Raw genomic sequence first — 115,343 nt, 5'->3', positions numbered from 1 at the left:
GTACAGCCATTCACTTCGATGTTTTCTTTGGCGTTATCGATGCTCCAGTCGTCATTATCGATGGCAACAATTTCTTTTGCGCCGAGTTTTTCAGCAAGAATAGCGAGAACACCCGTTCCTGTTCCGAAATCCAGGACGGATTTATCATTGAAGTTGATGCTGCGCATATAATCGATCATCATGAAAGTTGTGGCATGGTGCCCGGTGCCAAAACTCATCTTCGGAGTGATGATCACCTCATGCTGTACATCCGGAATTGGCGAATGGAAATGTGCGCGTATACTCGCGAAATCATGCACGATCACCGGCTCGAAATCCTTTTCCCATTCAGCATTCCAATTGGTGGGCGGGATCAGCTTTCTGGAAACCTCCAGACCCTCGAACAGCAATTCATTCAATGCTGCTTCATCAAGATCCTGCTCAGGAATGAATGCATGCAACGTATCCCCTGCCTCCTCAAATCCCTCGAAACCGATCATAGACAATTGCGCTACAAAAACCTCTCTTTGCTCCTGCCCCAATGGTCTGAAAGAATATTGCCAGTAATTCATGATGATGTATTGAGTAAGCTGCAAAAATAAAATATCCATTTACATTTTACCCTGTCTCGATTTTTTTTGTGTATAATGCAGGCTCTTATCCTTCTATTTTTATCCCATGCAGGAGAAATATTTTCCATTTCGTTCCCACTAACGCTTAAATCCCAGGTACCCGGCCAAGGTGTTGCAGAACCAAACATATGATGAGAACAGGCTGCTCCGGCGCATCATCGAAGGTGATGAGCAGGCATATACTGTAGTGTATCATGATCACCTGGATGCCATTTTCTATTTTGTAAGGAAATATATTTTTATTGAACAGGATGCAGAGGACCTCACTTCTTCCGTGTTCCAAAAACTCTGGTTGCAAAGGAATACTATCGATCCGGAGAAACCATTACGTCCCTGGTTATACACCGTTGCACGTAATCTTTGTCTCAATCACCTGAAATTATCGCAACGAAGAACGGCCAGGGAAGCTGAAGCCTTGCGTCGCCTGAATACCGGTGAAGAAAATGATTTTGCCGCACATGAATTCATGGAGGAACTGATGCGCGGGATAGAAACTTCCCTGAAAAAACTACCGCCACAAACAGCCAATATCTTTACGATGGCCTTCCTGGAAGGAAGGTCCAACCAGGAGATCGCAGCGCTGCTCCACATTAATGAACATACCGTCCGCAATCAAAAAAGCCAGGCATTGAAACAACTGCGCCTCAGTTTCCGCTCCTGGATCATGTTCTGCCAGCTATTCTAAAAAAACTTTGCTTTTGTATGTGACAATAGTACAAGCCTGTTGTAATAGGTTAGTATAATCACATGCATGACCAACGAAGCAACAATAGCATCCTATATTATCAGGGATCTGCTGGGCATATTGACTGAAACAGAAAAACAGGAACTGGAAGCCTGGCGGCAATCTTCCGAAGCCAATCAGGTATTGTATGATCAATTCAGCAGCGCGGAGCAGATTGCGCTTGAATTCAGGAACCGTAATGAACGGAATAAAAGGATCAGCGGACAGTTGGAGCAATTCATGCAGGAACAAAAAACTATTTCTACCGGCAGGGTCCATATTATGCAAAAATGGAAATGGATAGCGGCATCGGTGATTCTTGTGTTGGGGATTGGCGCTTACTTATTAATGCAAAACAGGAACGATACGAAAGATCCGGTGGCGAAGTTCAACGCGGCGCAGATCCAGCCAGGCCGCGACGGCGCCGTTCTCACGCTGGCAGATGGTAGCCAGTTGTTGCTGGACTCAGTTCAAAATGGAATAGTGGCCCTACAGGATGGCGTTACTGCAAAAGTAGTAAATGGCGCACTGGTGTATGAAGGTAACGGGAATGGAATACTGTACAATACGATGTCCACTCCCAAAGGCAGGCAATATCAACTGACCCTGCCGGATGGAACAAAGGTCTGGCTGAATGCTGCCAGCTCTATCAAATATCCTACGGCGTTTACAGGCAGGGAGCGCAATGTGCAGATCAGCGGGGAAGCTTATTTTGAAGTAGCGAAGAAGTCATCGCAACCTTTCCGCGTAGTTGTTGATAACGGAATGAAGATCGATGTATTAGGCACCAGTTTCAATGTGAACGCATACCAGGACGATAATAAAAGCTATACTACATTAATTGATGGCGCGGTGCGCGTTACAGCTGCACAGATTGGCAGCAGCACAATCCTGAAACCTGCACAACAGGCTGTACAGGCTGATGGTTCATCATTATCAGTTAGCAGCAATGTAGATGTAGAAAAAGTGATGGCCTGGAAGAACGGGGTCTTCAATTTCGAGAACGCTTCCCTCGAATATGTTATGAAAGAAATCGAACGATGGTATGATATCGATGTGGTTTACAAAAATGGAATTCCGGACATAAAATTCTGGGGAAAGATCACAAAAGACGTTCCGCTCAGCGGTATGCTGATTGCCCTGGAAAGAACAAAAGTTCATTTCGAACTGGAAAACAACAGAACATTGGTAGTGCTTCCCTAGCATTCGCCATTCATTACACTTATCATATGAAATTGAAATGGCATCATGCTGATGATGCATGACCATTGCATCTTTATTGGGCCATGAAAAACAAAATGGTCAGTCCATAAAAAAACAAACCGGAAGTGCAGCGAACACTCCCGGCAATGTTTGGGCTGATCGAATGACTTGTCACCATTTTTACAACCTAAACTGTTCACAAATTATGCAAAAAACTGCTTATGGTAGTTGGTTATTTCCTGTTGGCAATTCCAAAGCGCCAACGGGGTTGGGAATACGGCTGCCGGCTCAAATGCTGAGAATTATGAGGATGCTTTCTTTTCTCCTTTTTGTTGCTTTCCTGTCTGTGAAAGCAGAAGGCGTTGCCCAGAATGTGAGTATCAATGGAAAGGAGCTCACTTTAAAACAGGTGTTTGCTTCAGTGGAAAAACAAACAGGCTATGTAGTTTTTCTCAACCAGGATATGTTTGATGAGATCAATAAGAAGGTCTCTTTGCAGGTAAAGGATATGCCGGTCCCTTCTTTACTGGATATGCTTTTCAAAGAGCGGCCGATCGAGTATATTATCCAGGGAAAAACGATAATCCTTTCAACGAAAACAATAACCGTTACAAAAGACCCCGGCCTTGTACTCTTCCCTCCTCCTAAACCGGTAAAAGGAAAAGTAACCGATGAGAACGGGCAACCACTGGCAGGCGCATCCATTTCGGTTAAGAATGCAAAGACTGTAGGCATCACAGAAGCTGATGGTAGTTTTTCTGTGAATGTGGATGAAGGCGATGTGATCGTGATCAGTTATGTGGAGCATGAAAGCAAAGAAATAAAGATCACGGATGCAATCATCGCTTCAGGAATGATCAGTGTTTCACTCAACAAGGCATTGGCAGAGCTGAATGAGGTGAAAGTGAACGCAGGGTATTATACGGTGAAAGACAGGGAACGTACAGGTTCTATTTCCCGCGTCAATTCTAAAACTATCGAGCAACAGCCGGTTACTAATCCATTGTCTGCACTTGCAGGCCGGGTGCCTGGTTTAGAGATTCAGCAGAGCAGCGGATTAGCCGGAGCGCCCTTTAAAGTGCAGATCAGAGGACAGAATAGTTTGTCTTCTGGTACCAATCCCCTGATCATCATCGATGGCGTTCCATTTCCGCTCGAAACCATCGGCAATTCACAGGTTTCGCGGCACCTGATCTCAGGTGTTGGGATCGGAGCCATCAGCCCAATGAACTCTCTAAATCCGCAGGACATAGAAAGTATCGAAGTATTGAAAGATGCGGATGCCACCGCTATTTATGGATCACGCGGATCAAATGGAGTGATCCTCATATCTACCAGGAAAGCTGCTATCGGTAAAACGAGATATGAAGTTGGATACAATGCGGGCTTCAGTACAATCAGCCGTTACATGAAGTTGATGAATACGGAAGAATATCTTCAAATGCGGGAAGAGGGATTTGCCAATGATGGGAAAACGCCAGCTGCTACTGATCTGGACATAAACGGTACCTGGGATAAATCGAGGAGTAAAGACTGGCAGAAAGAATTGGTTGGTAAAACAGCCAGGAGAAACAGGTATTTCGCTTCCATTTCGGGAGGTTCTCAGAGAACCAGCTTTTTGTTGAAAGGAACTTTCGAGGATGAAACCACAGTATCCCCCGGCAAGATGAAATACGGAAGGGGTTCGGCGCTGGTTAATCTAAATCATAAATCTGGCGACAATAAGTTTTCTGCCAATTTCTCCGCCATCTACAGCACAGATAACAATAACGCCACTGCAAGGGATTTCTATGTATTTGCGATTTCCCTGCCTCCGAATATGCCTGAACTCAGAATGCCCGATGGAAGCCTGAACTGGAATCTCGGCCCCAAGGAAAACCCATTGAGATACCTTCAGCAACAATATGAGTCGCATGCAAAAAACCTGAATGCAAACCTGAATCTTGAATACAAGATCCTGAAAAATCTTGAAGCAAGGATCAGTGCAGGTTATTCAGATTACCGGTTGGACGAGCAAATGGTAGAGCCTTTCAGCCTGATGTATGATCCGGCAAGTAATGTTTCAAGCGCTTATTCCAGTACATACGCAAATGTAGCCAGCAGGGGGAGTTGGAATTTTGAGCCACAACTTAACTATGGAAAAGAATTTGGACGGAGCAGTATTCAACTATTGGCCGGCATGACTTTTCTGAAAAGCAGCAGTGGTGGTACTACCAGGTCTGCCTCAGGTTTTCCGAGCGATTATCTGATCTACAATTTTAAAGCAGCACTCAACACGAATATCTATTCTGCTGATGATGTAAAATATGCTTACAGCGCAGGCTTCGGAAGACTTAACTACAACTATGATGGCAGGTATATACTCAACCTCACGGCAAGAAGAGATGCTTCCAGCCGCTTTGGTCCGGATAACAGGTCGGCCAACTTCGCTGCCATCGGCGGAGCCTGGATCTTCAGCAAAGAGAAGTTCATAGACCGCCATCTCCCCTTCCTGAACTTTGGAAAGCTGCGGGCCAGCTATGGTACTACCGGTAACGATCAGATTACAGATTACAGTTTCCTCAGCGTATATGCCAGCACGGGAGCCAAATACCAGACAGGTACCGGACTTGGTCCCATCAGGTTCGAGAATCCGGTATTGGGCTGGGAAGAAAACAAGAAACTTGAGTTCGCGATGGAGTTAGGCATGTTCAACGACAGGATCGTTACTTCCATCGCATGGTTCAGGAACAGGTCAGGCAACCAATTGCTCAGCTATCCGCTTCCTGCCAATACCGGTTTTTCAGATGTTATGCAGAATATCGATGCCCTGATCGAAAACTCAGGATGGGAATTTGAATTAAACACCATTAATATCAGTAAGAAGAATTTCAAATGGAGAACGAATTTCAACGCTTCGATCCCTTTCAGTAAAATGATATCTTATCCGGGACTTGAATACTCCACCAACGCAACTAAATATATTGTGGGGCAGCCTTTGAATATCCTCAGGCAATATGAGTTCACCGGCATCGATTTCAATACGGGTCTTTATACGTTCAGGGACGTGAATAAAGATGGCGTGTATAACTATAACGACAGAACGAAGTTTGCCAGAATGGGGCTTCTTTTTTCAGCAGGTCTGGGCAACCAGTTCACGTATAAGAATTGGAGTTTTGATATCTTTTTTCAGTTAGTTCAACAGAACAAGAACTTCATTACTTATAGCATCTCCATGCCAGGCTACATGAACAACTCTCCCAAAGCAATTACAGACAGGGCTGTTCCCGGCGTTAAGACAGGCAGGTACCAGCGTGCCTCCACCGGAAATCCGGCTGCTACAAACGCCTATTCATTGTCTTACAGTTCAGATCTTGGACCTACACCAGCCAATTACGTGAAACTAAGGAATATGGCTATCGGGTATAACCTGACTGAACTTGGTAAATCGAATATCGGCTGCCGGATTTTCCTTCAGGGACAAAACCTATTGACCTTTACAAGCTATGTTGGGGCTGATCCCGAGACTGAATTCAAATATCTTCCCACTTTGAGAACAATCACATTTGGGGCAACCTTAATTTTTTAAATCAGGCATAATGTTTCTTTTCAATAAATCGAAGGCAATTAATAGACCTGTTATTGGTTTGTATTTAATACTTCTGCTTACCACTTTATTTTTCAGCAGTTGCGAAAAGTTTGTAGATGTGGGTTATCCGAGAACACAGCTGCTGGATTCACTGGTGTTCAAAGATTTCAAAACAGCAGAAACGGCATTACTGCAGGTCTATATCGATGTTCGTTACAATTCAGAGGTATCGGCTGGTTGTGGGCTGAACTATCAGCTATATGTTGATGACCTGACCAATTACTCTGTTGATCCTGAAAGTAAAACATTCAAATTCTTCAACACCTCTCTTACTGATAAAGATGAGAACCTGCTTACCAGGCACTGGGATGCCCGTTACAGCGCCATCTACAAAGCCAACAAATTATTGGTGGGACTTGACCAGTCTGCAGCTATCACTGTTGCCAACAGGAACCAGTTAAAAGGAGAAGCCCTGGTGCTCAGATCTTTGATGCACTGGCGTCTGGCTAACTCATTTGGAGATGTTCCTTTTATCACCGATGTTGATTACAGGGTTACGGTAAATGCACCAAAACTTCCAAAATCAAAAGTATTTGAATTGGTGCAAAAAGATGTTGAACTGGCGGCTTCGCTCCTGCCCGACAATTATCCAACCGCAGACAGGGTGCGGATCAATAAAAAAGTGGCCCAGGCATTTCTTGCGCAAATCTACCTCTATAGCAAAAAATGGAAGGAAGCGGAAGATTTGGCTACGGAACTGATCAACGCTACTGGTACTTATGCGCTCGAAACAGATCTCACAAAGACTTTTCTAAGACAATCAAAAGAAACCATCTGGCATTTTGCTGAATCCAATCCTGGTTCTCCTACTTCGGAAGCATTACATTATGCAATATCTGTTTCACCTTTCACCAATACAGCTTATGTTGCCATGTCTGATGACCTGCTGAACAGTTTTGAACCGGACGACAAACGCAGGAATGCCTGGATAGGCATCAATACCGTAGGTCAGAGCAGCTGGAATTATATGAGCAAATACAAAGTGTTAAACACCATTGCTTCCGGTTCGCCTGAACTTTCTGTTGTAATGAGGCTCAGTGAAATGTACCTGATCAGGGCTGAAGCAAGAATCGAAAGGGAAAACTTTTCAGGCGCTCAGCAGGATATTGATGCCATCAGAGGCAAAGCCGGACTACCTGGTACAACAGCAACAGATAAACCCTCCTTACGCGAAGCAGTGATGCAGGAACGCAGACATGAGCTCTTTTGTGAGGGCGCACACCGCTATTATGATCTGAAACGTACCGGCACCATCACACAGGTGTTGGGGCTGAAGAAACCAAACTGGACTGAAGCTGCCATCAATCTTCCTATTTCAGAGAAACAAAAAATACTCAATCCTAATTTACAATAAGTCATGAAACAACATCTATTGTTCGCAACAGCCCTTGGCTGTATGGCATCACTATGCCTTTTCACGAATGCTTCTGCGCAAAAGATTCCCATTAAAAAAATGTCAACAGATCAACAGATCGAAGCCAGGAGCAAGTTTTCTGCCACAGATTTTCCTCCCCTCAATTTTACGAAGATAAAAGGAGCGCCTACGCTTACAGAACCGAAACGCATAACTACCATGTACGGTCCTGTTGAAGCAAGAGGCATGGGATGGGCATATCCGGAGTTCAGGGATGTGAATGGAGATGGAAAGAAAGATCTGCTGATAGGTGAATTTGGTTCAGGACTGGAAAACGGACATCCGGTAGGCAATTTCATCAGGGTATATCCAAATAATGGAGAAGAAGCTGAGCCTAAATTAAGTGATGAATTTACATACCTGCGTGGAGATAATGATCGGAGCTTCGGAACTCCGTTGTCTGTATGGGCCTGGTGTTGTATGGGGTTCAAACCCACTTTCGTAGACCTCGATAATGACGGCTACACTGATCTTGTAGCTGGTCAATATTATCCTGGCGATATCATTCTTTACAAAGGAACAAAAAAAGGCTACTTATCCGGAGTCAGGTTACCCCAGGAAGGAGATCCACATGGCAAAAAGGAACCAATGAAGCAAGACAGAGATAACCCTGAAATTGCAAACTATTGGTACTACAATACTATTGCTGTAGCCGATCTCACCGGAGATGGTCTCGATGATCTGATCCTGGGCGGAACCGATATTCGCATCAGCAAAAATATTGGTTCCAAAAACGAACCAAAGTTCGCCATCAGAAAACAATTGCTGCTAACAAATGGCAAACCGGTTACTTCAAGTACAAATGGAGGCATGCACGGCGGCCATATCAATCCTGTACTTTATGACTGGGATAACGACGGTGTACTTGATCTTCTCGCCACCTTTGCATATATCGGCAACTACAGTCCTGCCCTGATGTTCTACAAAGGGGTAAAACAAAATGGAGAATACAGGTTTCAGGAAGGAATCGAAATGATCAAAACCTCAGATGGAGGTAAAGTACTTCCCGGCAGTCACCCTTCCATCACCATAACGGATTGGAACAATGATGGCGTAATGGATATCGTTATGGGGCTGGCTGTAGCAACCAGAGATGATCAGTTCGACACCTCGCTTTCATGGCAATGGGAACTTGAAACTGGTATCTATCAGTTGAATCCGGGATATTTCACCGATGCCTATAAACGTTCAATTGAGCAAAGTATGACAAGAGCAGACCTGATACGAAAAAAATCAGGACTTACAGAAAAGGAGCTTGATGAAAAACGGTATATCTCCAGAAAAATGATTTACAACAACGCTTATGTAAAACCCGAATACACAACCCTGAAGCATGTAGGTTATGTATATGTTTTTTTAGGCCAGAAGTAAAAAAATGAAATGTATGACAAAGAAAGGACTGATCACTTTGATGATGTGCTGGTTCACTACCCTGCTGATGGCGCAGGAAGTGATCACTATACAAACCCATACACAACAAAAAAAAGACACACTTGAATTGAAGCTGATTTTCGACGTTGCTCAGGGAATGCATGTGTATGCGCCATCCTCTCTCAATCAGTCGCAGGGATACATCATCATGAAACTGGATATTGATAATATCCCGGAAGGATTAAAGCTTTTGCCTGGCCACCAATGGCCTGAACCCGCCCTGTCGGGAGGCGGTGAAGTGTATACCGGAGAAGGACATACGATCATATGCAGGTTTACAGGGAATGCCAAAAGAACACCTGCAGTAATCAAAGGTGTTTTACATTTCCAGGCATGCAATGAAGAGATGTGTTTCCCTCCGGATGAAAAAGCATTCACAGTAACGTTGCAAAAGCAACCGTTAAAAAAGAAGCATAAACCATAGACCTTGTTACAGTAAAAAGAATGGGTCGCATCAGATGTTGATGCGACCCATTTATCTTTCAAAGCACTGCAAGATTATTCTCCTGCAGGTGCTCCGTTATTCTCAGGACGTTTGCCTTCCGGTTTTGGCATGAGCGCTTTGCGGCTCAGCTTGAATTTACCGGTCTTGTGATCGATACCGATCAGTTTCACTTTCACTTTATCGCCTTCTTTCAATACACCTTCCATGCTCTCGAGACGTTTCCATGAAATTTCACTGATATGGAGCAACCCTTGTTTACCGGGCAGGAACTCAACAAATGCACCGAACTCCTTGATACCTTTCACTGTGGCTTCGTAAACAGAACCTACTTCAGGAACAGCAACAATACCCTTGATCCAGGCAACAGCTTTATCCAGGCCTTCTTTTGCAGGGCTGAATACGCTTACTTCACCGTAGTTGCCTACTTCTTCGATATTGATGGTAGTACCTGTTTCGCGCTGGATCTCCTGGATGATCTTTCCTTGTGGTCCGATCACTGCACCGATGAATTCTTTATCGATGAACAGTTTCTCCATGCGCGGAGCATGAGGTTTAACCTCTTCGCGATGTGCAGGCAATGCTTCGTACATGGCGCTCAGGATGTGGAGACGACCTCTGCGTGCCTGATCAAGCGCTTCGCGCATGATGTCCATACTCAGACCATCCACTTTGATGTCCATTTGTACGCCGCAGATACCTTCGCGTGTACCGGTTACTTTGAAGTCCATATCTCCGAGGTGATCTTCATCACCGAGGATATCAGACAGGATCGCGTATTTGTTATCGGCGCGGGTGATCAGTCCCATAGCGATACCGCCAACGTGTTTGGGGAAAGGAACACCTGCATCCATCAGCGCCAGTGAACCTGCGCAAACAGTTGCCATGGAAGAGGAACCATTTGATTCCAGGATATCGCTCACCACACGAACAGTGTAAGGATATTCAGTTCCGGGCATCATCTGCTTCAGGGAGCGCATGGCCAGGTTACCGTGACCAACTTCGCGGCGGCCGGGGCCACGCATCATTTTCACCTCACCGGTTGAGAAGGGAGGGAAATTATAGTGAAGGATGAATTTCGTGTAGTCGGATGTGGCGGCGCTTTCTACCAGCAGTTCATCCAGGGGAGTACCCAGGGTTACTGTTGTGAGGGATTGTGTTTCACCACGTGTGAAGAGTGCTGAACCGTGTGGAGAAGGCAGTACATCTACTTCCATCGCCAGCTGACGGATCTCGTCCAGCTTACGGCCATCGAGGCGGATACGCTCATCGAGGATCACGTTACGGACATTCTCCCATTTGAGGTCCTCGAAATATTTCTTTGCGAGTTTCTTCAGATCGTCTTCCGCTTCTTCACCAAGGCTTTCGATCAGCGCTTTTTTCAGCGTATCGAATGCTTCAGAGCGCTCGTTCTTGCCGGAGGCAGAGCGTGCGATGGCAGAGATCTGATCGCCGGCAAAAGCTTTCACTTTGGCCTGCAGTTCTTCATTCACTACCGGTTTGGTATAATCGCGTTTTCCGCTAATACCGGCTTTGTCGCGCAGTTCAGCCTGTGCTTTGATCTGGATGCGGATAGCTTCGTGAGCGATCTCGAGGGCCTTCACCAGGTCCTCTTCAGCGCACTCTTCAGCTTCACCTTCCACCATCATCAGGTTCTTTTCAGTAGCTGCGATGAGGAAATCCATATCAGCTTTCTCGAGCTGTGCACGGAGCGGGTTCACAATGAACTCGCCTTCCACGCGCGCAACGCGGACCTGTGAAATGATCTCTTTAATGGGAATATCAGAAACTGCGAGGGCGGCAGATGCAGCCAGGCAGGCCAGCGCATCAGGCATCACTTCCTTGTCGGAAGATACCAGGGTAACCAGAACCTGTACATCGCAGAAATAATCTTCGGGGAATAATGGACGAAGGGAACGGTCGATCAAACGGCTTACCAGTACTTCGTAATCGTTGAGCTTTCCTTCGCGTTTGAAGAAAGAGCCAGGAATACGGCCGGCTGAAGCGAATTTCTCATTATAATCTACTACCAGTGGAAAGAATTCCTGTCCTTCCCTGGGTTCCTTGTTGGCTACAACAGTAGCGAGGATAATGCAGTTGCCTTGACGAACGGTTACGGCACCATGTGCCTGGCGGGCGAGTTTACCGGTTTCAACGGTAACCATGCGGCCGCCACCTATGTCGAAGGTCACACCTGTAGGTTGTGAGAGCATAGTAATCTCAATTTAAGACTGCTGATCTGAAAAGGCGGGAATCGAATTTGTAGGACCAACAGCCTGGTTAAAAACTTAAATACAAAACGCAAAAAACCTCCGGATAAAAAGAACTATTCCCAACCGGAACTGAGGTTGGGAATTAGTCATTATCATTATCCGATGGTTATTTTCTGATTCCGAGTTTCTCAATCAGGGCACGGTAACCTTGCAGGTTGTGCTTGCTGAGATAGGTCAGGAGGCGTTTGCGCTGACCAACCAGTCTCATTAATCCACGGTGAGTAGAGAAATCGTGTTTGTTTTGCTGAAGATGTTTGGAAATGCTGGTAATGCGCTCTGTGAGTAAAGCGATCTGGCCTTCGATAGAACCAGTGTTAGCGGCATTGCCACCATAAGTTGTGAAAATATCAGCTACTTTTTCTTTTGTTAAATACGGCATCTCAAATTTTTTTTAAATGCATCCAAAGATTGCTTCTTCTTATTTTGGCGGCAAAGGTATGTAATTAATCCTGATTTTAATATCTTGCTGGCCTGATTTTTTAAAAAAAGGAGCCACTCTGTTCTTGAATACAATGAGTTACCGTTTTGCCCTTCTCGGATGCGGCCGTATCGGCGCCCGCCACGCTGCCCAGATCGCCAGCCATGGTGATCTGCTGGCCGTCTGTGACATTGACCCTGAAAAAGCCGGCCGGCTTGCACAGGAATACGGCGCACAAAGCTACCATTCATTCACGGAACTTCTCCGCCACCAGCAACCGGATGTAGTGAGCGTTTGTACTCCCAACGGACTGCATGCCCCCCATGCCATCGAAGCCCTGGAAGCCGGCTGCCATGTTCTTTGCGAAAAACCCATGAGCCTGAGCACTGCCAGCGGTCAACTGATGGCCGAAACTGCCCGCAGAACAGGAAAAAAACTCTTTGTAGTGAAACAGAACCGGTACAATCCGCCGGTAATGGCGCTCAAACAATTGCTGGTTGAAAACAAACTCGGCGAAATCCTTAGCTTTCAGCTCAACTGCTTCTGGAACCGCCCCCCCTCCTATTTCGCCAATAGCTGGCACGGCTCAATGGACCTGGATGGCGGCATATTGTACACGCAATTCAGTCATTTTATCGACCTGCTTTACTGGCTGCTGGGTGAAACATCGGTGGTCAGCGGGTTCCGTCAGAATACTTTGCACCAGGGAGTGATCGAATTCGAAGACAGTGGCGCTGCCATCCTCCAGCTTTCCAATGGTGCACGCGGCACCCTGCAATACAGTATCAATAGTCATGCTTCCAATATGGAAGGCTCCATCACTGTATTCGGTTCAAAAGGAACAGTGAAAGTAGGTGGACAATACCTCAATGAACTGGAACATTTTTCTGTTGAAGGATTGGAGCGGCCGGTCCTCCCCGCAGGCAATGGCGCCAACAATTATGGCCATTACCAGGGCAGCATGGGCAATCATGATAAAGTATATGATCAGCTGATCGCAGTGTTGGATGATCCCAGTCAATACCTGCTGGAAGCAGAAGAAGCACTGCATACCATCCGGCTGATCGAACATATCTATCAATCCTCCCCGCTGATTCCCTAACTTCAGTCCTTCGATGAAAAAACTGATCTTCACCATTACCAACGACTGTACTTTCGATCAACGCATGATCCGGATCTGCACTTCGCTTGTCCGTGCGGGTTATGCAGTGGAACTGGTAGGAAGAAAAGAAAAAAATTCCATCCCTCTCCAAGAACAACCTTTCCGGCAAAAACGCCTCAACTGCTTCTTTCAGAAAGGAAAAAGTTTTTATATCGAATACAACCTGCGACTGCTTTTTTACCTCTTGTTCCGGAAAGCCGACCTGGTTTGTGCAATAGACCTGGACACCATCCTGCCTGTGCTGATGGCCACCAGACTGAAAGGCAGTAAAAGAGTATACGATGCGCATGAGCTTTTCTGTGAAATGAAAGAAATAGCTACCAGGCCGGCAATATACAAGGTTTGGAAACGGATCGAACGCATCAGCGTTCCCCATTTCGATCATAACTATACAGTGAACACGCCCATCGCAGAGGAGTTCAGGAAAATGTATGGGAAATCATTCGAAGTGATCCGCAACATGCCTGTACTGCGCCCGCTTTCCATCCCGGAGAAAAAAGAAAAATATATTCTTTACCAGGGAGCCGTGAATGAAGGAAGGAGCTTTGAAACCCTGATCCCCGCCATGAAAATGGTGGATGCTAAACTCATGATCTGTGGCAATGGCAATTTCATGGAGCAAGCCATACAACTGACGAAGGAATATGGTTTGGAAGAAAAAATAATATTCCGTGGCAAACTGGTCCCTGAAGAGCTCAGGAACATTACTCAGAACGCCTGGGCAGGCGTAACACTCTTTGATAAAGAAGGCATTAGCAACTATTTCTCCCTGGCCAACAGGTTCTCTGATTATTTCCATTCCGGCCTCCCACAATTATGCGTTGATTATCCCGTTTACCGTGAAATAAACAATCAGTACCAAATTGCTGTTCTTATTCACGATCTGGAACCGGATACCATCGCTCAAGGCCTGAACACACTGCTGAATGATGAACAATTGTACAAGGAATTACAGGAAAATTGTCTCAAAGCAAGGACCCAACTCAACTGGCAGGAAGAAGAAAAAAAACTAATCTCATTTTATTCTAATATTTTTTAAGCATTTTGGAAAGGCACTTACATATCGTTTCCCTCGACGTCCCCTACCCCGTTAATCATGGCGGACTGTTCGATCTCTTCTACAAGCTCGTAGCCCTGCACCAGGCAGGTGTGAAGATCCACCTGCATTGTTTCGAATATGGCCGCGGACCGCAAGCAGAACTGGAACAATATTGCGCATCTGTTCACTATTATGAACGCCAGTGCGGACATAAAGGCTTCTCTCATAAACTGCCCTATATTGTGGCTTCCCGCTGCAGTGCAGAGCTGGTGAACAATCTCCTGAACGATGATCATCCCATTCTCCTGGAAGGCATCCATTGCAGCAGCATCCTGCAGGATGAACGTTTTGCCAATCGCAAAACCATTCTCCGCCTGCACAATGTGGAATACCAGTATTATCGCCAGCTGGCGGACTCCACCCATTCCGTTTTCAAGAAATTATACTATCTCCACGAAAGCAAACTGCTACGCTCATACGAAGCAGCCATTGCTGAAAAAGCTTCTGTGATCCTCGCCGTATCAGAGCAGGATGTACAGACCTATCGCAACAAATTCGGAGTAAAGAATATCATGCACCTGCCGGTGTTCCTTCCTTACAATCATATCAACTCCAAAGAAGGCATCGGTTGTTTCTGTCTCTACCAGGGTAATCTTTCCGTTGATGAAAATGAAAAGGCCGCCATCTGGCTCATCGAGGAAGTGTTCAATGAAATTCCTGCCCACTTCATCGTAGCCGGGAAAGACCCTTCCCGCAAACTGGAAAAAGCGGCTGAGCGTTCAGGTCATACCTGCGTGGTAGCCAATCCTTCGGAAGACGAGATGCAGGACATGATCAGTAAAGCGCAGATCAATATCCTTCCCAGTTTCAACTGCACCGGCGTGAAACTGAAACTGCTCAATGCCCTCTTCAATGGGCGTCACTGCGTGGTGAATGATGCCGCTGTGAAAGACAGTAGCATCAGTCCTGCCTGCCATATCGGCACCAATGCCGAATCCTTCAAACAGATCGTGGCGCAGTTGTACCACAATCCATTTACGCAGGAAGAGATCACGCTTCGTCAGCAATTGCTGGAACCGATGTTCAATAACGAACGCAATGCAAAACAGCTGAGCCAGGTGATCTGGCAGGAAAAAGTTACCGGATAATGTTCTTATCTGCTTTGTAGTTGCCAAAGGATATGAACCGGCGTTGAGAAAACAAACCAACGCATGTGAATATCGATGAGCTGTAGTTGGATGGATTGAGCGGTGGTGCTGAGCCAGGCTTTTGCGCTTTTGTTTTCAAGACGCCTTGTCCATATCACTTTGTCAACAGTGCACCGATAATGTGTAGCTGTATTCCAAAATATTTCTGGAAGCCTTAATAACAGTAACGGCCATCTGTAGTTGCAGATGGCCGCTAAATTTTATCTATGCCTTAATGATTTCTGGTTGAAGCTGCACTCTCGAATAGCAGTTGTCGAAGGGGTATGGACAAGGCGTCTTGAAAACATAAGCGATGCAGTCCAATAGCATTACCAAACCCCTCATCTTTCCCCACAAAGCTCAGTAGATATTTACCCGCGCTGGTTTGTTTTCGCATCGCCGGTTCATATCCCTTCGCAACTGCGGGGACGCCACCAATACTAGCTCATAGAGATGGAAGCGTTATCAATCACACGGCCGCGCTCAGTTCGCACAAGACGCGCAGGGAATTTATTGATCACGATATAATCATGGGTGGCCATTACGATGGCAGTGCCGTAATCGCGGCTGATCTGTACCAGCAATTGCATGATCTCGTCGGAGGTTTCCGGATCGAGGTTGCCGGTAGGTTCGTCTGCAAGGATCAGCTTGGGCGAATTGAGGAGTGCACGGGCAATGTCTACCCTTTGCTGCTCTCCGCCAGAAAGCTCGTAAGGCATTTTGAAACCTTTTGCTTTGAGGCCTACTTTATCGAGAACATCAACGATCTTTTCGTCCATCAGTTTTTCGTCTTTCCAGCCGGTGGCTCTCAGCACGAATTTCAGGTTATCGTTCACGTTACGGTCTGTGAGCAGCTGGAAGTCCTGGAAAACCACGCCCAGGTTGCGACGAAGGAAAGGGACTTTCTTCCAGTCCATTTTATTGAGGTCGAAACCCACAACGGTGCAGTCGCCTTCTTTGAGAGGGAGATCGCCGTAAAGTGTTTTCAGTAAGCTTGATTTACCGGTGCCTGTTTTTCCAACCAGGTACACGAATTCGCCGCGGTTGACACGGAGGTTCACATCCTGCAGTACCAGGTTTTTTCCCTGGTAAATATTTGCGTGCCTGATTTCGATGATTGCTTCCTGCATAGGTTAAGTGCCTTAATAAGAAACAAATGTACAGAAAGATCATTATGGTTTCCCAATTTGGCGGCAGGATTGATACAGCAATTTTTGCACGAATGTCAATAATGTGATGGCAGCGTGATGGTGAATACAGAGCCATCGCCTTCGGAGGATGTCACGGAAAGCTCGCCTTTGTGGAGCTTGATGATCCTGCTCACCAGGGATAGGCCCAATCCGAAACCACTTTCCTCCCAGGCATTGGCGCCACGATAAAAGGGCTGGAAGATATAGGGCAGGTCCTCTTTTGGTATGCCCTTGCCTTTGTCTCGTATAGTGATGATGATATGCTCATCCTCCACGGAAAGCCTTACCCAGGCTTTATGATCGGATGAATATTTACAGGCATTGGACACCAGGTTCTTGATAGCAGAGAACAGCAGTTCTGCATTGCCGGCCACGATCAGTCGTTCCTCTTTTTCCGGCAATCCTTCGAAACTCAGAACCATACTGTATTGCAGGTTGAGCTTGTTCAGTGCGGCAGGCAGTTGCATGAGGATTTCGTCTATACGTATCTGTTCAATTTCCAGTCCGCCGGGATCTTCTGAAGCCTGTGCAAATTCAAGGAGTGTCTGCGTGAGCTTGCTGAGGTATTGCACATCCTGGTAAACGGATTCCATGGTGCCACGGTATTGTCCGGCATCGCGGTTCTTTTGCAGGCTTACTTCGAGCTGACTGGAAATAGCGGTAAGCGGGGTACTCAACTCATGAGAGGCATTGGCGATGAATCGGCGCTGGATCTCGAAACTCTCCTGCAGCCGGTTCAGTAATTTGTTGAGTGTGTCCGACAGGTAAAACCATTCGTCGTGGACCTTTCCGGTATTGATGCGCCTGGCGAGGTTGCGGGCGGAAATATCTTTGATATCATCAGTGATCTGGCGTACCGGACGGAGCAATCGTTCCGAGAAAATATAGCCGGCTGCAAATGCGGCCACTACTCCGCCTCCGAAGCAAAGCCAGAGAATGATCTTGAGTTGCCCCAGTTTGGTAAGCCCGTCTTCATCGTATCCGGCGGATACCATCACCATATTCACGGTGCTGTCTGAAGGTCGCCAGGCAATGGCGTCTTTAACGCCGGAGAAAAAATAAACAGGATTTTTTTTCTTCACCTGTTCAAAGATCGATGCATCAAAGCTGAGCGTATCTGCGGGGTCGTCACTGGAACGATAGATTAGCTGGCCATCGCCGGTATACACTTCCATCACTTTTTCCTTCATGGTCATTGCCGTGCTGGAATCGATCTTCTGCAACACGCGCGGATCAAACACTTCCGGTTGCTGAAGCAGGCGGGCAGTAGTGATGGCGCGGTTGGTGAGCCTTCTGCGTATATCGTGTTCGCGATTGGTATAATAAAAATAGAAAACTGCACTGCATACGAGCGCCAGCAGTACAAACACGATGCTGCCAAAAAGAACGGTGATCCGTATGCGAACGTGCATCATCGTTCAACCGTTTTTAAAATATACCCCATTCCGATCTGTGTTTGAATGAGCTTGTGATTATGTTCCTTATCGATCTTGTTCCGGAGGTAGCTGATATATACGTCGATGATATTTGTATTGGTATCGAAATCGATATCCCATACATTGATGGAAATATCGGCGCGGCTCACCACCCTGTTCTTGTTGCGCAAAAGGAACTCCAGCAACTGGAATTCTTTTGCTGTAAGATTGATCCTTCGTTCACCACGGCGAACTTCTTTATTGTCCAGGTTCATTTCCAGGTCGCCTGCCCTCAGTAAATTCCCTACGGGTATCTGTTGGTGCATAGTACGTTTGAGCAGCACCTGGATCTTCAGCAGCAATTCCTTGAATTCGAAAGGTTTCACAAGGTAGTCGTCTGCGCCGGCATTATAGCCTTCTACCTTGTCTGTCAGCCTGCTGAGACTGGTGAGCATGATCACAGGAATACCTGAAGAATGAGCCCGGATGATCCGGCAGAGTTCATACCCATTGATACCGGGCAGGTTGATATCCAGTATCACCAGGTTGAAATCGTGTTGAAAAAACAGCCTTTCCCCGATCTTTCCGTCATAGGCCACTTCAGCATGATAGCCGTTTTCGATGAGACCGATCTTCAGTGTATCTGCGATCTTTTTCTCATCTTCCACAATTAATATTTTCCTTTCCTCCATAATGCAAAGTTACATGCTTAAAAATAACCCACGGACGGTCTGTAGAACGGGTAAACGGCAATTCTAATATTATTCTAATGCTATATTAACGCCACACTGAAGGGAGGTATTTAATTTTAGCGTTCTCTGAATTTAGTAGTTAAACTCCCGTTCAGCTCTACTGGCGGGTTATTTAAATTGTGCTTAAATGAAATATACTGTTACAGCTATCGCTCTTCTTTGTGGCGTCACCAGCAGCTTTGCACAGGACCAGCAACCAGATGCAAAGGATCTTATTTATCATCAGCGTTATGCCAGCGCCCGCGAGGTTTTGCACGCATCCCTGAAAGCCGACCCCAACAATGCGGCTAACTGGTATTTGCTCTCCCAGACTTTTCCGGGAAATGACAGTGCTGCCGTCCTTCGCCAGGAACTCAATGCAGCGCCTGCCGAAGTTCGTAACCAACCCATGTTTGAAGTGGCTTACGGAGCCCTGCTGTTGAAGGAAGATAAAAAAGACAGTGCCGCTGCCCTCTTCAACCACGCCATGGAAGCTACTAAAGAAAAGGATGCGAACGTACTGGCCGGTGTAGCCAATTCGCACCTGGACGCAAAAAATGGTGATCCCCAGTTTGCACTGGCAGTGCTGGACAAAGCCATCAGGCGTGCAAAGAAAGATGCTGAACTCTACGCACTTCAGGGTGATGCCTGGCGCAGGATCGGCGACGGTACTGCTGCTTACAAAGCCTATACCGAAGCACTGGACAAGGACAAAAATTATGCTGCTGCGCTCTACCAACTGGGTAAGATCTTCGTTGCCCAGAAGAACGACCAGCTTTATGTAGATTATTTCGATAAAGCCATCGCTGCAGATTCACTGTATGCGCCTGCTTACTATGAACTGTACTATCATTATTACTATCGCGATCTGCCACAGGCTATGAGCTATTTCCTCAAATACAAACGCCACAGCGATCCCAGCGATGATAATGAATACCAGCTCACAGACCTGCTCTATCTCACCAAGAACTATGAGCCGGCCATCGAAAAGGCAAAAACCCTGATCGCAACTTCCCCCAACAATGCGAGACTTTACAAGCTGCTTGCTTATAGCTATCTCGGACTCAGCGATACCGCTACTGCCATGTCTACCATGAAACAGTATTTCGCAACGGGTCACGACAGCAATTATGTTGCAAAAGATTTTGAAACGATGGCTGAGCTGTACGGCACACAGGCTGGTATGGAAGACAGCGCCATCGCTTATTACGAGAAAGCAGCCGAACGCCAGACAGACAGCGCTGCTGCTTATGCGTATTATAAGAAGCTCACAGACATCAGCAAGAAACTGAAGAATTATAGCCTGGAAGCAAAATACTCAGGCAGGTTCTATACCGGTAACGATCAGGCCACCAACCTGGACCTCTTCAACTGGGGCCTGGCGCATTTCAGAGCGGAAGAATATATTCAGGCTGATACCGTATTTGGTACTTATATCGCCAAATATCCGGAGCAGGCATTCGGTTACTACTGGCGTGCGCGCGCCAATTCCATGCAAGATTCTACCATGGAAGCCGGTACTGCCATCCCACACTATCATAACCTGATCACTGTTCTGGAAAAAGATACCAGCAATGCTACCAACAAAAAATGGCTGATCGAAGCATATGGTTATGTGGCGGCTTATGAAACCAATACAGAAAAGGACTTTCCGGAAGCAATCACTTACCTCCAGAAAATCCTGGCCATCGATCCCGATAACAAAGATGCACAACGATATATTTCCGTACTGGAAAAGAATGTTGGATCAAAACAACCTACACCCGGCGGAAAATAATTTTTTTGAATTGTCATTCCATCGAAAAACAGGGGTGTAAGTACCAAAACAGTCTCCGGTCTCCGGAGGCTGTTTTATTTTACTGGCCGGCAAAAGGATTGCCAATAAATTCCGCGCGGTAAAATGGTTCAGCCACTTTGATACTCCAGAGTACGGTGCCCGCGGCATCGGTCTTCACAAACCTGCTGTTGGTAGAACTGGCGCTGAGCAGTTGCTGATCCGGCAACATCATGGCGCTTCCCATGATGTTTGAATATAGAGATGAAGGCAATTCTGTTTTCAATCTTGTAGTTGCCTTTTTCTGTTGTTCATCGATGGTGAAACTTAACAGCCTGCTCACAGGACGTTCTGCGCTTCCGTTATCGAACAACATCAGATCGCCTGCCGGGTTGCGGTGTGCATAATGTTGGAACATGAATTCATCGGCTGGATTCATTTCCACATTTCCTCCTTTGCCGAGCTTCCACATTACTGCGCCGGAACTGGAATTGATCTTCCATACCTGCGAAAAAGAACGAAGTGAAATAATGTAATTGTTATCCGTGTCCTGAACCAGCGAGTTTATCCAGGGTTGATTGTGGATGCCGGTTTCGGCAGCATCAGGCGAATCGAAACTGGTCCATTCCCACACTTTCTTTCCATTGCGGTCCAGCTCCAGCAGACCATCTCCCGGCATAGATCCGTTACTTTTGAATACATTGGTAACTGCCACGATATTACCGCGGTGATTGAGGCAGAGATCGTGGTGGGCTGATTTATCGAATCCTCCTGTGTTTTGCCTCGCGAAGAAAATAGTGTCTCCGCCCAGACTGAGCTCTGTGATCACATTTCCGTCACCATATGGTGTATTGTTTTCATCTTCCAGGCAAAGCAGCGTATTCTTCTTTGTGAGCCTGACAACTTTTAGTGGGTTCTTTGTGGTACGGTACCATACCAGCTTCCCTTTGTGATCGATGATGAAAATGCAGCCCCTGGGCGTTCCCCTGAGATTGAAGAAGAAATGACTTCCTGCCGTTTCATTCAGATTGTTTGCTGCAGGATCGTAAAATTTTTTTACGAACGAAGGGATTTGTGCAGTAGTGAAGTTTTGCTCAGGACTGGTCCATTCATCGCCTCCGTTACCAACAGGAACATGTATGCGAAAGCTATAAGTGGTATTCTCTTTGAGATGAGTAACTGTGATATTGTGATGGATCTTTTCTTTCGAGGTGACTGTACGTTTTGTTTCACCGGTAGCGGTATCAGTTACACTGATACTGGCGTCTGTCAACCGGTTGAGTGAAAACCTGATCCTTGCGGTGAGGGCGGCACTGGTATCGTTCGATACAACCAGATTGCTCATTGTTACCTCTCCGCCATTCTTTTTACAGGCAAACACACTGATGGTGCAAAGGATGAGGAGCCATTGTTTCATATCACATAAATAAAATGAAGTGCGGCGGACCTGCATCCGCCGGCACTTCTTGTTTTTTGAAGCAACTATTGTTTATCCCACCAAACAGGTGTCATCATATCATTCGTGTTGTTCATCCTGCCGATGGCATCCTGGTAATTCTTCGGATTGAGCAGGATTTCGGATTCCGGATAGAAGAACCTGCGGGGCATGGTATCGGCCCCCGGCGAATACCAGTCAACGCCTTTGAATCTTTTCAGATCGGGAAGCCCTGTTCTTCTCCAGTTGGCATAAGCTTCTGTTCCGTTGAGGAAGAAGTTCACCCACATCTGCGTATGCACCCTGCTCATGGCAGAATCGAAGATGGTAGGGAAAGGATTGAATTTATTCTTGAAATTATCGATAGCGGTTTGCTGGATGGCTGGTGCTCCAGGATAGTATTGCATGGCTTCGCATGCGAACTGCAATCCTTTCCTGAAATGGCCTTCCGCATCGGTAACGCCGCCCCATCCTCTCAGGGCTGCTTCTGCCAGCAGGTATTCCACTTCAGCAGGTGTTACATGGAAAAAAGGAGCATTGAGCGCTGAAACATATTTGCTGGGTTGTACAAACCTGTCGTCCTGGCCAACCCAGACAGATCCACCTCCGGGTAGATTTACATTGCCATAATCTCCCCATTCGTTCCAGGCCATGGCGCCGGGTGATACACCAATGGCGGGCATGAGTCCGCTGATATCGAGCAGCGTAGGATCACCTATGATCTTGTTACCGAAATAAGTGCCGCCATAAATGTAAAGTCGCGGGTCCTGGTATTTCACCATCGTATCCACCAGTGTTTTCACGAGGCGGAATCCACCGGAACGGGGCTCGCTTTTGAACACCTGAGAGCGGCCATTGCCGCGGCTATCGCCGGAGCCAGACACCCAGGAGAAAGCTTCGTGACGTGTCATGCAAATATCTGCAAGCTCAGTCATTACGCCGCCACTGATAGCTGCTTCTACTTGTTTCTTTGCTTCTGCCAGATCGCGCCTGGTAAGGCGGAAACCAAGGCGCAGCCTCATGGAGTTGGCCAGTTTTTTCCATTTGGCCACACTGCCATTGAACCAGATATCGCCACTGATCGCTGGTCCGCTTACATCCAGTTCATTGAATGCTTCATCCAGTTCCTTGAAGAGGTCTTTATAGATATCTTCCTGTTTATCGTATTTCGGCATGAAATTTTTGTCTGTGAATCCCCTGCCTGCTTCTGTATATGGAATATCACCGTAGAGGTCTGTCAATTTCGAGTAAACCATCACTCTTACGATCCTGGCAGCTGCATGCATATTGGCTTTTGCAGGATCATCTGCTGTTTTATCGATCATATCCTCCAGGTTTTTCAATTCCCGGGGATAAGTTGCTTCCCAGTGGCTGTACCAATGGGTCTTGTCCACTATTTTATACATACCTCCATGCTGTGTCCACCAGGAACCGCCCAGGTGTTGAACGAGCGGGGAAGTGATACCGAGATCGTATCTCCATACATCTTCCCGGTCGCCGCTCATATCTGCCTGCACCTTGGTGAGCTGGTACTGTGCATCGAGGCTATTGAAGCCTGCTTTGTTTACGTTCCGATCTTCGAATCCCCTTGTACAGGCCTGAATGGCGAGTATACATCCTGCAAGGGTTATATATTGAATGCATTTCATTTTTTCAGACTTTTAAAGGTTAGAGTTTGATCAGCACATTGAAGCCATAACGTTGTCTGCCAGGCAAAGAGCCGTATTCAAAACCCTGACCATTACCGTTATTGTAATTGGATTCAGGATCGATATTGGGCGTATTCTTTGAAATGATCCAGAGGTTACGTCCGATCAAACCTACGGTGATATTCTGCACTGGCACTCTTTTGTAGAGTGATTTTGGCAATGTGTAGTTGAGCCCGATATCGCGCAGCTTCACAAAACCACCGTCATAGATGAATGGCCTGGGAGTGTTCTCCGAAACTGATCTCCAGTATTCGGATGGACCAACAGCCTTATCATTGGCCGTTCCGTCTGCTTTTGCTCCCGGTGCTATATAGCCGCGATTGTTTTGTGTTGGCTGTGGTCCAACTTCACCACCATCACGCCATGCGCGGATCTCCCTGTTGTATTCATTCCAGCCATCACGTCCGGGCAAAGTAGCAGGCGCTACACCCTGTCCGTACATATTCAGGTTGCTCATGGAGAAGAGGTCGCCACCAACCCTGATATCGATCACTGCCCTTAACTCCAGTCCTTTCCAGGTAAAGCTGTTGGAGATGCCGCCTGTCCAGTCGGGAGTGGTATTGCCCAGCAAAACCGGGGCGGACGAATACACGGGAAGACCATTATCGCCGATTATCATTTGTCCCTTATCGTTATACGTGAAATCAACGCCATAGATCGAACCGAAACGGTCACCTACATCACCTGTGATGGTAGCGCCGGCCCAGCGGGCCTGTGCGATAGTGAATGTTTCCAGTCCTTCAGCAAGCGCTTTCACTTTGTTTGTATTCTTTGCATAGTTGAAAGAGAGGTCCCAACGGAAATTGCTCAGTTTAACAGGTGTTGTTTTCACCAGTATTTCCACACCCTTATTTTGCAAAGTAGCCGCATTCAGCAGGGCATCATTGTAACCTGAAGAAGAGGCGATGGGCAGGATAACGATGGCGTCCTTCGTTTCTTCATTATACCAGGTGAAATCGATACTGAGACGGTCTTTGAGCAGTCCGATCTCAGCGCCCAGTTCCTGTGACACTTTGAAAGTGGGCCTGATCCTGTCGTTAGGCACTGTATTGCCCAGGATCTCTCCCATGGGTTTTCCGTCGAAGCTCAGACCGGTAAGGGAATAATAGAAAGCGGCATTACCCGGGATGGCATCGCTGCCCACCTTACCAAATGAGGCGCGAAGCTTGGCATAACTGAGAGGGGTATTCGAAAGGTCGATACTATTGGATAACACCCAGCTCAGATCAATAGAAGGATAGAAATAAGACCAGTTGCTGGGAGGCAGTGTGGATGACCAGTCGTTCCTTGCCTGGAAATTGGCAAAAACCTGGTTCCTCCAGCTAAGCTCTGCATTGCCGAAGAGTGAATGGATTGCCCTGCTGGTATTTCCTGCGGGTGCATCAACTACACGTACTGTTCTGAAGTTGGCAATCACCGCTTTGCCTGGCTCCACTATTTCCTGCCCGGTGATCTCGCGGTTTGTATTCTTTGCTCTCATCATATTGCCGCCTGCCATGGCATTCAATTTGAAATCACCGAAGAGTGGGGTAACGTAATTGATCATCGCCTGGTAGTTCTCTTCCTTCATGGTGATGGTCCTGAGCTGAAGTATACCTCCGTCCCGGGATGGTGTATACTTGTCGTAGAAATTCTCGAAATTGAAAGTGTAGAAGTCCGTACCGGCATTCACCTGTGCGCTCAGTTTGTCTGTGAACTTATACTTCACCGTTAGTGCGCCTCCTACCCTTTTCTTATTACTGTTATTGGTTGTGCGGTTGATGGTCCAGTATGGATTGGCGCGATACAGGTTGCCTGTATAATTGATATAGGAACCATCATCATTCGCATATCTTTGCATCCATGCCTGATCGAAGTTGCCGGCGATGGAAAGCAGGCCGTTACCGATATTGTTCACATCATCAGTGAGCGCCGGTCTGTTGGTTACATCCTCAAGGAGCAGGTTACCTTTGGCTTCCACTGTCAGCCGCTCTGTAAGTTTCATTTCGCCGCGCAATGAAAAAGTATTCCTGCTGAAGCCAGCTTTCGGATTCACGTCCTTGCTGCTGATATTGGAGTAAGATGCACGCATATTGGCATTTTCGTTACCCCCGGTTACAGCCACTGTATTCAGCCAGGTAATACCATGGCGGAAGAAATCCTTCATATTGCCTTCGATGTATTTGTAAGGTCTCTTTGTTCCATCGCGCTGCAGGATGGAATCGGCTTCGGTGTAACGCGGTCCCCAGCTATCCACGATATTGGGCGCTTCACCTACGGTCCTTGGCAACAGACCATTGTTTCCCTGTCCGTACAATTTCTGCACTTCATCCAGCTTTGTGTTCACGCGATCAACAGTCATATTGCTGCTGAATTCAACGCCGATCCCTTTTCTTCCCCTGCCGGATTTGGTTGTGATGAGCACTACGCCATTCAGGGCGCGGCTTCCATACAATACAGCTGCTGAGGCGCCTTTAAGCACAGTGATGGATTCCACATCATTGGGGTTGATATCGGAAAGTCCATCACCCAGATCGAAACCTCCGTTCTGATCTGCACTACCGATATTACCATTCACTGCCGGCACACCATCTATCACGTAGAGCGGCTGGTTATTGCCGAGCAATTCACGCACACCACGGATAGTGATACGCGAAGATCCTGTAGGACCTGCGGTTGTACCGGTGATGGTTACCCCGGCAAGCTTACCTGCCAGCGATTGCATGGCATTGGTTTCACCAAAGCCTGCGATGTCTTTGGCTGTAGCTTCGGCCACTGCGTAGCCGAGAGCACCTTTTTGTCTCTTGATGTTCAAAGCCGTCACCACCACCGAGCGCAGTTCAGATTCTTCCCTGCTCAGGGTGATGTTGAAGCTTGCCTGCCCTTTCACCGGCACTTCTTTTGTAACGTAGCCGAGAGAGGAGATAACGAGGACCGCATTGTCATTCGGAACTGTAATTGAAAATTTTCCAGCGGAGTTGGTGCTGGCGCCACCTGTTTTGCCCTTGATCAGGACGGTGGCCCCGGAAAGCGGTTGCCCGTCGGCGGCATCCGTGACATTGCCTTCCACTTTCACCTGCGCCCAGGAATACATGGATAGCAATGCCATTGGCACTAGCATTAGCAATTTGTGCATGGTATGTTAGGTTTTGGTTGTTCAATCGTTGATGATAAGGTCATACAGTCACAAAACCATGTCACGAAGGGTCATCATTTCCTTCAACATAAATCTATAAAAAAGACCTGCAACTTTTTAAAATTCTTACAAAGTTTTACGCACTTTTTGATAAATGACATGCGGATTCACAGAAAACCAGCGTTTTACGATTGGGGATCAGGCATTTTTTTGCTGAATTTGCGGGTGGTATTTGCGGATGCTGCAAATGTATTGCGGGAAAAATGCTCCATTACCAGGATGGCGGCGCCAATCAATTCGGCTTCATAGCCGAATTCGGAGACGAGTAATTCAGTGTTATTGGCGAGTCTTGGGATACAGTAACTGGTGATCGCCTGCTGAATCGGAGCAGTCACCAGTTTGCCAACTTTAGCGCCACGCCCGCTGAGTATGATGGCTTTCGGGTTATTGATATGGATCAGGATAGATAAACCTCTTCCGATCTTGTAAGCTGCTTCCATGAACAACTCTATGGCATATTGATCGCCCTGGTTGGCCAGGTCCATCAATGCATTGCCGATCACCAGTTGGTTCTGGTCTGTCAGAAAAGCCAACCTGCTGAGCCTTCCCTTGCTGATGCCCTGCAATGCTTTATCGGCTACAGCTAACAGTGATGCCTCTGATTCAAGACATCCCTGCTTGCCACAATAACAGAGGGATCCCTTTTCAGAGATGGGAATATGACTGAATTCGCCGGCGAAGCCATCATCGCCGCGATAGAGCTGTCCGTTTATGATCATACCCAAACCTATTCCCCAGCCCAAATTGATCACCATCACATTCCTGAAATCGTGTGCCTTCCCGAAGCGGTGCTCCGCCAAAGCGATCAGGCTGGAATCGTTATCTATGAACACTTTCAGGCCCAATGCATCACTGAGGTACTCACTCAGGCTTTTACCAGTTACAGGAAGATAAGAGTAGTTGATGCCATCGATGGCATTCACCAGTCCCGGCATGCCAATACCGGCACCAATGATCTTGCTGCGGGGAATACCGGACTGATCGATATGATTACTGATGGCCTGCACCAATGTATCCAGCGCCTGCGGGTTATTGAGCAACCGCAACTCCACCACTTCCACACCAGACACATAATGGTTCTGCATGTCAACGATGCCGATCCGCGCACTCAACTGGTCCATCGCGATGGTAACCACATAAAGCCTGTCTGGCTTCAGCGCATACATCAGCGGCCTTCGTCCACCGCTCGACGGGGCATAACCCTTCTTCTCCACAAAGCCCGACTTGATCAGGGCATTAATGGCTGTTGTGATCAGCGGGATGCTCTTGCTGGTCCTTTCGCTCAGGTCTGTACAGGACAACACCTTGCCATAATATAACTGGCGAATGATCTCGTAATACAAGGGAGACCTGTTTTCTGCAGTATCAAACATAGTGGTTCACTTATTCTTTAATGCAATGAGACGAAACGATCATCAAGGTGAAGCCGGACCGGGCAGGCAGAAAAAGTCCGGAACTTAAACTTAGAAAAATTGTTTTTAAATTCACAAGACTTCCACTAAAAATTTTGAAAGTATTGATACTTATTAAATCCCTGGCCTTGGTCCGTCGTCTTCGCCCCTGGTATGCTGCGTTTTTCTGCCGGGGTCACTGCAAATCCGAACCCTTTGAAAGATTGGCTGTTACAGAAAACAGAATGCCCACTTCAAATTAATTGTATGATCCAGATCAAACGCGCATACGAAAAACAAGAACAAACAGACGGCTACCGCATCCTGGTAGACCGGCTCTGGCCGCGTGGGCTCAGCAAAGCCACGCTTCATGCCGATCAATGGCTGAAAGATGTAGCGCCATCCACGGAACTTCGCAAATGGTTCAACCATGATCCTGAAAAATGGAAGGAATTCAGCAGGCGTTATAAAGCTGAGCTGAAAGGAAGTGATGCAATGAAAGAATTGCTTGCATTGGCGAAAGCGCATCCTGTAATTACACTGGTGTATGCCGCGCATGATGAAGAGTATAATAATGCAATTGTATTGCAAAGTTTAATTTCTTCTCCCGCAAAAAGGATATGAACGCCGGTTGGGAAACAAACCAAATTGCAAGATCATTCAACAGACATATTTTTTATATCCCGAGACGGCAACAGTCGGTATTTTGAGTACATTTATGATCACTGACCCATTTCTGAGCGTACCCCTTGCTTTTCAGCAATACCTTGTCTATGGATCAGCTTTTTTTATACAACGGATCGAAACGGTACAGTTATCATGAATTCGATACTGCCTGCTCGGCGCTCCGGAACAAACTCCCTTCCGGCAGCAACAGGAAAGTAGTGGTCTTATCTTCCCTTCCGGAACTCTACTATTTCGCATTCTATTTCTGCTTCACACATGATTTCATTTATTGCCCCATCAATATCGATGATACCATTCCGATGATCGAAAACAAGATCGAGATCATCAATCCCGGCGTGATCATCACCAATGAGAATTTCTTCCTCTCCCACTGGCGGGAAAAAGAACAGGTGTATGAACCGTTGCAGCTTCCTTCATTCGGCTCCTGCTTTCTCTGCTTCCAGGAAACGGAAACACCAGATAGCTTTTCAACTGAGGATCTCCGTTATATCCTCTTCACATCCGGGACCACAGGCGCAGCAAAAGCTGTTCCTGTTTCCAGTGCCAATATCGCCGCTTTCACAGATAATATGCAGCAGTTGTTCGAAGTAGAGGAAACGGATGTGATCGCCAATACATTCAAGTTCTCCTTCGACCTCAGCATCTGGGCCATGCTGATGGCATGGACTAATGGCGCTGCCATATCGCATATCGATACGGACCACCTGCTCAACAGCGAACAATATAACCAATGCAGCATCTTCTGCTTATTGCCGTCCATGCTGCGCATCCTGCAAAAACAACAATTGCTTTTTTACATTTCTCCAAACAGAACAAAGCATTTCCTCTTCTGCGGAGAACCTCTTTACGATTCAGATGTACAATTATTAAGAGAGCATTTTCCACATGCAGGCATTTACAATTGCTACGGTCCCACAGAACTCAGTATCTATTGCTCTGCCTACAAAGTGGAAAAGGAATTCCATACCTGGAACCGTGTGGTAAGCATCGGCCAGCTCAATATCGGCAGCAAAGCTTACCTGGGTAATGCGATATTGCTGGAAGATGGAAACCTGGAAGGCGAATTATATGTGAGCGGGGAACAAACATTCAAAGGTTATCTCAATCTGCCGGAAGGCACCGGTTTCTTTGAATACGATGGTGAACAATATTACAAAACAGGTGATAAAGTGATCTTCAGTCAGCTGGAGGACCGCTACTATTATGCAGGCCGGGTGGATCGCGAAGTGAAATATTACGGGCATCGCATCAATCTCAATAACCTGGAATATGTTTTCTCCGGTATCGGCCCCATCAACGATGCAGCCGCTATCTTTTCACGCAAATACATGACCATCGGATTATTCTTCACCAGCACACCAGGGTTCAAACTTGAAGAGAATATGCACCTGCTACAGCATATTCCCAACTGGCTCAGGCCTACACATTACTTCCCCACACCTGAATTCCCGCTGAACGCCAATTTCAAAACGGATTATTCAGCACTCGAAACATTTTACAATAGATACCTGGAGAAAAAATATCCTTCGCAGTAGTAACAATTATCCAGGATGCTGCCAGTCGCTCGCCTCTGGCGAGTGACTTCTAATTGTTCGCCTCTGGCGAACACCGTGTCGCCGGAGGCGACGGAATATAAGTCACTCGCCAGAGGCGAGCGACTGGCAGCACCCAGCTACGGATACAGCAGGTATTTCAATCTCATCTTTTTGTAATTGCTCAAACCCGGCTCCCAGCTCTTCCGGATTTCCTCTTCACTGGCACCGGAAATGATCTGTTGCTTGAATTCGGAGTAACCGGTCAGAAAATCGATATTACCCATCTGTCTGCTGAAACTCCTGTCGAAGAATTTCTCTTTTTCCGGATATGCTTTGTACATCTCCATCATCCAGCGGATATTGATCTTACCGGCTTTCCTGAAACTGTCTGTTTTGTAATTGCCCAGATCCAGTCCATAACAGGTCTGGTTTTGATGCAGTGGCGTTTCTGATTTTCCGGGAATGCTCACAGGGGTAAAACTAAAATCATATTTGCCTTTGAGCGCAGGAGCACCCAATACAGTGAAAGGAACATAAGTGCCGCGACCCTGGCTCACGATGGTTCCCTCAAACATACAGATGCTGGGATACAACAGCACGGATTGTTGTGAGTTGAGATTGGGAGAAGGGAACACAGGCAATGTGTAATCCATATTATGTGCATAGTTCTTCACCGGGATGATCCTGATCTTACATTGTTTTTTCCCGGGCAACCAGCCTTCACCATTGATCATTTTTGCAAATTCACCAATGGTCATACCATGCGTAAATGGAATAGGGAACTGGCCGATACCGGATTTATGTTCCATCTGCAGCACAGCGCCATCAACATAACCATTGGGATTGGGACGGTCCAGGATCAGCAACTCTTTGTTGTTGTCTGCACATGCTTCCATGATATCCCGAAGTGAATTGATGGTAGTGTAGAAGCGGCAGCCCACATCCTGCAGGTCGAAGATCATGAGATCGATCTTTGCCATTTGTTCTTTGGAGGGCTTGCGTTGCTTTCCGTAAAGCGAAACTACCTGGATGCCAGTTGCAGGGTCCACTTCATCGCTTACATGTGCGCCGTTGCTGGCATTGCCCCTGAAGCCGTGTTCGGGCCCAAAGATGGTCTGGATCTTAACGCCGAGTGTATGCAGGCTATCCACCAGCGGCTTTTTGCCGATGATACTCGTCTGGTTCACCAGCATGCCTATGCGCTTTCCTTTCAGATATGGCAGGTACGCATTGAGCTGGTCCGCGCCAGTTACAATTTGTTTGGCGGCGCTTTCATCGATCACTGGAATGGGATTGCTTTCTATATTTCGCAGGGAGGCTGCGCCAATGCCTGTTACGGCACAAAGGGCCAGCACAACGGGGAACCGGTAGGTCATAGCAGATTTTTTTATGATCATTTGAACTGGCAGCAATTTAAGTGTTTCTGCCTTTAATTGCGCCGTTTAAATAATCATTCCTGCAGGAAGCAGACCATTAAGCTATATTTGGCCCGCAAAAAACCGCAAGCATTGATTACCCGGTCCAAAACCAAATGCATGAAACAGATTTTACTCTTTTCGCTTATTCTATTTACTGCTTCCTCTTTTGCGCAGGGTGTGCGCGGCTTTGTATTGAGTCATGATAAAAAACCACTGACCAATGCAACTATCTATAACCTTCAGACAGGCGCGCATGAGCACAGTAATGAAAATGGGTTCTTCCTTCTTCGCGATGCACGAAAAGGCGACTCTCTCCGTATCACACATGTTTCCTGCGCTCCCCGCACCATCTTTGCGGACCTGGACACATTGCGGATCATCCTGCAGCCATCGGCCTTCCAACTGGAAAACGTAACCATCACGGCTGCTGTTCGTCACCTCAATATCATTTCCGATGTGGACCTCCAAACAAATCCTGTGAACTCATCACAGGAACTGCTGCGCAAAGTGCCGGGGCTTTTCATAGGACAACATGCAGGAGGCGGCAAAGCAGAACAGATCTTCCTGCGCGGCTTCGATATAGATCATGGCACAGATATCAATATCAGTGTGGATGGCATGCCCGTAAATATGGTAAGCCACGCTCATGGACAGGGTTATGCAGATCTCCATTTCCTCATTCCTGAAACAATTGGAAAAATAGACTTCGATAAAGGCCCCTACTATGCCAACAAAGGTAATTTTGCCACCGCAGGTTACGTGGCTTTCGAAACAAAAGACAGACTCGATCATAGCCTTGTACAGCTGGAAGCCGGTAAATTCAACAGCTTCCGTACTTTGGGAATGTTCAATATCGTGAATAATGAAAAGAACGCTGCCTGGTTTGGTGCCGACTATATCAAAACAGATGGCTTCTTCGATTCACCACAAAATTTCAACCGCCTCAACCTGATGGGCAAATACAGCGCCTGGCTTCCGGGTAACGATAAGCTCAGCATCGCTTTTTCCCATTTCAGCAGCGAATGGAATGCCAGTGGACAAATCCCTGAGCGGGCCGTGAAAGATGGCAGTATCGGACGTTTCGGCGCTATCGATGATACGGAAGGCGGCAATACCTCAAGAAGCAATATCAACCTGCAATTCCTCAAACAGGTGGATGAAAATACCTTCGTGAAGAATACAGCATATTTCAGTCATTATGATTTTGAGCTCTACAGCAATTTCACATTCTTCCTAAATGATGATGTCAATGGCGATCAGATCAGGCAGAAAGAAAAAAGAAATATCATCGGTTTTCAGTCCGAGCTCAACAGGAATTTTTACTGGAAGAAAACAGTGATCGATTTCCAGGCAGCAGTTGGACTGAGGAATGATGCGATCGATAATATCGAATTATCGCATACCGTGAACCGTAAGACCACCATCGATCGTGTGATGCTTGGTGATATCAACGAGACCAATCTCTTCGGATACGCCAATGCAGAGATCAGGGCAGGCAAATGGGTGATCAATCCCGGCATTCGTATCGATCATCTCAAATTCGATTATACTGATCAGTTGTCCGTTACTTACAAACAACAATCGCAAAGCAAAACCGCCTTCAGTCCAAAACTGAATTTCATTTTCAACCAGGACCATCGTTTACAATATTTCCTGAAACTTGGCAAAGGGTTCCACGGCAACGATACCCGCGTAGTAGTAGCGCAGGGAGGGCACAAAATATTGCCCGCTGCATATGGCGCAGACCTGGGCATTCTCTGGAAACCATTGCCCCGTCTCATGCTCAATGCAGCCGCCTGGTATCTTTACCTGGAACAGGAATTTGTATACGTAGGAGATGAAGGCGTGGTAGAACCCAGTGGCAAAACACGCAGACAGGGCCTGGATTTTGGCGCAAGATACCAGCTTGGGAAATACCTTTTCCTGAACGGCGATCTAACGTACACCTATGCCCGCGCTACGGAAGAGCCCAAAGGGGCCGACCGCATCCCGCTTGCACCACACATCACCACGGCCGGAGGCATCAGTTTCAAACACCCCTCAGGATTGTCTGCGAGCCTGAAAACAAGGTATCTGGGAAACAGGCCAGCCAATGAGGACAACAGCATCGTTGCCAAAGGCTACTGGATCACAGATGCAAGCCTGAATTTTCAGTGGGGACATTTTGGAATCGGCATCATCACTGAGAATATCTTCAATAAAGAGTGGAACGAAACACAATTTGCCACCACCAGCAGATTGAAAAACGAACCGGCGCCTGTTACAGAAATTCACTTTACTCCCGGAACGCCTTTCAACCTGAGAGCTATGATCAGTTATAAGTTTTAGAGGAATGTTGCGTCCCAGCCAGTCGCTCGCCTCTGGCGAGTGACCTGTATTTGTTCGCCTCCGGCGAACACCGCTTCGCCGGAGGCGACTAAATAGAAGTCACTCGCCAGAGGCGAGCGACTGGGCACACGCTGAGTAATCTTCGTTCACCGAAAGAATGCCGGTTTCACAGAATAAAATAAGTTACTCACAAGAGCGGAAATCTCACCGGCAGTTACAGCATCTATCTTTACCCCATGAAACCATTATTCCTGCTCATTATTTCATTTTTCCTGGGAATATTGATCGCATATATACTCAAAGGCGATCCGCATCTCATCTTCAACGGCAACCTCAGTATGGCGCTCATGTTCTGCTCCTGGTTGCCTGGGTAGTTTATTTTTCTATTATCAGGCACTGAGCCCCTGCGCCTGTGTATGGACCGGCATCGTTTTCGGTAAAGAAAAACCAATGGCGATCATCCATATCATGGACCCGAATCTCACAGCCGGTAACAGGTACATCAGCGGAAAGAATACCAGGCTAAGAGTACTGAGCACGCCAAATGCGGCCAGAACCAGTCCCTGGATTGCGATCCAGCGCGGTGTCAACCGGAGTATCAACGCAGGCACAGAAATACCCGCCATCAACAGGCCCATGCTCACGGCAAAAGCAGGACCACCATTCAGAAAACCGAACAATTGCAGGGCGTGCATGAGTTCCTTGTTTACGGCTATACCTGGCTGTGAGAGCACCCAGGTGCTGATGGATGATAAAGCCACGAATACAGATGCAGCCACTCCGCCAAAGAGTGCGATAGATACTCCTGTGGCCCGCACGCCCAGGAAGCTAAGCCTGCTGGTGACCGCTGCCGTGAACAGGCCCAAAGGAAATGCCGTTCCAAATCCGAAAAATGCATTGGCCAGAAAAGCATCGGGAAAATTAAGGAAAATGGATTGCGAAACATCCACCGGCCCCAGTGGCATCGGATAGGCACTCCCATGCGATAAACTGAAATAAGTGATCAGGCTCATTGCAAACAATACTACATAAACAATGGCGGTAATGCCTGGGTTAGGTCCCTTGTGTTTGTCTACTAACATAATGAAAAATTTTAGATGAAGTATTAGGTTTTATTTGTTAATTTAGTTTGTGATACAAACTAAAATTGGATAAAAAAAGGCCGGCGGCCTTGTTATGCATTCGTTTATTCAATCAGAGGTGCAGGTATCCTTTGATATCATTCACATATTTCTCAAAAGCTTTTTTTCCCTTTGCAGTAAGGGAGCAGACAGTCTGCGGATAATTTCCTTTGAAGGTTTTCTCCACATCGATATAGCCCGCTTCCTGCAGTTTTTTGATTTGATGGCTCAGGTTGCCCTGCGTGGTATTGGTGACTTCCATCAGGTGATTGAAATCAGCTTTTTTCATTTTTATCAGTACGGAAACGATGGCGAGACGAACTTGTGTGCTCAGCACGGGGTCCAGTTCATTGAACATGCTTATCTATTTTCTGCCTTCAATAAATATCCGGGCGCAAGGTATCCCAGCAATACGGCTGCAGCCTGTATCAACGGTTTGTAGCTATCCGGTGCAAACACGCTGGCCACGGCCAATACAAGGAACAATACACCGCCCGCCACCAGTGGCGTGAAACGGATCAGCCTGCCCGTTACCAGCGTACCGATGCCGCCAAGTACCATCGTATAAGTGAATGGCGGAACCTGACTGATCACACTTACCAATACCACTACCATGAATGCGATCCCAAGGATAGTCCAGAGTTGTTTTACATAATGGTCCGCATAGCCCTCACTGTTGTATCGATGTTGCCTGAAATGGCGGATGGTAAGTGCAATACCAATAGTCACAAGCAAGGGGAAAGGCAGAAAGTAAGCCCTGAAATCCGTGTATTCTTTTAATAAAAAGAACAGGAGACTGGCAACTGCGATCAGCCATCCCCATAACAGGAAAACAAAACGCCAGGGGCGAACGGAATGTTTACTATCAGCCATTACACCTGCAATCAGTTGTATGCTTTCGGCGGGCGTGAGAACTGGTTCTGCTTGTTTCATATGATTGAATTGACAATCAAATGTAAATATAGTTTATGATACAAACCAAATCGTTCACCGAAATTTCACCGATGGCGGCACACCGGTAAGCTGCTTACTCGAATTGAAGCAGTGCTGCTTCCAGGATGGGGTCCCTCCCGTCCTGCATGGCAATTGGATCGAAGGGGACCAAAAGATCGGGAACTATACCCACACTTTCGGAGATACTGCCATTCATGTTCCTGAAGGCAGCAGAAGCGGTTTGAACTTTCATGAAGCCATTCAATTCAAATGGACCGGCATTGTAGAGCGCTTCGTTTGAGGCATATGGCCCGTTGGCGCCCCAGGTAGACTCGCCGATGAATTTTCCATTGGGCATTTCCTGGATAGCCATGGTAACGCTTTCCGCCAGTGAAGCAGAAAAATTATCGGCCAGCGCAATTACAGGAATATCCACGCCCTTACTGCCTTTCAGTGGTGTAATGAAAGAATTGATCCAGGGTGTATATTCCAACCTGCCAGCGCCTGTTTTGTACCGGGTAGAACCAAAGGCAATCGGTGTGGCGGTTAACCTGCCCATCAGGAAATTCAGATCACTGATATCTCCTCCCCCGTTCCCACGAAGATCTATGATCACTCCCTTATAGGGCGAAGGTGATTTGGCCAGCTCATTGAAAAACAGGTCCAGCACAGGTTTCACATTGTTGCTACGGCTGGAAGTGTAGGCATCGTAAAGATAAAAATAGCTGCAACTGAAGTAAAGGATATGCTGCCTGATGGTGCCCAGGGTTACACTGGTTGAATTATCAACGCCAACATTGTAATTGGGGTCCAGTTTGTAGCGGACCACTTTCGAGTAGTTGTAAGGGTTATGATACCAGGGGGATCTTCGCTTCCTTTCTTGCGACGGATAAACAGAGGAATCCTGCAATGTTGGGTGTGTAAATTTAATATAATAGTGCCCGTCCATCAGGTTGGCGGTCATTTCCCGGAAATATTGAACAGACCTTTTCAGATCACCCGCATCATGAAAATCGAGAGCATCAAACAGCGGCTTGTATTTCCGGTGTACCTCGTCCCAGTCTGTTCTTTCTTCCTTCCAGAAAACATAGCGCTTGTTCATATTGTTCCAGAACTGATCGAATACTTCGCTGAAATTTTCCGGCGCCTTAACTGTTGTGCTGCCGGTTTCCTTTTTGCAGGAATATAGAAAAAGCACCAGGAGCGTGAGCAGTGAAATGATATATCGGGTATGTCTGGCCATCATTATTTACGGTTGAACAGGTTCATCAAACAACCCAGCATGGCTGCGGCCGTCTGGTGTACCGGTTTTTGCTGACCGGTAATTGGTTCTTTTTCATAACTCGTGAAAGGCTGACTGTACCTGAGTTCCAGGTAAAAATGGACCTGGCTGTTGAATTGGTAGTTCAGCCCAATGCCTGCCACAGCGCCCCAGTCTATCCGCTGATCTTTTTCTGAATCGAATTCATATTTATGATTGTACGTTTTGATGCGGAAATAGGAAGTGGAGCCTCCGCCGGGATCAGGTTCGTCTATCAGGTCATAGATATCGGGAACGGCTCCCTGTTGTCTGCCTGATATCCAACTGCCTGCATAAAGGCCGGTCTGCATGAATCCTGAGAATTTATGATCGCCGCCTGTTCTGTATTGCAGCATCAGGGGTAATTGCAGGTAGTTATTGTATCTTTTTTCCCAGGTGCCTGAGTAATTGTTAGTGCGTTCGAAGCTGATATTCTTTTGCAACAGCCCGGGTTCCGCACGCAGTCCCCAATGTTCCGTGAGGTTGTACTGAACAGGAATGCCCAGGGCAAAGCCACCAGCGGGGAGGTATTTGGAATAAGCCTGACCGGGGGCCCTGCCGGGTTGATTGAGAGTGAAACCAGCCGAAACGCCAGCGGACCATTGCCCAACAGAATGCCTGCAAAGCAGTAACAGTGCAGGCATCAGTATTATCGAAATATATTTTCTTTTCATAACTGCCTTCTGTGAACCGGAAAAGAAAGGGATTGGCTACACAATATAAGCAGCAGAAACGGCATAGCAGGAAAAAGCCGGATGAATTTCCAATTTGTTCATCCGGCCTGTTCGATTTAGGGGGGCTTACAATTTATAGGGCAGGACCAGGTTGATGGTGTGTTTCTTTACATAATGAATAGGCAATTCGCGATTGATCCCGAAAGCGGAGCCTTTCATTTTTCCATTTACAGTCACGTTCACACCTTTTGTGAAATCCATATTCGTTTTGCCCATTTCCCCTGCATCGATGGTGAGCTGGATCGGTACCATAAAATCTGAATGGGCCGCCACTTTGAAGCTGGTATCAACGATGGCGCGCCCCAGCCTGAAGCTGTCCAGCATCAGGTCAAGTTCCCCGCCCTTGAATGTAAAACCGATCCCATTCTGGTTATGACAGCGAGATTCGATCCGGATATTGGCCTTTGCATCCTGGAAAGAAAGTATCTGAACCGTCATTTCATCCGGCTCCCTGATCTCCGGCGTTTCGAACACAGTGCAGGATGAAAAGGAAAGGACGCCTGAAAGCGTCATTCCCAGCATGCTCGTTTTAAAATATGAAAACTTCATGTACAGGTATACGTTATAGTGTTTTGATGTTGACTACATATTCCCGATGGCCTGAAGGTCGATATTGTAGTTCTCCAGGTAATATTCAACGATGGCGTCATACTTTTTCCTGAACATGCCATTGGGATCGCGGGTTGGCGTGAACAGGGTGTTGGAAAGCGTGGCATAATCGGTGGAAGTGATGTAATAGATATAATCGGCAATATCATCAAAATGCGTCATGCCGATGCGCAGGGTGAAAACGCCGGACCTTTCCGGGTACCAGGCATGCACACTGTTATAATCCGGCATCAGTGAGGTAAAGGCCGGAGGTAATTCTATCATCCGGTTGAGTGTTGCAAGATGCCAGTAGGCTTTGTTCAATTCACCACGCACGGTGTCTTTTTCAGCTGCTGTCATGGAACTGATCCTGCCGGCCCTGCCGAAAGTAACATGGTTGTAACCCTTGATGGCCCTTGGATAGGTGGTGCCAACGGGCAAACCTGTATTGGGCGGTACTACCCTCTTAAGGTCAGAAGCCAGCAATATCTTGAATGGAAGTGTCTTTTTCAGGAAATCCTCATTGTAAAGATCGAACCATTGCTCATGAAGGAAGTCGAGGGATTCCTGCACCTGGCTGCCTTCTGCCGGTGTGAAACTGGCATAGGCTGGATTGTTCCCATTGGGAGAATACAGGAAATCCAGATTGCTGAATTTATAAAGGATCACTGTTCTGTACTTATCATAGAAATTCATGATCTCCTGGTCATAGGGCTGATTGCCCTGGGGAAGTTTATACAGACGATTGTCTTCAGTTGGCGTCAAGGCTGATTCCTTCTTGCAGGAGCATAAGGCCAGGAGCAGGCCGCAGGTTGCGAAGCGGGTGATATGTTTCAGTATTTGCATTGCTTCAGGAATTGAGGATGATTAATAAAATGGCATTCTTGGCGGAGCCGCGGGATTCTGTTCCAGTTTTGGATTCAGGCGAATGGCTTCACTGGGGATCAGCAGGGTATATGAAGGATCGCCTTTCATGAGTTTGAATCTTTGCACTTCCGCGAAAAGCGCATAGATATGTATGATCTCAGGCATACCATAACGGCGAAGATCGAACCAGCGTTGATTTTCTTCAAAGAATTCCCTTCTTCTTTCATCACGGCAGAACTGGAGCAACTCTGCAGCTGGCATCATGGTAACCGGTTGGAAGTTTGCAGGAGTGAATCTTCTCTGGCGTATGAAATTGAGGTCGTCCAGTGCTTTCTGAGCATCAGCCGGATTGTTTTTGACTGCATACAACTGTGCATAAGCCTCTGCCCTGTTAAGATAGGCCTCACTTGTTCTGAGTGAGGTAGCGTTTTCAAGAGCATTTATTTTTAAATCCCTTTTTTGTGTACCATACTTCAGTGGAGTGAACATCTGCATGAATTCGGGCAGCGGGGCAAAATAGATGCTCGCGCGGAGATCGTTCGTTTCAAACTTGCCAGCCAGGTCATCCGACATCCCTGCCACAAAATCTGCTCCTGTTCTCATCTCACTCGCCGTGCCATACAGGAAAAGGGTTTCCTGATTTTTTTGCGCATGTATCGGCCTGAACATCGATTCATCATAGTAATAACCGGCAGGCCAGTCGTTCAGGTCCAGGACCAATGGCTGTGCTGCAATGGAAGCCGTTGCATGTTCGATCACTTTCTCCCATTCTTCTGTAAAGAGATAGATGCGTGAGGCAAGGAGATGTGCAGCAGGATAATTGAAACGGTAAAGGTTGTCTTTTCTTTTATCAACGCTGAAATGAGTCACAGCCTGTTCGATGTCTTTCCTGATCTGCGTATACACTTCGGCTACAGTACTGCGCGCCGGCAATTCATTCCTGAGTTCCGCGGAGATCAGCAGGGGAACACCAGGTAATTTATCGGGTGTAGTGGTAGAATCATTGAACGGACGGCCATACAGGTTGATCAGGTGCCAGTAGAGGAATGCCCTGAGCGCATAAGCTTCCCCCATCAGTTGGTCTTTTTCACTGGCTGTGCCCTTAGAATCAGGCGTAGCTTCGATGGCGATATTACAACCGGTAATAAGATTGTACAAAACTGTCCAGGAATCCTTGTATGGATTTGTAAGTCCGGATGTCCGGGCAAGTTCATCATAATTATACTGCCAGGTAAATGCCGGATAACCTGTTTTGGCATCATAGTCGTGATCTATATGATGAGAATAATATTGCATATCATCGCTCATCAGTGAAATACCAGGCATCATAACGGTGCTGCCTCTCGGATAGGAAGTCCCAAACAAAAGCTGGCTGTAATCTTCCGTTGATACAGGCGTCATTTCACTCTGTGTTCTTTCCTCCAGGAATTTTTTGCAGGAGGAGAAATGGATGCCGGCCAGGAACAGGAATATGATCGAAATTCTCATTTAATAATTTTTTGAGGGGTGATCAGAAAGAAACGTTCAGGCTCATTGTATAGGAAGCTGTGATCGGCAATGATGTTCCGCCGGTTCCTACGGTCTCGGGGTCTTGTCCGTGGAATGCCTTGCTGGTAATGATGAACGGGTTGTTCACAGAAAACCCGATATTCATGCCACGGGCGCCAAATCTTTTAATGCTTGCTGCCGGTAACGCATATCCGAAACTTACGTTGGTGCAACGGAAGAAATCACCTTTCACCACACGTACGGATGATCTGTCATAGAGCGTATAAGGGCTGCCCGCTCCCGTTATATGACCAATTTCTGCCGGAATATACGAAGTCCTGTCCCAGTTAGCGTAGCCGGGAATGGTGGTGAAAGCTTCATCACCGGGTTTACGCCAGCGGTCGAGCATCTCCCTCGAGAGGTTCATTTCAGGAGGTGGTGCTACTTCTGAAGCATTTTTCGGATACAGGGGATTAAGACGTTTATGATGGCCCAATCTCAGCAGGAATGATGCATTAAGTGAAAATGATTTATAGGTGATGGTAGTGGTGGTCCCCATATCCAATACCGGATCGATCCTTCCTGAATACTTTAACCAGGTGGATGGGTCATCTTTATTGAAACCCTGTTTATTTTCATAAAACTCATACATTGGCATTCCATTCACAGGGCTAAGGCCTGCAAATCCGAATGAATAGAAGGAACCATATGGCAATCCGGGCACTACAGCAGCTCCACTCAGGTACTGCGCGTAATTGCTCACTATACCGGACCTTACCACTTTATTATAGTTCATCGAATAATTGAAAGACTGGTTCCAGGTTATTCCTGATTTTGATCGTACAGGCACAACCGTTGCACCTATATCCCATCCCTTGTTGTTCATGCTGCCGTTGTTCATGTACATATTCTTTATACCATATTCAAGCGGAAGTTCCACGGTAACGATCAGGTCCGTAGTTCTGTTGTAGTAGGCATTCGCATTGATCTGTAATCTCCCTTTGAAGAGTAAAAGATCAAGTCCAAGGTTGAAGGCCTTCGACTTCTCCCAGCGCAGGTCAGGATAAGGCAGGCTTTTAAGGTCCAGTACAAATTCATTGGAAATATCATCCACGGGCGCTGCCGGGTAGCTGGCGATCAACTGCGGACCTACCTGGGATACCACATTTCCCTGTGAACCTAATGAAGCGCGTAATGATGCCTGCTCAACCCAGTTCACTCTTTCCATGAATGGCTCCGCAGTAATATTCCACATGGCGCCTACATGCCAGTTGGGCAGGAAACGCTGGTTGGAATACTGGCCGAAACGGTTTGAACCATCTGTTCGGATACTGGAACTGATGGTGTACTTCCTGTTGAATTGATAATTGAAACCGGCCATCCACGATAATGTATTGGTAACGGTGTTCGTGTTCACTACCTGGTGATATGCCTGTGATCCAACGGCAGAGCGGGTATTGTAATATCCGGAATAGTAAGTGTTTCCACGTTCAGGAAAATAACCTGGCTCGAGCGACATCGTTCCGTCTTGTTTTACGGAACGCAATTCCTGCGATATCATCGCCGACAGGTTATCCCTCCCTTCAAAAAGGCTTAGGTTATAGTTAAACTGGTTGCGGATATTGAGCGCGAGATTTTGAGTTGAGGCAGGATAACCGATACCTCCGTAAGGAAGCGCAGATCTTTCGAATTTGGAATCACCTTTCTTAAATGCATTATAATCATATCCCCTGATTACTGCAGCTGCAAAACTACGGGCTGTTATGAAATTGAAGTTGGTATTCCCTGAAGCTTCAAGATTATAGGTTCCCTGGAAGCTTAGTCCCCGCATCAACTTGTAATTGATGCCGGTATTAATATTGAAACTTTGTGTAGTAGTGGAAGAACCTGTTTGATCCTTCTCATTACGGATATTGTAGCGGATCGGATCGGGGTTTACCCAGGGCGATCTTAAATTGGTGGACAACTGCGCAATATAAAAGGAATCAGGATGGATGGTGCGGGAAGTCTGCAATGCATAATCGAAAGGATTTACATTATAGTATCCTTTCGCTTTCCTGTAGGAGGCATCAATCAATAAATTCACGTTCAGCTTGCTGCTCAGGTTAGATTCAAGATTCAACCTGCCGGAATAATTCTGCACATTATCTCCTTTGAATGCTCCTTTGTTATCGGAGAAGCTAACTGATGCATAATAATTCGTTTTGCCGGCCCCCCCGCTGAAGCCGATGGAGTGGGTCTGGTTGAAAGCATTTTGCGTCAACAGATCAAACCAGTCTGTGTTCATCGTTTCCAGCTGTCCAACTTTTTCAGAGAACTCTTCCTGTGTGATCTTACGTGCTGCAAGTTCATCCACCAGTTGCTCATAAGATACGGAACGAAGTCCGTTTGGATAGTAAATACCGTTCTGCAACATTTCCCTTGAAACATCGATGCGCTCTTTGGAGTTCATCAGGTTCATCTGGGTATATCGTGGCCTTCCGGTGAAACCGAGGTTCAGGTTATAGTTGATAGCTACCGGTCCTGGTTTTCCTCTTTTTGTTTTTACAACGATCACCCCGTTGGCGGCCTGCACACCATAAATGGAAGTGGCTGCGGCATCTTTCAAAAATGTGATGCTTTCGATATCGTATGGGTTGATGCCGGAAATGGCATTGCCCACCATGCTGAAATTCGATTCCTGTGCAGCAGCCAGTACGGTATTCACCTGGAGCGGACTCAGGTTCACAGGATCAGTACGGATGATATTGTCTACCACCCAGAGAGGTGATGCATTTCCTAAAATGGTGCTGGTGCCGCGGATGCGGATCTTTGGAGCGGCGGAAGGGCTGCCACTGTTGAAAGTAACAACCATACCTGGTACTTTACCCTGCAGCATCTGATCGATACTTGCCGCACCGGGTTTCAGGAATTTATCGGGCGTAAGTGTAGTGACTGCACCTGTGAGCATGCGCTTTTCGATGGTCTGATAGCCCGTAACAACGTATTCAGTCATTACCGTTGGAGCAGTATCCAGCGCAATTTTCAGGAACTCATCTTTTCTTATCCTCACTTCATAGCTCTTCATGCCCAGGTAACTGAAACGAAGGATATCATTTTCTTTGGCGGTTAGATTGAACATACCGTTCTTATCGGCAGTGAGCCCTCTCTTTTCCGGTAATACCATGATGGTGGCATTGGAAAGTGCATGCCCCTGGTTATCCACTATCTGACCATTCACATCAAAGAACTTACCTGCGCGTGTGTTATCTTTTTTGCTGCTTTTCAGGATCAGTAAAACATTACCATCTGTTGCTTCGGCAAACCTGATGGCAGTGTTCGACAATAATTTCTCCAGCACTTCGCGTCCGGTTCTGTCGGCCACATCGATACTTACAGCAGGCTGACTGTTTACATCCTCCTGGTTGAAGGTCATGTGTACGCCGGATGCGGCCCGGAATTTTTTCAGGGCTTCAGCAAGACTTACATTGGTGACTTTGAAACTGATCTTTTTATCCAGCGGTCTCTTCGTTTGTGCGAAGAGCGGAATAGAAGCTCCCAACAGGAGCAGGGAAAGGATGGCGCACACAAAATGCCCTCTTACCCGCAATGATACAGGTGTTGTAACAACATTTCTCATTTGAAAAGCAGTTTAATATTGATCGGTTCCCGGTATCTTACCGGAAAGGATGGCAGGTTTATATCTGAATCTGTAGGACTATAGCAAGTTTTATCTCGCAATGCGTACCAGGCGGCCATTTACGGTAAAATGGAGACCTTCCGTGGTACTGCTGATATGGTCGAGCACAGCCTGGAGATTATCGGCGGCGGCCATGTCTACGGTAAAGCGGAGCTCTTTCAGGGATGCATCCGCAAATTCAAATTCATAATCAAAGTCGCGGCCCAGTTGTTCTGTGATCTCCAGAAGCCTGAGATCTTCCAGGTAAAGCTCTCCGTCTTTCCATCCGGTAAACAACCTGGTATATACAGGAACTTTTTTCATTTGTCCTGATTTCAGATCGTTTATCGCCTGCTCGCCAGGTGTCAGCTCAATGGAAGCCGCATTGCTATTCACTTTCACTTTTCCCTTTTCCAGGGTGGTGCGTACGGTTTTCGTATAGGCATTCAGGTTAAAAGCAGTACCCAGCACTTCCACATCGGTATTGACGGTATGAACAATAAAAGGTTTCTCTGAGTTTTGCTTCACATCAAAATAGGCTTCGCCTTCCAGGGTAACCTCCCTTGTAGCACCAACGAAGGAAACAGGATAGGTGATCTTAGAAGCCGCATTCACCCAAACGGTAGTGCCGTCCGGCAGGCTGATCTGCGACTTCTTCCCTCTTGGCACCATCAGGGTATTGTACAGTAATTTGTCGCTTTTTACATCAGTCTCGTATTGCAGTTTCTCATCTGAAGCCACAATGCCTACACCATTTTTCTCGGTGATGGATTGTTTTTGTCCCAGCTCTATCTTGCTGCCATCAGCCAGTATCAGTTCCACCTGTTTGGAAGCAGGCAGATCGGCTTTTTGCGTTGGTTGTGTTTTTCCGGCCAGTTCTTTGGGTTCGTTTGCGGCAGGCTTGTTAAGCATCCAGAAAATGCCAGCTACTGCCAGCAGTAATACTGCCGCAGCCACCAGGCTGAATTTCCTCCATTTCACCAACAGGCTTTTGGGCGCACCTTCAGTGTCCGCATCCACGGAAATCCTGGTGGCGAGGGCATTCCAACCATCTTCCAGCGGAAAGCTTTTCTGCTCATCCAGGGGATGCAGCCTGTTACGAAGCCGCTTGAAGAAATGAAGTACATTCCGTTCTTCTTTACTCAGGCCCTCCTGTTCAGGATCGATCTGAGGCTGGTCCAACTGTTCTTCCAGCTTCTCCCAACGGATATTATCGTTTTCGTTTTGTTGCATCTTGTGCTGCTTGAATTATATAACACTATACCCTCATGGAAGGGTGAAGCAGTTTGTTTATTTTTTTAGTCCGAACCAAAAGATCAGGAAATGGAGCAGCCATGCGCATTCTTCGCGCAGGAACTGGTAAGCCAGCCTGATCTGGGTTTTGACAGTGTTTACAGATAAGCCCATTTTCTCAGCTGTCTGCGCATAGGTAAGGCCGTCTTTATTGGACGAAAGAAAAATAGCTTTTCGTTGAGCAGGCAGCCGCTCGATGGCATTCCAGAGTTCTTTGTTCTTTTCTTCCTCCCCCATATCGTCAAAAGAAGGTACTGGCTGCTCGGCCACCTTTAGATTGTTTTCAGGGTCTTTCACAGACGTGAACTTTTTGTTGTCCCGGATATAATTGATGCTCGCATTCTTCACCGCCCGCAATGCGTAATACTTGAAGTCGCCGGTAATGGCCAGTTCTTCTTTCTTATTCCAGCAATGGAAAAAGAAATCCTGCACAATATCCTTGGCGGCGTCTTCATTGCCGGTGATATAATAAGAAGCGTTACAGAGACGGTGATAGTATTCCCGGAACAGGGATTCCAGGTGCGAGAGATCAATGATATTTCCAATCTTACCTTCCATAAGCGGGGAGCGCACAAATAAGCATTTGGTTTGGTGTTGTGATTGAGGCAAGGTAAAATGGATGGCAGCCATAAGGCATGAGCTTTCAAATATAAAAAATGATCAGCATATCCTCCCCTTTTTCAGGTCCCGCAATAACACAACACCGGACTCGCCCGGGAGGGTGAATCCGGCAACGATATTTTTTTCTTAATTTTTCCGGGAAGCCGGCTACAGGATGCCGGAATAGAGTTTGGTGGCGTAATTGATCACAATCAGCTCATTTTCCTTGAAACGGTGGAACAGGAGTTCCAGGTCTTCGATCATGGCATCATAGCCGGCATCACCTTTTGCAGGCATATAGGATGACGAAAGCAGCCTGCCTTTCAGTCCTTCAAAATCGAAAACCTGTTTATTGGAGAAAACGTTCAGTTCAACGGGTGCAGGGTCGAAGAAACGGACCATGTCTTCCATACTGATATTGCGATGGTCCACTTTTACATAATCACTGGCATATTTCACTATGAGGGCGTCGTATGCAATTTCGAAGGGGGACTCAATCAGTCTTTCGTTCCAGATCACGGCAAGCAATCCTGCATTTTTCAGGATGCGCCTGAATTCGGTTTTACATTTTTCGCGATTGAACCAGTGAAAAGCCTGACCGGCGATGATGGCATCAACACTATGTGCTTTGAGTGTGGTCTTTTCAGCCGTTCCGGATACCGGCGAAAAATCCGGGAAATCGCTCAGCAGCTCTATGGCTTTGTCGAGCATTTCCCTGTTAGGCTCCACTGCTATCACTTTGTATCCTTCTTCCAGGAAGGGTTTGGAAGAGATCCCGGTACCAGCTCCAATGTCTGCGATTATTTTATCAGGAGTAAGATCATAGTGACCGGCTAAGAAAGAAACGATTGCTCCCGGATAATGCGGTCTGTATTTCACATAATCTTCCACCCGGTTGCTGAATCTTTTGGTGCTGTCCATATACTTTCTTTTCCTGGTTATACAATCAAAATTACATCATGCGGTTGAATCCTTTTGTAGGCCGGTTACTACCTGTTCCAAGATAAGAAAAGGGCTGCACTTTTGCGCAGCCCGCTACATAACCAGTAAAAAAATGAAGAATACGGATTGACGATATCAGGAGAAATAAGTTCCCCCGTTGATATCGATATTGGCCCCGGTAATAAAGCTAGCTTCATCGCTGGCGAGATAAGCCACCAGGTCAGCCACTTCTTCTGCCTTTCCTTCCCTGCGCAGCGGAGTAGAATTGGCCACGTTCTGGCGCACTTCAGGTTTGGTGAAACTGTCGTGGAAGAAAGTAGCGATCATACCAGGGTCCACTGCATTCACGCGAATGCCTTTCGGCCCGAGCTCTTTGGCCATCGCTTTGGTGAATGTGGCCACCGCACCTTTGGCTGTAGCATAGGCAGAGGCTCCAAAACCACCGCCATCGCGGCCCGCCTGGGATGAAAAATTCACCACGGCACTGCCTGCGGGCATATGAGGTACTACCTGCCTGGTGAGCAGGAATGCAGATTTTACATTGAGGCCCATCACATGGTCCCAGAAATTTTCGTCCATATCGGCAATCAGTTTACGCGCCACCATTCCCCCAGCCACATTCACCAGGATATGGATCTCGTTGCCAAATGCTTTTTGTGCAGCACTCACTACACTGGCAACATCCTCCCCTTTGCTCATATCGCCTTTCACGGCAATCGCTTCTCCGCCGATCGCTTTGATAGCAGCCAGGGTTTCCTGCGCCCGTTGCTCGCTGCTGAAATAATTCACTACCACTTTGGCACCTTCCTTTGCCAGCTTTACGGATACGGCCTGGCCAATATCCCTTGCACCACCGGATACAATGGCAACTTTTCCCTTTAGTCTCATATATTCTCTTGTTTAAATTGTTTTTTGGATGAAATGAACATGATACAGCACCATGCCAGCGGCACCATCAGCGCGCCCATGATGAAGAATGATGTATAACTTACTTTGGTGATCACGGGAACGATCCAGGTTGTGATCAGCGTTCCTGCAACGGCGGTAGTGCCGCCCATTCCTGCAACCACGCCTACATTCTTTCCATGGAAATAATCACCGGGCAATGTCTGCAGGTTATTGATGAGGAACTGGAACCCGAATAAAGTTGCGCTGATACAGGCAATGGCCATCGATGGCTGGTTCTTTAATTCATCCAGATAATATGCTATCACCGTGAGCGAAACCAGCATGATCACACTGCCGATAGTAACAGCGCTCTTCCTCGCCTTCGCTGCATCTACTCCACGTTTGATGCGCGCAGAGGAATAGAAACCACCGGTCAATCCGCCCACTGCCGCAAAGAAATAGGGCACCCAGGCAAATGCCCCGATCTGCTTCATATCAAACTGGTATTGCTCCTTGAGGAAGGTAGGCAGCCAGGTAACGAACATCCACCACACCGGATCGATAAAGAACCTGCTGGTGAGAATGCCCCAGGTATTCCTGAATTGCAATAATTCTTTCCAGGAATACACTACAGCAGATGCCTGTGGACCGGATGCTTCCATCTTACCACCCTGTATATGCGCTTTTTCTTCTTCCGTGATCCAGGGATGTTTGTCGGGCGTATTCTTGTTGATCCACAACCAGGGGATCAGCCAGAGAAAGCCCAGTACGCCGATCACCAGGAATGTTATCTTCCAGCCAAAGGCCAGGAAAAGCGCAGCGATCACGGGCGCTGCAATCACACCGCCGATACTGGCGCCTGCACCGAAGATGCCCTGTGCAATGGCCCGCTCTTTGGGTGGGAACCATTCAGCATTGCTCTTGGTGGCCCCGGGCCAGTTGCCGGCTTCACTGATACCGAGCAGGAAGCGGAAGATATTGAAGCTGAGAATGTTTTTTGCCAGCGCATGCAGTCCTATGGAAATACTCCATCCGATGATGCTAACGGCCATGCCCAATCGCGTTCCGATGGCATCCATCATTTTTCCGGTCACTGTTTGCCCGATGGCGTAAGCGATCATAAAAAATGTGGTGATCAGCGCGAGCGAGTTCTTGCTGTCTTCGTCGGCGATGCCGAAGTCTTTATAGATATATGGCCACATGAAATTGATGGCGCCACGGTCTATGTAATTGATGATAGTAGCCAGCCCGATCAATGAAATGATCCACCAACGCATTCCTTTAAGTTGGAAGCGATTGCTTTTTATTTGTTCTATTGGTTTCAAATCGTTCATTTTTTGATGAGCTTGTATTTGGGAGTTGTGGCCGTGATATGCCAGGTAAGGTGGGCTGGGAAACGAACCGGCGCGGGAGAATATGATCGAGGGATGGGGAGGAAAGATGAGCGAAGGTTCTTTGATGAACTTCTTCGCTTACGTTTCCAGGGCCCGTCTTACCTGGCATATTCACGGCCTGTCCTACATTACCAGACTTCACATTTTTTCATCTAATCAAATCACATTGCTACATTTCACTGCTCTAATTCATATCACGGTACAGTTCACATTACTTACTTCTTATCGGGAATACCCAGGTCCTTTAGGAATTTGGTGATCGCTTTGTTCAGCTCAGAGTTTTGCTCTCTCGGAAAGCCACCGTGCTTACCGCCTTCGATGGTCATGAATTCTGTTTTTACACCGGCTTCCTGCAATTTCTTGTGAAGGGCTACTGATTGCTGGTAAGGTACTGTAGGGTCGGCATCGCCATGAACGATGAAAACGGGAGGACTGTTCCTGTTCACGAAGTTGATCGGCGAAACGGATTTGACGAAGTCCGGATCATTCGCTTTGCTCCCCAGCCAGCGGGTGGCTGATTTGCTGGTGATGTTTTTGCCATAGGCCCAGTCATTCACGTCGGCGATACCGTATTTGTTGATGATGGCGGCTACCTTTATGTTTTCAGTACCGGGACAGTTTGTATCGAAACGATGATCATTGCCGAGTAAACCAGTCATCAGGGCGAGGTGACCACCGGCGCTGCCGCCCATCACCACAATCCTGTTCACATCGATATTGAGCGCTGTGGCATTCTTGATCAGGTAGATCAGCGCACAACGAGCGTCTTCAACAGCAGCAGGAGCTGTAGCCTGTGGAGTGAGGCGGTACTCGATATTGCAAACGGCAAATCCCATCTTGAAGAATGTACTGAATCCGGTCTGTGATTCCTTGGTGCCGTGGTTCCAGCCGCCACCGTGGATATTGATCAGCACGGGAGTAGGCTTTCCGTTATTGGGAGGCAGGTAGAGGTCAAGTTTCTGCTCCCAGTCCTTGCCCTTTGTGTATACCACATCTATCTGTGATGTATAACCGGGAAGTAGCTGAACTTTCTTTACAGTATCCTTTACTTCATTCTGTGCCATAGCAGAGACCGACAAGAAAAGGAAGAAGGCTAAAATGATCTTTCTCATTGTAATGATTTTTATTGAAGGGATCAGGGTAAAAAATCTTCTCTGAGGGGACTGAAAACATCAATGAGCAGTCCGGGCTCCAGGCATACACAGCCATGGACCACATGTGGCGGAACGTAGTAACCGTCGCCTTTGCGGATGATCTGGGTTTCATCGCCGATGGTCATTTCGAAAACACCGCTTTCCACGTAGGTCACCTGTGAATGATGGTGCTCGTGCAGGGCGCCTACAGCTCCTTTATCAAATTTCGCTTTCACGAGCATGATCTTGTCGTCATAGCCGTAAACCTGTCTTTGAATGCCATTGTTAAGGTCTTCCCAGGGGATCTCCTGCTCAAACTGAAATTCACTGCTTGCTTTCATGATCTTGTTTTTATTCAATCACCAGGAATGATTTCGGATCATTTTTCCTGATGCTGACGGTATATGATTTCTTTTTGTAAGAGAAACGGAACTGCACAGTGTTGCTGGTGGCGCCGACCAGTTTCAGGTCTTTCACGGCGGCGCTGGCGCCGGTGGTCACTTCTGCAATGGTATTGTTCCTGCCATGCGGCTCGGTGATGCTGATGAATGTATGTTCCTTTGCAGCGGGCTGCGACACTATGAATGCTTTTTCATTGCGCAGATTCAGGTTGGGGTCATTGGCGCCGAGCGTCACCAATTTGATACGGGTGGCAGTATCGGCCAGGAAAGTGGTGGTATAGAATCTGCGGTTATTCAGCACTGTTATATATTGCTTTCCTTTTGCGGGTGCGCCGGTCCCGTTCAGCCAGAGATGCTGGTAACCGTTGCTGTTGCCGAGGGCCGGCAGATGTTTTCCGTTGATCTCTGAAGGGAAAGGCAGGTCTGTGATATGCCCCTGGTACCAGGAAGGGAGATCGTATTGGTGTGGTTGGTCACTGTTCACGGAGAATACATCCAGCAGCAGGGCTTTGTCAGTTCCTTCGGGAGTGAAGAGAATGGCAGTACGCCAGAGTGTTATTCCTTTGTATGCATTCTTTTCTTCGGCGCTCACTACCTGGAATTTTTCGTTGACAGTAAAGTTCACCAGTGATGGCGTTGTCTCCTCCCCTTTCTTTTCGTTGCTGTTGAAGTGTGATTGTTCATCAGCAACAATTGTATTGTGGGCAATTGTTTGTTTGCCCCAGGAATCGTTCTCTTTGGTATAGTTGCCCCCGTTCTTGGTTTCCACGTTGAGGAAGCGAACGGCTCCGTAATCACTGAATACTTCAGTGCCATTATCGTATACGAGCAGGTTGAGCCGGTCGAAATGGCCATGGCCCATGCCCTGTGTGCCGGCTTTCATCACTACTGCAAACTGGTCTGCATTAGCGCCACTGCGGAGGATACCGATGCCACCGCCTTTACCATCTGCACCGTCTTTGATCCACATAGGCTTGTAGGCAAATGGTTTGGTCCTGCCTGCATCGATGGCCTGCGCCACCTGTAAGCCTGCATCGCTGATGATCACGCGGTCCTGTTGTTTTGCAATGTCCAGCAGGTCATCGCCGGCCTGCATTTCACTGTAAGCGAGATCCACTGCGTATACCATTTCCTCCGTTTCGTAGGTCTTGTCTTTTATAGCATCGTTGAGGGGAAAGAAAACCCTGTTGGTATATGTACATTGTAAGGCTGTGTTCACGGCTTTTTTCAGTAGTCCATTTCTGAAATCATAGATACCGAATTTGGGATCGTACTGGTGAATGGCTTTGGCGAAGATCATGAAGGGCAGGATCGCATAACGCTGGTAGTAAGGACCCTCTGCGTAATAGCCATCGGGCGAGAACAACTGGTTGAGCTGCGCAAGAAAACCGCCTTTATCATCCAGTTTACTTCCGTGAAGGGCGGCCTGTACCCATTCTTTTTTGCCGCATACATAACCTGTCATCCCCACAGCTGCTGCGCTCCAGGTACCGTGATTATGCACCTTATTGAAAATGGAACCGTTCACTTCGCTCAGTTCTTTTACCACGTTTGCGAAGAGATCGTTTTCTATTTTTTTCCTGTCGGCTGCACTGAGAGCGTTGTACACACAATCGTATGCCTGGATCATATACACCTGCCAGACGCAGTCGTTCAGGTTCTGCCAGAAGATCTTTCCGCCGGGTTCCTGTTTGCGTTTGGGATGACGGCCCCAGGTATTGTATTGTTTTGCATATTCCAGCAGCAGGTCCCTGACAAATTTCGCATAGCGTTCATCGTTGGTCACCTGGTAAGCAACACCACAGGCAAGCGCCTGCTGGTAATTCTTTTTGTGTTTTTCATGGGTTACACCGCCACCGCCATCCGCGGGCACAGGTACTTCGATACCGGACTTCAGGGCTTTCTCCGCGTCCTTTTTTACAGTTTTGTAACTGGATGCCATGATGGGAAAATCTTTGATCCCCCTGCGTACGGCTTCGATATTTTTCTGCGTGAGCATGATGGAAGGATGTGATTGCGCCTGCCCCACCAAAGCTGCAAAAACCAATGATATGGAAAGAAAGAATGTCTTCATGATATTAGTCTTCATTAGAGTACGCCCATGGGCTTATTGTCGTTACCAGTTAAGCCACTTGTTTGCGCCAGCCTGAAATCATTGCCGGCAACGTCTTTGAAGGATGGTTTCCTGTTCAGGATATTTTTACCCGTGGCTTTGCCAAAGAAAGTGCTGATGCGGCCACTGTTGAACACATTGCAGTAATCCACTGTAAGATTATCCCAGGCCATTTCTTCAAACCAGATGATCCTGCCGCCTTTGCCACTGTAATTGAAAACGCTGTTGGTGATGCTGGCCACCTGTACACCTATCAGTTTCACTACGGTGCCCTGCATACGGTTCTCAACATTATGGAAAGTACAATGGTTGATATGAACAGTAGGACCGGTAGTGCTTTCGTCGTTCCCACCCCTGTATACATTGATGGCGCCGCTGAGTGTATTGGCAAATACAGAATTCTCCACGCGCAAATAGGCTACATTGTAAATGCCTTTGTCGTCTTTTTCCGCACCATAATCGATGCCCATACCGGCATTGTTGCGAAAAATGCAATTGCTGATCAGCACAGAATCTGCATAAGTGCCTTTGGCGCCTTTGATGCAGACATGTCCGCCTTCACCAAAATTGATGAACTCACAACCCTCCACTTTGAGGATATAATGAGGGCTTGCAGGTTTGGTCCCTGTTGCGATCCCTGATCTCACAGCACCATAATTTTCAAAGGCGCTGTTGAAAATGATCCGGGCTGTACTCAGGCTGCCGCCGGGTTCGATCACCATAAAAGCTGGCAGGCTGTTGGTGGCAATGCTCACCAGTTCTGGCTTTGCTTTGAGACCGGAAGCTGACCGGATCACAATTGGTTTGCTGATCACCAGTGGCTCAGTGATCTTGTATAGTCCGGCTTCATTCAATTCAATGATATCTCCGGGTTTTGCATTGTTGATGATCACATTTATTTGCTGACTGTCTGCAGCAGCAACAGTATGTACTGAAGGTTTGCCGGCAACAGGCTGCTCAGGCCTGAACCAGGCAGCTCCGGTATTTTGGGCGCTCATCCAGTTCAGTTTACTGAGATCAGCGCCATATTTCCCTGCAGGGACCTTGAATTGCTGACCGGCCCAGGTAATTGAAATGATCGTTGGCTTTTCAGCGCCAAATCCTGCCGGGGCAGTGGCAACGCTTTTGGCGGAATAGCGATTGTTGGTGAACGTGATACCGCCGTCTTTGTTGGCATCTTCATACAGCGTTGCATTATTGGTCTGAATGAAATTATCCCTGAAGGTTACGCGTGCCGGGGGCAGTGTACGTTCCTCGTCTTTACCTGCGCCAAAAAGGATGGTCTTACAGTTCACGAATGTATTGTGATGAATATCTGCATCCGTCACCTGCATATACCTGTTCAGTGGCGAATTGGGCACACCGTTCAAAACAGTGAAAGCGCCATGGAAGCCTTTCCCGGCAAGGTCTATGAAAAGATTATTGGCAACGGTATGGCCGGGATTGATCACGCGCACTCCGCCGGTATAGGGTTTGTTGTTACCGATAAAAATATTATTGAGCACGATATTCCCCGAACCGTGGCGTAGCACCAGTCCGCCTTCACTTTCAAAGAAAGTGTTTTCTGTGAGCCGGTTGTTGCAGCTTTTCACGGAGATGATCTCCACTTCCCCATTACATTTTTCAAAATAATTATGATGCACCAGTGTATTGCTGCTGGTGAGCGAGTAACGGCTCACACCGATCCGGATGGTTTCTCCGCCATTGGAACCGAGTGGTTCACGGCCTTTGAAAAAATTACTATCGATATTATGTTCATTGTGCTGCGATCTTTCATCATTCAGTTCCACAATGAGGGTGGTGCCGGCATTGAGCTTATTACCGATCACACAATGATCGATGCGGTTCTTCTTTCCCCAAAGCGTGATCCAGTGATCATTATCGGAGCGGCTGGGCTTGCTGAAATTCTCGAATACGCATTGTGTGAGCCGGCAATGATTGGCCAGCCTGTCTCCTTTTCTAAAATCCACGATGGATTCTTTCACGGCATAGCCATCGGTGAAATGCAATCCGGAAACGGTCACATGGTCACTGCCGAAACGGATGAATGAATTGCCGGTGCATTTCACACCGCCGGGTGTTTCGGCCATCACCACGATGGGCTTTCCGGCAGAGCCGCTGGTGGTAATGTACATTGCCATGTCTTTCCAGGCGCCATCAGCGAGTACGATACTATCGCCCGGCTTTGCTTTATTCAGCGCCGACCTTAGTTCCTGGTCATCTTTCACGGGTATGCGCTGGCTGTAACCTGCGTTCATGGCCAGCAGCAGGGTTGCAGTGAGCAACAACGGATTGATTCTTTTTTTCAAAGCCTGAGTGTTTAGAGGTTACCAGGTGGTTTTGGTTCGACTGATGCGCAGGATATCGTCCAGGTGATTGGCCATGGCGAGACCTGCTGCATCAGCATCCTGATCGGCAATCGCTTTCAATATTTCGTGGTGTTCGGCCATGGCTTCCCCGCTCCGGTAATCTCCGCAGATCTTCTTTTCGATGATATTGCGGATGATATCGGGCAGCAATAAGAGCAGCATGGATTCCATCACGGAATTCTTGGCGGCATTGGCGATCCGGAGATGAATGAACATGTCTTCCTGTACAGCATTCTCCTTAGCGTTGATCTTTGCATCATAGGCGTCCACAGCTGCTTTGAGGGCAGCGAGATCATCATCTGTTCTGCGTTGCGCGGCCAGCCTTGCTGCATTGATCTCCATATAATAACGTGCTTCAATAAGCGCGGAGAAATCATCTTTATTAAAATTGATGATATCGTTCAGGATACCTTCCATCATCTGGATATTGTAATGGGCCACGTAGGTACCACTCTGGGGCGATGTTTTGAGCAGTCCGTAGAATTCCAGTTTGCGGATGGCATCGCGCACATAAGTCCTGCCCACACCGAATTTCTCGGCCAGGATGCGTTCTGCCGGCAGGCGGTCGCCGGGCTTCAGGTGCCCGTCGCTCATCAGCTGCTTCAACTGCCGGATGATCTTGTCAACCGGGGATTCTACTTCGATAGCTTTAATGGTTTCAATGATAGAAGATTGAGCCATAATCGTTAATTTACTTTTGCTTCAATATATCGAAAGTGATGGTGGATGTTGCCTGGTTTGGCACTGCCACTACATTCACATTCACCACTCTGATCAGTATATTCTTTGTTTCACCTGCCTGCGTGTTTGCTTTCACATAGATCAGTGAATTCTCGGCAAACGTACTGCTGTTGGGCGCGCTGGCGGTGGGGGCCTGAACGCCCGTGAAAAATGCGTCACTCAGATCGTCCATATTCATCGCTTCCAGTTTCGGGCGTATCAGTGCATCCTGGGAGGCATTCAGCACCCTGAAATTGGTTTTCATCAGGTTGGTGGAATTCGGCAGCGGCGGGTCCCAGTTGGTGCCATTACATTTGAAGGTAGTGAGCGTTCCTGCTGAAATATTCGCCGGATTCTGGAAAGCCAGCAATGGCGTACTGTTGGTGAAGATCGCAAAATCGATCTTCGTATGCAGTTCAGGGTTAGCATTCGCCTCACAGGGCCCGATCAGCGGATCGGCCAGGTCGCCCGTAAAGAAACAGGTGGACGATGTGGTTGTAGCATTCCCCTGGGCCATCATGGTCAGGTCCTTCCAGTAGTAGTACGGCAGGATCTCTACATTAGCATTGGCGGTAGAAGTATTGGTGGCATCACTCACTTCCAGCCGGCAGCTGGTCACATCCTCAGCAAATGGGAAACCTGTTACCGTAAAACTATAGTTGAATTCATTGGGTTCGCTGTTTTCCGGCACAGGCGTTACCACCTGGTGCAGGGTACTGCCACCGGCTGTTACCACGTATGCATTAACGGTAGTAAGGGCGGTGAAAGATTTGATGGTGCCTTTCACTTCCGGCGTTCCATCCGGCAATGCCACTTTCAGGGTGGTAGCTGCAAAAGTAATCACTGGTTTGAAAGGAATATTTACAAACTGTACAACTTTATCAGCTTTTAAGCCATAAATGTCGGTTACCTCGATCTTTAGTTGCCCGGCGCCATCATTGTACGCGTACTGGTAGTTCAGGTTGAGGTCCTTTGCATTGTTTCCGGGCACGGTGCCTACCAGTTCGAAATCGCCATTGGCATTGTCGAAAATGTCCACTTTTGCAATTCCTGTTGAGGAAGTGATCTTGCCGGTGATGGAAGTCATGCCTGTAAGATTGGGCGTGAGCGTTTCCGGCACTTCGTCCACCACCGGTGCGGCAGGATCGAAATAAGTTATAGCAAGGACCTTCTCGATGGATGTGTTATTGTCCCTTACAGCCAGTACTTTCAGGCCTTTGGACCCAATCATGTTCACACCTGACCAGGATGCTGATCTTAACGAAAACTCATAATCGTTGCTGGCCTCATCCCTGAGAAAATCGATCTGCAAAAGCGTATCTGTTTTTCCCTGGCGCTGCAGGTAATAATACACTGTTCTCATTTCGAAATTAGCGCTGAGAGAACCGCTCACGGTTTCTTCAGGTTCGAATTTCTTAATGGCATTGTTGAATACATAGTCCTTTGCCGTGAGCGTTCCTTCGGGAATCAGTGTGTCTTTTTTCTTACACATCACCAACAGCAGCAAAGGGAGTAACCACAATAGTTTGAGTAATGATTTCATATGACTGGCATTCAGTGTGATTAAGGGTTGTTTAGTAGCCATCGTTTTGACTGATCTCGATCTCATTGTTCGTGTCCAGCTCGCGTTGCGGGATCGGCAACAAGGGGCGCTTCGCCAGGTTCTCTTTCAATTCTTGCAGGGGAATGGCAGGTTTGAAGCGCTTATAATGACTGTCGTACTCTGATTCGTAATAAAGTTCCATCAATTCCAGGTACTTGCCCAGGCGGTGCAGATCAAACAGGCGATGATTCTCGAATGCCAGTTCTATGCGTCTTTCCTCCAGTAATTTATAGATGAAATTATCGGCCGTAATGGCTTCTGCACCGGATTCCGGGTAGAGATAGAACTGTGCGTTGAAATTACCGGTACCGGGATAAGGACCCGCTCCTGCTCTTTCGCGCACCCGGTTGATGAGCGCTACTGCTTCAGGACTGAACCCCAGTGCTTCCGCCTTCAGCAGCAGCACATCTGAAAACCGAAGTACGGGAAAGTCATTCTCTGCATCATTTTTCACCATTACCGGCGAAATGAATTTCTTTACATAGGTCAATGCATTATAACGGTCAATAGTAGCTGCTTTTCTTTCATCTGCAAAACCTGTAGAGGGTGCGATATACTTAGCTTCCATATTGGCGGTAGGATAATTCAACCCGGACCCGTTACCGTTCACGATGGTGCTGCCGCTGTTGAGCGCCGCAAAGGAGTTGGCCATATGGTTACCCAGTCCTACCCCTCCTGATTTGAAGCGGACGGCGAAAATGATTTCCTTGTTCACTTCATTGGCAACGGAGAAAACATCGGCATAGGAAGGCAGCAGATCATGACCGCTATTTGAAATCACATCATTGAGCAAAGCCAGGGCTTCCGCTTTTTTATTTACCTGGAGATACAATTTTGCAAGCATACTTTCTGCCGCCCACCTGGTAACACGTCCGAGGTCTTCGCTTTTTTGAGCACCGTAGCTCACTGCCGGCAAATAATCGACAGCGGCTTTCAGGTCTGCTTCAATGAACAGCAAACATTCGTTGACTGATGAACGTGGGATCTTCTTCAACTGCGACGGTGTTTGCTGGTCTGTAATAATGAAGATGCCACCATAGAGGCGTACCAGGTTGAAATAATGGAAGGCCCTGATGAAAAGGGCTTCCCCGGCCAGTTGCTTCTGCTGGTCTTCGGTTACATCGGCAGATGCCTCTCCCATGTTGATTTGTCCATTTTCATATTTCACGCCCAGGCTCCTCAGTACATAATTGGCGTTGCGGATATTTTTGTAGGTAGCAAACCAGTAATCATAAACACCCGGCAGCGTTGGACTTTGTAAATAGGTATTAAGATTGTTATAGTTGATATTGGCAACAGCAGTACTGTTGGGAGATCCCTGCTTGCTCATGTCGGACCGCAGCTCGGTCATACTCCATTCATTATTGAGGGGACCTTGCATACCGTTGTAAACCCCGGTCAGTGCGGCTTTCACCTCATCGTAGTTCCTGTAGTAATTGTCAACAGTAACATTCGATTCCGGTTTCAGATCGATGATCTTGCTGCAGGAGACCATGCCGGCAACCAGGAAACCGAAGGGCAGTATATATCGTAATGCTTTCATGAATCTTTGTTTGATGGTGGTTAAAATAGAATGTCAACTCCCAGGGTAACTGTTCTGCTGATCGGGAACCCGCCACGCTGGTAGCCATCAATCAGCGGAGAGGCATAGGCGTTGGAAGTGGTCCTGGCTTCGGGGTTCACACCACGGTAACTTTTCGCCCATACGAAAAGGAGGTTCTCACCCGCTGCATAAAAACGCACATTACCCAGCTTCAGTCTTTTCACCAGTTTTGAAGGTGCTGTATAACCGAGGACCACACTGCGCAAAGCTGCATAGGAACCATCTTCCATCACGTAGTCCGTCAGCAGCCAGTCTGCACCGTTGAGCGCATAAGCCGTTTTACCATCGCCGGGATTGGCGGCACTCACCCAACGGGAATCTGTATTGTACTTCCTGTTGAAGTACCTCGACTCACCATAGAAAGCATCTCCATTCAAGATCTTATTTCCCTGTACACCCTGGATCACCACATTCAGATCAAAACCTTTGTACTTTATATTGTTCACAAAGCCCCAGGTAAAATCGGGGAATGGTGAACCTAATGTTGTCCTGTCCTTTTCATCAATATTTTTATCCCCGTTCACATCAACGATCTTTAGTCCGCCGGCCACAAAATATTTGGAGAAGGCGTCGCTTTTGTAGCCTTCGGCCTGCGCCTTAGCGATATCTGCGTCTGAAAGCCAGACCCCGTCTGTCTTATAGCCAAAGAACTGAACGGCCGGACCGCCGGGGAAGGCCGCATAGATCTCCTGGCGTTCGCCGAAATTGTATTGATGTTCTTCCCCTCCTAGGTCCAGCAGGGTATTCCTGTTGGCAGAAAGATTCAGTGATGTGGACCACTCGATGTTTTTGTTCTTTACATTATGCGAAGTGAGTTCGATCTCAAAGCCCTGGTTCCTCACCTTACCGATATTGTTCCAGTACTGGTTGGAACCTGAAAAACTCATAGCCCCTTGTTTGAAAAGCAGGCGGTCCGTGGTACCATTATAGTATTCGAGGCTCATGGTTATCCGGTCTTTGAACAAACCTGCATCTATACCCGCATTGTACTGGAAGGTGCGTTCCCAGGTAAGGATATTGGGCAGCACATCATTGTTGGGCGCCTGTCCGTTGTTCACGGTACCTGTGCCACCTCCAAAGGAATAGTTGCCGGGATTCAGCAATTCCAGGTAAGCAAATGGCTCGATGCGGTTGTTACCGGTAGCGCCGTAACTGGTGCGGAGCTTGAGGCTGCTGAGCCAGTTGATATTCTCCATGAAAGGCTCGCTACTGATCCTCCAGCCGAGTGATGCCGCGGGGAACCAACCGTATTTATGTCCTTTCGGGAAATAACCACTACCATCTGTACGCAGTGAAGCGGAGAAGAGGTATTTGCCTTTGTAATCGTAAGTGACACGTCCTAGATAACTCAACAGACCAACCGGCGTTCTTAGTGTATAGGTACCCGAAAGATCGATGGCTGTTGCGAGATTCAGTGTTTTGATATCATCGGTTGGCAGGTTCATACCTGTGATCTGGTTCTCGCTGGTATTGGTCTTCTGCGCCGTGAAACCGAGCAGGCCGGTGAAATTATGATCACCAAAGCTCTTGTTATAGGTCAGGGTATTCTCCCAAAGCAGATCGATCATCCTGCGGATATTCTGGATGCCTTTGTTGGCAAGCCCCTCCTGCTTTGAGTTCTTCCCTTCGAAAGTATTGGTCTCGGTTTGATTGAAATATACACTCAGACTGGATTTCAGGTCAAGGTCCTTCATAAAGCTGATGCTGAGATCAGCGCCCGTGAGTAAACGATAATTGTAGGAATACCGCTCCTGCCTGTCTGCCACAGAACGCGGCGTATTGTTACCGGAGGAAAAAGGGATCACTTTTCCTTCGGTCAGGTTCGGTTCGTCATAACTGTTATAGAAAGAACCATCGGGCAGGTAACCCTGGTAAGCTAGATTGGAAAAATGAGCAGGTTGCGCCCAATCACCGGGCCTGATATTTGACCAGGTGGGGTTCTGGTTCACGAAAGCTGCGGTTGCAGCTGTATGTTTAACGGGAAGTCCTGAGTAAAAACGGTAGTAATCCGTAAAATTCACTGCAGGTAGTTCCGTTTTTGTGTACGAAGGATTGAAGTTGATGCCAAACTTGACGGTCTTACTGAGGTTACCGTCGATCTTGGCCTTCATGTTGATCCGGTCGTAAGAGTTGTGGATCATGATGCCCTCATCATGCTGGTAGTTCCCCGAAACATAATAGCGGATCTCTTTACCGCCTGAAACGCCGATCTGCACATTCTGCATACGCGCATCTTTAAGGGCTTCGTTCTGCCAGTTGGTTCCCTGACCATTACGCAGCGTGCTTTCCACGAGGTATCTTGCCAGTTCCTGTGGTGTTACGAGATTTTTGTCAGCAGCGGAAACTGTGGGATCGTTCTCGCGCATAGCTGCTTCCCTGTAGAGCTTTTCCGTGTATTCGGTAGTGGTCATCATGGGATGCAGCTTGTAGGCCGACTTCACACCGGTATACGCTTTTACCGTATATCGTGGTTTATTGGTCTTACCGCTTTTGGTGGTGATGATGATCACGCCATTGGCGCCGCGCGAACCATAGATAGCGGCGGATGCCGCATCTTTCAGAACTTCCACAGACTCCACATCAAAAGGGTTCACCATGCTCAGTCCATCTGGAACGGGATGGCCGTCCACTACCACCAGCGGATCGGAATTAGCGCTGATGGAACTTAGCCCGCGAACACGAACACGTGGACTGGTGCCCGTTTCCGAACTGAGGTTCTGAACAGTAACACCTGCGATCTTTCCGATCAACGCTCTGTCCAGACTACTGGTTGGTATCTCATCCAGGTTTTCATTCTTGAGTTTTGAGATCGCGCCGGTCAGATGTGATTTGCGTTGTGCGCCGTAGCCGATCACTATCACATCGTCCAGTACCGCAGAACTGTTCACCATTTTGATAGCAACTGAATCTTTTCCATCAAGCGCCACCAGCTGGGACTTGTACCCTACTGCCGTGATCATGATGCTACTCGTTTTTAAACTGGGAACTTTGAGTCGGAAATTGCCATTGTCGTCAGTGGCAGCGTAGGCGTTCTTACCACCTGCCACACTGATGGTGGCTGCAACCGGAGCGCCGGTTTTGGAATCTGTAACACTACCTTTCAAAGTTTGGGCAGCCGCAGGCAGGCTGAACAAAAGGCAGAGAAGCAGAAAGTTGATTTTTCCCATAAAGCAAGCTTGTTTGCATGACCCAATCGTAAGTCAGCGTTTGGGGGTTAACAATCGTTTCTTTTTAAATACTCCAATAATTGGTTGACCAATTTCTGGATAACCAAATTTAGGCATTTTAGGATTCGACCAAAATATTTTTTTGCGGAGTTCCGCAATTGGATGAAACTCGTTGCTTTATGTGTTGATACTCAACAGTAAACACTGAAGAAATTAATCAGCGTGCGCCCAGTCGCTCGCCTCCGGCGAGTGACTTTTAATTGTTCGCCTCCGGCGAACCAACCCGGTGCTGCACCTGATTGGTCGCCGGAGGCGACAAAATAGTGGTCACTCGCCGGAGGCGGGCGACTGGCGGCTGCGAGAAAGTTTACACCAGTCCCTGCTGTACGGCAACTTTGATCAGGGCTGCCACATTATTCACTTCAAACTTCTGCAAAAGATTACGACGATGTGTTTCGATGGTGAGCTGGCTGAGGTTCAGTTTTTCCGCTATCTGCGGAGTGGTCATGCCATCTGATATCAATGCGAGAATTTCTTTTTCGCGGCGCGTCAATTGCGGCACTTCTTTGAGTTCATGCGCAGAAGGCCTTGCAATGATCTGCTTGATCTCGTTACTGAAAGTGATCTGTCCGTTCAACGCTTCATTGATGCAATTCAGCAATTCATCGGCCGAAGCATTTTTCAGCAGGTAACCACTGGCGCCATTCTGCAGCATCTGCATGATGATGCTGCGTTCACTATGATTACTGAGCGCCAGCACACAGGTGCCGGGGGAGCGTTTCTTGATCTCCTTGCAAAGCTCCATACCATTGGAGTCCGGCAGGGAGATATCCAGCAGAACAATATCCGTTTTATTCGTTTTCAGATAGAGCAGGAATTCATTGCCGGAGGTAAAAGTGCCTGCAACATTCAGGTAGTCCCTGCTGCCCAACAGTCTTTGCAATCCTTCGATCACCACAGGATGATCATCAACGATTGCGAGTTGTATCAGTTCATTATTCTGCAACATTCAATTCTATGTTTATGGAAGTTCCTTCATTGACGGTGGAATTGATCTCGAGTTTTCCATTGAGATAATCCACGCGGTTCTTTACATTGCTGAGGCCAATCCCTTTGAAACTCCTGATGGCGCTGGTATCGAAGCCTTTACCATTATCTTCCAGGGTGATGAAGAATGTATCATTGTTCTGGCTGCATTGCAGCAGTATTTCGCTGGCAGATGCGTGTTTGATGGCATTGTTGAGCAGTTCCTGCACCACACGGTAAATAGTGAGCTGCTTTTCATGCGGAATATTGGAACGGATGCCGTACGACTGGAAACGGATATTCACTTTATCTGAGATCAGGTTTTCACAGGCTTCTTTCAAAGCCGTTTCCAGTCCGAATTTCAGGAGTGCTTCGGGCATCATGTTCCTGGCGATGCGCCGCAGCTCACTGATGGAATGGTCCAGCTGGTCCACTACCCTGTTGAGGTCCCTGGTTTGGGTTTCAGTGGCCATGCCCGTGAGGTTCATTTTCACACCGGCTAAAAGCCCGCCCAGTCCATCGTGCAGATCTCCGGCCACCCGGCGGCGCTCCCGTTCTTCGCCCAGCAACAATGCATGTCCCACATGGATCTGTTGTTGTTGCTCGATTTCCCGGAGCTGCTGTTGGTGGAATAGATCTTTTTGTTGCGACAGTTTCTTATTATTTCGCATATACAGGTACGTTACTACTGCCAGGATGAACAACAGGATGCATACAGAAGCCAGGAACCAGATCATCAGGCGTGTATTCCTGGCAGAGAGAGAAGATTTCTCGTTTTCCAGTTTCAGTGCATCGATGGCTTTTTGCTTTTCCGCATTCCCGTATTTGATCTCCATATCGTGGATCTCATTTTTGAGGCGACTGGAATTGATACTATCACTAAGCTGACTGTAACGGACAGACCATTCATAAGCGGGTTTGAAATTTCCAAGCGCAGCCTGGGTTTCAGACATGCCTTTGAAAACTTCCAGCTTGCTGTTGAGCAGGGTCATCATCTCGGGCTGCTGCGAAAGCCATTCCATCACCGCTGCCGCTTCCCTGTATCTTTTCAGGTTGTGCAGTGCATAAAATTTTTGGAGAAGCAGCCTTTGTTCATCATAGGTCCTGCCCTGCTCCTTTGCTTTTGTAACACCACTGTCTACACTCTGCAGGGCTTCCCTGTATTGTTTCATTGCAATATTGTACAAGGCCTCGGCCGAATAGTAATCCACAATCAAATGATCATTTGGCTTACGGGTAAGCCAGGCCATGGCGCTGTCCAGCACAGGTTTTGCCATTTCATGTTTGCCGCCTAATACATAGTTCTCGGCAAGCGTGGTGTATGCATTAATGAGGTTCAGTGTAGAATTGTTGGTTGCTTTGTTCGACTTATGTACAGACAAGGTGCTGATAGCCTCCTGAAGATAGGCAGTGGCTTTATCATATTGCTGTGTATTTTTAAAAACGATGGCAAGATCGAGATAATTCTTGCCCAGGTAAGCCGTATCCTGCGCCTGTTGCGCCAGTGGAATACTTTCATCGATCATGATCCTGGCGAAGCCTTCTTCATCACCTTTCACCTGTTGCAGGATGCCGTAATTATGCCAGGCCTGCGACCGGAAACTGAGCGCTTCCTTTGTATCGAAAGTTTCGAGTCTTTTAATGGCCTCCCGGAATGACTTTTCACTGGAAGCGATATCCGATTTCATATAGAAGAGCACGCCTTCATAGAAGTAAGAGAGCGCCAGTTGATATGGATACTGCTTTCCGGCGATCCTTGCGAGGTCTATGAAATGCTGGCTCTTACTGGTATCACGGGCTACCCAGTAGTAGGAAAGCAGTAGTGCCGCAGCAGATTTGCTGCTGTCGTTCCCGTTCTGCACAACTGCATTCAAACTGTCTGTATAGCTGTTTGGCTTCGCCGGTAACTGTGCAAAGCTGCAGACGGAAACAAAAAATATGAGGGAGGTGAGACGGATTTTTTGCATCATGGGAGCAAATAAACAATAATTGGGCTTCAAAAATCAAATAGTGGAAAAATACCGGGAAACAGGTACCTGAAAAACCATGTTTCACAGGATTGGAACGCAGTGGCGACGCCAATATTTTTGCAAGCAATTATCGTATCAGCTATTAAAACTATTCGAAGATGAAGACACCATTATTGAGACACCCTATGAGATTCTTTACACTTTTGATGGCAGTAGCGCTGCTCGGAACTTCCTGCAGTAAAGACAAAGATGACAACAAAGACAGCGGCTTTCCGCGCACCGTTTCTGTGGAGTACAAAGTAAGCAGCAACAGCGGTCTGAACAAGGCCGATGTCATGTACACCAATGAAACATTGGGCGAAACAGATATCAATAACGCTGCCATTCCGTTCAACAAGAAAGTGGAAGTCAAACTAACCGAGCCTGTGGCAATCGGCCTCACCGGCGCCTCTTTTGTGGGCGGCAACCTGAAACTGGAGATCATCGTGAACGGCAAATCCGTTGCGGCCCAGGAATTCAACAGCAATTCAACAACGTCGGGGATCATCACCCATACATTCGTACGCTAAATACTTTTGTAATACCATCCTGTGTAAGGCCGTTCCAACTGGGGCGGCCTTTGCTTTTTTATTGCATGACTTCAGTGGTTAAGTGAACCACCCCATTTGTTAAGCGGCTATTCTTTCACGCCTCTTCCCCCCTTTTCTTTGTGTTGTCATTCTGAAACATATTCAGGTTTCTTTAAGGCAACAAGGGCTATCAAGGGTGTTATTTTGATTCAAAAAGAAAGGGGTTGACCGCTAAAGTCAACCCCTTATCGAACTACAGAAAAAAAGACTTATTTGTGTTCGGAAAGCAAACGGTCCAGTTCGTTCTCCAATCTTTCTTTTTTATAGAAATCAAGCTCAGCCACCACTTTCCCATCAGGGCCAATGATCACCATATAGGGGATCGAGTTGAAGAGAAAAGGTGTTTTCAGTCCGGCGTCGCTGAAGCCATGCTGGCCGAGTCCCTGCTGCCAGGGCATCTTTTCTTCCTTCACGGCATTCTTCCAGAGGTCAACTTTATCATCAACCGAAACACTGATGAATTCCACACCTTTCGGGGCATAGGCTTCGTAGGTCTTTTTCAGTTTTGGAATAAAGTACCTGCATGGTCCGCACCAGGAAGCCCAGAAATCCACTACCAGCAGTTTGCCGGCAAAGCGGTCCCAGGAAAACTGTTTACCATCCAAACTGGTCAAAATGGCTGCCGGAGCGGCTTTACCGGTAAGTGTTGGTTTGAGTGCAGGATCACAGAGCGCTTTTATTTCCTCTCCAAATACAGATGATTTCGCCACCGGACCAAGTTGATCATAGAGCTTCTTCAGCTTTTCTGAGTCAGCGGTCAGGAAGTTCATAATCAACCAGCCGGAAAAAGGATCATTTGGATTCTGTTGCACGAAAGCTTCTGGTTGCAGTTTTGCCTGCAGGAAACGTAAATGTGAAATATTCAGGGCCCCACCTTTTACTGATAATTCGCTTAGTTCAGAAAATGGTGTTTCAATGGTATATTCCGCATTCTCCAGGAGCATCATCACTTTTTTGGTGCTGATGACAAGCCCCACTCTTTTAGGTTTACCCACCTTTCCTCTCAGTTCAAATTCACCGTTCACGATCCTTACCTTTTCCGGGAACTGGTGCTGGTCTTCATCTTCATGGGCATGTTTTTCAAATCTGGCATAGCCGCTGATGATGCCCGGCACTTTTCCTCTGATCACAAATCCCTGAGCAAAGGATAAGGCCGGAAGAAGCATCATCATCAGAACATGTACTATTCTGTTTTTCATGTGCGGTTCGGTTGGTTGGTTTATTTCACCAGTTCGGAAAGTTTCTTGTCGATATCTTCATTGTACAGTCCTTTCGCGAGGATCTTTCCATCAGGTCCGATCAGTATATTGAAAGGAATGGAGTTCACTTCATAAGCCAGTGCTGCCGGTTCTTTCCAGGATTTCAGGGAAGAGAGCTGGAGCCAATCCATTTTATGGCTGGCTACGGCTTTCAGCCATGCATCACGGTTACCATCAAGCGAAACAGCGATCATTACAAAATTCTTCGATTTGAATTTATCATTGGCAGCTTTCAGGAAGGGGATCTGCGGTTTGCAGGGTCCGCACCAGCTTGCCCAGAAATCCAGGAATACATACTTGCCTTTGAAATCAGACAGCTTTACTTCTTTACCATTCTCATCAAGCGTGGTAAAGGCAGGAGCTTCTTTGCCGGCAGCCAGTTTATCTTCTGCAGGAGTGCCCATGCTGAATGAAACAGGTATTGGATCTGTTTTTCCGGGATTGAGGATCCTTTGGGAGATCCTGCTTTTCTGTGCATGTGCGCCCAGGGAACGGATCAGGGAATCCCTGTTATTATTGAACCAGGCCATGATCACATAGGAAGCCACGCCGGAGTTGGAGTTTTGCCTTACCCATGCAAGGGCATCTTCGTTCCTTTTCTTTTTCAGTACGTCGGCCTCGCTCTTTGCTTTTTCTGCAGCATCTTCATCGCCGATCTGTGAAGCCTTGATCTGTATTTCTTCCAGCTCATTCAATTTCAGGTAACGTGGAGAGGTCTCTGAAAAATTATCCATTACGTACACCCAATCCTTTACAAACTGGCTGCCGGAATATTTTGCATGTTTGAAACCGGGTTCTTTTCCGTCTTTGATCACCATCTTACCTGGCTCGAGGTATTGAACAGTTGCTGTCTTTTCAATATTCGAGATATCCTTTCCAACCTGCAGGATATACGCACATCCGCCTTTTGGTATTTTCATGGTCAGGTTGAATTTGTGATTTTTCACAAAAGTGGAATCCCATTCACCAGAATAAGGATCATAAACAACCACTATGGTATCATTTGGTAACCATTTCATGTCGGCTTCAATGGTCAACTCGTCCTGACTGCGTGCACTCAGTGCCAGCAAACAAAGAGCAGCAGATAGCAATTTCTTCATCATTGGAATTTGTGTTTGGTATTTATTTTTTTATTTGAGGCGCTTTGATCATGTCTTGCACCAATTGTACAGCTTCGGATAAGAAAAGGTCTTTGCTCAGGCTTTCGAGCCAGTTATTGTATAGTTTTTCCTGGTATTCGTCTTTTTTCTGCAATTCAGGATTGATGTTCATGTAAAAAGAAGCAGAGAGTTGCATGCCGGAGGCTGGTAATTCTTTTGCTTTTGCAATTTGTTGTTCCAGGTCTTTCATTTCCTGTTTCAGCTTCCGGTAGCTGCTGAGTTCCATATTAACCGGCGCTTTTTGCAGGAACTGAAGTCTGCTCATGTTCTTTCCGATCACCTGAAGCGTACTGTTCTCATTGGCTCTTTGCTGGGCTTTCCTGATCAGCGGCGCATAGTCGATTGTATTGAATTTTTCAGGCGCCTTCGCAACAGTAAGAGTATCTACCGGCATGGCAGCGGGCATTTCTATCTCCCTCACGCTATTGAGCACCAGCCTGTCTGCCAGCACAACATCAGGTTTAACGCCCTGCAGTTGCGTAGTGGCTCCACTGGCTCGATAAAATTTCTGTAGCGTGATGCGCATGCTTCCGTAATTGATATCTGGAATGCCATTGGCAGGATCTCCCATCTTACCGATATTCGTCATCGTTTGTGCAGTTCCTTTTCCAAATGAAGAGGAAGTTCCGATCACCAGTCCACGCTGGTGGTCCTGGATAGCTGCCGCGAATATTTCTGAAGCGGAGGCACTGCCTTCGTCAACCAGCACTACCAGTGGTCCCTGGAACTTCGGTGCATTCACTACCGGAGAAGTATAAACGTCCACCTTATCTCTTGAACGCAGAAGGCTCATGGGCGTGGCTGGCATGAAGCTGGCGCCCATTCTTACCACTTCGGTGAGTGAGCCGCCGCCATTTCCGCGCAGGTCAAATACGATACCTTCCACTTCCTGGTCGCGGAGCTTATCAAGTTCAGCTGCCACGTCTGCGGAACAGCCTGGCAATTGTTCATTGCCGGAGTTCATATAGAACAATGGCAGGTAGAGGTAACCGATCTTTTTTCCATTCTGGTTGATCACGGCACTTTTCGCCTTGTTGGCAACTTCGGAGATCTTCTCACGGGGAATAGTAACCGTTCTTTCAGGAGAACCGGGTTGCATCACTAACATGGTAACGGATGTACCTTCTTCTCCCCTGATCATACCGGTAATATCATTGGGGTCCAGGTCTGCTGTGGGGACCATCTTTCCTTTATTGTCGATCACTGCCAGGATCCTGTCGTTCTCTTTCAGCAGGCCACTTTTATAAGCGGAGCCTCCGGGCAAAAGTCTTTTCACAAAAACATCCATTTCCCCGATCCCCAGTTCCATACCGATCCCAAAATACTGTCCTGACAACTGTGCACGAACAGGGTCTTTCATGGTAGGATAAGTGTAACTGGTATGCGGGTCCATATTCAACGCAATCGCATTTACATACATGGCGAACTTCTCGTTGATGGCAGTTTCTTTTTGTTGTGTGATAAAGAAACGGCGGTACTGGGCAGCTACGTTCTCACGTGCTTTCTTTTCCAGAACGGGATCGATGGATGCAGAGGAAGCATTGGTTTCAATATCCGTATATGCCCGGAGCACCGCATATTTCAGGAATGCATACCAGATCTTATCTCTTTCTGCAACTGTAGCGGGATACGGGCTATCTTTTCTTTCCGTTTCCAGTATCTCTTTGGAAGTAAAGCTAAAAGGTTGTTTAAGGGATTTCTCAACAAAGATCTTTGCCTCCTGCAGGCGACGGGAGTAGATCTTCCAGGTTTCATCAAAAAAAGCTATGGTGCCTGCATTGATCTCATCATCCAGCAGTGAGCGGTGCTTCTTCAAATTTTCTATATCACCTGCCAGGAAAATATTGCGACGTCCGTCGAGATTATGGAGAAAGTTATCCCAGATCTCGGCGGAGAATTTATCATCGAAGGCTTTGGGGGCATAATGACTTTTTTGCAGTTTTTGAGCAACTGCTTTTACGATGCCTTTGCGGAGTCCATCAGCACTGATCGTATCTTTTGAAGTTTGGGCCTGGCCTGAAAGCCCTGCGCCGAAAAACATGAATCCTGCCATCAGGGCAGCGCGGGAATGTTGGAAATATACCATACTCGAAAAGCAGCCTGTTTTTATACCGGCTCCTTTTCATCAAACACTGCATAGCATAATTAGGGTGAATCGAAATGAAACTTTATTTCCTGGATTGCCACCATTGGGCAAATTGCGTGAGGTCTTCTTTTTCTTTTTCCATCAGGTCGATCTTATCGTTGATCATCACCATTTCGGAACTGCGCACTGTATCTGGTTCAGGGAAGGGAGATGTATATCTTTTTTGCGCGCGGACCATGCCCTCCAGCACATCCACTTTCTCGCCGTTGTCAACACGGAATGCTTCCACACGGAATACACCCGGCTTCAGTACCTTGAGTTGAAGGATCCGGGTATTCACTACAAATGGAATATCTTTTTTATCGATCACAAATATCATGTCGCCATCCGCTTCCACCAGCCGTTTGTTTTTGGGGTCCACGTCGGCTTTACTGCCTTTCAAAACGAGGGCCCAGCTGTTTGGTGTGATACTCATGGTATCATAGGGTTTGTAGAGATAAGGAAAGGAATCGATGGGAGGCGTATACACCGGAATGTCCTGCTGAGCTGCTTTCTGAGCTGCTTCTTCCTTACTGATCTTGTCTTTGATCCTGTTGCCCATACGGGTAAAGACCAGTATCAACGCAATAACAGCAATCAGGATTCCAAGTAAATAGCCTTTCCATTTCATACAGTATAGTTATGGGAACGCTAATGTAAGAAGATCGGATGGATTTCAGAATTACAGGCATGAAAAGGGGCTGACTTCGAAAAAAGTCAGCCCCTCTCCTTTCTGTAATCATGATCAGGGAAGTTTGATCAATTTCAGTACTGTTCTTCTTCCTCCCTGCACAATTTCTGCATAGTACATTCCAGAAGTATAGTTGCCGCCAAATTCAGGCGTGGCCGTTACAGCTGCGCGGATCACTTCCATCACCTTGCCTTTGCTGTTGCGGATGGTGATGGTTACCGCTTCGCGTTGATCGCTCTGCATAACGATGCGGAAGAAACGGTTGCTCGGGTTGGGCATCGCCCTGGCATAGAGACCCGGAGCGCAATCATCACCTCTGCCATCACAGTTGTTGTCTACACCATCACAAACCTCTGTAGCGCCGGGATGGATATTCGGGTTATTATCGTTGCAATCGCCTTTCCTGTCAACATATCCGGCGGGTTTGTCAGCGGCCTGCACGGAATGTGCTTCGTCACCGTAGCCATCTTTATCATTGTCGCGGTACCAGGTTCTGGATGCAGGACAATTCTCATCTACCTGTCCATCGCAATCATCATCCTGGTTATTGCCACAGATCTCGGTGGCGTCGGGATGGATATTGGCGTTATTGTCATTGCAATCTCTGCTGTCCGCTACATAACCATCAGGTTTGGTGGCAGCGCGGCGGGTATTGTTGGGATCACCATAGGAGTCGTTATCGGCGTCGCGGTACCAGGTAGTTTCGTTGGTGGGACAATCTTCATCCACCTGTCCATCGCAATCATCATCTACATTGTTGTTGCAGATCTCGGTAGCGCCGGGATGCACGGTAGCATCGCCATCGTTACAATCCCTGAGATCGGCAACATAGCCATCGGGTTTACTCACGGCAAGAACAGTATTGTTGATATCGCCATAACCATCGTTATCCGCATCGCGGTACCAGAGCACTGCGCCTGTTGGGCAATCCTCGTCCACCTGTCCATCGCAATCATCATCCACCTGGTTATTGCAGATCTCAGCCCTTTCGTTCACAGTTACCGTAAAGGAGCAGGTCACCACCGGATTGGTGTTGGCGGAATAGGTAACAGTGGTTACTCCTTTGTTGAAAGTGAGTCCACTGGCTGAACCCGTGCCGGTGGCGGTAGTAGCGCCGCTGAGCGTATAGCTGATCACAACAGTGGAAGAAAGAGCGCCTCTGTCAGGATCGATACCCGTTACCACGGCAGTACACACACCTGCATCGGGTTCAACGGTTTTGTTGGAAGGACAACCTAATGAAGGTCTCCATTCAACGGATGCTTCTGCAGCAGTTTTCTGTGCTTCGCGGTGACCAACATTATCGGTTGCAATCACGAAGAATTTATAGTGCCCTCCTTCTTCGTTGAAATCAACGAATGTTTCTTTAATGCCTTCTTTAAAAACCAGGAAGGGACCATTGTTTTTCGACATATAGATATCGTAATGCCTGATGCCTGATCCTTCCGGATCATCTGCGCCTGTCCATTCCAGTTTGAGTGAAGAGCCTTCAGCTTTGGCCGGAAGCGGCTTCATGCTGCTGTGCGGATCGCCGGCATCGAAAGTGTTCCAGATGGGAGGCGTTTCAATGGGCGCATTATCATCGAAAACGATGGAAGCTTTCGCATGTACCGTATCACCGGTAGCTGCATTCGGCGCACCTTTGATGGTATAGGTGATGAATCCTTCGCCTGAATGCTGCGGATCGTTCACAGGCAGGAAACCTTTCATTACATCTATGGGAGGAAGTCCTGTGCCAGCCTCTTTGGATTCGAAGATCCAGAATGCTTCACGGGTTTCAGTATTGATACCTGCAGTCAGGTCTACTACAATACCGAGATCAGCATTGAGATCGAGGCGAGTATTGTAGAAGGTCCGGTCTTCAGGTATTTCAAATACATGTTTACCGAATCCGAAACTGCCCAGGCGAATGGAAAAAGGATCTACATTCTTATCGAGCGGATGGGTAATATGAACGATCTGCGCCGGGGCTGTGGCCAGGTTGGAATCATTCTCGAAACGGATGGTATAGGGTTGCAGCAGGCGGCTGCTCACCATTTTGCCATCGCCAAAACCTTCCGGTCCGATGATATCATTGGGATCAACGGAAGCGCGTACAGGGATCCGCCATCTATGTGCAGGCTTCCCGCAATCAACGGACTTGAATTCAATACTGGTGGAGGAACCACAAGAGTAATCTTTACCATTGAGTCTGAATTTCCCATTTAGATAAAGGGTCCTGGAAACACCTAAATCACCAATCCTTATTCTCGGGCTTTCTACAGAGTTCACGTTGAATGTTCTGAAACCAGCTCCAATCTCATATTCTTTCAGATTCTTCTTCACTTCAGGATGCAAGTTCAGGTCAACAGAGAGTGAATCGCCACTGGTAAGTGGTGCATCCTGGCAATAGGTTTGAATGATTTTTTTTCCGGGAAAACTGAAAACCTCGTCGCAGGTTGTGCAGGCTTTCTTTTGAGCCCTTGAATAGGCTTTTTGTGCGTTGCTGTTTCTTTCTAAGGCAAGAGATAGCATCTTGCCAATATCCAGGCACTTTTGATCTCCCTGATCGCATGACACCATCACACCCACATTAAACGCCGAATTACATACGACACTTGAGTTTCCGCATTTGTTAATGCACCCCGTATAGTCGTCGCATTCGGCAGTAAAATTGTATGGAGTTTTTTTAATTCCCGCCATCCTGAACAGGCTCACACAACCATTTTTTACTGGCTTATGGTCAGGGTTCTGAACCAGGGTTTTGTCTTGCGATATCCCATTCAAACCACAAAGTATTACCAGCAGTATTATTAAATATCTTTTCATAATTGCATTATTCTTTTCCATTTGATTTGTTCAGGGGAAAAACGATCTGCTTTACCCTGAACCTGTTCATGTTTGTTGAACCGGAAGCCGTATCGGTATCGAGATCATACAAGCAACCCCATCTTCCTTCATCCAGGAAAACTGTTCGTACCAGCATGGCTTGCTCATTGCCTGGCTGGGAAAACTTTTCCTGCAGTCTGCCTTCTCCGTCCACCGCCAGCAAACTGAGCCTGCCTGATTCTATTGCGGCAATGGCTAAGCGTTCATTTCCCCAGGCACTGATTTTTGCAGGAGAAATACCCGATTCGTTGTCGAATAACTTCACTGTATTCCTCAGCACCAGCTGGTGGTCCAGCAAGTGCAGGAGAAAAGATTGGTTGAACGAAAAAGTGGCTGTATCTACCGTTAAGGCATATCCGCCGTTGGGCAACATACATACACTCGCGTTTCTTCCGGGAAAGCTGTTCCATTTTTCGAGCGCGTGCCGGTTCTCATTTATTCTCATGAGATGAGTAACGCCAATATCGTTGCCGTGCCCATCGGAGGTTTCGCTCCTGGCAAGGATCAACGGCCTACCATCGGCAGCTGTGATGATACCCATGATGTAATGGTCATCTTCCAGGGCAAAAACAGATTCAGCCATCACGGCACCTTTATGATCCAACACTGCTTCCCAAAAATCTCCACCTTTGATACCGTAACAAATCACAGTATTGTCTTTAAGGAATAAAGACGTGCCGTAAGACAAGCTACTGACCTTTAGTTTCGTCAATAGTGATTGTGCCAGCAAAAGCTCCCCTTTCGGAGAAAACTTAACCATTATCGGATCTCTTTCTTGTGTATTGACCAGAACAAACAGATGTCCATCTTTACTTTCTTTCACCGCTGAAATTTCCAACCTGCCGTAAAAATGGAAAGCAGGAAATGACATATCCGCTGTTTGATATCCCGCTGCATTGATTCGCAGGATATGCAAGTTTTTGTCTGAAGATTGACTGAACAGGATGATATCGCCATTCATTGAATTGATCGAAAACAAGAGCTGATCATCCCATGTATGGGTCCGGTCCCATTTTGCTACCTGAGGCCTGGTCATCTGCTGCGCCTGCAACAGATGAACCAGGAGAGTCATTACTATGATTTGAATCGTTTTCATTATTTTACGGGTTCAGTTGTTTCCAAATGAAACATACCAAATTCCAACTGTCGCGACGCCCTCGTGAAGAGTTTTACTGACCCTCTGGCGCCCGGCCTCAATACCTGTATAGGTTCGCGGGAATCCAGCAAAGTGATGGTAACACCCTGTAACGTATTTTCCGGCAGATCAGCTTTAAGCCCCAACGGTGCTTTGAACAAACTCATTACAGCACGCTGGGTCAGTGGAATATCAACATTTCCTTCATTACTGAACTCGATCGTCATAGCGGTCAAAGCATTCATCCGGACAGATTCTGCATGTTTAACCGCCGTCACAACGGCAGTCTGCTTGCCTGTTTCAATGGTGAACCCTTTCGGCAACAGCACTTCTGTGCCCTCATCATTTTTTGCCACCACATCATAGGTTCCTGCTGTTGTGCCTGCCAGAGAGAAGGTAGCGAAAACAGTGGCCTGATCTACATACACGATACTTGAAGCATCGATGGTGATACCGGCATCGTTCCTCAGATGCATGGTGGTAGTGACATCGAATTTCGATCCACTGATCTTCACCGTTACATTGCCGGTATTTCCACCTTTATTGGTTTCCACTTTCCTGATCTCGAAATTCCGGACATGCACACCCAGGTCAACAGTCTGCAGCTGGTTCACATGGTTCCTGCTCAGTACCATCAGATAGTAAGTGCCTGCCGCCGCATCGGGGATCATCAATTCCTGATTGGTGTTCAATGCATATTGATGAGAATAATCGTGGATGCCGGCTGTAGGCACTTCTTCATACCTCACATACAATTCTACTTCTCCTTTTCCGGTGATCCTGCTGGTTGAGATGAGCAATGCCTGTCCGTCAAGCTCTTCAGGAATATTGATCCTGTAATATTGCGGCACTTCACTGAACTGCTCTATCCTTTTGTTCTTGTTCAGCTCAAGACTGTCCACTTTTATATGTACCATCAATGACGATGCCGTTACATTGTTTGCATCATCCGTTTCCGCGATATGGTTTTGTGCATCCACTTCTGTCAGTATGAAGTAATCTCCGGTGGCGCCTGGCACAGACAATTCATTGCTACCATAGTGCTTCTCTTTGCCGGCAGGGATACTGCTATGTGCAAAATCACTACCGATAAGAATGTCGGAAGGATCTTTCACCGGATCTCTCGACAGGTAATAAGACATTCTCATTTTGCCTTCAGCCGGATACCCTCCTGCATTTTCCACCGTATAGTAAAGCCTGAACCTGTCTTTGATCCGCATGGTATCCGCAACAGTGAATGCCTGTACTTTCAGATCTGTTTTCTGAGGCTCTACAACTGTGATGGCCACGGACATCTCATTATTCCCCTCCTTGTCATTTTCAAAAACACGGTCGGTTGCATCCACTTTCAAAATGAGATAGTAGTTCCCTTTGGCTGTGAGGGGAACAACACTTTCCAGGGAAGTCAGTTCATAGGTCTCTCCCGCTTTCAGTGAATCGGTCCTTCCGTATTGTCCGATGGGAATATCGCCAATATCATATACCCTGTCTGAAGACAGGAACAATCTGTCTACCCAATTTTTATCACTGGTAGTATTGGCTCCGGTATTGGCTACTCTCCAGCTGATCACCGGCACCTGACCGGCTGTGATCACGGGAGGCGCCAACAGCAACACAGGTTGCAGGTCTGCAGGTTCAGGTCTGCGGATATGCAATTTCGCCACAGTACCATCCTGTAAGAGACTAAGCTTCCAGTTGTTTGCAAGATTATTGTCTTGCTGCGTATTGATATGATCTGCTACCGCAATGATATTATAGATACCAGCCGGAAGCCTGCGTGGCAGTATGAATGATTGTTTCCTGGTATAAGCGCCACCTGGTTCCATTGGCTCATTGTGTTCTGCGCCACCAATGAGAATATCATCTGCACCCAATTGCTCGTCGCGGGAAAGGTAAACGCCATCTACCCAGTATTCGGAAACGGGATGGTTGGATCCTGCATTCCTCACAATCCATTCCACCGTAATTTTTGTATCGTTCAATTCAGGTTCAGGACTGTTCACTGATTGCATACGCAGATCAACCGGTGGATATGCTGCTACTTCAAATGCAGCCGATCTGCGGATATTGTCTGTTTCATTATCTTTTTCATACAATTCATCATTGAAATCAGCCAGCAGGTAGAGATAATAGGTACCGGCGGGAAGTGTTGACGGACATTTCATCGTATGGTTGCTTCCATATTCTTCCATCTTCAACATATCCCTCACCTGCGGGAAATCTTTCAAATGAATGGCTTTGTTCACATCCCATTCAGGCTCTTTGGAGATGAACAGGTAATCTGTCCATCTTCCGGATATGACCTCATCTCCCCTGTTTTGTACTTTGTAGGAAATGCTCATGGGTGCTCCAGCCTGCACTGTCCCTGTAGCAGCGATCTGTGTTACCACCAGGTCCGGAAGGGACTGCAAAGTCACCTGCATGGCAGTGGCGCTGCGGGTGGTATTATCATTCTTTGCGCCGGGAGCAGGTTCCTTGATTCGGTCATCCGTATCCGTTACCATAAAAACATAGTATTGTCCTGAAATGCCGTTGGGCAGTCTTACGTCCAGTTTGTTGAGTGGAGTTGAATTGCCGGCATCGAGGTCGCCGGAGGCATAGGTGAATTGCCCAACCAGGATTCCCTTATTCTCTTCCGTGATCTCCGGGAATGCAGAGATATAGATCTTGTCTGTAATGGCCTGGTTGCGCGCCCTGCCATCTCCCGTATTCTTCACTGTCCATTCGATGGTTACGGGAGATCCTGAAACGGCGCTTGCAGGGCTACGGACTTCACTCACCTGGAGATTGGGCGTTTTGACAAGCAGCTGTTTCGTGTGTTTGAGCACGTTATTATTTTCATTGTCATGCTCGTACAACTGGTCATAAAAATCCGTTACCAGGTAAATATAGTACAGGCCATGAAGCGTGTCGTTGATATAAAGTTTTGATTCGGAATCATCAAATTGATCGGGATCGAGTTTGAAATTCTTGCCTGCCCCACCGATCTGTATGGCCTTGCTCTTGTCCAGCACAGCATCCCTGCTCAGCAGGAAAACATCGGAATAGTTCCAGCCATTGGTGGTAGACCCTCCATCATTTATCACTCTCCATTTCACCGGGATCTGGTCAAATGAAGCAGCAGTTTCCTGGATCTGCATGGAAACGGGGATCATATCGATGGGTGGCGTCAATACCAGGTTGATCTCATCTCCCACCATGATATTGTTATCTTCATTGGAGTGCTCATATACATCTCCCTGCACATCGGTTTGTACAATCAGGTAGTACTTACCTGAAAGGCCGTTGGGGATCCTCACATTCACTCCGCGTTTGCCTTCTTTACCAACTTCCAGCAGCGGACCATTTACCGCAGAGGTCAGTTTGATGGCATTGGTAAGATCGGTTGATCTGTCAGGTGAGATATAAAGATTATCCCACCAATGATCCACCCGCATGGGCCCGGTTCCTTTGTTGGTGACCGTCCAGGAAAAATCATAGAACTGACCGGAGAAAGCAGTGATGCCAGGTCTAACGATGGCGGTCACCTGCAGATCCGGTGGCGGGGTAAGCTGCACATCCGTGGCCTGATTGCTGGCTCCGGCATTGTCTTCCTGATCTGTTTCCGGTAAGCTGCCCAGGCCATTGGGCACAACGATGATATGATAGTTACCGTTCAATCCTACCGGCACTACGAAGGTTCCGGTGCCGGAATAGGTTTGCCCCGGAGCCACGGCAGTAGTGCTGGGAACGGAGCCAAGGTAATGATCCACCTGCTTATCCAGGATCCGGTCTGTTGAAAGATATACCAGGTCAGACCAGGTCTGATTGGCTGCTTCACCGGCGCCTGTGTTCTTTACTTTATAGTTCACAGTAATAGAACCTTCCGAGAAAACAGTAGCCGGTCCCGTTACTTCCGTGGTGATGAGATTGGGATGAATGAGGAAGCGGAACAGATAGGCCCGGCTTTCAACTTTCTGACAGGCTCGTTTGGCTACGATGTACCAACGGTAAGACTTTCCGTATTTGAAGAAGCTGCCATCGTGCTTGAAAACGAAGCTTACCCCTGTGAGATTGCTCACAGTAGGAGCAGCAGGTTTTTGTGCGCCATCTTCCCACACATAAAGATCATAGGAAACAGCATTGCTGATAGGATTCCAGGAAAAAGTAACCGGGAAAGTAATATTGATCTGGTTATCTTTCGGTAACATTTGCGCATCCCAGAAAACACCCTCCAGCTCTGCAATGGCTACATCCACTTCCAACGTTTTCACGGAATCTTCGTAGGCGCAAATGGTATGGTCTTTCACCTCTAACCTGTGAACGCCTGCTGCCACCCAATCTACCGAAACTTTATCTGCATTGGGTGAGAGTACGCCACCTGACACCAGTTTCCAGCTATAGTTGGCAGAACCGGGTACACCGTTGCTAAGCGTGTAATCATATTTACCCAGACAGGTAATGGTATCGCCGGCAATGGCTATCACTCCGGGTTTGGCATGTAAGTTCAGACCAATGCTTTCATCACTGGTATCCCGTGGATTGGTGGAAACGATGCGGATCCTGTAATTCGTTCCCAAACGCATGGATCTCGGGATCCTCGCAGGGATGATGCCTGGCTGATTCCCTTGCAGCTCACCGATCCGGGTAACACCCCGTAGAGGATTCTCGAAGCTGCCGAATTCATCCGACAGTTCTGCATAGAAAATATTGTTCGCCTGGATCGGCGCGTTCAGGGTAAAGGGTATAGGGGTAAACCCATTTTCACAAAGGAATTCCGGAAGCGTGCCGATTGTAATGAAAGTTCCTCCTGGTGGTTCCAGTCTGAAATCAACGATCTGTGTGATGCCCCATTTGCCATACTGATCCTGCCCGCGAATATATAATTTGTGAGCACCGATCTCCACGCCTGTAAGATCGGGTTCGAATACAATATTGGTCACATTACCTGATCTGTCTGCTTCAGGAATATTGTACACTTTTCCATGACCAGGGCCCTGATCGAAATCGATCGAATATTCCAGCCGGTGGATCCTCACATTGGCCTGGTCTACGGGAATTTTCTGATTGAAGAAATAACGGGTAGCGGTATGTCCCCAAACGCCATTCGCATCCAGGAACCTGGTGCTGATCATGTGGAAACCTTCTGCCAGACCGGCTTCCATGGTATAGGTAACCATCGCCAAATTTTCCCCGTTCTGTTGAACGGTGAAAATTGGATTCCCTTTTCCGAAACCCGGGTCTTTGTCCATAAAACTCTCGCCCCTCAGGATATTGGCAGGAGCAGTTGGCGGAAGGACTTGTTTATAGAAGGTTCTTGAACTGGTGATGCTCCAGGTGCCTGCATCGTTCCTAAACCGCATGTATAACCGATGGAACCCATCGGCTACGCCTGCAAAATCCACATTGAATGCAGCGCTGGTGACATCCTCTGCGGCTGTGAACGAAAAAGGTTTTCCGCTTCCGAAGCCAGGATCATCATCTATAAAATATTCTCCCCTCGTTATCTGCTGTGCGATGGCCTGCTGCGCAGGCAACAGGAACAAAGCAGCTATCAAGAAAGAAGCTGTAAGTAGTATTGATTTCATAAATAGTTGCTGGGCCAAAAAATTATTTACCGGCAGATTTGACTTTCGCTTTCACTTTTACAGGCTCATTCAATGAGCCTACAGGTGAAACTTCCAGCGAGTAAATGGCAGGTATCGATGGCTGACCGGCCAGTACATATTTGGTAATGCCTCCGAACATGCCACAGTCGATAGGATTTTGTGCAGTACTGCCTTCACCTGCGCCGATGGCGGGAGATCCGGCACGCAGCATATATTCCCCATCCCAGGAAACACCTGTTTGCCTGCCCACAAAAACATTGGCCATGCTCACATTCGACTGATTTCCGCTTGCTGTACCGAACTGTGTGCCCGAGCCGATATTATGGAGGAACAGGTTCCCGGTAGCGGTGCTATTGACGGAACCATTGATCATGATATTGTTGCTATAGGAACTATTGTAAGAAGTAAGCCTGCCCCTGCGGATAACATTGTTCTTCACCACCAACACAGCTGAAGGCGGAGCTCCTATAACATCGAAGGTGGTTGCATCGCCTTCATTGGTGGACCTCGCGAGGTAATTATTGGTGATCATGATACGGGTGGATGCATATTGCACCAATATGCTGCCTCCGTAATTCTGTGAAATAGTGATATCATTGGCAGGCTCTGTACCTGCTCCATATCCAATCTTGATGTAAATCGATGGGCGTTCCTCCCCAATACCTCCAGCCATCAGGCGGTTACGCATCAGCGTTATCTTATGGCAATTGATATTGATATCGACGGGGCACTCCACTCCCATGACCACCGAATTCTCAGCGCCCGTATTGAAATCGATCCCTTCGATAACAGCTGAGAACATATTCACCTGGGTATTGGGAACCTGGTCCAGGTAATAACCAGGGCCAATGATGTAAACTCTTTTGGAAATAGTGACTTTGCTATATTTTGAGGCAGATCCTTCAACATGGATCGTATCTCCTGCCTCGGCTGCATTATGCGCTGCCTGCACACTCGTAAAATCGGCATCGATGCCCGGATTGTTATTTACACGCCAGATCTTGGCGGTGGCGGGTACGGAAACAATAATGCACAAGAGTATTGATCCGGTAAACTGGAACAATTTCATATTGATTGATTTGAGATTTATATTGATCAGGTTGTTTCGAATGGGCTATTATTCAGAGCAGGAATCGGATATAAAGCCGACGGATTTTCAACTGCAAAACAAATTCAAAAAGCATTGCACTCATAACCACCAGCAACCGGCATGTTTTAATTCGCAACTGAACTGATGGGTATTCTGCACAACATTATTTTATCGGCTGATCAGTATGCGCACATCCTCCCAGTTGCCGAAAAAAGGGACGGTAGTACTTGCATCGGATGATTTTGGAATGAAGGTGACCATTGCCGAGCCTGTTGCTTCGGAAGGCTGCATTCCATATTCCGGTCTTGGATTGTAAAATGTCGACTTCAGCTTCAAAGGCTCGCCACCAGGCAGTTTTCGAGCTTCAATTTTGTATTTCCCAACAGGGATATTCAGAATATTGAGTGAATTGAAATAAACAGTTTTCCGGATGGTGAATGAACGCTTTTCAGCGGCATGCATCAGGTCTTGTGGAGTCAGTTTGATCTCTAACTCGGAATCCCTTTCGAACTGTTCCGGCTGAGCAAAGAAGTCTCCTTTTTCATAGGAGGCATATTCGATACTAATAGAAGCGCCAAAATAATTGGATGGCAAATGGGGTTGGCTGGCAACACGTGCCCGGTTGCAGGGGCCATAGGGCAATAGCACCCAGTTCTTCACAATCCCTGCAGGACCCGGGAAACTACCCAGGCTGCTATCCGCAGGAAAGAGACTCATGGAAATGGAGCCTCCTTCATAATGCACCATAGCGGCGGCAGCATAAAAATCGGCTACGCCCCATGGGATCATCACTTCATAATACCCCTTCTCATTGGTTACAGCAGAAGAACCGGATGTGAATCCACCATATGCAGATGCGCGTACCCCGATCACTGCACCCGGAACAGGTTTACCATAACTGTCTTTTACATAGCCAACGGCCCATCCCTTCTTTTTGGGCACAGCAGGGAAAGCTGGTATTGTTTTCCGTTGATTGCCCATTACATTCACATAATTGGTGGTGCCATCCACCACAAAGCTTGAATGTGTAACAGGAAGCTGATCAAAAGGAATATGCTGCTGCCCGGAAATAGTACTATCCGCTGCTGCACCGGTTTCAATATTGGAACAGGCATGCGCCAGGATGGCGGCAGTGATACCTGCTAGGATCAATTTTTTCATAAAGGTCATAATCCGCATAATTACGACCAGTTGCGTGAAACCTGCTCCTGCTTTCGATAAAATGCAAATGGCATCGCCGGTTCACCGGCAACGCCATTCATCGAACTATAAAGCTGTTCAGCGATCTTTACTTGAACAGTAAACTACAAAACAGAAAAAGAGTATCAATTCAATTTATCCCTCAGCAATGCAGGCACTATAGGATGTTATATTGTACCGGAAATCCAGCAACGAAAATTTATACAGGATATACGTGCCGTTGGTCTTTTGAAAATCTATGATCCTTTGATCATATGGATTGTTGCCTTGCGGGAATTCAAAAGGCATATATGGCTCACCGGGAGTGAGATCAGCTTCCTTATTGCAACCAGCCGCAACTGTCAGCAAGGCAAAAGCAATAATGCTAAATAAAGATGTTTTTTTCATTGCTGTAGTTTTTTATTCTGGCATTCTGCGGTCTGTGAGCGCAGGATTCTGGATCAAACCCGAATTCCTGTTAATGGCTGCATTGGGGATCTGGCGCTGGTACATGGGATCCCTTTCTTTCAGCACATATACTTCGGGGTTATGCTGGTCCCTGTAGTACTGGTAACGGATCTCCGGCATTGAGCCTGCACCTGGCCATTCAATGCAAAACAAAAAACCGTCAGGAAAGCACCTGCTATCAACGCCTTTACCATATTATTAAAAAATTGTAAACGACAAGAAAAATACCATTTTGTTACTATCAGGCAAGGAGGAAATATAAAGGGGTGAAGGCGAAATAAAATTTTCCTTAAAAAAACGATAGCTTCATCAGGCAGGCGATATGCCTGTATCGTGCAAATGGGAAAATGGAAAAGGGCACAGACATATTAGGCTAAATCCTTAATTGATCTTGTTTCAATTCTGAAAAACCGCATTTTTCCGCATCTCGAAACCCTTTTTACCGCTCCAACTGGCAGATCCTCTGTGGGTAACCGAAATTTGCAGACCAATTTACCCCTATCATGCAGAAGACTACAGCCCGGTTTTTGATCATGTTGCCCATGCTCTTTGTTATCCCGTTATCGCTGGCTGCACGCCAGTGGCAGGAGCTGAAAGGCAAAGTGACCGATGAGCAACTGCGGCCGCTTGCCTTTGCTACCGTGAAATTGTCGGATGGCGCCTGGAGTGTTTCCACCAGTACAAAAACCGATGGCAGTTTCACATTGGGCTTCTCGGCCAGTGATTCCAATTATATCTATACTCTTGAGATCAGCTATGTAGGGAAAGCAACACTGAAAGGGAAAATCAATCAAAACAATCTCAATAAAGCACCCTATTTCAAACTGAGAGATCTCAACCTGAAACTTCCGGAAGTAGAAGTTAATGGTGTGAGAAGGGTTGCCAACTCCAATTCATCGATAATATTCGACAGGGAGGCCATTGAACAAACCCAGGCATTAAGCCTCGCCAACGTAATGAATTACTTACCGGGTCAAACAATCGTGAAACCAGTGGTAACAGTGCAGGGAAATCAGATCCTGACTATGCGCAGTGCGCTCGGTGTTAACTCCATCGATGCACTGAACAATGCTTTCGGTATCAATTTCCAACTGGATGGTGCTTCTGTTTCCAATGATGCCAATATGCAGGCGATGCCCTCAGGACGTAGCGGGTTCTTTGGCGCCAATAATATCCAGAATCCCGAAAACAGCGTGATTGGCGACAGAAGCTATCGCAACGGAACATTGTTCAAAAGCTATTCGAACGAGTTCCAGGCCAATACCGGGATCGACATGCGTTCCATTCCTGTGGAGAATATAGAAAGTATCGAAGTGATCTCTGGTGTTGCCTCTGCCAAATATGGAGATTATACCACTGGTGTTGTCAATATTGAGCGGCAGGCTGGCATCACCCCATGGCGTGTGAATATCCGGACCAATGAAGCCACCCAAAATTTCGGCATCAATAAAGGCTTCTCCCTCAAAAACGGATGGGGAGCCATGAATATTGGCTTTGACTATTTGTATGGCAAAGATGATCCAAGGAACTCTCTCAAGAATTTCAAACGCACGAACTTCAGTATCCTCTGGAGTTATCAGAATAACGGAAGAGCAAGATTCAAAAATACCCTGAGCATCGACGGTAGCAGCACATTGGATAAAACAGATCTTGATCCCGAGCTGGGCACCCAAAGAATGGCCAGGATGGAAAATAAGAGGATCAGGATCAGCAACCGCAGTAGCTGGACCTATAAAAGGAACTGGTTCTATGATTTCCAGATACAGGGCTCCTACAGTATCGGCGAACAGGATAGTTACGATCAATACTATCTCAATACCGCTACGGTAAAACCCATGACTGATGCCATGGAAACTGGTATGCACGAAGGATATTTCATTCCCGGATATTATTTGGCCTTCAAACAATTACTGGGCAAACCCATTACTTTCAGCGGACGGGTAGAAACAAACAGCCTGATCAAATTCGGTAAAAAGATCACGAATAAATTGAGCATCGGCGCCAATTATAGTTACAATGCCAACAAGGGCGCAGGCCTTGTGATTGATCCCGACCGTCCCCGCTTTGCCAACACTGGTAACAAAAACGACCGCCCCCGCCCCTTCCGCCAGGTACCCACACAAAGCAATGCCGGAGTGTATGTTACAAATGAATTCAAAACAAAATTATTCAAACGTTCCTTATCCATAAATCTTGGCATACGTGGCGATATTCAGAACCAGTTCTTCACGGTCAGCCCAAGAGTGAATACGCGGTATACCATCACTGATAAACTCAACTGGAATGCGGCGTTTGGTATTGCCACCAAAGCACCGGGGCTCAATCAGATCAGCCCTGGTAATGTTTATGTAGATGTACCCGTTGCTCCGGTAACCTACAATGGTAACGTTAAGGAAAGTCTATACCTTGTACACACCCAGGTAATAGAGCTCAACGATCTCGACATACGCCCCTACCGGAGCCGCACATTCGAAACAGGCTTTACTTACGATATAAAACCATTTCATCTCAGCGCCTATTATTTCTACCGGGAAAATTCCAATGGCTTTACAACACAAACAGTGTTGATGCCATTTCACTTGCCTTATTACGATGTGACTTCCGTACCCGGACAAAAACCAACCTATACCAGGAAAGACACCAATTATGTTTATAATGCCACATACAACAGAACGGTGAATGGCGCTTTCAATACCACCAATGGTATTGAGCTGGGACTTTCCATTGACAAGATCCGGTCCATCCAAACTTCATTCAGTTTCAATACCACCATTTATTATACGCATAGCAAAACAAAAACTACCAGCATCAATACATCATCAGTTCGCTACGATTTACCTGCAGTATATGGAGTATACGGATCCACTGCGTCGAAACTAACCAACATCAAATCAACGGTGACCAGTTCCACACATATCCCTGCATTGAGAATGGCAGTGATGCTTACAGGCGAACTGTTCTGGGTTAACAGCGTTTATATGGACCCTTTGGCCGCTCTTCCAATTGGATATTACACTTCAGAAATGAAATATTTTCCACTGAGCTATGAAGAAGCAGGTTCAGATGCCTACCAGCACCTGAGAAGAAATGTGAATGCTGATGGAAATCCTGTGTCGTACAACCCACCTTTTCTTTATCCCAATGTTCACCTGCGACTTAGCAAAGAAATCGGTGACTTCCTTCGATTCTCTTTCAATGCTTACAACGTATTCAATATAAGGCCAACCTATGACGCAACTGGGGGCCCCAGGTATTTCAATGGTCAACCCTCCTATGGTGCAGAACTTTCTTTCAAAATAAATTAATAAGGTGTATGAGATTAGTATACAATTCTCCGGTGGTATTGCTCTTATTTATTCTACTGGCAGCCGGCTGTAGAAAAAAAGACCTGCAAACCAATATCAGTCCCATCAATGTTATCGTTCAGGCATCACATGCAGATGACTATGGATTTCCTCTGAAGGATATTAAGCTGACATTGAAAAACACCATTACCGGTGCAGATCTGACGCAACTTTCAGATAAAAACGGGATCGCCATTTTCAGTGAGGTATCGTCCGGCATTTATGATGTAAGCGGCACTATCACTGTTGATAAAACTACATTTGAAACTGTAACCGGCTTGATCACAGAACAGGAAGAAGTTCACCTGAATGGTTCGCTTACCAGGCTTACCCTGAACCCCAACAACAATAAACCTGTAGAGCTGAAACTGGAAGCAGGTACGATTGGTCAATGGGTGATCAAACAAATCTATTATGCAGGAAGTAATACTAAAGATGGCGCAGGCTTCCGTGACCAGTTCATAGAGATCTACAATAACTCCAATGATACTCTGTATGCAGATAGTCTTTATTTCGGACAGGTGGGTGGCAGCAGCGCCAATTTCGCAACAGTAGATCTCAATAAGCCATACTTTATCAATGATCCTTCAGAAGCATTGTATAAGGCATGGGACTGGAGCAAATCAATAGGTATCAATCCTGCCGATGCATCCGCCTGGAAGAATTACATTTACATGAAATCATTGTATCGCCTGCCAGGACATGGCACCCAGTATCCTGTAGCTCCTGGTAAAAGTATCGTGATTGCGCAAACAGCGCTGAATCATAAAAGCCCATATGTTGGAACGGATAATAAACCAATCGAGATAGTAAATCCGGCTCTGACCGTTGATCTTAGTAATGCTGACTTTGAAGTGTACCTGGGAGGCACAATACCCAATGCTTTCAATTCAGACATCGACAACGGCAATGTACCCAACGCATTTGTAGTTGAATACAGCGGAAGAGACCTCGTACTGGACAATCCTGGCCGGGAGGCAATCGTGATCTTCAAAACAGATAAGTCGTTACCTGAATTCGGAGATGCTGCTACACCCAAAGGGTTTGGCTATTATCCTGACCCAACAAAGCAGGTGATTGATGCTTCAACCACTTACTTCTACCAGATCCCCAATAATATCATCATTGATGCAGTGCAACTCCAGCATCCCAGTCCCACCAGCAGTCAGCGGGCCCCGCGCAAACTGGTCAACTCATTGGATGCCGGGCCAACAAACGTTCCCGATGGAGCCTTTTCCTCCCAGTCACTGATCAGGAAAACTGCAAAAATTGTTGGAGGAAGAAGGATCTTGATGGATACCAATAATTCCGCCAACGATTTTGATTTCCTCGAAATGGCAACACCCAAAGGATTTAAAGATTAATCATGCTTTCATCCAATAGAAATATCTTTTCATTTTGTATCCTGCTGCTCCCCCATCTTGCTTTGGCGCAGCAGGATACAACCATTTATCCGCATTCAGAATCATTCCACCTGCACTACAACAGTTACGCCAAAAACCCTTTGTTGCAACCCCTGCTTAAACTGAAAAACTATAATTCAGTGCAATTGGGGTATCGGTCTGAGGAAGGTGATTACAGACCGTCTCAGGCTCCCGGGAAACAAAGTGATATTTGTTTCTATACGGAAGGGACCAGGCAGATAAAGAAATTTCTGGTAAGCGGCAGTTTTGGTTGGACCAATAGCCAGGCTGACAGTCAGGCTTATACGCTACGGCATGACTATAAAGAGCCCAACCCGTATTATTTTTATACAGCCCAGCCCGGTAACTGGCAGTCTATCCGATATGATTTGCAGGGTATCGTAAGTGTTCCACTTCTGAAAGACAAGTTCACCGTCGGCGCTGGTGCAAAGTACAATAGCGCCAACAACTGGAGAAGTAATGATCCACGCCCGGAAGAGTTCTCAAATCATATGCAGGGAAATATCGTGGCACATTACAGGGTACATACAAAACATGTGATCGGCATCTCAGGCGGATATATTCGCAGGAATACTGATGCAAGCTGGGAATACCGGAACGATGCCAATGTCTCCAGACCGCTGCTGCAGGTTTTTCTCGGTAACGGTTATGGCAATGTTGAACCCAAAGTAGGTATCCTCAAAGGCACCTTGAGTACATTGACTACAGGTTATGTGGCAGAAGGCGTTTATGAAGGAATATACAACTTCGGCACTCTTACGCTGAATGGGAAATATGAGAATACAGGAACAGAAATTTTCGACAGACCTGCTCAACAGAATGAAAAAAGACTTGACTATGGCGAATACAATGCCGATGTGTATGTAGCTTCACTGAATTGGAACAAAGTAATCGGATTGAACCAGTTCAATGTTTTGTTCAATTATAGCGATGAACTGGGCAAGGACCATAATGAAATGCTCGCAGGTACTGCGTTTATCTATTCCCTGGAGCAGGTAAAACTCCATACGCTATGGTCCAGGCTGAACAATGAAAGAAAGATAAAATATGAGCTGGGTGTTTCCCTTCAACTTCAAAACCAGGTGAAATTGGATGGCGCAATAGGACAGAAAGCAGAATACCAAACCGGTGAAGCTGCCATAACAGGCGCATACTATATTTATTTCCCTGAGAACAAAAGCATGCTAAAAACCATGCTCAGCGCAGCCTTCAGCCATCCATTCTATGCGGATGCCAAATCAGTGGCGCAGTTGTTCAGCTTCACCCAGGGAGTTGTATACAGGGATTTCTATTATTTCAACGCCAATACCACCAGCATCGGCGCCAACTTCACATACCAATTCCCCGTGATGAAGACGAATGCCTTTATTCAGCTGTGTGGCAATCTGGTAAATGCCAATATCGCCAATCCCAAAGAAGGACTTATCCCCTGGTCATATCCTGGTAGCAACAGGGTGCAGTGGCAATGCAGTATTGGATTAAATTTGTAAGATGAAGAAGCGGATCATTATTCTTACTGGCTTTGTTTTGTTATTGTCTACCTGTTTACTTTCATTCACCAGTGAATACAAGCCCTGGTTTGAAAATGATCCGTTTGCGGATAGTCTCCGCATCGTATACAGCCAGCCTTCATCACAATGGCCGGCGCCTCATGTTGATGCCGGTGTGAATTGGGAAGAGCTCGGCAGGCTGCCCGATGGGCCACTGAAGAATCCTACCGGTCAGCAACAACCGGTAATCGATCTGGGCAAAATGCTTTTCTTCGATCCCCGTCTCAGCGGATCAGGACAGATCTCCTGTGCTTCCTGTCATGTTCCCGATCTCAGCTGGACTGACGGCCGCGAACGCGCTGTAGGCCATGACCACCAGACCGGCCAGCGCAATACGCCCACCATCTTCAATATCTGGTATGCTAAACAATTGTTCTGGGATGGCCGCGCCAATAGCCTGGAAGACCAGGTGTTCGGCCCAGTTAACAGTGAGATCGAAATGCATAGCGATATGGCGCTGGTGCCTTCAAAAATCGGACAGATCTCAGGTTACAGCCCCCTCTTCAAAGCCGCTTTCGGCGACGATCATGTAACTGCCGATCGCATTGCAGAAGCCATTGCAATGTTCGAACGTACCGTGGTAAGCCGTAAAGCTGATTTCGACCGCTTCCTGGAAGGGAAAAAAGAAGCTATGAGCGATGCAGCCCTCAGGGGGCTCCATCTCTTCAGGACAAAGGCCCGCTGCATGAATTGCCATAATGGTCCATTGCTTACTGATAACGAATTCCATAATATCGGACTTACCTATTATGGCCGTGAATACGAAGATCTCGGCCAGTACAATATCACCCGCAAAGCCGAAGATATAGGCAAGTTCAAAACACCTTCCCTACGTGATGTGATCCGCACCAGGCCCTGGATGCACAACGGATTGTTCGATAATATAGAAGGCGTGATGAATATGTACAATGCCGGTATGCCACAACCGAAAAGAAAACCCAACCAGGAGAACGATCCCCTCTTTCCCAAAACGGATACGCTTTTACAGAAACTGAACCTCACGAAAAATGAAATTCAGGACCTGATCGCTTATCTCAACAGCATTACGGCTGAGCCCTGGAAAATGCGGCAGCCGGTGCTACCAAAATAACTTACAAGGCTCCTTCTTTCCATTATTTTATTATTTCCTTTTCCCGACCAATGTTACTCCATTGGTCAGTTTTACTGTTAAAATGGATACTGACCCAACCTGCATTCCCTGATCCCTGAAAATTATTCATTGAAGTATTTCGATATTTCTATACTTTTGTATCCTCGTATTGCAACACAACCATCCACACATCAACGATGCTATATGAAATCACTCCCATCCGGGAGGCAGCTATTTCATTCACTTAATCAAAGCAAAAAAATGAACAGGTCGATTTATGTTATGGCATTGGGAGCATTCGGGATTATTACAACCGAATTTGGAGTGATCGGCATACTTCCTGCACTGGCAAAGGAGTTCAGTATTTCCATCGATACAGCTGGCTGGCTTTTGAGTGCATTTGCACTCACCGTGGCGCTGACGGGCCCATTCACAACTGCCCTAACAGCCAGGATCAACCGCAAAACGATCCTTGCCCTGGTGCTGGCGGTTTTTGTAGTATCGAATATCCTCTCAGCATTTGCGCCCAGCTTTACTTTCATGATGATCGCACGTATACTCCCCGCCTTCCTGCATCCTGTGTTCTGGGCCGTGGCCGCTTCTGTAGCAGCACGCGAAGCTGGACCTAAAGATGCGCCAAAAGCAGTGGCGACAGTGATGGCAGGACTGAGCATCGCAACCGTATTGGGCGTTCCGCTCACCACCTATATGGCTGATCTCTTTAACTGGCAGGCATCTTTCTACCTGGCTGCTTTCATCAATCTTATTGCATTCGCAGGCATGATATTACTGGTACCCAGCATGCCTGTATCGAAGGAACGCAGCAGTAATGTATCCGACCCGATCCTTCGCAGTCCGTTTCTCTGGATCAAGCTCAGCACTACACTTGTGATGCTGGCCGGTATGTTTGCTACTTATAGTTACCTGGCGGAATTCCTGAACAAGATCACGCAAATGAGCGGCGCAGAGATCAGTATCATGTTACTGGTATTTGGCGGAGCAGGCATTGCGGGCAACTGGGCAATGGGCATCTGGCTCAGTAAGAACGTGATGCTCACAACCCGCATCTTTCTATTGTCGCTGGTACTCACGCATATCCTCGCTTTCCAGTTCGGTGGATATTTTGTACCGATGGTGATCATCCTGAGCATCTGGGGCTTCATTCATACGGGCGGATTCCTGGCAGCGAATATCCATCTCACTGCTTATGTTCCGCAACAATCGCTGGAGCTGGTAAACAGCCTGTTGCCTTCTTTCTACAATGCAGGTATAACTGCAGGCTCCTTACTGGGCGGTTATGTAATTGCACACTACGGTACAAAACAGGTGATCTGGATGGCGGTGCCTTTACTCCTCCTTGCCTATGGCATGAGTTTTTATACACAGAAGAAACCTGTTGCTACAACTGAGTTAGAAACGACGCCTGCCGGCAATCGACAACCGGAGCCGGAGCCCGTTCTCAGCGAGTAACTGTATCTTTGAAAATGCACTTCGATACAAATACCATCCAGGAATTCCTGGAAATGAAATATAATTATGTACACGATGTAGAGCCTGTGGCCGATGGATGGTGGTCGCAGGCCCTTACGTTCTTTACAGGTGAAGAGAAACTGGTGCTGCGCATCAACCAGCATCCGCTGGACTTTCAGAAAGATGTATTTGCCTGGGAACATTTCAACAGTGAAACCATTCCTGTTCCGGAGATCAAATCCACCGGTAATTTCAACGGGGATTATTTTTATTGTGTATCGGAATTTGTGGATGGGATCCCATCAGATCGCGTTTTGCTTGCGGAGGACCTTCCTTTAAAACTTCCATTGGCCAATACAATTCTCAACCAGCTCGATCTTATCCATCAGCTGCCTGTTGACCAATTGAGCGGTTGGGGATACACCGGCGCCAATGGCAACGGCCTCTTCGAGTCCTGGGAAACATTTCTCCTGGCGATCCACAATTCAAAATATCCCGCCAGTTGGCAGGAACTCGCAGCCAAAACCTGGCTGAATGGTCCTCTTTTCGAAAAACTCCTGGAAAAAATGATAACCTGCTTTCCTTTCTTCCCGAAAGAGAAACAGGTACTGCACGGCGATTATGGATTCGATAATCTCTTGCTTACGCCAGATGGCAAAGTGGCTGCCGTGATCGACTGGGCTGAAATGATGCTGGGTGATCGGTTATACGACCTTGTGCATATGTGCGAACCCTGGATGCAACGCACAGGTATATCCTATATCGATTTATGGAAAAAGAGAAAAGAAGAAAACGGAAATGAAGTATTGAATTTCGATAAAAGACTACAATGCTATAATATCCACTATACATTGTTCCATATGCATATCCATACAGTCAGGAAGGAAGAGAAAGAATACCAGGAAATGGAAAGATGGGCGATGGAGAATTTGTAACCTCGTGGCCATATTCGTATTCAAGGTTGATGCAACCTAAATAAGGTCTTTTGATTTTCATCGGCACTTTCATTCTGAAGTTCAAAAACAGCAATGCTGCATTTCACGGACCCTGTCGGTTGGAAGACCAGGCTTTTTGAAGGATAAATCTTAATTCAGATCGAAATACCATTCCAGGAAATCATTGAAAGATCTCCATTGCGGCGATGCATCGCCCACAAGAAACTCGTTCAGTTTCCTGCCGGCACTTAGTTCCGCCACCTCACCGGTAACGCGGTTGTAAAAGAAACCCGATTCAGCCTCAAAACTGTCCAGCGGAAGGTATTCATCCGGAAGATGGAGCAATTCATGCGTACGTTTTATATCGAGCTTATACTGTGAATTGACAGAGAACCATCCGATCTGGTAAATATCGCGGCGCCTGCTGTGAAATACCGGTCCATCCTCGGCATGGCTGTAAAACTGCGCAAAGGCAGCCTCGGAGGGAATACCCAGATCCCTCATCACATCCGAATAAGATTGCGAGAGCTGCTCGAACCACCAGCCTTTTGTTTTACAATATTCTATGACTTTTGAAGACAACATGTTTCGTTTTCTTATATGGTTTTAGAAGGGGCCATCCGTTTCCGGATTGACACAGGGTCCTGTGATTTCTCCATAAAGGTATAAAAATCTGCGGCAAGCCTTCCCATTGAACCCGCTTAAAAAGAATAGCTGTTTACCGTTGACAACATTGAAATGTATTCAAGTGAATATTTGAACATTTTAATCAATCTTCGGTTATTGCTTAACGTTATTTTCAAATCAGCCGCAAATTGCAAAACAGACCCCGGGGTCTATAAAAAACGAACACCTGTCTTGTAGTAGAAATTCTAAATACACATAGAAGTTCCTGGCACAGGAATGGTTAGGAATAACAGTGGAATTCTATTTTATCTCACATAGGTGAAATTTTATAGACAGGCCGAAAACCTTTACCAGACTGCGTCTTATCATTCATAAAATTACACTTGACCTTGATAATAAGAATTTTGAGGTAACAATGATCATCTTATTCGTTCCATTAATTAGAAAATTTTAACAAGGCCTGTAAGCGCTTACATATTGCATTTATCAAAGAAAGTAGTAGCTTTGCATCATAATCGAAATCTCCTTAGAAGACCCTCCTTATCTCTCAATACCATTATCGCTCTACCTGTCGTTCTCTAGTTCTCCTATGTAATCTCTATGTAACCATTTGTCTTGTTCAGTAGTTTCTTACAGGATTAATTCCATCCGTTGAAAGCCATCGTTGATCACCATCGTCCTGGGAATTACCATTCCTAAAACTATTATTATGTATCGTACCCTTTGGATCCTGATGCTGTGCATTGGCGCAGGCAACATGGTCATGTCTCAAACTACCCCTACTCTTCCTGCATTCACATGCTCAGGAACACCGCTTACTTCGAATTCTGCCATCAATTCAGGCGACTACTATGTTAGTACTTCAGGCGGTAATTTCTCAAATGTTTCCCTTAACGGAGGTAGACTCATTATCTGTGGCAATTCCACTTTCAACAATTTCAATTTCAATAACGGAGTGCTCATTATCAATAACGGAGCAACAGTTACCATCAACTCCCAGTTCAATATGGGTGGAAGCATGCAACTGATCAACTACGGCAATCTAACCCTTGGCACCAATGCCTTTCTTGGAGGAATGATTTATAATCATAACGGCGCCTTACTCACAGTTGCGGGGCCAACAACGCATTTGAACGGCGGTTCGTTTTACAATAACGGCGTCATGTCATTTGTGAATGTAACCGTGAACAGCGGAACTATGCAAATGGGCTCAGGCTCTGTATTCCATGCAAGAACGATTTTCAATAACCCGGCAGATTTCGTTACAGTTCCGGTTGGAACTGCCTGTATGAGTTTCGATGTATCGCTCGGTGGCAACAACAGGATCACCAATACTGCCAGCCTGAGGATCCATCAGAAAACCGGCGCATCAGCACCATCTACAAACATTACGGGTCCGGCTCCTGTAACCGCCAACAGTGCCGGTTGTGCTACATCGTTACCATTGACACTCACATCATTCACCGGCAGCCGCAAAGGCGATCAGGCAGAACTGACCTGGAGCACCAGCTATGAAGAGCAGGTAAGGTCATTCTTCATCGAACAAAGCAGCAACGGGCGCGATTACGCGGCCGTGAAAGAAGTGCCGGCCAATAACCGTCCAAGCGTATACCGCAGCACTGTAGCGCTTCCCAATAATTCATGGTTCAGGTTGAAGATGGTTGACATCGATGGCACAACTACCTATTCCTCCATCGTAATGGTGAAGCAACTCTCCACCGGATTTCAACTGGCGCTGCAATCCAATCCCGTTCGCGGAGGCAATACTGCTGTAGTGATCTCCACACAACAGGCGCAGCAAGGCACACTGATGGTGATCGACAATAGCGGACGCCTGGTGCGTCGCACTCCGGTAACTGTTCAGAAAGGCGACAACCGTGTTGCGATGGACCTTTCCGGCGTGAACAACGGACAATACTTCCTCTATTTCCAGGGAAACCAGGACCGCAGTCAAACGGTTTCGCTTGTAAAAATGTAATTCGGTAATTCTGAAAATAGCAAAAGGGGTGTTCTGATTCTTTATCAGGAACACCCCTTATAACATGCTGTATGCACCACAATACAACGAACAACACGGGAAGGTCATCCTTCTGCCGCAGACGCTATCAACAATGGAAAATGCAGCTCTTGTTTCCCGGAGGCTCTTCCATTGTTGATGGTCTCTGCGATAGCCAGGTATTCCTGGTTATCCTCCGTGACCTGGGCAATCTTCAATAAGAGGTTACTGCGGTAACCGGCCGACGTTTTGCTTCATGCTTTTGATGCTTCTGTTGCAGCATCGATCGCGGGATCTATATCTTTTGAATTACCCCTCGCGGCTTTAGTGAATAGTATGCCGGCGATGGGAGAAATATTGCTGAAGTAATTCCCGCCCGAAGAGGCCACCCGGGCGCCACCAATGTAGTGATCGGATTTTTCTATGAACTGTGGGCGGGATGCCACAGCAGGTCTGGGCCCTGATGCTGTTGAGACACTCATATCAGCAAGATTTATCGTTAGAATTTGCTACGTGAATTTCATTGATTCCTCATCAAACCCGCCTCACTTTCGTGTTTTTTAATAGCACGATCGTACTTTTCTTGTCCCACCGTATTACAATATTCCTTAACTTGTTTTTACAACCGACATGAATGCCGATCAAAAGCTACCTCTCCAAAATCAACCTTACTCATCCTAAACAGTTGCAGACACTCGTGGAGAACCGGCGCGTGTTCAATATGAAGAACTGTGAACTCAATGTATTCGAGACCTATCAGAACGCCTATCATGTCCCCCTCACTTTTAACGACCTGGTGATTACCAGTATGGTGAGAGGTAAAAAGATGATGCATCTTTATGATGAGCCCACGTTTGAATACCTTCCCGGCGAAACATTGATCGTTCCCGCAAACAAATCGATGGTCATTGATTTTCCCGAAGCCGATATGCAAAACCCCACACAATGCATAGCCCTTGCAGTAGACGCTTCCTATGTGAAACAGACCATGAACTTCATGAATTCCTATTACAATACGGAGGCAGATGATCATGAATGGACGCTCCAGTTCAGCCAGTATCATTTTTCGAACGACAATGAGATTTCCAGTATCATCAATAAACTGATCCGCGTTTGCAGCAGCGGTGAACTTGCCAAGGATATTTTTGCAGACCTGGCCATGAAGGAATTATTGATCAGGCTGGTCCAAAGCCAATACCTGAAACGGATCTCAACAGAGAAAAACAGCAATAACAATCAGGGTAAAGCACAGTTTATTCTGCACTACATACAGGAACACCTAACCGAAAAGATTTCGGTGGATGCACTGAGCAAACAGGTGTATCTCAGCCGGAATGTATTCTTCAAATGGTTCAAGGAACAATTTGGCATCACACCGCTTGACTATATCAACAGCGAAAGGATGAAACTTGCAAAGCAATTATTGGCCGATTCCGGTAACAGCGTGGGTTCCGTGAGCGCCCAATGCGGGTTCAGCGACGTGAACTATTTCATCAGGTTGTTCAGGAAACTGGAAGGGATCACGCCCAAAGCCTATAAAGACTGCATTATGTACACTCGCCGCTGACAATTACTGCTTCTTTTTTTTCGTTATCTCTTTGCGGTGCTCTCTCCCCCATTTGATCATCTCCAGGATAATGCCACCGAATGATTTACAGTAATCGGTTGATGTGTATTCTACCTCCACCGGAGGGCCTGCATACACCGTCCTTTTCACCAGCTTGTTCAGCTCCATATCTTTCAATTCCCTGGACAGCATTCTTCTTGTAATACCTGGAATACTTCTTTCAATTTCCCTGAATCGCGTATTGCCATTGCATATGGAATTGATGACGGGAATTCTCCACTTGCCGCCGATCACATACAGCGTATCCTGTAGCGCCTGGTATTCTTCTGACTGATTCCTGTACATAGTTGTGGTATACTTGGTGATACTGGTTACAAAATTATACCACTTTCCCCATAGCTTTGCATTAAAATCAGAAAAATGAAAAGATTCATCAAAAAGCTGGCAATAGTAACCGGCGGGAACAGTGGAATCGGCCACGCAACGGCAAAGGCATTGATAGCCGAGGGAGCAATTGTGATCATTACCGGAAGAAGAAAAGAAGCTGTTGAAAAAGCAGCAACCGAACTGGGCGCCATCCCCTTCGTGGCAGACCAGGCAAACCTGGAAGATATACAGCGGTTGAAAACACATGTGGAGGCCGAATATGGAAAAGTGGACATACTCTTCGTCAACGCAGGCATCACAGGAACTGGCGGCCCTATCGAAACCACCAGCATCGAGAACTTCGACAATGTAATGAACGTTAATTTCAGGGGAGCTTATTTCACATTACAGCAATTCATTCCCTTACTGAACGATGGCGCTTCTGTGGTGATGCTCTCCTCTATTGTAGCAAGTATGCACAGCGCTAATAATTCAGTATACCAGGCCAGCAAGGCGGCATTGAATTCCATTTCCAAAACTGCCGCCAGCGAGCTGGCAGCCCGCAGGATCAGGGTGAATATGGTGAGCCCCGGCCCTACCCGCACTGAAGTACTGGGCAAAGCAGGACTGGACCCTGCCGGCGTGGAAGCGCTGTATAATAACCTGCAGGAAAAAATCCCGCTCAAACAGATCGGCACAGCAGAACATGTTGCACAAATGGTATGCTACCTGAGCAGCGCAAATGCCAACTTTATTACAGGATCAGAATTTGTGATCGATGGCGGAATGACTTTATGATCTTACCGAATAGGCAAAGTGAATTATCAATCAGATGACAATGAAGCCCTGAACCTGACTGCAAAACTGAATGAAGCGAAAAATGAACTTACAGACAGTTGGGGATCCGAAAGGATCAATGACGCAAATTGGCCATCCGGATACATAATGGAATCAGACCAATGGACACAGCGATAAAAATGGACACCCGAACATAGTTGAGCATTTGCCAAAGAGATGTTTTACTCACCAGGTTCTCCGCCACTGATCGCGTTTCCGCTATCTTCTGAAAACTGATAATATTAGGCGCAAAGAAAGCCAGCGTCCAGACCCTTACTGCAAAATGAATAATAAACAAGATCAGCAACCAGTTCCTGGCAAATTCAATCTTCCAGCAAAATATGATAGCCAGAATAAAAGTTATTTCATGCAGCGAGTGTAAGATGATCCAAAAGTTCTTCAGGCTTGCTCCCTGCCCGCTCAGTAATAGCCTGAAATTGTCTGGAGGGGATGTTGTCCATTTGGGAACGAATACCAGCGTTTCAAAGATTTGAGCCCCATTCATCAGAAAATAGACAAGGGTAGTGATATAAAGCCAAAGCTCCGCTCTCGAGAGATAATTGGTAGTTATGTTTTCCATTTTAATATATTTTCGATGTAATGCATCTAATAATACATCCATATCGATGTAAAATTACGTAATAAAAACAACTTTATAAGATTTCAGGCCTTTTTAGACTAAATTTACATCGAATCAGACCTTTATTATGAGTGAACTAATTAAGTTGATCACGGCCTGGGAGGAGTACACCAAAAAACATCCGGCCAGTTCAGCAACTGAATTCTGTATGTATTTCCTGGCAAAAGAGAGTAATAGCCATTTGTTCGATGGACTTACGCCACCGGACCTCGATACAGTTTTTGCAAAACTGGTTGGAAGGCTTGCTGGCATGCATACTGTTTATTCAAAAATGGCTTTACAGGAGATACCCGGATTTGAACTGGAATGGTTTTATTTCCTGAATTCCATTTATCAACTGAAGGAAGTAAAGAAAACGCAGGTAATACAATACAACTTTACAGAACAAACCACAGGCATCGATATTCTCAACAAGCTGAAAAAACACGGATACATCACAGAACGAAGAGACCCCGGGGATAAGAGGGCAAAACTGGTAAGCATTACCAGGACTGGTGAAAAAACACTCTTCAGGCTCTATCAACTGCTCTACAAACCTACCCTGCTGATGTATAACGATATTGATTACAAAGACAAACAAGTTACAATCAATATCCTTAAGGATACTGAACGCATTCACCAGGAATTGTTATCAGGCTCAAGGAATAAATCGATAGACGACCTCCTCGTTGAAACATTGGGAAAAGAAAAGTTGGCTCAGCTGGAGCAGGAACAGAAAAAAAGGATCAGTGAATTTTCAGATGCAAGACGAAAGAAATGATTTTTAAATGGACAAGCAAATCCTGGAACAAACAACAAATCAGAAATGCCTGTTCCTGTCTGTATTGAGGGGGTTGATCAGCGATCTGTTAGAATAGGTGGCCAGTTCAAATTCACTGACATTCATAGATAGGAATGAAACATCAGTAAGCAGCAGTGCCAGCTTTTGTATGATAAGACTGGAGAGTGCCGCTTTTTGACTGGTGGTCCTGCCTTCCATTATACCAGCATAAATGTGCAGGAAGCTTTGCTTTCCTTCGCCAAGTAAATAATTATCGTAACTATTGATGCGGACCTTGATGTCGTTCGGAGCAAACAAGCCGGTGGAATCGGCAGCGGCATAAACGGTGTTCATTATAATAGCTGCCGGCTGCATAGCCAACACATTGCTTGAACATTCTATTACAAAATGTGGCATAGGATGAAGCAGTTTTGAGTTGAATGATTTAGGCGAAGTAACAAAATAAAGGGGGGAAAAATTGCGGAATATTTTCGTGCGATAGGAACAGGTATTGCAGCCTTGTTTTCCAAAATGCAGCTTAAAATGAAAAAAGCTACGCATAACGTAGCTTTCTGTGATCCCGCTGGGAGTTTAAAAAGCGTTACTAATCATTTCTATATCAATGTTTTACAACTCTATATTTCAAAAACCTACCCGATTTCCTACCCTCCACAATTATACCTGTTTGAATCGGTTTAAGCCATAGTTATTATCAGTGCGAAGATATAAAATAACATAATACAGTATAATATGCATGAAAGACAATTATTTCTGACTTGCCTATTAATGAGGATTAGTATGAAAAATTATTGAAAAAGTGACTGGGAAGCATCATTAGAAAGGAATAGACTGTGAAGAATCGAGGAAATTGTAGAGCATTTAAAGCCGAAAAAATCTTGATTTGGACAGTATCAGTCATTGGCAAGGCTTCGGCTAAAGTAAACTTCCCAAAAGGGTGTAAAATTGACTATGCGGACCTAGTAGGCGGTTCATGGACTACTGCGCAAAAGGAAGCATCATTTCAGGTAATCGCCCTTCCTCACGGCCAAATATTGGCAATAGAGCAGAAATGAACAATTCTGCGTCGATATTGACATACCTAATTACTTTTTCCAAAAGACCTTGTTCAAGATTACAGTAATCAGGATTGGATTTCACAAGATACCTTCTGCAAGCAAATGGTCGCACTTCATAAATTGAACATTCATTGTTTTTCAAAAAGACACATCTCTTTACTTGGCTTAAAGGAAAATCTGATTCACTTATGGCTAATTTTGATTCTAAATAGTGGGGGGAAATTGAGAAACCATTTTGCCGGCAATAATCTGCAATTACAATTGCTTCAATTTTTGATATTCTAACATTCAAATTGCAGCAAAATGAACATCCCTTTTTACAGCTGACCTTACCTTTCCTTAATTCTCTTTTATTGAATACTTCATCCAATGATCGGAAAGCAGATAATATGGCTTCCCCTTTATTCTCATTCCAATTACTTAAGAATCTGGTCTGATAGTCCTCAATAAACTGAACGATTTTTCGATGTAATTCCTCATTCTCCCCAAATCCAGGTTTGAGTCCCAATGCCATATTTAGTTCAGGAGTAATATATACAGAAGCATAACTCATATCTTAAATAATCCGAATATTTCAGACGAAAGTACGTCGAATTTAATTACCTCGCAGCTTTCCAGCCGTCATTAGTTTTTAAGGCAGAAAATCCTTTTAATTGAATTGTATCTCGCTTAGGCAAAGTTCCATCGAGATAAACCTCCCAAAATGGCGTAAAGTTGATTCTTTTTACCTGGTAGGTTATTTCGGCACCGTTGAAAGCGGGTATTTCACGAATCTCTTTGATATCGTCAAATTCAACATCACAAGTTTTAAACCAGCTCTTATATTTCAATTCGCTTGTTTGCTCGTCTTTTTTGGGATTACCCTCAGTGTAATATTTCTTCGATTCGAGGGAAGGCGTCACCCTAAATAAGTATTCATGTCCGAAAGGAAATCCACTACGGTCACCAATATATTCGACCGAAAACATACCTTTTTCTGAAAGCCTATAATATACTCGAGGAAGTGAATCCCAATCATGAATTACTAGTCCATGCTCAAAACTTTCCTTTTCTGTAACAGGGAATTTGATGGCTTCTTTAATAATTCTTTCGGCCTTGCTACTAGTCAGCTTATCACTACAACCAGCTATTAGAAAGGTAAAAACAACAGACAATAGGTTAGAAATTAAAGATTTCATTGGATGATGATTTAGATATAGTAAACTTATTAAATTAATACAAATTAATAGCTATAAAATGCTTATTTACAGCAATAATTAGGCCATCTAAGTACCTCATACAGCTTAAAGCACACTAAGATTTTTTTCCCATCAACATCTCCAATATAGCAGCAAGCTGATCACTGTAATTGTCCTGACCCAGACCCAGCTCCACAGCCATTACAGCCATAAGCGATTGCGATTTGCTATATTTTACAGGTCCACTATACCTATATCTGAAATAAACTGTCTTCTCATTATCTGTGAGCTTTTCTACATCCCATCCATTGAGAAGACCTTCAATTTCAGGTGTAATGAGTTGTGGCCTGAAAAACTCTTCCATTTACCAATATTTCACAGCATCTGAAATCCATAATAATTCAATATTGTTCTCTACCAAACCAACGAGATCGTTAGATGCAAGAAAGTTGTCAGATACTAGTTCCATTTGCCTATTTAACATCACTGTGTTTCCACTAGCATCCCCTTCTTCTTCATCTGCATAGTAAATAAATTCTGCCGTCACAGCGCATAACTTAAATGTTCTTCTGATTTCATCCTCTTCCTCCCACATGGTTAGTAGCAAACTGGGAAATTCACCTACATCTAGGATTGTAATTAGATCTCCCGCCAGGTAATATTCCGTTGGTTCATTGTTTTTTCTGTTTTTTATTACTTTTCTTCTCATACCTATTAGATTTTTGTTTTTCAATTTTTCATTTCAAAGTGGATCAAATGAATTCAAATAAAATTGACCTGTAACTTCTCTATAGAATCAGCATTATTTTTACACTGCCATAACTTATTTTTCCTACCTGCAGGCGATTCATAAATAAAGCTTACAGGCAATGAACAATCTATTTCTAAATGATCATTCTTATCAGGAATGGTTAGTGGGTCTTAAAAGGCAAATCCGTGCAGCTCAATCCAAGGCAGCCTTGCAAGTCAACAGGGAACTTTTGACCCTTTACTGGCACTTAGGCCAGCAAATTCAGGAAAAACTAAAGGTCGCTTCCTGGGGCGATGCCCTTATTCCCCAACTATCGACAGATCTTGGTCGGGCTTTTCCTGAAATGAGTGGATTTTCAACCCGCAACGTTTTTTATATTCGCAAATGGGTGTCATTTTACTCTCAGGGCTCAATTGTGCCACAAGCTGCGGCACAATTGCCGGAACAAGGAAATACAGTATTAGGACTTATTGTAGAAATACCCTGGGGGCATCACCGAGAAATAATTACAAAGTGTAAGAATGTAACTGAAGCTTTATTTTATATCCAGGAAATTATAAATAATAATTGGTCAAGGGCCGATCTCCTAAGGGAACTAAAGGGAAATCTTTACCAAAGAAAAGGAAGCGCCCAGCATAATTTCGCGGCCACCCTCCCACAACCGCAAGCTGACCTCCTCCGCGCAACCTTAAAAAGTCCATACATTTTTGATTTCTTGACCATTGGAAAGGAGGCAAAAGAGCGAGATCTTGAAAATGCGATGATTGACCAGATTCAACGATTGCTCCTGGAACTTGGTCAAGGATTCGCATTTATGGGAAAACAATACCAACTGAAGGTCGGTAACAATGATTTCTACATTGATTTACTTTTTTACCATTCGCGTTTGCATAGCTACTTAATCGTGGAGCTTAAAATTTGTCCCTTCAAACCTGAATTTGTCGGTCAGTTAAATTTCTATCTTTCTGTAATAGACCAACAATTAAAGCTACCATCCGATAATCCGACAATAGGATTATTATTGTGTAAGAGTTCTGACAAAATTGTAGTGGAATATGCTTTGCGAAATCTAAAAAGTCCCGTGGGAGTTTCAGAGTACAGGTTAACCAAAGAAGTCCCAAATGATTTTAAAGGTAGCCTACCGTCAGTTGAAGAATTGATGAAAGGATTGCAGAATAAAAATAACTTAGGGGAGAAATAAATTAAAGTCCATTCAGTGTTTGAAGCTCTTTTTTAATTTTTTTCAGCATGTTAATCTCCAATTCCGCTATATCACTCCATCCAAAGGAAACTAGGTTAGTATCTTCCAGGTGGTAAATAATTTTAAGATCATCAGACATACTGATTCCTGTAATACGTTTGCCTTTATCAGTTGACAAATGGATATACTTCTTAAAAGCAACATCTTTATAGGCCTTTTCTTCGGTTAAATGATAAAGCCCGGTAATTATTTTAATGAGTTTTATTTTTTCTTGTTTCATAGAAGTCATTTTAATTCGGGCCATGTTAATGTATTAAGTTCTTCGGATGTAGGATATCTAAGATATTCCTGTTCTGGCCCCATCCAGTTACTACTCAAATCAGAATGCACTTTTACCCAAGGTCGGTCATAGTGCTTGTGTCCAATGATGACAGGATGAATTATTCTCTTTTCAGGATCAATCAATTCGTTAGTGGGAGCATCCCACATTAGCTTAGTTCCAGGTTTTAAGTGGCTAATTTTCATTATTATAAGTTGTTTCAAGCCATTCGGTGTCCATTACAACAACGTTTTCTGTAGAATCAATTGAATAAAATGAATTTTGCTCTAATTCTTTAAGAACTTCGTTAACTGAAAGTTCTGAATCAATTATGATTTTGATTCGCGCATAGAATGTTTGTCGCATATAGATAAAATTTAGGTTTTAATTGAAATTTATTTATTTTCACATCTGTAAATAGTGTGGCAGATTGAAGGATCGCTATGCATTAATAGAAGGTTCTTTCTGAAGAGCAATATGCCATTATCCTAATAGTAATTATAGCATGTCATCAAATATATCCGGGAGAAGCTTTCATAAATTGATCGAATGATAATACAGTACTTTTCTCAATTATATCATCTTCAGATTCGCATATTTCAAAATCTCCATAATAACTTCCATCAAAGTAAATAAGATCTCCTCCTATTGAAAATTGCAACTCAACAAAACCAGTACAATTCTCGCCGTGTACTTTAATATTTCCATAAGTCCATGAAATATTAACTGGCCCAATTACGGGGCCGTCAAACCCCCAATCATCCATTTCTTGACTGGGATCGAATCTTCCATGAAATAGGTGTAGGTAAAGCATAAGCATATTCTTTTGTCCCTATTGAATTTCTTTCAATAAAAGAGCATTAATTCAATAGCATTTGAGTTATTAAGGTTCAATAAAGAAATGTTCTTTTTTTGCAATGTCCCATGCCTCATTCCATATGCTTGTATCTTTACAACAATTAACATTAGCGTCTCTTTGTAATACCCTACGGAAAGCTTCATTCATAGCCATGTTAGCATCGCAAAATTGATGAGAGGCACAAAAACTGCTATTAAAGCCTTCGGAATCGTTACGTTTATTAATAAAGGAAAGCTGTTCGTATGTTAACCATTCTTTTAAAATTTTTGAGAAAGCACAGGCAATTATATTGATAAGTCTTTTATTCATAATAATTGCGTATTGATTTTAATAGTAGACCATTGAGCATTATTGATGCAGAAACAAACTGATTCATAATGAGCTTTTATAAATAATAAAGCCCGAACATTGTATTCTATATTCGAGCTTCTTAGTAAAACATAAAAGTATTAAACAAGAAATAAGTAATTACGAACTAATTGACAAAGGGTATAGTTTCTTATTGTGACAAACCATGTAGTTGCACCCATATAGGCACGTTCTCTTTTAGCCATAGAATAGCTTCTGAAGGTGATTTATGGGTTGCAAGTATTTGCTTATTTCCATCTTTATCAGTGTCTACCATGTAGTATTCATGAACAGACGGACGGCAATGCAAAGAATTGAAAAAGTCAATGTACCCTTCATCGAAACAATTTCCTTTTACCTGTTCCAATTTTCGTACAATGTTGTCCTCCTTATCATAGATTACAATAATTAGTCTTTCACCTGGAATGGGCCCGGATGGATCAGGTCCAGAACACAATGTATAAACTCCAAGGTGTCCATTTTTAGGAGATCGGTATCCTTTTCGCTTTGTTGAATTTGACATACAATAGTTTTCCTTTTTGTTAAATTAAAAATTAAAAGACTGATCAAATTCCAAACCGGTTAGTTGTTCTAATTCTGAAAGGACTTCAATAAGTTCTTCGATCTTTAAATGATGGAGATATTGCGGATCTTCGGGATCATCATACTCATTTTTTTGATGAAAAAGTAGTGTGATCTCTACGTCGTTAAATTCGATATCAATTCCTGTTATGTAATTACCAGAACCATCAGAAAGATCAACAGGATTTGGAAGAAGTACAACTCCATAATTCTTATCATCAACTTTCTTATAGAAATAAAGAATTCCATCGAGAATATATTCCCTTGCCCTAGCAAACACTTCTTGAATTTTTTCAGCTTTCATTTTACAATATTTTTTAAAAAACATTAGAGTTTAAAAACCTGTAGACAAATCATTCATGTGTGTACAACTGTATATTATAGAATGGCCTTACTGGTTGTAAGATTGTAATCTCCTTTTGTTCCTTCAACCACTCGACGTGCCCATGTGGTATGAAGTTGACTTTAGCCAAAGCTTCTGTATACGGAAGTATATCCAAAAACTTATGATGAAATAGAACTTCGGTAGTAAAAGGGGTGTACTTAATAAGGTGTCCGAATTCGCCCAGCAGTAGATTCAGATTTACTTTGTCACTTCCGAATCCATCAATACTAGCAAAATATTTGGCAACATTAATATCTTCCGTAAATGATAAATGCTCCATTTCCGGATGGGGTTCAAGAGTAGTAACAGCTTTTTTTAACAGAATGCCTCGATAAATTTCTGTTGGCATAAACATAATTTGTTGAAGAAGCATTTGGCTAACTCTAATTACTGTGTCCTTATGTATTTTAAAATAATTGTCGGCTGCATTTAGTTTGATTGGGACAAGTGCATTAATTGACCAATTAAAATAAATGCCAAGATCTCCCAACATATCATAGAGTGAATACTTTTTTAGATGTGACATAATTCTTCGGTATTTTGCAAATGGAGAAGATGAAAATGCCCGGATACAATTGCGCATCCGGGCTTGAAATGTGAAATCAGAAAGAATTTAAAAACTATTGAGGTAGGCCGCTATTACATCTCCATGACATGGGAATGGCTTACAAAAGCATCCCAAACGTTTACCTTTTAACTGATGAATCCTATCTTTGAACTCCTGGTCAGTTTTTAATCTCTTATAGAAGTAATCCTTAAATTTTTGAATCGTGCTCCCCCCCTCGATTCACCGGGCTGAAGTCTTATTGGGTTTCCCAAATATCCATCTTCTCCCTTTCCAGATCTTCCTATATCCTGATAGATTGCAGTAGTCTGCATCAATGAATTTTTGTTAGTATAGTGTAAACTGCAACGATCTTATTGGTCATTTTTTCAGATTCCTGAAGGCCGTGTGGGTATAGAAGAAACCAATCTTCACTTCATTTTGAGATCAAGAATGAATTATAGCATTATTCCAAATCATTTTATTAGACTTATACACTTCGATAGTAGATTGTCCATCATTTTCACACGGCTGCATAAGCTCTTCTGTTTCTAATAAAACCCTGCTTTCAACTAACCCATTCTCTTCATTCATAATTACTTCAACCGGATTGGCCTCTAATATCTCGACTAGCTTCGACATATCAATCCCTTCATTGAAGCATAATCGATTCCAAATAGTTACTTTAATATCTACATAATTATTGCTCATAAAATTCTATTTAGGAATGTTTAAAAATATACACTATCTAGTTTAATCCAGAAATGTGTAAACTAATTTTCCAGATTCAAAGTGAATTTCAATTTCGTTTTCTGAAATCGGATGGAACTGCTTTTGGGTAGGCCAACTGCACCAACTATTGGTGATCTTATCTCCAATGATAGTTTTTAGAGCAAATTGATTGGTTTGGTGTATAGAGATTTCTCTTTCGCCATAATCTTTTTCTAAAATATGCTCATTGTTTACTTTCCTAAATAGTTTGGCTTTTACTTTTACTCCCAACTTCATTCTATTTTGGAAATCGGAAATTGTTTTCATTTTATTAGTTTTTATGATAACTGAGAGTATAGAAGGCGGCTATCCTTTATGTATTTAGCCTAAGAAATCACTTACTTTATCAAGTATTGTCTTCTCGTTTTCAGTTGTTTTCATTCTAGCTGAATAGTCATTTCGTAATGTGTCAGGGTCTACAATCAATGGTTTCATACTAGCGATCATCTCGGTGATATTAGGATCGTTAGTAAAGTTTAGTCGAGGTAATAAGTCCATCAAATCTTCAATATTTGTAACAAGTGAGTTTTTGAATTTTCCTTCTTGGTCAGAAAGTTTTTCATACATATGATGGATTACTTTTTGAATTCTCTCCCATATGTCCTGTGTTGCCTGATAAATACGCTCATTAATACTATCTTCAATTTGCTTTTTAAGCACTATTTCATCAAGGGAACTTACTCTTATGCGAAAATCTTCTAGGTCTGCTATTGGCATTGTTACCGCTTTGAGATCGATTTTTTTAGCAAGGTCTGGTACTGAAGGATAATCAGTTTCTCTATACATTCCGTTCAATCGCTTTTTTGCATGTTCTTTTAATTCAGGAAATAGCTTCACGAAATTTGCACATGCTTCTTCAAATTCTTCTCTGTATTTTCTGATTTCTTGAAGAAACGTAAAGATATTTTGAGAGGGAAGTAATCGATCTCCATTATCTCCCCAGGGTAACGTAGATTCATAAAAATAGTTTCTAGCAGCAGATGCTATTTTTTGAATTCCTTTCAATTCATCATCACTGATAAGTATTTTATTAAAATTGCCAGCATTTGTAGCATTATGCTCCTTTTCAATTTCATGAGTGATCTTTTTATCGTTTTTCCTGCCTGACCATTGTTTAATGTTCAAATTGGCTAACATTGCACATTGTGATAAATCTTTCATAACATTTTGTTTTAGATGAATTAATCTGTAACCTGAATAACTTCTCCGAATGGTGGATCGAAGTCAAAATCTCCAAATTGAGCCCAGAGTATATTATATTCGGGAGCCGGGGGGAACGATAGGCATTCTCCATCAGTTAAATACACAACTATTTCGGGATAAAGATTATGGTCATCGATAAATTCAAACCCGGGTTTAAAGTCAGTTCCGCCTCCCCCTTTGGGAGTAAGACAAATTGGTTCGTCTGGATCTAATTCCTGAACAGCTTGAACTTTTGTGTCAACATAGATAACAGTAAGGGGAATTTTGAAAGACGAAGTTATTTCCTGTATTTCTGCACCAAAAGCATTAATGCGGTCATTCGATATACTACCAGAGGTATCGACTATTAGTACTGTGGCTCCCACTCGCGGAACTTCTAGTGAAGGAAGATAAAGGCAACTATGTAAGTACCTGGCAGATGGCTTGGTCCAGGTATAATCATCCTTAACAACTTCCGTAAAAAATCTTTGAAGTGTTTCCCGCCAACTAACCTTAGCTTTAATAGTTTCAGATACTATTCGTTCAATGAAGTCCGGAAGATTTCCCTGAGCACGCGCAGTCATTGCTGCTTGTGTTATAGCCTGCTTTATCTTTGCTTCAGCTTCTTGCTTATTTTCTACTTCAGGCAGGTCGTCTACATCTCCCATGCCTCCGATATCCTGTGGTATAGAACTATCCTACCCATCAGAAATATCCTCTTTTTTCAAAATTGCGTAAATACGCTCCGCACTCATATTTTGAAACCGATCATCCAATAAAGCATCATCCGGCAACTGAAACTTTGCTTTTTTTAGCAATGGATTAATGGCATAATCCGCAGCTTTATTCCAAATAGCTTTATCTCTGTTAGCTCGCCTTAAATGATGCAAAGAGGAAATATGTAAAACTTCATGGGCAATGACAGTAGCGATCTGTTTAATAGGTAAATTTTCGATAAAAGAGGGGTTGTACCTTATGCTAGTTCCATTAGTGACTGTGGTTCGAACTTCCTTGTCTTCAACATAAGATAGTCTCAAAGCAAGTGAAGCAAAAAAGGATGATCGAGAATCAATTGAATTCTTGCTTTTTTTAATTTTTCAACATAATTCATTATAATATGATTAAATCATCAAATCAGATTTCTCTGTTGACCATTCAATGAACTCGCGGGTATGTGCTACTTCAGGAGATCGTGTAACTCCATCTTTAATGCAAGCAACACCTATCTCATCAGGTAAGCGTTTTAGATATGTGATGATGGATTTGATATTGCTATCAGATAGTTTCCTTGCTAATGCAGCGGAGATTGCATATTGGGCTCCTGGGTCGTCAGGCATAATAGCAGTGCCTGGAGAGAGAATAATTTGATCCACAGAAGGTAATTCTCGGTAAATCTTTAAGAACGTCCGATACTCTGTAGCAAAAGCTTCTCTAGCAGCACCTTTAAAAACTTCAAATTCCAATTTTTCAACAAGTCCTGCTAATTGTTGTTTACCTACATTGGCAAAGGTCCTGGGTGATGGATAGTTGACTAGATCTTGTGTTGGATTAAATTCATCAAGCATGGAAGGTTTGAATCTGGCGAATGCTATCAATTCAGTCGGCATATTATGCTGGATGGCCCATTTAACCCAATCATCGGTATCAACTGTCAGCTCAACGATAGAAACAAAACGTGATTTTACTGGTTCTAATATTCCGCGGACACCTGCTTTATCCTGTCTTCGATTACTAGCTGCAATAAAAGTAACCTGGTCATTAATGACATGACCATTGATTCGTCGTGTCAATATCAGTTGCATACAAGCTGCTTGTACTGCCGGTGCTGCCTGTCCTAAATCATCCAAAAAGAAAACTGTAGGTTCTTGGGCTACAATTAATTGATGCAAATCACCAAACGGGAGGAAGTCAGCAACTCCTTTTTTTGTTGGAAACGGTAACCCTTTATAGTCTGTTGGGTCGCTTACGACCGGATGCGAAATGATAATGTTTTGTCCAAGCCGGCGTGCAGAATTAATAATTATATCAGATTTTCCGCAGCCCGGTTTTGAGGTGATTAATGCCGGAAATCGGTTTTCCATACAGAAAATTAAATACTCCTGTATCTCAGATGGTTTCATACAATAACTGTTTATTGATTAAATTGAAAAAGGCAGAACTTTCGTCCTGCCTCTGTATCTATTTGAGAAAAGGTTTTACGCCGCTTTCTTTGCCACTTTCCTTTTTGATGAATTTCTAATTTTCGGCATATTACTATTTGTAGGTTTCACTTTTCCCTTTTTCAATAATTCCGCCTTTTGCTCCTGTAAAACTGAAATTCTTACTTTCATGTTTGCTTCCCTTTTCTTAGCTTTCTCTGCTTGAGCAGCTTTAATTTCGTTAATAGGGAAACACTTCATTTGTTCTGCAATCATCCTAAATAGGTACCCGGATGGATTATTAGGCATGTTTGTGCTATATTTCTCTAAGAAAATATGTCGAAGAATAAATGTGATTTGCGTTTTTGTAAGTTTTAAAAGAGCATTGTAATATGCCTCTAAACTTTTTGAATTATACAAATCTGGAGTTTTCAAAATCTTGAAAATCTTTTCTCGCTTATGCCAGGGTAGCAATTCTAACATCAGATGATTTATTACGGCTGTATCGCATGGTAAAGGCTTCAAAGGCAATGAGTCTATTTTCTCATAACCTATGAAGGCTTTAGAAATAGCTACTTGTATATGCTCCTGATCCTTTTGTCTTTTCAGTTTATCCCAATCATTAATTCGTTTAATTTCATTTTGAATTTCCACTGGCGTAACCCCATCTTTCTTCGTGTTAACTTTCTTGGTCTTCTTTACTATAGGAGTAAGCTCTATATATACATACTTACCAGCACTGTTCCCTGAATGATCTTCTACCATGAATGCTTTTACATATTTTCCGGAGGCAACCATTTTATCAAAAGCGATCTTCCTGTCATTAAAAGATTTAATTTTATCCTTGAATTCTTTCTGGGCTCTAGTGTTGGGCATGCCATTTTTTCTAGCTCTCGCTAAGAATAATTCTTCGTTTGGTTGTTCAGGGACTTCCACCAATTTACATTCTGCGCCATAGCCTTCTTTTAGGATTTGACAGCCTTCACTTTTTAATTTTTCAATCATTTCGAATTCACCATACCCTTTATAAATGAAAGGAATCGACGGATCTTCCTTGCAATTGTTAATTTCCCTTTCAATATGCAAGGAAGTCTTATTGTTAAAACAAGTCAAATTAGTACAACGAGGATTTTTTACATCTTCCGGATAAAGGGACACACTCGCTGTATTGAACGGGCATCCAATACATGCACCTGCTTTTGAGCATAACGTGGTATCGGAAACATTAAAAGCAGCTTCTGAAAGAAATCCTTGATACTTCTCAATCAGGCTAGTGTTTATATAAATTTGCGGGCTTGCAGACTTTTCGTCCTCTTTACTTACTTTGGAATTATATAATTCCTGTTGTGCAGAAATAGGTAATCGAGCAATGTATAAGGCTTGTTTGATGGGAATGGCGGATAATGATACCATACGCTGCCACTTTGGAATAAGATCATTTAACTTGATGTTCTGTCGTATAAAATAGACTGTTTTACCCGTTTCAATAGAAATATCTTCGATAGATTTCTTGCCCTTGTCAATTAGAACTTTTAAGCTAATCGCTTGCTCCATCGGGTTAACATCTTCTCTTTGTATATTTTCCATGTGCTGAATAACTCTGGCTTCCTCATCTGTGAAATTCCGAACAATGGCGGGAACCTCTACCAAATTTGCCTTTTTTGCATTGTGGAATCGACGTTCGCCGCAGACTATCATATAGCCATTCTTATGCGGTCGTAGTAATAGAGATTGTATGATACCCTTTTGTTTAATTGCTTCAAATAACTCCTGATCTTTTTCCCTATTGAATGTTTTTCTTGGTTGATCAGGATCAGGCACAATTTTTTCGATTGGTACACGCATGAGAATTTCATCCTTAGTCTGAACTAAAGTTTCCATGTTTAAATTTTTAATTGATTTTTGAATACTAATTAGCTGAATCCTAAAAGTTGAAAGAAATTTGAGGGGATTGAATTGTGGACTGGGGTTTAGTTGCGGGGTTTGAGAATGTTTCTGAACCCTTTCTGTCTTTTTTTTCCTGGAGGATTATTTGCTTTACTATTTCGCGTCTCTTGGTAAAAATGAAGCGTCTTAAATCATTAAGCTTTGAAGTAAGCCATTTGCTTAGTTCCTTCGGAGCTTTTACTTCTGTCCAATGATTTTCGTTAAACCAATGTTGACACACTTTACAACTCAAATGAGTGAATATATCTGTCCATTCGGAAGTCATAGGTGCTTCAAGTGTTCTAGTATAGATATAGATAACACATTCCACGTCTGTAGCATATTCTTCCTTTTTCAAGATTCTCGCCATTCTTTCAAGTGGAACTAGTTCCAATAAACGTTTAGGAATAGTATCCGCCCACGACGGGCTGAAAGTTAAAATAGGGGCTGTAAGTGCATCCATAATGTCAAACACAGCATCATTACCCTGTTTGGATTGTGACGGTGGCTTTTGTGTTGCATCTACATTGAATAGCAGATTATTACTGCTATTTTCAAATTTTCTTTTCATAACTTAATTAAAATAAATCAGTGATTCAACTATCGAATGTTATATGGTACTCCATAGCCCATTTGTAGCAACTTTTTTGCTGCAATCCTGAAATCCCGGTTACATTCTAAAAAGGCAAATACGGCCGCAGGACTATATGGCTCGCCAGGTAGAAAGTCTGTATGTGGAGTGTAAACAATAAATACCCTTGTAATATGATGAAGATTGCCAGAAATTGGGTGATTTGGCGTACCCGGTCTTTTAAAATAGGTTCTTTCCTGGGATTGAGCGACAACTGACCAATTATGCCTGATTAAAAGATCGATTACCTCCTGAACAGAAGCTTTAGCATTGAAATCGTCAAGTGGGCTTTGAGAATTATTAAAGTGAGAGCTTTTCTGTTCTTTGTAAACAACCTTTAGATCCGAAATCTGATTAAAAGACCTGGCTACCTTCTTAATCAATTCATTTTCAGTATCGGAAATAAATGGAATTCTGCCAATA

Annotated in this window: 98 protein-coding genes and 1 pseudogene (2 of these 99 only partly in view); 27 read left to right on the top strand and 72 right to left on the bottom strand. The window is 45.6% G+C overall.

Annotated features, from left to right (window positions below):
• Positions 1-551, bottom strand: partial view of a 50S ribosomal protein L11 methyltransferase gene (gene prmA / locus D9Y29_RS11490; RefSeq protein ID WP_164735379.1) — the 5' portion only. It extends 265 nt beyond the left edge of the window; the window shows 551 of its 816 coding nt (coding positions 1-551); it begins with the start codon at positions 549-551; the stop codon falls past the left edge of the window.
• Between the two features lie 169 nt (positions 552-720).
• Between prmA and D9Y29_RS11485 the strand changes: the two genes are divergently transcribed.
• From D9Y29_RS11485 to D9Y29_RS11460, 6 genes are all read left to right on the top strand, one after another.
• Positions 721-1,296, top strand: a complete 576-nt coding sequence (locus tag D9Y29_RS11485; protein WP_127128159.1) for an RNA polymerase sigma factor — start codon at positions 721-723, stop codon at positions 1,294-1,296.
• Between the two features lie 66 nt (positions 1,297-1,362).
• Positions 1,363-2,538 (top strand): FecR family protein, encoded by a 1,176-nt coding sequence (locus D9Y29_RS11480; protein ID WP_127128157.1) that lies wholly within the window; start codon positions 1,363-1,365, stop codon positions 2,536-2,538.
• 205 nt (positions 2,539-2,743) lie between these two features.
• A complete protein-coding gene (locus D9Y29_RS11475; RefSeq protein WP_164735378.1) occupies positions 2,744-6,106 on the top strand; it encodes a SusC/RagA family TonB-linked outer membrane protein in 3,363 nt (1,120 codons plus the stop codon).
• A gap of 58 nt (positions 6,107-6,164) precedes the next feature.
• Positions 6,165-7,520, top strand: coding sequence for a RagB/SusD family nutrient uptake outer membrane protein (locus D9Y29_RS11470; protein WP_164735377.1), 1,356 nt, complete (start codon positions 6,165-6,167; stop codon positions 7,518-7,520).
• Positions 7,521-7,619: 99 nt separating this feature from the next.
• Entirely contained in the window at positions 7,620-8,951 is a 1,332-nt protein-coding gene (locus D9Y29_RS11465) for an FG-GAP repeat domain-containing protein (RefSeq protein WP_164735376.1), read from the top strand.
• A 13-nt stretch (positions 8,952-8,964) separates the two neighbouring features.
• Positions 8,965-9,435 (top strand): protein-disulfide reductase DsbD domain-containing protein, encoded by a 471-nt coding sequence (locus D9Y29_RS11460; RefSeq protein ID WP_164735375.1) that lies wholly within the window; start codon positions 8,965-8,967, stop codon positions 9,433-9,435.
• A 74-nt stretch (positions 9,436-9,509) separates the two neighbouring features.
• Here the strand turns inward: D9Y29_RS11460 and pnp are convergent, their stop codons facing one another.
• Positions 9,510-11,666, bottom strand: coding sequence for a polyribonucleotide nucleotidyltransferase (pnp, locus tag D9Y29_RS11455; RefSeq protein ID WP_127128147.1), 2,157 nt, complete (start codon positions 11,664-11,666; stop codon positions 9,510-9,512).
• A gap of 166 nt (positions 11,667-11,832) precedes the next feature.
• Positions 11,833-12,105, bottom strand: coding sequence for a 30S ribosomal protein S15 (rpsO, locus tag D9Y29_RS11450; protein WP_127128145.1), 273 nt, complete (start codon positions 12,103-12,105; stop codon positions 11,833-11,835).
• Between the two features lie 133 nt (positions 12,106-12,238).
• Here rpsO and D9Y29_RS11445 point away from each other — a divergent pair, with 133 nt between their 5' ends.
• Genes D9Y29_RS11445 through D9Y29_RS11435 form a run of 3 tightly spaced genes read left to right on the top strand, consistent with a single transcriptional unit; the run spans position 12,239 to position 15,493 of the window.
• Positions 12,239-13,246: a Gfo/Idh/MocA family protein gene (locus D9Y29_RS11445; protein WP_127128143.1), complete on the top strand. Its 1,008-nt coding sequence runs from the start codon at positions 12,239-12,241 to the stop codon at positions 13,244-13,246.
• A 13-nt stretch (positions 13,247-13,259) separates the two neighbouring features.
• Complete coding sequence (locus D9Y29_RS11440) at positions 13,260-14,345, top strand: glycosyltransferase family 4 protein (protein ID WP_241237900.1); 1,086 nt, start codon at positions 13,260-13,262, stop codon at positions 14,343-14,345.
• A gap of 5 nt (positions 14,346-14,350) precedes the next feature.
• On the top strand, positions 14,351-15,493 hold the full coding sequence (locus D9Y29_RS11435) for a glycosyltransferase (RefSeq protein WP_127128141.1): 1,143 nt from the start codon (positions 14,351-14,353) through the stop codon (positions 15,491-15,493).
• Between the two features lie 479 nt (positions 15,494-15,972).
• Here D9Y29_RS11435 and D9Y29_RS11430 read toward each other — a convergent pair whose 3' ends face one another.
• The 3 genes from D9Y29_RS11430 to D9Y29_RS11420 form a co-directional block, all read right to left on the bottom strand.
• Positions 15,973-16,662, bottom strand: coding sequence for a cell division ATP-binding protein FtsE (locus D9Y29_RS11430; RefSeq protein ID WP_127128139.1), 690 nt, complete (start codon positions 16,660-16,662; stop codon positions 15,973-15,975).
• Positions 16,663-16,757: 95 nt separating this feature from the next.
• Positions 16,758-18,137, bottom strand: coding sequence for a sensor histidine kinase (locus D9Y29_RS11425; protein ID WP_241237899.1), 1,380 nt, complete (start codon positions 18,135-18,137; stop codon positions 16,758-16,760).
• On the bottom strand, positions 18,134-18,829 hold the full coding sequence (locus D9Y29_RS11420) for a response regulator transcription factor (protein ID WP_127128137.1): 696 nt from the start codon (positions 18,827-18,829) through the stop codon (positions 18,134-18,136). Before D9Y29_RS11420 ends, D9Y29_RS11425 begins: the two co-directional genes overlap by 4 nt.
• A 187-nt stretch (positions 18,830-19,016) precedes the next feature.
• Here D9Y29_RS11420 and D9Y29_RS11415 point away from each other — a divergent pair, with 187 nt between their 5' ends.
• Positions 19,017-20,645: a tetratricopeptide repeat protein gene (locus D9Y29_RS11415; protein WP_127128135.1), complete on the top strand. Its 1,629-nt coding sequence runs from the start codon at positions 19,017-19,019 to the stop codon at positions 20,643-20,645.
• 79 nt (positions 20,646-20,724) lie between these two features.
• On the opposite strand, the gene D9Y29_RS11410 is transcribed toward D9Y29_RS11415, so the two are convergent.
• From D9Y29_RS11410 to D9Y29_RS11395, 4 genes are all read right to left on the bottom strand, one after another.
• Entirely contained in the window at positions 20,725-22,059 is a 1,335-nt protein-coding gene (locus tag D9Y29_RS11410) for an aryl-sulfate sulfotransferase (protein WP_164735374.1), read from the bottom strand.
• Positions 22,060-22,124: 65 nt separating this feature from the next.
• A complete protein-coding gene (locus D9Y29_RS11405) occupies positions 22,125-23,726 on the bottom strand; it encodes a SusD/RagB family nutrient-binding outer membrane lipoprotein (protein ID WP_127128131.1) in 1,602 nt (533 codons plus the stop codon).
• Positions 23,727-23,745: 19 nt separating this feature from the next.
• Positions 23,746-26,901: a SusC/RagA family TonB-linked outer membrane protein gene (locus tag D9Y29_RS11400; protein WP_127128129.1), complete on the bottom strand. Its 3,156-nt coding sequence runs from the start codon at positions 26,899-26,901 to the stop codon at positions 23,746-23,748.
• A gap of 185 nt (positions 26,902-27,086) precedes the next feature.
• Positions 27,087-28,334, bottom strand: coding sequence for an ROK family protein (locus D9Y29_RS11395; protein ID WP_127128127.1), 1,248 nt, complete (start codon positions 28,332-28,334; stop codon positions 27,087-27,089).
• Positions 28,335-28,619: 285 nt separating this feature from the next.
• Between D9Y29_RS11395 and D9Y29_RS11390 the strand changes: the two genes are divergently transcribed.
• Positions 28,620-28,976, top strand: coding sequence for a DUF488 domain-containing protein (locus D9Y29_RS11390; RefSeq protein WP_206513762.1), 357 nt, complete (start codon positions 28,620-28,622; stop codon positions 28,974-28,976).
• Between the two features lie 149 nt (positions 28,977-29,125).
• Positions 29,126-30,574 carry an AMP-binding protein gene (locus tag D9Y29_RS11385; RefSeq protein ID WP_127128125.1) on the top strand — a complete coding sequence of 483 codons (1,449 nt, stop codon included), beginning with the start codon at positions 29,126-29,128 and terminating at the stop codon, positions 30,572-30,574.
• Between the two features lie 137 nt (positions 30,575-30,711).
• On the opposite strand, the gene D9Y29_RS11380 is transcribed toward D9Y29_RS11385, so the two are convergent.
• Positions 30,712-31,950, bottom strand: a complete 1,239-nt coding sequence (locus tag D9Y29_RS11380) for an exo-beta-N-acetylmuramidase NamZ family protein (RefSeq protein WP_127128123.1) — start codon at positions 31,948-31,950, stop codon at positions 30,712-30,714.
• Positions 31,951-32,109: 159 nt separating this feature from the next.
• Between D9Y29_RS11380 and D9Y29_RS11375 the strand changes: the two genes are divergently transcribed.
• Together D9Y29_RS11375 and D9Y29_RS26535 are read left to right on the top strand one after the other, a co-directional pair.
• Positions 32,110-34,320 carry a TonB-dependent receptor gene (locus tag D9Y29_RS11375; RefSeq protein WP_127128121.1) on the top strand — a complete coding sequence of 737 codons (2,211 nt, stop codon included), beginning with the start codon at positions 32,110-32,112 and terminating at the stop codon, positions 34,318-34,320.
• Between the two features lie 236 nt (positions 34,321-34,556).
• On the top strand, positions 34,557-34,694 hold the full coding sequence (locus D9Y29_RS26535) for a hypothetical protein (RefSeq protein ID WP_164735373.1): 138 nt from the start codon (positions 34,557-34,559) through the stop codon (positions 34,692-34,694).
• 15 nt (positions 34,695-34,709) lie between these two features.
• Here D9Y29_RS26535 and D9Y29_RS11370 read toward each other — a convergent pair whose 3' ends face one another.
• The 24 genes from D9Y29_RS11370 to D9Y29_RS11255 all read right to left on the bottom strand — a co-directional run bounded on the left by D9Y29_RS11370 (position 34,710) and on the right by D9Y29_RS11255 (position 66,231).
• On the bottom strand, positions 34,710-35,402 hold the full coding sequence (locus D9Y29_RS11370) for a hypothetical protein (protein ID WP_127128119.1): 693 nt from the start codon (positions 35,400-35,402) through the stop codon (positions 34,710-34,712).
• Positions 35,403-35,514: 112 nt separating this feature from the next.
• Positions 35,515-35,799, bottom strand: a complete 285-nt coding sequence (locus D9Y29_RS11365) for a winged helix-turn-helix domain-containing protein (protein ID WP_127128117.1) — start codon at positions 35,797-35,799, stop codon at positions 35,515-35,517.
• 2 nt (positions 35,800-35,801) lie between these two features.
• Positions 35,802-36,374, bottom strand: coding sequence for a hypothetical protein (locus D9Y29_RS11360; protein ID WP_127128114.1), 573 nt, complete (start codon positions 36,372-36,374; stop codon positions 35,802-35,804).
• A gap of 94 nt (positions 36,375-36,468) precedes the next feature.
• Positions 36,469-37,620, bottom strand: a complete 1,152-nt coding sequence (locus tag D9Y29_RS11355; protein ID WP_127128112.1) for a S41 family peptidase — start codon at positions 37,618-37,620, stop codon at positions 36,469-36,471.
• Positions 37,620-38,348: a porin family protein gene (locus D9Y29_RS11350; protein WP_127128110.1), complete on the bottom strand. Its 729-nt coding sequence runs from the start codon at positions 38,346-38,348 to the stop codon at positions 37,620-37,622. Before D9Y29_RS11350 ends, D9Y29_RS11355 begins: the two co-directional genes overlap by 1 nt.
• 126 nt (positions 38,349-38,474) lie before the next feature.
• Positions 38,475-38,957, bottom strand: coding sequence for an LEA/WHy family protein (locus D9Y29_RS11345; RefSeq protein WP_127128108.1), 483 nt, complete (start codon positions 38,955-38,957; stop codon positions 38,475-38,477).
• Positions 38,958-38,990: 33 nt separating this feature from the next.
• Positions 38,991-39,842, bottom strand: coding sequence for a hypothetical protein (locus D9Y29_RS11340; protein ID WP_127128106.1), 852 nt, complete (start codon positions 39,840-39,842; stop codon positions 38,991-38,993).
• A 21-nt stretch (positions 39,843-39,863) separates the two neighbouring features.
• Positions 39,864-41,351: a RagB/SusD family nutrient uptake outer membrane protein gene (locus D9Y29_RS11335; RefSeq protein ID WP_127128104.1), complete on the bottom strand. Its 1,488-nt coding sequence runs from the start codon at positions 41,349-41,351 to the stop codon at positions 39,864-39,866.
• A 22-nt stretch (positions 41,352-41,373) separates the two neighbouring features.
• Positions 41,374-44,970, bottom strand: coding sequence for a SusC/RagA family TonB-linked outer membrane protein (locus D9Y29_RS11330; protein WP_127128102.1), 3,597 nt, complete (start codon positions 44,968-44,970; stop codon positions 41,374-41,376).
• Between the two features lie 90 nt (positions 44,971-45,060).
• The gene (locus tag D9Y29_RS11325; protein ID WP_127128100.1) at positions 45,061-46,242 is read right to left on the bottom strand and encodes a FecR family protein; all 1,182 of its coding nucleotides are present in this window, start codon (positions 46,240-46,242) and stop codon (positions 45,061-45,063) included.
• A gap of 57 nt (positions 46,243-46,299) precedes the next feature.
• Complete coding sequence (locus D9Y29_RS11320) at positions 46,300-46,860, bottom strand: RNA polymerase sigma-70 factor (RefSeq protein ID WP_164735372.1); 561 nt, start codon at positions 46,858-46,860, stop codon at positions 46,300-46,302.
• Positions 46,861-47,070: 210 nt separating this feature from the next.
• A complete protein-coding gene (locus D9Y29_RS11315) occupies positions 47,071-47,823 on the bottom strand; it encodes a class I SAM-dependent methyltransferase (protein WP_127128096.1) in 753 nt (250 codons plus the stop codon).
• Between the two features lie 156 nt (positions 47,824-47,979).
• Positions 47,980-48,732 (bottom strand): SDR family NAD(P)-dependent oxidoreductase, encoded by a 753-nt coding sequence (locus tag D9Y29_RS11310; RefSeq protein ID WP_127128094.1) that lies wholly within the window; start codon positions 48,730-48,732, stop codon positions 47,980-47,982.
• Complete coding sequence (locus tag D9Y29_RS11305) at positions 48,729-50,009, bottom strand: MFS transporter (protein WP_241237898.1); 1,281 nt, start codon at positions 50,007-50,009, stop codon at positions 48,729-48,731. Before D9Y29_RS11305 ends, D9Y29_RS11310 begins: the two co-directional genes overlap by 4 nt.
• Before the next feature lie 332 nt (positions 50,010-50,341).
• The gene (locus D9Y29_RS11300) at positions 50,342-51,238 is read right to left on the bottom strand and encodes an alpha/beta hydrolase (protein WP_127128092.1); all 897 of its coding nucleotides are present in this window, start codon (positions 51,236-51,238) and stop codon (positions 50,342-50,344) included.
• A 23-nt stretch (positions 51,239-51,261) separates the two neighbouring features.
• A complete protein-coding gene (locus D9Y29_RS11295; RefSeq protein ID WP_127128090.1) occupies positions 51,262-51,600 on the bottom strand; it encodes a cupin domain-containing protein in 339 nt (112 codons plus the stop codon).
• A gap of 10 nt (positions 51,601-51,610) precedes the next feature.
• The gene (locus tag D9Y29_RS11290) at positions 51,611-53,734 is read right to left on the bottom strand and encodes a heparinase II/III domain-containing protein (protein ID WP_241237897.1); all 2,124 of its coding nucleotides are present in this window, start codon (positions 53,732-53,734) and stop codon (positions 51,611-51,613) included.
• Between the two features lie 14 nt (positions 53,735-53,748).
• A complete protein-coding gene (locus D9Y29_RS11285) occupies positions 53,749-56,082 on the bottom strand; it encodes a polysaccharide lyase 6 family protein (protein ID WP_206513761.1) in 2,334 nt (777 codons plus the stop codon).
• A gap of 18 nt (positions 56,083-56,100) precedes the next feature.
• Positions 56,101-56,823 carry a FadR/GntR family transcriptional regulator gene (locus D9Y29_RS11280; protein WP_127128086.1) on the bottom strand — a complete coding sequence of 241 codons (723 nt, stop codon included), beginning with the start codon at positions 56,821-56,823 and terminating at the stop codon, positions 56,101-56,103.
• 10 nt (positions 56,824-56,833) lie between these two features.
• The gene (locus D9Y29_RS11275) at positions 56,834-58,405 is read right to left on the bottom strand and encodes a hypothetical protein (RefSeq protein WP_127128084.1); all 1,572 of its coding nucleotides are present in this window, start codon (positions 58,403-58,405) and stop codon (positions 56,834-56,836) included.
• 31 nt (positions 58,406-58,436) lie between these two features.
• Positions 58,437-60,008, bottom strand: a complete 1,572-nt coding sequence (locus D9Y29_RS11270; RefSeq protein ID WP_127128082.1) for a RagB/SusD family nutrient uptake outer membrane protein — start codon at positions 60,006-60,008, stop codon at positions 58,437-58,439.
• Positions 60,009-60,028: 20 nt separating this feature from the next.
• A complete protein-coding gene (locus tag D9Y29_RS11265; protein WP_127128080.1) occupies positions 60,029-63,235 on the bottom strand; it encodes a SusC/RagA family TonB-linked outer membrane protein in 3,207 nt (1,068 codons plus the stop codon).
• Positions 63,236-63,602: 367 nt separating this feature from the next.
• Positions 63,603-64,244 (bottom strand): response regulator transcription factor, encoded by a 642-nt coding sequence (locus D9Y29_RS11260; RefSeq protein WP_127128078.1) that lies wholly within the window; start codon positions 64,242-64,244, stop codon positions 63,603-63,605.
• Positions 64,231-66,231, bottom strand: a complete 2,001-nt coding sequence (locus D9Y29_RS11255; protein ID WP_127128076.1) for a tetratricopeptide repeat-containing sensor histidine kinase — start codon at positions 66,229-66,231, stop codon at positions 64,231-64,233. Before D9Y29_RS11255 ends, D9Y29_RS11260 begins: the two co-directional genes overlap by 14 nt.
• A gap of 158 nt (positions 66,232-66,389) precedes the next feature.
• On the opposite strand from D9Y29_RS11255, the gene D9Y29_RS11250 reads away from it, so the two are divergent.
• Positions 66,390-66,800 carry a hypothetical protein gene (locus D9Y29_RS11250; protein WP_127128074.1) on the top strand — a complete coding sequence of 137 codons (411 nt, stop codon included), beginning with the start codon at positions 66,390-66,392 and terminating at the stop codon, positions 66,798-66,800.
• Positions 66,801-67,069: 269 nt separating this feature from the next.
• On the opposite strand, the gene D9Y29_RS11245 is transcribed toward D9Y29_RS11250, so the two are convergent.
• From D9Y29_RS11245 to D9Y29_RS26530, 11 genes are all read right to left on the bottom strand, one after another.
• Positions 67,070-68,059 carry a TlpA disulfide reductase family protein gene (locus D9Y29_RS11245; RefSeq protein ID WP_127128072.1) on the bottom strand — a complete coding sequence of 330 codons (990 nt, stop codon included), beginning with the start codon at positions 68,057-68,059 and terminating at the stop codon, positions 67,070-67,072.
• 20 nt (positions 68,060-68,079) lie between these two features.
• On the bottom strand, positions 68,080-69,222 hold the full coding sequence (locus D9Y29_RS11240; RefSeq protein ID WP_127128070.1) for a TlpA disulfide reductase family protein: 1,143 nt from the start codon (positions 69,220-69,222) through the stop codon (positions 68,080-68,082).
• Positions 69,223-69,241: 19 nt separating this feature from the next.
• The gene (locus D9Y29_RS11235) at positions 69,242-71,365 is read right to left on the bottom strand and encodes a carboxy terminal-processing peptidase (protein WP_127128068.1); all 2,124 of its coding nucleotides are present in this window, start codon (positions 71,363-71,365) and stop codon (positions 69,242-69,244) included.
• Positions 71,366-71,447: 82 nt separating this feature from the next.
• The gene (locus tag D9Y29_RS11230; protein WP_127128066.1) at positions 71,448-72,035 is read right to left on the bottom strand and encodes a hypothetical protein; all 588 of its coding nucleotides are present in this window, start codon (positions 72,033-72,035) and stop codon (positions 71,448-71,450) included.
• 114 nt (positions 72,036-72,149) lie between these two features.
• Positions 72,150-74,609: a MopE-related protein gene (locus tag D9Y29_RS27050; RefSeq protein ID WP_164735371.1), complete on the bottom strand. Its 2,460-nt coding sequence runs from the start codon at positions 74,607-74,609 to the stop codon at positions 72,150-72,152.
• Positions 74,610-74,910: 301 nt separating this feature from the next.
• A complete protein-coding gene (locus tag D9Y29_RS11220) occupies positions 74,911-76,059 on the bottom strand; it encodes a hypothetical protein (RefSeq protein WP_127128062.1) in 1,149 nt (382 codons plus the stop codon).
• Positions 76,059-81,665: a CARDB domain-containing protein gene (locus D9Y29_RS11215; protein WP_127128060.1), complete on the bottom strand. Its 5,607-nt coding sequence runs from the start codon at positions 81,663-81,665 to the stop codon at positions 76,059-76,061. Before D9Y29_RS11215 ends, D9Y29_RS11220 begins: the two co-directional genes overlap by 1 nt.
• Positions 81,666-81,687: 22 nt before the next feature.
• Positions 81,688-82,755, bottom strand: coding sequence for a hypothetical protein (locus D9Y29_RS11210; protein WP_127128058.1), 1,068 nt, complete (start codon positions 82,753-82,755; stop codon positions 81,688-81,690).
• 189 nt (positions 82,756-82,944) lie between these two features.
• The gene (locus D9Y29_RS11205; RefSeq protein ID WP_127128056.1) at positions 82,945-83,937 is read right to left on the bottom strand and encodes an Ig-like domain-containing protein; all 993 of its coding nucleotides are present in this window, start codon (positions 83,935-83,937) and stop codon (positions 82,945-82,947) included.
• Positions 83,938-84,111: 174 nt separating this feature from the next.
• Entirely contained in the window at positions 84,112-84,363 is a 252-nt protein-coding gene (locus tag D9Y29_RS11200) for a hypothetical protein (protein ID WP_127128054.1), read from the bottom strand.
• Positions 84,364-84,375: 12 nt separating this feature from the next.
• Complete coding sequence (locus D9Y29_RS26530) at positions 84,376-84,543, bottom strand: hypothetical protein (RefSeq protein ID WP_164735370.1); 168 nt, start codon at positions 84,541-84,543, stop codon at positions 84,376-84,378.
• Between the two features lie 383 nt (positions 84,544-84,926).
• Here D9Y29_RS26530 and D9Y29_RS11195 point away from each other — a divergent pair, with 383 nt between their 5' ends.
• The 6 genes from D9Y29_RS11195 (at position 84,927) to D9Y29_RS11170 (ending at position 94,236) form a co-directional block, all read left to right on the top strand.
• On the top strand, positions 84,927-87,728 hold the full coding sequence (locus D9Y29_RS11195; RefSeq protein ID WP_127128052.1) for a TonB-dependent receptor: 2,802 nt from the start codon (positions 84,927-84,929) through the stop codon (positions 87,726-87,728).
• Between the two features lie 8 nt (positions 87,729-87,736).
• Positions 87,737-89,131: a DUF4876 domain-containing protein gene (locus tag D9Y29_RS11190; protein WP_127128050.1), complete on the top strand. Its 1,395-nt coding sequence runs from the start codon at positions 87,737-87,739 to the stop codon at positions 89,129-89,131.
• Positions 89,132-89,133: 2 nt separating this feature from the next.
• Entirely contained in the window at positions 89,134-90,681 is a 1,548-nt protein-coding gene (locus D9Y29_RS11185) for a DUF6850 family outer membrane beta-barrel protein (RefSeq protein WP_127128048.1), read from the top strand.
• Position 90,682: 1 nt separating this feature from the next.
• Complete coding sequence (locus D9Y29_RS11180) at positions 90,683-91,831, top strand: cytochrome-c peroxidase (RefSeq protein ID WP_127128046.1); 1,149 nt, start codon at positions 90,683-90,685, stop codon at positions 91,829-91,831.
• 261 nt (positions 91,832-92,092) lie between these two features.
• Positions 92,093-93,301 (top strand): MFS transporter, encoded by a 1,209-nt coding sequence (locus D9Y29_RS11175; RefSeq protein WP_127128044.1) that lies wholly within the window; start codon positions 92,093-92,095, stop codon positions 93,299-93,301.
• Positions 93,302-93,315: 14 nt separating this feature from the next.
• Entirely contained in the window at positions 93,316-94,236 is a 921-nt protein-coding gene (locus D9Y29_RS11170) for a phosphotransferase family protein (RefSeq protein WP_127128042.1), read from the top strand.
• A 150-nt stretch (positions 94,237-94,386) separates the two neighbouring features.
• Here the strand turns inward: D9Y29_RS11170 and D9Y29_RS11165 are convergent, their stop codons facing one another.
• A complete protein-coding gene (locus D9Y29_RS11165; RefSeq protein WP_127128040.1) occupies positions 94,387-94,821 on the bottom strand; it encodes a hypothetical protein in 435 nt (144 codons plus the stop codon).
• A gap of 751 nt (positions 94,822-95,572) precedes the next feature.
• Here D9Y29_RS11165 and D9Y29_RS11160 point away from each other — a divergent pair.
• Positions 95,573-96,841, top strand: coding sequence for a T9SS type A sorting domain-containing protein (locus D9Y29_RS11160; protein ID WP_127128038.1), 1,269 nt, complete (start codon positions 95,573-95,575; stop codon positions 96,839-96,841).
• A 71-nt stretch (positions 96,842-96,912) separates the two neighbouring features.
• A complete protein-coding gene (locus D9Y29_RS26525; protein WP_164735369.1) occupies positions 96,913-97,080 on the top strand; it encodes a hypothetical protein in 168 nt (55 codons plus the stop codon).
• 33 nt (positions 97,081-97,113) lie between these two features.
• On the opposite strand, the gene D9Y29_RS11155 is transcribed toward D9Y29_RS26525, so the two are convergent.
• Complete coding sequence (locus tag D9Y29_RS11155; RefSeq protein ID WP_127128036.1) at positions 97,114-97,341, bottom strand: hypothetical protein; 228 nt, start codon at positions 97,339-97,341, stop codon at positions 97,114-97,116.
• A gap of 152 nt (positions 97,342-97,493) precedes the next feature.
• On the opposite strand from D9Y29_RS11155, the gene D9Y29_RS11150 reads away from it, so the two are divergent.
• On the top strand, positions 97,494-98,426 hold the full coding sequence (locus tag D9Y29_RS11150) for an AraC family transcriptional regulator (protein WP_127128034.1): 933 nt from the start codon (positions 97,494-97,496) through the stop codon (positions 98,424-98,426).
• Positions 98,427-98,429: 3 nt separating this feature from the next.
• Here D9Y29_RS11150 and D9Y29_RS11145 read toward each other — a convergent pair whose 3' ends face one another.
• Positions 98,430-98,771: a winged helix-turn-helix transcriptional regulator gene (locus D9Y29_RS11145; RefSeq protein ID WP_127128032.1), complete on the bottom strand. Its 342-nt coding sequence runs from the start codon at positions 98,769-98,771 to the stop codon at positions 98,430-98,432.
• A 75-nt stretch (positions 98,772-98,846) separates the two neighbouring features.
• Here D9Y29_RS11145 and D9Y29_RS11140 point away from each other — a divergent pair, with 75 nt between their 5' ends.
• A complete protein-coding gene (locus D9Y29_RS11140; RefSeq protein ID WP_127128030.1) occupies positions 98,847-99,590 on the top strand; it encodes an SDR family oxidoreductase in 744 nt (247 codons plus the stop codon).
• Positions 99,591-99,705: 115 nt separating this feature from the next.
• Here the strand turns inward: D9Y29_RS11140 and D9Y29_RS11135 are convergent, their stop codons facing one another.
• Positions 99,706-100,209 carry a transposase gene (locus tag D9Y29_RS11135; protein ID WP_127128028.1) on the bottom strand — a complete coding sequence of 168 codons (504 nt, stop codon included), beginning with the start codon at positions 100,207-100,209 and terminating at the stop codon, positions 99,706-99,708.
• A gap of 127 nt (positions 100,210-100,336) precedes the next feature.
• On the opposite strand from D9Y29_RS11135, the gene D9Y29_RS11130 reads away from it, so the two are divergent.
• On the top strand, positions 100,337-101,029 hold the full coding sequence (locus D9Y29_RS11130) for a MarR family transcriptional regulator (protein ID WP_127128026.1): 693 nt from the start codon (positions 100,337-100,339) through the stop codon (positions 101,027-101,029).
• A 39-nt stretch (positions 101,030-101,068) separates the two neighbouring features.
• Here the strand turns inward: D9Y29_RS11130 and D9Y29_RS11125 are convergent, their stop codons facing one another.
• From D9Y29_RS11125 to D9Y29_RS11105, 5 genes are all read right to left on the bottom strand, one after another.
• Positions 101,069-101,446, bottom strand: coding sequence for a 5-carboxymethyl-2-hydroxymuconate Delta-isomerase (locus tag D9Y29_RS11125; RefSeq protein ID WP_127128024.1), 378 nt, complete (start codon positions 101,444-101,446; stop codon positions 101,069-101,071).
• 579 nt (positions 101,447-102,025) lie between these two features.
• Complete coding sequence (locus tag D9Y29_RS11120) at positions 102,026-102,658, bottom strand: YkgJ family cysteine cluster protein (RefSeq protein WP_127128022.1); 633 nt, start codon at positions 102,656-102,658, stop codon at positions 102,026-102,028.
• A gap of 46 nt (positions 102,659-102,704) precedes the next feature.
• Positions 102,705-103,283 carry a hypothetical protein gene (locus D9Y29_RS11115; RefSeq protein ID WP_127128020.1) on the bottom strand — a complete coding sequence of 193 codons (579 nt, stop codon included), beginning with the start codon at positions 103,281-103,283 and terminating at the stop codon, positions 102,705-102,707.
• A gap of 115 nt (positions 103,284-103,398) precedes the next feature.
• Positions 103,399-103,647, bottom strand: a complete 249-nt coding sequence (locus tag D9Y29_RS11110) for a hypothetical protein (protein ID WP_127128018.1) — start codon at positions 103,645-103,647, stop codon at positions 103,399-103,401.
• Entirely contained in the window at positions 103,648-103,992 is a 345-nt protein-coding gene (locus D9Y29_RS11105) for a hypothetical protein (RefSeq protein WP_127128016.1), read from the bottom strand. It lies immediately after the preceding gene.
• A gap of 160 nt (positions 103,993-104,152) precedes the next feature.
• Between D9Y29_RS11105 and D9Y29_RS11100 the strand changes: the two genes are divergently transcribed.
• A complete protein-coding gene (locus tag D9Y29_RS11100; protein ID WP_127128014.1) occupies positions 104,153-105,235 on the top strand; it encodes a PDDEXK nuclease domain-containing protein in 1,083 nt (360 codons plus the stop codon).
• A gap of 1 nt (position 105,236) precedes the next feature.
• Here D9Y29_RS11100 and D9Y29_RS11095 read toward each other — a convergent pair whose 3' ends face one another.
• The 17 genes and pseudogenes from D9Y29_RS11095 to D9Y29_RS11020 form a co-directional block, all read right to left on the bottom strand.
• Positions 105,237-105,515 carry a hypothetical protein gene (locus D9Y29_RS11095; protein ID WP_127128012.1) on the bottom strand — a complete coding sequence of 93 codons (279 nt, stop codon included), beginning with the start codon at positions 105,513-105,515 and terminating at the stop codon, positions 105,237-105,239.
• 234 nt (positions 105,516-105,749) lie between these two features.
• Entirely contained in the window at positions 105,750-105,920 is a 171-nt protein-coding gene (locus D9Y29_RS26520; RefSeq protein ID WP_164735368.1) for a hypothetical protein, read from the bottom strand.
• Between the two features lie 145 nt (positions 105,921-106,065).
• Entirely contained in the window at positions 106,066-106,368 is a 303-nt protein-coding gene (locus D9Y29_RS11090; RefSeq protein WP_127128010.1) for a hypothetical protein, read from the bottom strand.
• 69 nt (positions 106,369-106,437) lie between these two features.
• Positions 106,438-106,722: a hypothetical protein gene (locus D9Y29_RS11085; RefSeq protein ID WP_127128008.1), complete on the bottom strand. Its 285-nt coding sequence runs from the start codon at positions 106,720-106,722 to the stop codon at positions 106,438-106,440.
• Positions 106,723-106,912: 190 nt separating this feature from the next.
• Positions 106,913-107,284, bottom strand: a complete 372-nt coding sequence (locus tag D9Y29_RS11080) for a hypothetical protein (RefSeq protein ID WP_127128006.1) — start codon at positions 107,282-107,284, stop codon at positions 106,913-106,915.
• A gap of 24 nt (positions 107,285-107,308) precedes the next feature.
• Positions 107,309-107,647 carry a hypothetical protein gene (locus tag D9Y29_RS11075; protein ID WP_127128004.1) on the bottom strand — a complete coding sequence of 113 codons (339 nt, stop codon included), beginning with the start codon at positions 107,645-107,647 and terminating at the stop codon, positions 107,309-107,311.
• Positions 107,648-107,696: 49 nt separating this feature from the next.
• On the bottom strand, positions 107,697-108,254 hold the full coding sequence (locus tag D9Y29_RS11070) for a hypothetical protein (RefSeq protein ID WP_127128002.1): 558 nt from the start codon (positions 108,252-108,254) through the stop codon (positions 107,697-107,699).
• A gap of 87 nt (positions 108,255-108,341) precedes the next feature.
• Positions 108,342-108,497, bottom strand: a complete 156-nt coding sequence (locus tag D9Y29_RS27045) for a DUF4326 domain-containing protein (protein WP_420902511.1) — start codon at positions 108,495-108,497, stop codon at positions 108,342-108,344.
• A gap of 222 nt (positions 108,498-108,719) precedes the next feature.
• Positions 108,720-108,983 (bottom strand): hypothetical protein, encoded by a 264-nt coding sequence (locus D9Y29_RS11060; RefSeq protein ID WP_127128000.1) that lies wholly within the window; start codon positions 108,981-108,983, stop codon positions 108,720-108,722.
• A gap of 42 nt (positions 108,984-109,025) precedes the next feature.
• Positions 109,026-109,310 (bottom strand): hypothetical protein, encoded by a 285-nt coding sequence (locus tag D9Y29_RS11055; RefSeq protein ID WP_127127998.1) that lies wholly within the window; start codon positions 109,308-109,310, stop codon positions 109,026-109,028.
• A 54-nt stretch (positions 109,311-109,364) separates the two neighbouring features.
• Positions 109,365-110,204 carry a hypothetical protein gene (locus tag D9Y29_RS11050; RefSeq protein WP_127127996.1) on the bottom strand — a complete coding sequence of 280 codons (840 nt, stop codon included), beginning with the start codon at positions 110,202-110,204 and terminating at the stop codon, positions 109,365-109,367.
• A gap of 20 nt (positions 110,205-110,224) precedes the next feature.
• Complete coding sequence (locus D9Y29_RS26880) at positions 110,225-110,611, bottom strand: VWA-like domain-containing protein (RefSeq protein ID WP_277601121.1); 387 nt, start codon at positions 110,609-110,611, stop codon at positions 110,225-110,227.
• Positions 110,612-110,635: 24 nt separating this feature from the next.
• Positions 110,636-111,319: pseudogene (locus D9Y29_RS26875) on the bottom strand (vWA domain-containing protein); the annotation flags it as partial.
• Positions 111,320-111,346: 27 nt separating this feature from the next.
• A complete protein-coding gene (locus D9Y29_RS11035; protein WP_127127990.1) occupies positions 111,347-112,345 on the bottom strand; it encodes an ATP-binding protein in 999 nt (332 codons plus the stop codon).
• 75 nt (positions 112,346-112,420) lie between these two features.
• On the bottom strand, positions 112,421-114,244 hold the full coding sequence (locus D9Y29_RS11030) for a ParB/RepB/Spo0J family partition protein (protein WP_127127988.1): 1,824 nt from the start codon (positions 114,242-114,244) through the stop codon (positions 112,421-112,423).
• A 43-nt stretch (positions 114,245-114,287) separates the two neighbouring features.
• Positions 114,288-114,860, bottom strand: a complete 573-nt coding sequence (locus D9Y29_RS11025) for a hypothetical protein (RefSeq protein WP_127127986.1) — start codon at positions 114,858-114,860, stop codon at positions 114,288-114,290.
• Between the two features lie 29 nt (positions 114,861-114,889).
• A protein-coding gene (locus tag D9Y29_RS11020) for a bifunctional DNA primase/polymerase (RefSeq protein WP_164735366.1) crosses the window boundary here: on the bottom strand, positions 114,890-115,343 show its final stretch. It continues 512 nt past the right edge of the window; only the last 454 of its 966 coding nucleotides appear in the window; its start codon lies beyond the right edge, outside the window; the stop codon is at positions 114,890-114,892.

This window comes from Pseudoflavitalea rhizosphaerae (genome assembly GCF_003991355.1).
GTDB classification, from domain to species: domain Bacteria; phylum Bacteroidota; class Bacteroidia; order Chitinophagales; family Chitinophagaceae; genus Pseudobacter; species Pseudobacter rhizosphaerae.
Note: the sequence above shows the minus strand (reverse complement) of the source record. Positions and strands in the feature narration are given on the sequence as shown.

Bases quoted from the DNA above. Each gene is read 5' to 3' on its own strand.
- D9Y29_RS11480 (WP_127128157.1), top strand. From the start codon at position 1,363: ATGACCAACGAAGCAACAATAGCATCCTATATTATCAGGGATCTGCTG.
- D9Y29_RS11475 (WP_164735378.1), top strand. From the start codon at position 2,744: ATGCAAAAAACTGCTTATGGTAGTTGGTTATTTCCTGTTGGCAATTCC.
- D9Y29_RS11465 (WP_164735376.1), top strand. From the start codon at position 7,620: ATGTCAACAGATCAACAGATCGAAGCCAGGAGCAAGTTTTCTGCCACA.
- D9Y29_RS11460 (WP_164735375.1), top strand. From the start codon at position 8,965: ATGACAAAGAAAGGACTGATCACTTTGATGATGTGCTGGTTCACTACC.
- pnp (WP_127128147.1), bottom strand. From the start codon at position 11,666: ATGCTCTCACAACCTACAGGTGTGACCTTCGACATAGGTGGCGGCCGC.
- rpsO (WP_127128145.1), bottom strand. From the start codon at position 12,105: ATGCCGTATTTAACAAAAGAAAAAGTAGCTGATATTTTCACAACTTAT.
- D9Y29_RS11445 (WP_127128143.1), top strand. From the start codon at position 12,239: ATGAGTTACCGTTTTGCCCTTCTCGGATGCGGCCGTATCGGCGCCCGC.
- D9Y29_RS11440 (WP_241237900.1), top strand. From the start codon at position 13,260: ATGAAAAAACTGATCTTCACCATTACCAACGACTGTACTTTCGATCAA.
- D9Y29_RS11430 (WP_127128139.1), bottom strand. From the start codon at position 16,662: ATGCAGGAAGCAATCATCGAAATCAGGCACGCAAATATTTACCAGGGA.
- D9Y29_RS11425 (WP_241237899.1), bottom strand. From the start codon at position 18,137: ATGATGCACGTTCGCATACGGATCACCGTTCTTTTTGGCAGCATCGTG.
- D9Y29_RS11420 (WP_127128137.1), bottom strand. From the start codon at position 18,829: ATGGAGGAAAGGAAAATATTAATTGTGGAAGATGAGAAAAAGATCGCA.
- D9Y29_RS11415 (WP_127128135.1), top strand. From the start codon at position 19,017: ATGAAATATACTGTTACAGCTATCGCTCTTCTTTGTGGCGTCACCAGC.
- D9Y29_RS11410 (WP_164735374.1), bottom strand. From the start codon at position 22,059: ATGAAACAATGGCTCCTCATCCTTTGCACCATCAGTGTGTTTGCCTGT.
- D9Y29_RS11405 (WP_127128131.1), bottom strand. From the start codon at position 23,726: ATGAAATGCATTCAATATATAACCCTTGCAGGATGTATACTCGCCATT.
- D9Y29_RS11400 (WP_127128129.1), bottom strand. From the start codon at position 26,901: ATGCACAAATTGCTAATGCTAGTGCCAATGGCATTGCTATCCATGTAT.
- D9Y29_RS11395 (WP_127128127.1), bottom strand. From the start codon at position 28,334: ATGTTTGATACTGCAGAAAACAGGTCTCCCTTGTATTACGAGATCATT.
- D9Y29_RS11390 (WP_206513762.1), top strand. From the start codon at position 28,620: ATGATCCAGATCAAACGCGCATACGAAAAACAAGAACAAACAGACGGC.
- D9Y29_RS11385 (WP_127128125.1), top strand. From the start codon at position 29,126: ATGGATCAGCTTTTTTTATACAACGGATCGAAACGGTACAGTTATCAT.
- D9Y29_RS11380 (WP_127128123.1), bottom strand. From the start codon at position 31,950: ATGACCTACCGGTTCCCCGTTGTGCTGGCCCTTTGTGCCGTAACAGGC.
- D9Y29_RS11375 (WP_127128121.1), top strand. From the start codon at position 32,110: ATGAAACAGATTTTACTCTTTTCGCTTATTCTATTTACTGCTTCCTCT.
- D9Y29_RS26535 (WP_164735373.1), top strand. From the start codon at position 34,557: ATGAAACCATTATTCCTGCTCATTATTTCATTTTTCCTGGGAATATTG.
- D9Y29_RS11370 (WP_127128119.1), bottom strand. From the start codon at position 35,402: ATGTTAGTAGACAAACACAAGGGACCTAACCCAGGCATTACCGCCATT.
- D9Y29_RS11365 (WP_127128117.1), bottom strand. From the start codon at position 35,799: ATGTTCAATGAACTGGACCCCGTGCTGAGCACACAAGTTCGTCTCGCC.
- D9Y29_RS11360 (WP_127128114.1), bottom strand. From the start codon at position 36,374: ATGAAACAAGCAGAACCAGTTCTCACGCCCGCCGAAAGCATACAACTG.
- D9Y29_RS11355 (WP_127128112.1), bottom strand. From the start codon at position 37,620: ATGATGGCCAGACATACCCGATATATCATTTCACTGCTCACGCTCCTG.
- D9Y29_RS11350 (WP_127128110.1), bottom strand. From the start codon at position 38,348: ATGAAAAGAAAATATATTTCGATAATACTGATGCCTGCACTGTTACTG.
- D9Y29_RS11345 (WP_127128108.1), bottom strand. From the start codon at position 38,957: ATGAAGTTTTCATATTTTAAAACGAGCATGCTGGGAATGACGCTTTCA.
- D9Y29_RS11340 (WP_127128106.1), bottom strand. From the start codon at position 39,842: ATGCAAATACTGAAACATATCACCCGCTTCGCAACCTGCGGCCTGCTC.
- D9Y29_RS11335 (WP_127128104.1), bottom strand. From the start codon at position 41,351: ATGAGAATTTCGATCATATTCCTGTTCCTGGCCGGCATCCATTTCTCC.
- D9Y29_RS11330 (WP_127128102.1), bottom strand. From the start codon at position 44,970: ATGAGAAATGTTGTTACAACACCTGTATCATTGCGGGTAAGAGGGCAT.
- D9Y29_RS11325 (WP_127128100.1), bottom strand. From the start codon at position 46,242: ATGCAACAAAACGAAAACGATAATATCCGTTGGGAGAAGCTGGAAGAA.
- D9Y29_RS11320 (WP_164735372.1), bottom strand. From the start codon at position 46,860: ATGGAAGGTAAGATTGGAAATATCATTGATCTCTCGCACCTGGAATCC.
- D9Y29_RS11315 (WP_127128096.1), bottom strand. From the start codon at position 47,823: ATGGACAGCACCAAAAGATTCAGCAACCGGGTGGAAGATTATGTGAAA.
- D9Y29_RS11310 (WP_127128094.1), bottom strand. From the start codon at position 48,732: ATGAGACTAAAGGGAAAAGTTGCCATTGTATCCGGTGGTGCAAGGGAT.
- D9Y29_RS11305 (WP_241237898.1), bottom strand. From the start codon at position 50,009: ATGCGTTGGTGGATCATTTCATTGATCGGGCTGGCTACTATCATCAAT.
- D9Y29_RS11300 (WP_127128092.1), bottom strand. From the start codon at position 51,238: ATGAGAAAGATCATTTTAGCCTTCTTCCTTTTCTTGTCGGTCTCTGCT.
- D9Y29_RS11295 (WP_127128090.1), bottom strand. From the start codon at position 51,600: ATGAAAGCAAGCAGTGAATTTCAGTTTGAGCAGGAGATCCCCTGGGAA.
- D9Y29_RS11290 (WP_241237897.1), bottom strand. From the start codon at position 53,734: ATGAAGACATTCTTTCTTTCCATATCATTGGTTTTTGCAGCTTTGGTG.
- D9Y29_RS11280 (WP_127128086.1), bottom strand. From the start codon at position 56,823: ATGGCTCAATCTTCTATCATTGAAACCATTAAAGCTATCGAAGTAGAA.
- D9Y29_RS11275 (WP_127128084.1), bottom strand. From the start codon at position 58,405: ATGAAATCATTACTCAAACTATTGTGGTTACTCCCTTTGCTGCTGTTG.
- D9Y29_RS11270 (WP_127128082.1), bottom strand. From the start codon at position 60,008: ATGAAAGCATTACGATATATACTGCCCTTCGGTTTCCTGGTTGCCGGC.
- D9Y29_RS11265 (WP_127128080.1), bottom strand. From the start codon at position 63,235: ATGGGAAAAATCAACTTTCTGCTTCTCTGCCTTTTGTTCAGCCTGCCT.
- D9Y29_RS11260 (WP_127128078.1), bottom strand. From the start codon at position 64,244: ATGTTGCAGAATAATGAACTGATACAACTCGCAATCGTTGATGATCAT.
- D9Y29_RS11255 (WP_127128076.1), bottom strand. From the start codon at position 66,231: ATGATGCAAAAAATCCGTCTCACCTCCCTCATATTTTTTGTTTCCGTC.
- D9Y29_RS11250 (WP_127128074.1), top strand. From the start codon at position 66,390: ATGAAGACACCATTATTGAGACACCCTATGAGATTCTTTACACTTTTG.
- D9Y29_RS11245 (WP_127128072.1), bottom strand. From the start codon at position 68,059: ATGAAAAACAGAATAGTACATGTTCTGATGATGATGCTTCTTCCGGCC.
- D9Y29_RS11240 (WP_127128070.1), bottom strand. From the start codon at position 69,222: ATGATGAAGAAATTGCTATCTGCTGCTCTTTGTTTGCTGGCACTGAGT.
- D9Y29_RS11235 (WP_127128068.1), bottom strand. From the start codon at position 71,365: ATGGTATATTTCCAACATTCCCGCGCTGCCCTGATGGCAGGATTCATG.
- D9Y29_RS11230 (WP_127128066.1), bottom strand. From the start codon at position 72,035: ATGAAATGGAAAGGCTATTTACTTGGAATCCTGATTGCTGTTATTGCG.
- D9Y29_RS27050 (WP_164735371.1), bottom strand. From the start codon at position 74,609: ATGCTATCTCTTGCCTTAGAAAGAAACAGCAACGCACAAAAAGCCTAT.
- D9Y29_RS11220 (WP_127128062.1), bottom strand. From the start codon at position 76,059: ATGAAAACGATTCAAATCATAGTAATGACTCTCCTGGTTCATCTGTTG.
- D9Y29_RS11215 (WP_127128060.1), bottom strand. From the start codon at position 81,665: ATGAAATCAATACTACTTACAGCTTCTTTCTTGATAGCTGCTTTGTTC.
- D9Y29_RS11210 (WP_127128058.1), bottom strand. From the start codon at position 82,755: ATGAAATTGTTCCAGTTTACCGGATCAATACTCTTGTGCATTATTGTT.
- D9Y29_RS11205 (WP_127128056.1), bottom strand. From the start codon at position 83,937: ATGAAAAAATTGATCCTAGCAGGTATCACTGCCGCCATCCTGGCGCAT.
- D9Y29_RS11200 (WP_127128054.1), bottom strand. From the start codon at position 84,363: ATGAAAAAAACATCTTTATTTAGCATTATTGCTTTTGCCTTGCTGACA.
- D9Y29_RS26530 (WP_164735370.1), bottom strand. From the start codon at position 84,543: ATGCCGGAGATCCGTTACCAGTACTACAGGGACCAGCATAACCCCGAA.
- D9Y29_RS11195 (WP_127128052.1), top strand. From the start codon at position 84,927: ATGCAGAAGACTACAGCCCGGTTTTTGATCATGTTGCCCATGCTCTTT.
- D9Y29_RS11190 (WP_127128050.1), top strand. From the start codon at position 87,737: ATGAGATTAGTATACAATTCTCCGGTGGTATTGCTCTTATTTATTCTA.
- D9Y29_RS11185 (WP_127128048.1), top strand. From the start codon at position 89,134: ATGCTTTCATCCAATAGAAATATCTTTTCATTTTGTATCCTGCTGCTC.
- D9Y29_RS11180 (WP_127128046.1), top strand. From the start codon at position 90,683: ATGAAGAAGCGGATCATTATTCTTACTGGCTTTGTTTTGTTATTGTCT.
- D9Y29_RS11175 (WP_127128044.1), top strand. From the start codon at position 92,093: ATGAACAGGTCGATTTATGTTATGGCATTGGGAGCATTCGGGATTATT.
- D9Y29_RS11170 (WP_127128042.1), top strand. From the start codon at position 93,316: ATGCACTTCGATACAAATACCATCCAGGAATTCCTGGAAATGAAATAT.
- D9Y29_RS11165 (WP_127128040.1), bottom strand. From the start codon at position 94,821: ATGTTGTCTTCAAAAGTCATAGAATATTGTAAAACAAAAGGCTGGTGG.
- D9Y29_RS11160 (WP_127128038.1), top strand. From the start codon at position 95,573: ATGTATCGTACCCTTTGGATCCTGATGCTGTGCATTGGCGCAGGCAAC.
- D9Y29_RS26525 (WP_164735369.1), top strand. From the start codon at position 96,913: ATGCACCACAATACAACGAACAACACGGGAAGGTCATCCTTCTGCCGC.
- D9Y29_RS11155 (WP_127128036.1), bottom strand. From the start codon at position 97,341: ATGAGTGTCTCAACAGCATCAGGGCCCAGACCTGCTGTGGCATCCCGC.
- D9Y29_RS11150 (WP_127128034.1), top strand. From the start codon at position 97,494: ATGCCGATCAAAAGCTACCTCTCCAAAATCAACCTTACTCATCCTAAA.
- D9Y29_RS11145 (WP_127128032.1), bottom strand. From the start codon at position 98,771: ATGTACAGGAATCAGTCAGAAGAATACCAGGCGCTACAGGATACGCTG.
- D9Y29_RS11140 (WP_127128030.1), top strand. From the start codon at position 98,847: ATGAAAAGATTCATCAAAAAGCTGGCAATAGTAACCGGCGGGAACAGT.
- D9Y29_RS11135 (WP_127128028.1), bottom strand. From the start codon at position 100,209: ATGGAAAACATAACTACCAATTATCTCTCGAGAGCGGAGCTTTGGCTT.
- D9Y29_RS11130 (WP_127128026.1), top strand. From the start codon at position 100,337: ATGAGTGAACTAATTAAGTTGATCACGGCCTGGGAGGAGTACACCAAA.
- D9Y29_RS11125 (WP_127128024.1), bottom strand. From the start codon at position 101,446: ATGCCACATTTTGTAATAGAATGTTCAAGCAATGTGTTGGCTATGCAG.
- D9Y29_RS11120 (WP_127128022.1), bottom strand. From the start codon at position 102,658: ATGAGTTATGCTTCTGTATATATTACTCCTGAACTAAATATGGCATTG.
- D9Y29_RS11115 (WP_127128020.1), bottom strand. From the start codon at position 103,283: ATGAAATCTTTAATTTCTAACCTATTGTCTGTTGTTTTTACCTTTCTA.
- D9Y29_RS11110 (WP_127128018.1), bottom strand. From the start codon at position 103,647: ATGGAAGAGTTTTTCAGGCCACAACTCATTACACCTGAAATTGAAGGT.
- D9Y29_RS11105 (WP_127128016.1), bottom strand. From the start codon at position 103,992: ATGAGAAGAAAAGTAATAAAAAACAGAAAAAACAATGAACCAACGGAA.
- D9Y29_RS11100 (WP_127128014.1), top strand. From the start codon at position 104,153: ATGAACAATCTATTTCTAAATGATCATTCTTATCAGGAATGGTTAGTG.
- D9Y29_RS11095 (WP_127128012.1), bottom strand. From the start codon at position 105,515: ATGAAACAAGAAAAAATAAAACTCATTAAAATAATTACCGGGCTTTAT.
- D9Y29_RS26520 (WP_164735368.1), bottom strand. From the start codon at position 105,920: ATGCGACAAACATTCTATGCGCGAATCAAAATCATAATTGATTCAGAA.
- D9Y29_RS11090 (WP_127128010.1), bottom strand. From the start codon at position 106,368: ATGCTTTACCTACACCTATTTCATGGAAGATTCGATCCCAGTCAAGAA.
- D9Y29_RS11085 (WP_127128008.1), bottom strand. From the start codon at position 106,722: ATGAATAAAAGACTTATCAATATAATTGCCTGTGCTTTCTCAAAAATT.
- D9Y29_RS11080 (WP_127128006.1), bottom strand. From the start codon at position 107,284: ATGTCAAATTCAACAAAGCGAAAAGGATACCGATCTCCTAAAAATGGA.
- D9Y29_RS11075 (WP_127128004.1), bottom strand. From the start codon at position 107,647: ATGAAAGCTGAAAAAATTCAAGAAGTGTTTGCTAGGGCAAGGGAATAT.
- D9Y29_RS11070 (WP_127128002.1), bottom strand. From the start codon at position 108,254: ATGTCACATCTAAAAAAGTATTCACTCTATGATATGTTGGGAGATCTT.
- D9Y29_RS11060 (WP_127128000.1), bottom strand. From the start codon at position 108,983: ATGAGCAATAATTATGTAGATATTAAAGTAACTATTTGGAATCGATTA.
- D9Y29_RS11055 (WP_127127998.1), bottom strand. From the start codon at position 109,310: ATGAAAACAATTTCCGATTTCCAAAATAGAATGAAGTTGGGAGTAAAA.
- D9Y29_RS11050 (WP_127127996.1), bottom strand. From the start codon at position 110,204: ATGAAAGATTTATCACAATGTGCAATGTTAGCCAATTTGAACATTAAA.
- D9Y29_RS11035 (WP_127127990.1), bottom strand. From the start codon at position 112,345: ATGAAACCATCTGAGATACAGGAGTATTTAATTTTCTGTATGGAAAAC.
- D9Y29_RS11030 (WP_127127988.1), bottom strand. From the start codon at position 114,244: ATGGAAACTTTAGTTCAGACTAAGGATGAAATTCTCATGCGTGTACCA.
- D9Y29_RS11025 (WP_127127986.1), bottom strand. From the start codon at position 114,860: ATGAAAAGAAAATTTGAAAATAGCAGTAATAATCTGCTATTCAATGTA.